This is a genomic window from Vibrio sp. YIC-376, from assembly GCF_052353105.1.
Classification (GTDB): domain Bacteria; phylum Pseudomonadota; class Gammaproteobacteria; order Enterobacterales; family Vibrionaceae; genus Vibrio.
In genome coordinates this window covers 807,402-922,143 of the sequence record NZ_JBBWFK010000001.1, presented here as the reverse complement: position 1 = coordinate 922,143, position 114,742 = coordinate 807,402, and the positions used below count along the sequence as shown (strand labels likewise).

Genomic DNA, 114,742 nt, shown 5'->3' with positions numbered 1-114,742 from the left:
ACAGTTGTTGGAGCAAAAACTCACGATTCCTAAGTACCAACGCCCATACAAATGGCAGCCAAAGCATGTTAATCAACTGATTGATGATATTTTTAACCATCGTACTAAGCTTTGTTATCGGCTTGGTACTGTGGTACTGCATCAAGACAAAGATTCAGAAAGTGGGGGGGAAGGTGGCCTCAACATCGTTGATGGTCAGCAGCGCCTTCTTACCTTAACGCTACTTTGCACTATTCTGGATGGAAAAGAGAAAACCATCTCATCAACTCTGCTTGAGCACCAATTTGAATCCTCAGTCAGTATCGAAAGCCTCAAGAACAATGCGCAAATTATCTCTGAACGGGTAGCGAATCTGCCTGCCACAGAAAAGCAGGAACTACTCAATTTTGTTCTTAATAAGTGTGAGCTTATTCAAGTAACGCTGGATGACCTGAGTGAAGCGTTTCAGTTCTTCGATTCACAAAATGCCCGTGGTAAAGCACTTGCCCCTCACGATCTACTAAAGGCTTACCACCTACGTGAAATGATGGACTCAACAGAGCAAAACGAGCGTCTTCACCACGTAAGCTTGTGGGAGCAGGGCGTCAACCCTGATGATGAGTCGGCGAACTTGCACACCATCATGGGGGAGTTTCTGTTTCGTATGCGCCGCTGGATTGACGGTGACTACGGCATCCAGTTTAGTCGCCATAACATTGATGTATTCAAAGGCATTAACCTAGACAGTACTCAGTACGCCTATGTTGATGCAATGCTTGCGCTTGATTACGCGATTGAAACCTTCAATGCCGATCCTGCGAGAAAATGGGACAAGCAAACTAAGGGTTATCCATTCCGAGTTGACCAAGTGATGATCAACGGAAAACGGTTCTTTGAGTACATTCAGCACTATATGGCGATTCACTCTAAGTTGTTTGTTGGCAAGGATGCAAGGCTAGCTTCATTTGTAAAGGAGCACACAAAATACAGTGGCAGTAATCGCAAAGGGGATAGCTATGTGCGAAACCTGTTCTTGTGTGCGGTGATGTACTACTACGATAAGTTTGGTGATGTGGAATTAGATAAAGCAGCACAGATCTGTTATCGCTGGGCGTATTTCTTACGTCTTGATTTGCAGCGTATTGGTATGGAGTCGGTAGATAATCACGCCAAAGCTCGAAGTGGACTCTTCAGGGCTATTAGCAAAGCCGTTCACCCTCAGCAGGTACTGAACTATCAGCCCCGTTATATCCAAGAACCTAAGTTCAATAACGCTGAGGACGTGCAGGCATCAATTGAAGCAATGAAATCGGGAAGTGTAAATGAGTGATTCGAACCAAGTAGAACAGTTATCAGTTAAAGACCTTTTCGATAGTAAAACTCAATATGTAATTCCTATCTACCAGCGTAACTACGCTTGGGGTGCGACAGAGATTGAGCAGCTAATTCAAGATATCAGTGATGCCGCAGGGCTTATTACTCAATCTGATGAAACAGCTACTGCCAAACAAGCTAAATATTATCTGGGTAGCCTCGTCGTTTATCAGCGTACAAATCACACGCACCAAACTGATGTAGTGTACGAAACTATTGATGGACAGCAAAGACATACCACGCTCTCTATATTATTAGCGTATCTGAAACACCGTAAGGTGCTGGGTGCCGACAAACTCGAAGGGCTAAATATTAATTTAACCTTTGATAGCCGCCCAAAGTCTTCCAGAGCGTTAAATGATATCTATACAGGTAACAATAATGGCGAGTCTGAAGAGCCTAACATCCATGCTGCCTTTAACATTATTCAGCGTTACTTCAAAACCAAAGGGTTAGACGCAGACGATAAAACTAAGCGTTTTTTCGACTACTTGTTAGAAAGCGTCACTATACTAAGAGTTGTTGTTCCACCGCAAACCGATCTCAACCACTACTTTGAGATCATGAATAACCGTGGCGAGCAGTTAGAAAAACATGAAGTATTGAAAGCGAAGTTTATGGCTACGCTCGGTGATGAGGAAAGAAGCTGCTTTTCTACAATTTGGGATGCTTGCTCGAATATGAAGCGCTATACGCAGATGGGCTTTCAATCTGACTTGCGAAAAGAAGTATTCGGTGACGACTGGCAAACCATGCCACATAGCTTTGAAGCTATACAAGATAAGCACACGAGCAAGCTGCAAAAGCAAGATGCAATGACGCTACGAGAAATTATCGCCAACAAGACATCCAGCTCAAACAGTGATGATGAAGATCGAGAGAAAGAAGAGCGTTTTGGCACTGTTATCGACTTCTCAAACTTCTTGCTTCATGTTTTAAAACTTATGAAGACAGAAGAAAACGTTTCGTTAGATGACAAGAAGCTGATCGATTCATTTATTTCTAAAGGCGATGGTTTGAGGGTTGGTGCCAAAGACTTTGTGTATCAACTGCTTAAGTACCGAATTCTATTTGATAGCTACATAATTAAGCCTGATCAACACGATGAAAAACGTAAGTGGAGTTTGTTAAGGCTCAATGCTTATAAAAACGGTAATAGTTTAAGTCCTGAGTATCCAAATGCCTTTAGTGACCATAACGAAAAGATTCGCATGATATTGGCAATGTTCCATGTATCGAATCCAGCATTAGTCTATAAGCGTTGGTTAAATGATGCGTTAAGGATATTAAATATCCTAGCTACTGACAATGAAAGGTTGGAAGTCGATGGTAGTACGTACTTGATAGATCTTGAAGCTCTGAGTGATAGCTACTTTGATGAAATTTGTGGTGGTTCGAAACTTGAGTTTAGGGAGGATAATGTTGGCGTCTTGCATCAAGGGACGGGCGTCCAAAACTTCGTGTTTAATCGACTAGACTACCTATTGTGGAAGCGTCTATCTGACGATGAGTCGTTTGATGGTATAGGTAAAAAAGAACTTGGGAAGCACTTTGATGATTTCCAGTTTTCATTCCGAACCTCTGTTGAACATTACTTCCCGCAAACCGATCCATCTGGCGCACGTAAGATGGACGATGTGGATCGATTTGGCAATCTCTGTCTTATTTCGCCAAGCAGTAACTCAAGACTTAGCAATTACTCTCCTCAAGATAAGAAGAAGTTCTATCAAGAGAACAATCGCGCCGAGAGCTTAAAGCAAGCGATAATGATGAGCTACGATGAGTGGGGGTCAGAAGGGGCAGGGCATGACAATATCCTTAACCATGAAGCTGAAATGATTAAAGTTCTGTGTAATCAGTAGCAATAAGTGAGGCTCTCTGAGCCTCACTTTTCTAACTACCGAATGTCTGTTGAACGATAGGGTTCTTTTCATGCTGAGTTGTTGCCAGTTCATCCAAAGGTGTAATCGAGAGGTTAAACTTATTTTGAAAAGAATACTCGAAGACAGTCAGTATTAGATGATAAAACAAGTTGCTTATCATACTGGATGCAGTGTAAATCCCCCGTTCACACTCATAAATAGCTCTTACAATCGCTTTGTCACGGGTTGAACGTATACGCTTTGCATATTCAAACCAATACTCCATTTGTGATTGCTGAGCAGCTTCATGAGCACGAGAAAACGAGAACAGCAGGTAACGATACTGCTGATGCTCGTATTCCTCTAGTTGTTTCTTGAGTTTATCAGCGTGTTCAATCGCCTGTTTCCGAATCGTCTCAAAATGAATGATGGCTTGATCCACTTCAATTTTGCACTTGTTGTAATTGGTGCTTTCAAGGCATGAAGCGTTCAGTACGCCATTTTGAATCAGTTTACCTAATGTATACTTATTGCCACTTCGTAGCGAGGATGCTGCAAAGCGATATTGATGAAATCGATAAGCAATACCTTTAAATCGAGAGTTTGTTTTGTCTGGTATTAGCTCTATTTCAATTCCTTGTTTGAGCAATGCCGTTTCAAACAGAGTCAACGAGCAAGAGGGCCGCAAAGTACGAATTGCAGTATCAACTTTTCTTCTCATCATACGAATCACCGTTTTCTCTTTTTCGCCTTGTACATCAGTGTCGTAACTTGAGTGGAGTTCCCGTGAGCTTTGTAATGCTTGTAACCCTAGCGTAACTTCTTGCTCCCTCATGATTTCTTGGGCTTTGAGGTGCGATTGCCAGTTAGAAATGATTTTTCCAGTAAGTAAATCAGTTGTAGACGCTACAATATGGACGTGTTCATTGTCGGTATCGGAGTGCTTAAAAACGATATAACGAGCATGCTCATATCCTAAATGGTCCATCAGCTTCTTAATCGTGTTTCGCCATTTGGTTAGGGGTAACTGTTCCCCCTCTGCGAGGGAGACAACAAAATGGCGGAAGGGTTGTTTCGTATTAGGGTTAGCTAGGTGAGCGCTTTGTAGTTCAGCAATCGCACGGCTCCAATCAATGTCTCGGGCATCTTGGTTTCTTGCATTCAGGGGAACCGAAGCGATTTCGTTGGCGCAGATAAACTGCGATGTTCCCCCGAGTTCGTCACCCTTGGAGTGACTTGAAGAATACTCGACCAACAGCGTGACGTCGTCATTTTGCTTGGCGCTATATTGAACTAACTGCGTAGCATCATGCACCGTTTGTTTATCATTCTTACATTTCAATTCCTCAAATATCATCACTGGCGTTCTCTTGTTCAAGTTTGCGACGGTAAAGCTCACGTAAGGCACGGCTATCCAGAAATTGCATTGCTAACAGCTCGGCAGTTTGAGAATTATGTGCATCGATAGCGAGGTTTCGGATGAGTTGTAAATTCTGCTTTAGTTCATATAGAGCATCACCCAGTTGGCGGGCAGTTTCATGGTCGTAAAGGGGGTTATCTTGTTCAATGAGTGATTCCATTACATTCGCGATACATTTAGTTTGCTTGAAGTAATCGGTAATTTCTGAACTTTGTTGAGGTTTGATTGTGAGTTTTTGAGTTATGACATCTCTCAGGAACCGACTAGCGGATTTATAGTTATAGCTATGCATGACTTCAAGAAACTGTTGGTATTCGCTTTCTGTTAGATTGGTTTTTACTGCTCTGCAATACAGCTCTTTGTCAGTTTTTCGTTGTTTCTTGAAATTGGCTTTAACGGTACGAATGAGGGCTTTTACCTGCAAAAGTTCATCTTGATTGGAAGACGTTTGAGGATGTTGGAGGATGAATAGGGTATGAGCAAATGTCGTGATAAATGCTTGCTGCTCCTTGATACTGACACCTGATTCAATTGGGGAAGGTAAAACCCCTGGGAGTAGGGCCGTTAATTCATCAACGGAATAGTCATGATATTCCATCCATGATGTTAGATGTTGCTTTTGTTTTCTGGAGGTGCAGCGAATAATAGCCGCTGCGACTGTATTTATATTAATGTCCATTTTTTAATTCTCTATTTATTATTTTAATTATTTAGAGTGTATTGTTTTTAGCGATAACGCCGAAGGCTGTTATCGCAACCCTACTAAGTAGGGCAAGTTTTCGTGCGTTTATTTGGAACAAATAAGAACGAGCGATATCAGCTTGTTACTATTTTTGTTCTATCTATTTTTATTATAACAATATAATTTATAATATTAAATGTGCTTATTTAAAATAAGTAGAATATATTTTGTGTGATGGCAGGTGTAATATGGAGTGTAACTGGGGAATATGATTGGGAATCTGTCGCATGCGACAGGGAAAGTGCGCGTTACGGCATCGAAAGTGACTTTTGCGACAAGGAATTTGCGCCGCACTCTCACTACGTCTCAGCCGCTTTCATCCGCTTTTACGCCATCTCACTGAAAGTCAGTAGGTAGTTGTCGGGACAGATGTTATATAATTTAAGTTAAGAAGTAATAAAAAAGGAAGTGTATTTTTGATGGTTGAGTTAAATGAAAATAAAGGATGCACTTATCATTTATTTATTTTGATTACTTCGCTTGGTTATATTGTATGATATTAAATATATGGTGTGTGTATATTTTTTGCGTTTTTAAATATATAGGTTTTGTATATTTCACTTTGTGAAATTAATGCGAAAAAGTGATTGCTTTTTACTTCTAAATACGAATATTATATTTGCAACGACTCCTGTAGTCATAAAAAAAGAATAAACGGAGGCGTCCAATGACGCTTATACACCCAATTAACCAATTAAAAATAGAAAAAAAAGTCGATGTTTTAAAACGCGTTGGCTTATCCCAAGCCACGCTTCACAGACGTATAAACGATGGCACATTTCCGCCCGCAGTGCAACTGGGTCCCAAGGCTGTGGGATTCATGTCGCATGAAGTCGATGCGTTTCTTATTGCATGCGCTTTGGGAGAAGATAAAAAGCGAGTTGTATCTGAGCTTCTTGCGCAGCGACAAGCGCTTAAACAAGCGAATCCGTTATTGCAGTACATGAACTTTCAATAATCTATCTTTTAGTTCTGTGCATACGTTGCACAGAGCTTGCTCAACTTCAGTGGTAATTGCAAGATTTTCAACGACTTTTGCGCTCAATCTGAGGAGGACAAAAAACTCTTGACATTAAAGCGCAGGCTAAGTTAGCTTGATAAGGCTTCCAAATCGATCTGCTCTTTGAAAGCTCTGAATAATAATATAACAGCAAAAATAATAACGATAAAAACAAGATAAGTGGCTGAAAGCCATCAATAAAAGTTATTACGTTGTCACTCATTATTACTTCGGAGGAAACATGAAAGAGTTTAACGTCTTAAAGAAAAATCGAAAGTATTTTGCTGCATCGCTTAACGGCTACAAGTGCAGAATCTTAATCGATGAGCTGTCCCAGAATCTCTCAATCGGTACGCAACTGCTGGATGTCGAAGACATCTCTATTCGTTCAAAGTATGGAACCGACCTCATATTCAAACTTAAATCCTCGATTGAGGAGCAAAATGAGTCTGGTTTTATTACTTTAAACAGCACTTACAATACTTATCTCGTTGATAAATGCCGCGCTCTGGGTGGACAATGGGATAAGTCCAGTGAGTGTTGGGTTTTTAGCGGCCTTATCGAAGAAAAGGTTGATGAACTGGCTTATATTTTCAATTCCTCTCTCGTACCCGTCGAAGTGACGATTCATGATGACTATGATGTGTACGAAGAAAAGGGGACACTGTGTTGCCTTGGTTACCCAGTCGCACGCGCATTTGACCGTGATTCAGGAGCAAGAGTTGAAGAAGGGGTGGGTGTCGTAGCGGGCGGCTTCACAAGCGGTGGTAGTAAGAAAAATTGGGTGACTCAAGCCAAATCTGGGACAGTGTTTCGCTTTGAGGTGGCAGAGCAAGTGCTCATCCATTTTTCTGAGAAAGAGCCTCATTACCACTTTAAAGCTATCTGAAAATAAGTGATATAAAGTGGTTGCTACCACGTCTTGATGAAACTGAGGCCGTACTTAACAACGCTATTATTCATAATGGCGTTGTTTTTTTCCAAGTTCTTCATGGGATGCCGCAACTGCGTTTGTCTTGTATGACATATTCATGCCAAGTTATCAGAGTTTCATATGTGAGGTCTGATGGTTTTAAGTTGACCAAATTTTAGTAATGATTCCTTGTGTATATTAGTTCAGTTACGATTTGTCTATCCTTTTTTCTTGTATGTGCAGGTATTCGTAGTCCCTTTTCGGTAAGTAGAACATCCCCAGAAATTGCCATACTTACCTTCCCAAAGCTTCATCTCACCACCGCAGTTTTTACATATTGGACGTTCATCATTACAACTCTTATCTATACAGACTTGGAACCCGCTCTTAATACCTCGGCTCATCGGGCTGCCACATTTGCTGCATGGTGTTTCCTTGTTCTTACAGCGTGGATAGAGAGAACAAGACAGAAATTTACCATACTGACCTGACTTGGGGCGTAAAGTGCCTTCACCGCATTGATGGCAAGAAATTTTATCGGATTCTTTTTGAATAAGAGAAACATCAAATTCGTTGGTTTCTATAGGGTACTTAGCTTTAATCAGCTCGGTAACAAAATCACTAGCATCCATCATATCAACAAGCAAATAAGCTCTGTGTTTTGCACGAGTGAGAGCAACATAGAACAAGCGGCGTTCTTCAGCATGTTCGAATCTATCTCCCTGTGGCAATAATGCATCCACTAACGGTGGAGTTTGTTTCTCTGAGGGAAATCCATGCTTACCAGTGGTAAGCCCCAGTACAATTACATACTCAGCTTCTTTCCCCTTGGAGGCGTGGAAAGATTGATTCTCTATGTTCAAAGTCGGGAACTGATGCTTCAAAGTCCTTAGCTGGTGTAAATCAGGGAGTTGGTGCCAGTAGCGGGCAAGCAAGTATACCTTGTTCTTGCTCGGTTTCTGAGATGCGAGCAATTGATTAGATATCGAAATGAGCGCCTTTTCTAATGCCGAGATTCCTTGTTCATCTTTTCCATGACGAACGATACTCACCGCAGGTTTATCTACTTTAACAAGTGAAACTATGTCTTTCTTTAACTGAACGGGGTTTTGTGTGACAAATCGAGTTGCGACATCACCAATTGAGCTATTGAATCGGAAGGTCATATCTAAGGTGGTTTCAGATGTAGAGCCAAAGTAGTTGGAAAACGCTGTGGTAAGACGCACATCGGCACCGCTAAAGCGATATATCGCTTGCCAGTCATCACCAACGCAAAACAGTGATGAGCGTTGCACACTATCCCTAAGAGCCTTAACAAGCCTGGCTCTCGGTTCTGAAATATCTTGAAATTCATCGACTAACAGATATTTCCAAGGAGACTGGAATTGACCTGTTTGTACATACTTTAACGCTTTTCCAATCATATCGTTAAAGTCGATAACTTGATGGTCTCGCAGGTACTTCTCATAGCTGTGATACAGCGGCATTAATAACTCAAGCGCTTTTGCTGTTTGCTTCGAATCAATCGATTCTTTGATGATTTTGTTTACGCCAGCGTCATCAAGGCATGCTGCTTTATACATATCAACTAGCGCACCGAGTAGCTTAGCTAGCTCAGTTACCCGACCCATCTGCTCCAAGCTGTCTAACAAAGCACTCTCGGAAACTGGTTGAGTTTCCACACCATGCTTATCTAACTCCTTTTCTAGTGCTGTGAGTAGGGTGCCTTTCTTGTGTTGGTGGTAAAAAAACTCGATGTAACCTGTCCCATATTTCTTATGGGTTTCACGCTTCCATTTGATACCTGCATGATAACTCTCTCTGTCTATGTACGGTGCGGTGTTACCGTTTTCATCAATGCCGTAGTATTCGATATAAATATCATAGTCTGGGAGATAGAAATCTGGCTCATACTGGCGATATTCCGCTGTTGCAACGTCGAAGCGATATTTAGCCTCATACTCGTAGTTGATACCTTTACGAAACAACCAGTTGGCAATAACTAGCTCGCCATAGCTTTTAACTTGCTCGCCTCGCATAGAACGAATGTCGTTATCATTGAGATATTTGAGATATGAGCCGCGGGACTCAAAATCCCAAGGGTTTTTATCTACGTAGTAGTAGGAGCTAAAGTAATCGAGTAATGCCTTTTTGTAACTGCTGGCAGACATCAAGGCCTCGACTTCATCGTGCATCCATTTGGCTTTCATCTTGGCGCTGTCTTCGAGCTTAGACAGACTCGGTGCCTTACCTTCAACGGATGAGATAATCCTTACGCCAATACTATGAAAGGTACTAGCTTTCACGTCCTCAAAACCTAACTTGTCTTTGATTCTCTCATCCATCTCTTGGGCTGCGATGCGGCCATAAGCTAATAACAAGATATCGCTAGGATTAGCTTGTCGACTTTTGATGAGGTAACCTGTTCTTCCTACCATGACACTGGTTTTGCCTGTACCTGCACCAGCTAATAGGAGGTTGTTGTCATTATCGGTAACGCAAGCGATTCTCTGTTTATCAGTTAGCGGGTTGGATTCCACACAATCAAAGAACGACTTGTATTGAGCGAGCTGCTTTTGCACATACCGACTTCGTATTTTTTGGACATCCGAAGCGCTCCAACTACTGATATTAGTAAGTTGCGATGCTGTGATTTGAGCTAGTTCTGAGATACCTTGTACTTTGTCCCAACCTTTCCAACGCTTTAATTCATTACTGGCAGTTGTTCTAATTATCTCAACAGAAGAGTCTCTCAGAAATCTTGATGTGCATTGAAGGTATGCATCACTGAGAAAATCTTGCAGGCGCTTCGCACTTTGATTTGCCCAAGATGGGAAAAGTCGTTTTGAATACCTAAACGGTGTAAGATAGCCCAGCATACGATAACGGTAAGTTTGTTCTTGTGAAACTATGACTAAGCACCCGCCATCAATAGCGAGTGACAGGTGTGGTGGATAATCAAGCTCCGCCCAGTTAAAGTGAGCATCTTCTCCTCCTTGAGCAACATGAATCCCATTATCGTCCACTGTTACCTCGATCTCTTTGTTAAAGAGACGGGCAATTGGATTCGTAGTAAGTGTCCATAAAGTCATTGCACGTAAGCCAGTATATTTACTATTTGTCTCGAAAATTTTTTGTAGTTTACCGTAATGCTTGAAGAGTTGTACTTGAGCTTGGTTAAGCTCTGGTCAGACACTCAGTTTATGTACAGAGAATTAGCGGACATCTAACTGATGATATTGCTCTAGGGACGTTTCTCAATTTTAAAAGTGTTATAAATAGCTAGCGCATACGTGTCCCAAAGTGTGTTTGAAAATACTAAATATTTTTGTCTTCCGACATTCACGTCCATCTCTTGAGTCTATTGTGCGTCCTGCCTGAATAGAGACCCAACACATTAGCCTGTCGAGCGTTTTGACTTACTTCATTTTGTTGCTGATGGAAGATATGAACAAGAAACACTACGTGGGTCATATCATCCCCACACCAAGAGATTTTCCAAGCCTAACTGTAACGTAGGGTCGATAGACATGGTTAAGGCTCTTATCAATGCCAGCTTTGAGAATCAAGGTGGCATCGTCACTGATGCCCACAGAGCAAGCTTTGTTTCAAGACTGATCTCAAAGCACTACAAAGCGATTGGTAGCGCAAACACGACCATAGTAGACAGAATGGTGACTTTATATACTGATACATTGCCTCACTCAATTGACTCATTGCGTCATTTAAGTGGGCTGGTTATGAGAAAACTGATTATTTATCAGTATCTTAAGTGTATGGAGTGGTGAGGGTTAAATTCCATCTCTTTGAAAGCCTATATATCAAGCTCTTGTGTTTTCTAATGTTCTTACCTAGTCAACTAAACCTCTTAATCCTAGCTATGACTGATTACCCCTGTACGCGGGTAAAATTAACTTTAACCCCTTGAAGGGTTAAAGTGCTAATATCCTCTGTAGGGGTTAATTTACATTTGAGGCAGATATGCTCATAACAAGTCCGAAGCAACTGGGAATATACTTGCGTGATGTTCGCAGGAATCAAAGGCGCAACCAAACCAAAGTCGGCGATATTGTTGGTCTAAAACAGACCACGGTATCAAAACTTGAACGTGCTCCTGCCTCGTCGAGTATCGAAAGTCTGATGCGTCTGCTGTCATCACTAGATCTTGAGCTACATATTCAAGACAAAGCTGTAAGCCGTGAACAGGCAAAGCTTCTTGACCCTGATGATTGGTAAAATCCTATAAAACAAAGCCAACTGTATAACTAAGTTGTTCTCTCACAATCATCATCGAGTTAGCAAATCGATGGTTACGCGACCAGTTTATTTTTGCCCAAAAATGTGTCGGCATCGCTGGTTACTCAGATTTGAACACGTGATTTCGAAATACTTGAACTAGTGATGGGCAAATGACAAAATCAGCGCCTGAGCGGCGCGTTCTTAGTTCACGCTAATAAGCCAATGAATTTGTTTATAATTCATAAAAGTGTGATATAGTTAACGTAGTCGACTAGAGCATATTGGTCTGAAAGCGCTACCGATGGTCGCATCTGTGCCACTTACGAAATCACTGACTACGTAAAAGCAGAGGCTTGTCTGACAGCAAGCTACCCATTGACTAGCAAGACCCAAAGAGAAGGCACTTCAACATCAACTACAACCAAGAAGGAATCGAGCATGAAGAAATCATCTAAATCTCTGAAAAAACTTGGTGCAGTTGCTGGCTTATCTTCAGCGTTACTAGGGGGTTCTGAACTACAGGTTCAGACCAATGTGTTTTAGTCTTCATCTACCGAGATAAAAATCCTGTCTGCATTCCATAATTCAATGATTTTCTGAGTGTTCCAGAAGTACTTGCCAAATAAGATGAATCTCGCACCTTCTAGATCACGTCTTTCAGTTATCTTAAAAGTGTTTGAAGAGCTTATCTTTATATCTTTTGATCGGAATTCCCACATCATCACAGTCGGTAGGGTTTAATCATTCAAGGTCACTAGCTCATTTCTGTCCATCAGCGTGCTGGCGAGACCTAGTTAACAAAGGCTTGCCCCTTTTCGTGCTGGCAACTAGGAAGGGATCCTTCTCGGTTGCTTTCCAGCTCTAAGAAACACTTAGTCATTGCGTCCTCGGTAGCTGTAACGAGCCTATGCCCCAAAACGTTTCATGATCCATAGTAAAATCCATAGGATTAGTTAATTAGCAACTACTCCTACATGCTTCCAATTGTCCAACAGGCTGTTGGACAAAGCTCTAGTATCCAATTTTGCAAGAGGTTCTTGCACAATTGCGAAACAACCTGTTTCGTGAATTACTTTTGCCCCAAGGTGTGTTAGTACTATTACTCTAAGCATGTTTTAGAGTTTTGTTTTTGCTTAGTTTATCTAACTCAAAACGTCAGTTTAATAAGTAGCGATTCAGCCAAGTATATTATCGTTGTGAGAAACTATGTATTAACTAAAGATTGTAACGTCTTACTTTAGCATCCTAAATATAGTTTTTTCCAAAAGCCAATATTCTGATCTTTAGTAATATCTTTCATGATCCGCATACATTTGAGCTGCTTTAGCTGTATTGGAGTAGGTGTAATGGTTTCTAAAATAACGGACCTACTACCTGTAGGAAATGAGTATAAAACCTTGAAGAGTCCATTTACAGAAAAATAAAAATCACTATTAGTTTCATACTCGTAATGTTGATCATTCAAGTATCTGTACCTAGGTATCGATATAAAGTGTCCAACTGCATAGTCACTGGAGTAAAGGGCTAACACCAGACCATTAATTAACTCTTCCTTGTAATATTGATTTAGGTTATTCTTTCTATGTTCTAAAACATAAATGGGGTCTACTTCGAGAATTGCCCAAAAATTTTTGTTTTCTCGCCAATCTAAATAGTTATCGGGAAGGTTATCTTGATCAGCGCGCATACAACCACAGGCGTTACATTGTTTAGTTAAAGTTAGAGATAAATAAATTACGGCACCACTGTTATACATTGAGAATTCAAAAAATTCATTTATATCATTAAATTCCTTTTCATTAATACTATAAGATTCTTCACCATACCAATAACAAGGAATATTTAAGCTATAGGATTCTATTTTTTCTTTATTACCTAATATATTACTGATGACATTTTTACCTATCTCACTAAAAGACGCAAAAATAACCATACATATAAGAGCAATAATAATTACAACGTATATTCCTTTTAATCCATTATGCTGGTCTCTTCCTATTGCCACACCTTTATTGTCGGCACTAACAATGTGAATACTACCCTTATTAGTTCTTTCGTCATTCGGACTCTTGTCTCGTTTTGTTATAAAAAATTTAAATGCGACCCACAAAGCCGAAATAATAGTGGCGATGCCACCGGCTAGCCAAGTTATTACTTTTCGCACATCTTCAGAACTTAGAAAGTCTAAAGCTTCATTCATATATATTCTTCATGCCTCCTTTCTTGAGTTTAAAGTATAGTCCATTCTCACTTGTCCGGTAATGAGCACCACCGCAAAACAATTTAGAGTGGAATGCCTAAATTGTTTCTGTCCAAAAGAGAGTTAAACAGCTTTCTTGCAAGAAAGCTGTATCTCTAATTTGAATAAGATGTTTGAGGCGTTCAAGGCACCTAAGTTGGTATTATGGTGTTACGTGTATTTCGCTCAATCAGGGTTTTAAAATCAAGAATTTTTCTCTGATTTCTGAGTTTGGTCATTGCTTGTGCATCATCCACCACACAAATCCCAGCGGCGGTGTTCTGGCAAAACTGAGAAGCCAGGCAACGTACCTCGATAACTGCGGCTCTATCGCGGCGATGCGCTCGTAAGGTCAGGAGTGATTTCGGTTCGTCATACTCAATAAACTCGTAGTCTCGAAACAATAAAGCAAAACTCACCGCCGCTGCTTCGGTGTCCGTAGCAGGAACGGTGGCATAATGGCTTCGGGTGATAGGAATAGAGTGAATAGGGTAATCATCATTGAGTAATACCGACAGGTTGGGATGCATGTTAGCAATATGCCCTTGAATGTAATCTCGTCGTATATCTTGATAAAATTTCTGATATTGGAAGTACGAGAGCGTAATGCCGTGGCTAATATCCCATTTGTTATCTCGTAGTAAATCGCTAAAACAATAATCATCAATCTTCAACAGTTGCTTGAAGTTGTCAAAACCACCCAACGTCCGTTGGATTTGTTTTTGGCTCACACCACGCTCGAGCAGGTCGGTTTCATTGAGATAAGGTTCACTGCGCAAAATCGTGGTGACCAGTTCAATTAGACCGATGTCCACAGCGCTGATACCTTGCATCAGAAGTGGAGCAAAGTAATCGGAGCTGGAGTAAGCCAAGCCTTCATCGAGTGCAGAGATTACGCTGAGGCGTATAGGGTTAGTCATCATCATGGTTAAGCTCCTAATTAAGAGAAAAGAGGACGTGTCAGTCTTGGGGTAGCGTAATAGCCTCGATAGGTCAGCCAGCGGAAGTAAAAACGAATGGCGTCAATACGCTGTTTTTGCTCTTTGTGGCATACGTTAGATTGGCGGAGTGACTCGCGATATTGACGAATGTCTCGCGTCTGTATGTATAACGTTTCTTTGCTGCTGGAGTGCTTGTCGTCAACGAAGCGTAAAAACTGATGAAGGTAATCTGCAATCTGATTGAGTTTGAATCGAGACATCCCTGAATGAGCACGCTCTTCCATCAATTCACTTAACAAGTTGAAGTATGGAAGACGGAGTTCCTCTTCTGCATTGCTCAAGTCTAGAGGGGGCAAGGTTGGGAAATCGTCTTTTGTCGGTTTGTGTTTGTAAACACGAACCACAGGAAAATGTTTAGCCACTAAGTGGATTTGCACTAATAATTGCTGACTCAATGACAGAGAGTCGGGAAGGGCATGGGGGTTGTTTTGGAAAAAGCACTTAGCTTGTAAGCGCACTGCTTTCGCTCTGCTTATGGCATGTTGCGGTTCATCTGTTTTCAGTGCCACAAAATAATGAGACCTAGTGTGGCCTGAGATTCTTAAGGATAATGGCGGTGTGATTTTGACTTGATAAATGCCATGCTGATTGGTGGAGATATGATGGGCGCTAAGCTGACGGTGTTGCTTTATTCCGATGTTTTCAGTTTGATGAGTGACGGTTGGGCGGCCTTTTCGACGTAGACGGCGCAGTGCTTGCATTTCACCAAAGCGAGGATGTTCGCTGATGGGTTTTACCTTAAATGGGCTTAAGTGAGCTTGATGTAAGTTCGAATTTGGCATAGGCGTGATTCCTTCTTGGCTGAATTTAGGATGCAGAAAGCTGCACCCTAAACTGGTTGAGGGTGTCATAATTGACGGTGAGTTAAGTGGTGTTAAGCCATTCAGGCTCAGTGGTAATGCATACTGAAGCGCTGGTTATGCGCTCTGTTTATTCTCCGCTTGATATTGTCCTGCAATCGAATAGTAGTTGCCTGTCGATTTCACAATATAATCACTCCAGAATTGAAGAATTTCGTATCGTTCATCGAGATACAACGCACTGTTGTATGAAGCTCGAGTGGTGTTCTTATCTAAATGAGCAAGACACATTTCAATGGCATCTTCACGGAATTGTTTGTGTTCATTGAGATACGTGCTAGCAATGCCCCTAAACCCATGACTGACGAGCCTGCCTTTCAAACTAGTGAGGTTGAGTGATGAATTCACGGCGTAAGGACTTATGTGCGGGAATTTGGTATTAGGCTTGTCAGATGGAAATACGTGGACGTGCTCTCCTGATATTGGTCGAATGAACTCTAATATCCCTAACGTGTAGTCATTCAGCGGCACTAAATGCTCACGTTTGCTTTTAGTGTAGAAAGCTGGGATTGTCCAAAGTTTATTCTTAACGTTGATATCACACCAGCGCATGGCAGCGAGTTCATCTGCGCGAGCCATCGTGTGCATTTGCATTTCGAACGCGCAACGGGTGACGGGTTTCATTTGGTTGTTTGACATGATAGCCATCACTTCACCAAGTTCGTTTGGCGGTACTTTGAGCATGTGAGTGACTTTTGATTTGGCAAAGTTGTCTTTAATGTCGGCTAAGCAATTAAATTTAATGATGTTTGAGTTTACCGCGAATTTCATCACTTGATTGGCAATACAGCATGCACGTTTTACATTTTCTAATTGTCCTTTAGTCTGCATAGGTTCGATGACCGAAATGACTCCAGCGGCAGTGATATAGGTTAGGGGGAGGTTGCCTAGTTTAGGATATAGGTTACGTTTTAAGAAAAGACGCTTGCGATGTGATGAGCGTACTTTGTTGGTGATGCGGTCGATTTCATCTTGCCCGAATGCCGTGCCATAAATTCTAGCTCTCTCACGTTCTTCGACAATCAGCTTTTCTCGGTTAGTGGTCTCTTGAATTTCTTCTTTCAGAAGCATCTTTTCTGCGACCGCTTTAAAGGTCAATTGGCTTTCAACCACACGGTCTAACTTTTGCTTTTCACGAAACAGTTTTGGGTCAATACCTTTTGCCATTTGTTTACGAAGCTCTTTCGCGACCTTGCGTACTTCGTCCAGCGTCATATTAGGGAATGAGCCAAGCCCCATTTTTTTACGCTTTTTAGTGCTAAAGTCTGTGTAGATAAATAACCAGTTTTTAGAGCCGTTTTTACGTATTCTTAGGTAGAGATTTCCACCATCTGATAGTGAATATTCCTTGTCACTTTTCGCTGCATTCTTGATTTGTGTATTTGTTAATTTATTGATAGCCATGCTGCTATCCTCCTGTTTATTTGTTTGTTCCCCTTCAACTTATCAATCGATTTTGGGGTACGCAAGGGGGTGCTAGAGCTGTGAGATGTAGTGAGAGAATGTGACCATGAAAGAGTGTTATGTTATTTTAAATCAAGTGGTTAGGTGGTTTTGTGAGAGTTGGTGAGACCTAATGAGTCGTGTCTGGTAATTCTTAAGAGTGATTCGCAACGCTTGGCGCTTTCGCTTCACTCAAGTATAGCCAAGTGCTGCTGACACCTTAATGCGGCGTTATGCTCTAGGAGGAAGTTTTGTATCTCAGGGAAAAAGAGAAAGCTTTAAATAAAGGTGCATTTTTAATCGGCACTATAGGTATTATCGGTATTTCTATTGCATCAGGAAGCTTATTTGTTGCGCTAGGTTTGAGCGCGATAGCCGTAATTAGCTTATTATTGCAGCAAAAATTTCCAGATAAAAATAGCCTTTATAGCATCGAGGTTCTAGATGGGCGTATTACTCTTAGACTGGGAAGCAGTGCACTTTGGCACTTGAGTGTATGTGATGTTGAATCGTTTGATGCAACTTACTTAAAGGACGGCGCAGTTATCAAAGAGATCACTTTAAAAACGGTGAATGATAGTTATGTATTACCAAAACTTGACCGTTTTAAAACCCCCGAAGTTTTAGCTCTTGTAAGTCTTGTGAAATCCCTAAAAGAACGAGCATAACAAATTGTTCAAGAGGGATTCGCAACGCGTGGCATTTTCGGCATGCGTTAGTGTAAGTGATTTAGGTGGTAATGTTAGCATCGGTGTAGCGTTGCTCACCCCTTAACAAGGCGTTAGCCCACTATCGCAAACTTTGGAGTAAGTTCACAAACTAGAATAGTGGATTGTTATTCATGGTGGTGCATATTGATATAATCTTCGGACAAAATAAAGATAGGACGAACGTTATGTCTAAAAGCGTTAAAGTTGGCGATATAGGTACTGACCATGATGGTTTTCCACCTACTCCTGTTACGGCAGGCTCTCCTGATGTGAAATTTGATGGTCAACCCGCTGCAAGGGTTGGAGACCCGTTAGCTCCACACGATAAACCCAAGCATCCCCCTCATGGACGTACGATATCGTCCGGTTCATCAACCGTCAAAATAAATGGTAAACCAGCAGCCATTACTGGTGGCGCAATTAGTTGCGGAGGGGTAACGATTGGTAGTGGTACAGTGAACATCGGTGATGTATATCAGCCTGCGGAAATGTCTGCGTTATCAGCTTCATCATCCTCAACAGAATCTCAAGCTGCTATTCAAACTAAAGCTCAAAAAGCGCATTCTTCAGCGAGTGTAACCGAAGCTGTTGCTTCGAAAACCGCTCAAATTCCACAAGGTTCAGGTTATTGGCCCCCGTATGATTTTACTAAAAGTGAACAACTTGATGTTGAGTATACCCAAAAGGTTGTTGACCTAGCGGTTATGTCGCTAGAGGAAGCTGAAGAGTTTGCCAATAACTTATGGTTGGAATACAACGGCAAAGATACGTTAGATAACTCCAAAAAAATCTGGGATGGTGCAGCAAATGCTAAGGATGCCTATCAACTCGCTAAAGGGTTAGGTGGTATGGGTGTAGTGGCTTATGTAAAACCTGCCAATGGTCAAGACTACGTAATAATCAAAGGTTACAAAAAACACCTAAAAACTCTCGTTAAAGGTAACCATTGGCGTGCAAACAATCCTCAGGTTGTTCAGCTTGGTTTGGGCACAAAAAATATGGCACGCAACATGTTGAAAGTAGGGTTGGTTGTCGACATCACCTTCGCTATTGCAATAAATGCCGTTGATGTTTATGTGCACGATGAAAAAACAATGGAGGATTTTGTTGGTCGTTCAGGCGTTGATATTACAAAAGGTCTAGTAGCTACTGGTGTTGGTACGGTCGCTGCTATCGCCGCCAGTACTGTTGGCGCGCCAATTCTAGGCGTAGGACTAGCGTTTGCAGCTGTTAATTTTGTTGTGAGTATGCTTCTGGACGAAGCTGATAATAACTATGGAGTTTCTGATACCTTAGTTGAAAAGCTCAAGGAGGTAGCTGAGTGAAAATGTCGGTAATTCGAGTTTCAGGTGTTATCGGTGGATTGTTGTTCGCGGCTCTTTGCGTATGGTTGGGATTGTTTCGAGAAATAATACAACCTTATGTGACATTGCCTGATCGTATAAGGCTAATTTCATACTTAAACTATATGGCTTTGATTGCGGGACCAGTAATTATGTTGGGTTTAGCTTTTGTGTGTTGTCATCAGTTGTTCTATCCAACTAGAGATCGTTTTTCTTACGGAGGATGGTGGAAAATTATTATAGTTGTCACTGTTATTGTAGCAGCGTTAGCATTTTTCAACCGTTTGTACTTAGGGTATAAGATCGACCAAGCTAATTATATTCAATGCACAAATGAATCTCGTACGTCTGCTAAAAGCAGCTGGCATGTTTATGCTAAAAATGAAAATCTATGTAAGTCGTAATTCAGTATAGCGAGTAGTTGAGTCATTGGGCTAACAAAGCGTTTAAGACGGATTCACAACGCGTGGCGATTTCAGTTCAAGTTGAGTTTAGTGTTTAAGGTACAATAGTTTAGGCTTGGTGGTTTGCGTTGTTCACCACTTAACGCGGCGTTAGGCTTCAAGGAGGAAGTTGTTAGTGTTAATACCACAATGGGAATCCAAAAATTTGGTTTTCACTGAGTTTTCAAGTGATGAGGCGGAGCTAGCCAAGTCAATTTTTGACAGTAACTTAAATGTAAAAGCAATGGACCCAACGTTCAGGGAATGGTCTATCACCGAGTATGAAAAATTAATAGCTGAAAGCAACAAGTCAAAATTATCTGACGAGCAAGGTGCATTTTACCTAAGAAAAATTAGCACAAAGAAAGGTCAAGTGGTTGGTTACATACAGATGGAGTTTCATGCTCCGTCAACTGGCACACTTTGGCTTCCTATGTTAACAATTCTACCGAGTTTTAAAGGTAAAGGCTTGGGTTCAGAAATAGTTAGTAGTGTTATCGCCGTAGCCTGTGAGTACGCAAATCTACAAAACGTAGGTTTAAATGTTTATGCAGAAAACATTTCTGCTTTTAGGTTCTGGTACAGACAAGGTTTTACGCAAATTCGAGCTTTCGATCAAGAAATAGAATTCGACAAAGAATACAATTGCTTAGTGCTATATCGTGAGCTAGAAGCCTAACAAACGCTTTAAGACGGATTCGCAACGCGTGGCATTTGTGGTTTGCGGCAAATATAGTGATTTAGGTGGTATGCCGAAACATCGGTATTGCGTTGCTCACCACTTAAGCGGGCGTTAGTACTGGATGGGCATCAAAGGTTAAAAATTCGGTGTTTATTGGTTTCTTTTCCCAGCTTTACACCTGAATAATGGTGCCTTTCACGTTCTTTCCGGTGGCACTATATGAGTTGTGTTCGCGTTGATTTCACCGTTTACGGTTTCTAACTTTTGGGCTATTTCTCTGGTGTGGCTTCTTTGGTGCTGGGAAATTCTCGTCAAACACTGAGTTTCTTTGGCGCTGCCGTTTAGTTCTGCAGCCTGTATCCTTTGCAAATTTGAAAACGGCGACAATAGGGCAGTTAAGCATATTTTTCTTCTCCCCAACTTGCGTTTTGAGAGTGAGTTCTAGTTTGGCAGTTGTCCCTTTAGCTTCAGCATTTTAAGCCATTAGTTTCGTGCTATATTTCAATATCTTGGCATGTGCCAAATGTTCACGGGCAGCGTACTAACAAGTTGCTTAAGAGTGATTCGTAACGCGTGGCATTTTTGGTATGCGGTGTCTTCAGTGATTAAGGCGTCGTGCGGTAGCTTTTGTATTGCGTTACTCACACCTTAGCAAAGCGTTATGTTTCTAGAAGGTTCAAATGAAAGCTCACAATGATAAAGCTCTGAGACAGAGATACTCAGTGCGTTTAATGTCCAACCATAAATGGAAGAAGTTCTTTCTTACAATGGCAGAGCATGGAGCAGATTTTTCTGGTATTGAGTATCATTTTACGGATACTGAAAAAGTTTTCTTTGGTCATGCTCCTAGTAACCAACAGGTGTGGGATTCGGCAATTGATGATCCCGTTAAAGGCTGTGGTGGACCTGTCGAGTACAAGCACATTGAACGTATATTTATCCCAAGAACTTATTCATATCAGCCTTATGAAAATGCTCCTACTACATACCGTGACCTGAATTTAGAGAGGTTTCTGATGGAACTCTGTAAGGTTGGTGTATTTCCGATAGTGAGGACTGAGAAGGGTATCGAAATCTTGGGCTACGAAACATAACAAAGCGTTCAAGACGGATTCACAACGCTTGGCGAATTCAGTTCTAGTCAAATTAAGTGTTTAAGGCACAATGGTTTAAGTAGGGTGTTTAGCGTTGTTCACCACTTAACGCGGCGTTATGCCTTAATGTGAAAACGGGAGAATATATGAAAGGGAAGATTCTTCGCTGGGTTGATGAACGCGGATTTGGGTTCATTAAATCTGACGAACTTGATGGCGACGTTTTTGTTCATATATCCAAGTTTCCAAAAGGCTACCGCCGCCCACAAGTAGGTGATCATGTAGAGTTTCACCTGGCAAATAATCGGCCTAAATTAAGTGCGGCAAGTGCTCGTTTAATCGGAGTGGAACCACAAAAAACAAACCCTCTTTCAGTTGTAATATCAGCAGTTATCTTAGGTTTATTAGGTGCTGGATTATACGTATTTCTTATCGAACCTAAGCTGAACCCAGCGTATGAGAATATGGGTTTTAGTTGTCAAGGTAAAACGTACTGTAGCGAAATGGTGTCTTGTGACGAAGCTAAGTTTTATTTGTCAAATTGCCCGAACGTTAAAATAGACGGCGACCGTGATGGCACCCCTTGTGAGAGCCAGTTATGTGGCAGCTGGTAGTATCGGCATAACAAACAATTTAAGAGTGATTCGGCACGCGTGGCATTTTTACCATGCGTTGATTTTAGCGATTAAGGCGGTATGCGGCGGCATTGTTATTGCGTGCCTCACACCTTAATTGGGCGTTAGCCGTCAGACAGTGAAACAAGGAAAGGAGTCTAAATTGAAAGTAGCATTGGTCACCGGAGGCTCTAAAGGAATAGGGCTGGAAACTGTTCTTCGATTCGTGGACTTGGGCTATCAGGTGATAACCTGCTCTCGTTCTAAACAGTCATGGTTGGAGGCGCTGAATGAATTTCCACAATTAAGCGTTGTGGACTATCAAATTGTAGATATTTCCTCAGAGTCTGAGCTTGAAAAGCTATTCGACTATATCAAGAATCAATACGGTTTCTTGGATATCGCAGTGAATAATGCATCACCGGCTTTGGTATCCGGTGGTCAATTTAAAGAAGTCGACGTCTTATGCTTACAGGAAACATTAAATGTCGATTTTTGGTCTCAAGCCTTGTGCTTAAGGCATGAGTTAAAGCTGATGAATGCGGGGGCCTCCATTGTTAACGTCAGCTCTGTGAATGGTTTAAGACCGACACCTAATGCCTCAATGTACAGCGCGTCCAAGCACGCGCTTGAAGGGTTAACCCGTTCTGTTGCTTTAGAGTGTATTGGCTCTGGAGTTCGTATTAATGCGGTAGCCCCAGGTGTGACATGGACACCAAGGTGGGAAAGCAAGCAATTGGACTCACCAAACATTCGGAGTGAAGTTTCTGAAGTTGTGCCTATCAAACGCTTTGGTCATGCGGGCGAAATAGTTAATGCTATTGAGTTTCTGGTCTCAGACAAGGCTAGCTACATCGTTGGTCACACGCTTGTAGTTGATGGCGGGCTATCCTTGGCATAAAACGGCTAACAAAGCGTTTAAGAGGGATTCTCAACGCTTGGCAGTTTTGGTTCAAAGGTTAGCTTTTGTGTTTATGGCGCAATGGTTTAAGTTGGGTGGTGTCGCGTTGTTCACCCCTTAACGCGGCGTTATGTGAATAGGGAAATTATGCAGCAAGCAATTGAAAGTGAAAGACTAATATTACGACCGTTTTCTATGTCTGACGCTGAGCGAGTTTCAGAGTTGGCTGGCGACAAGCAGATATCAGAAATGACGGCAAATATTCCTTATCCGTATAGCGTCTGTGATGCTGAAAATTGGATTCGTACCCATGCTGAGTTGTTTGTAAGTGGTAAAGGTATTGTCTATGCCATTGTCCTAAAAGATAGTTCTGAGCTTATTGGTGCTATTAGTTTTCCAAAACTGGAAAATGGTTTGGGTATTCTGGGCTATTGGTTGGGCGTTCCTTACTGGGGCTGTGGTTATGCAACAGAAGCATCTAAGGCTCTGATTTCATTTTCAAAGAATCATTATGGATTAACAAGGTTAAAAGTAATGCATTTAGTTGGAAATGATCGTTCAAAATCAGTCATTGAAAAGCTCGGTGTAAAATACGTGGGCGATCAGACAAACCGCATGCAAGGTAAAGATCGTGAAGTAAGTGTTTATATATCAGACGCATAAATTCACATAACAAAATGTTCAAGAGGGATTCGCAACGAGTGGCATTTTCACTATGCGTTGATTTTTGTGATTAAGGTGGTTTGCTGCAACCCCGGTATTGCGTTGCTCACCCCTTAACATGGCGTTATGTTTATCGAGGAAAATATGGAATTAAACATGGATATCAAAGATTGGATTACAGTCGGGGCGGTTATTGTCGGTCCAATATTGGCAGTCCAAGCTCAGAAAGTAATTGAAAATATAACCGAACGAAAAAGAAGAAAACTTCAATTGTTTCACACTCTAATGGAAACGCGTGCAACGAGATTATCTGGAGCTCATGTTTCTGCACTAAATATGATAGATCTTGAATTCTACGGGAAATCTGTGTTTGGGAAACGTTGGCAGTCCGAAGCTGATAAAAAAGTTACGAATGCTTGGAAAATATATAACGATCATTTAAATAATAGCGTTCCTGATGAAAGGCTCGATGCGTGGGGTGAGCGGAGCAATGATTTATTTACAAGCCTTCTTTACGCTATGGCTCAGTCATTAGGTTATGACTTCGATGAAGTCCAGCTTAAAAGAGATTGTTACAGCCCTATAGCGCATGGGCGTGTCGAAAATGAACAGAACAAAGTCCGTGAAGGCGTGTTAGCTGTTTTAGAAGGCAAGCGTTCGTTACCAATGCACATAACCTATTTGCCTCCATATCATCCAATAGACCCCGTCGTTCAACCTGAAGTAACAGGTAACGAAAAGGTAGAATCGGTGGAAAAATAAACATACAAACTGTTTAAGAGTGATTCGCAACGCGTGGCATTTTCACTATGCGTTGGTTTTAGTGGTTAAGGTGGTATGCGGAAGCTTAGGTATTCCGTTGCTCACCACTTAAGCGGGCGTTATACGCAAGGAGAGATATGTGATAAAAATTCGTGAAATGGACATTGCGGACTATGATGACGTGATCAGGCTTTGGGGACAAACTGAGGGTATGAGCCTTCGAGATGCAGACTCTAAAGAAAGCATCAATAACTACCTAATTCGCAATCCAAATTTAAGTTTCGTCGCAGTGTCAGCCAACGAAATTGTCGGCGCGGTACTAGTCGGTACTGACGGTCGTCGAGGTTATCTGCAACACCTAGCTGTATCTACGAACTTTCGTGGTAAGAACTTAGGTCGTAAACTGGTCAGCCAGGCTATCAGTGCGTTAGCTAATGTTGGGGTTCCAAAAACTCATTTGTTTGTGTACAACGAAAACGTAAACGCCCAGCAGTTTTACGAAAAGCTTGGTTGGTTCCCGAGGGACGAAGTTCGAATGTACTCATATAATAGTTCTAGTAACAATAACGTTTAGCGCACGGCGTATAACAAACTGTTTAAGAGGGATTCGCAACGCGTGGCATTTTCACTATGCGTTGATTTTAGTGTTTAAGGTGGTCTGCGGCGACTTCTATATTGCGTTACTCACCCCTTAATTGGGCGTTATATGCCAGTGATCAGAAAGTCGATAGCAGAGATGATCTCGTCTCGAAAAGTGCTTAGATCGTTTACAGGTTCTTGTAGAATTTTTATTGGTACACTTGCCATTTGATGAGTCAGAATTACGAAGTCACCTCCATCAATATGGATTATTGGGCATAGGTGACTTGGCGCTTTTTTCTCTAATAACTCTATAGGTGTCAACGGAATCACTAATCGAGTGTTCAATGTGTCTAGCAATTCACTTTGAACGTCGACAAAGTATGGGTACGCAGTTGCAGTGCTCTTATCGTTGTTTTTGTATAGTGAAAATTGTGACATTAGAATACTCGGTAAGAATCGGAAAATAGCCCGTGGTTTTCAGTTAGCTCGTTACAGGCGTTAATGGCATCAGCATTTTGCTCCAACCATTCAGCTTTAAGGCGTTGGCTTACTTCTTTTTCAAGTGCCTTTTCCATTGTTGCTGAAAGGTTTATATTTAGGCGTTTAGCCTCAGCGAGTAACTCACTGTTTAAACTTAAGTTCGTGGCTTTTTTGGGTGCTTGCGTACTATATGCGTTTCTCATGATGGCAACCTATGCGTATTGTATGTGCGCATAAATTATAGGTGCAAGATAAGCATATAACAAGTTGTTCAAGAGGGATTCGCAACGCGTGGCATTTTTACTATGCGTTGGTTTTAGTGATTAAGGTGGTATGCGGAGACATCGGTATTGCGTTGGCTCACCCCTTAACAAAGCGTTAGGTTTTTGGAGGAAATTTGGACATTTCATTGTGGGTCAAGATCCCTGCGTTAGTTTCAGCATTCATTCTATTGAGCAAATTCTTACTTGAATTGGCTAGTGGTAAGCACGCTAGATTGAAAGACGATTACCGTTTTTCTAAAGAGTTACTGTCCGATATAGCGGAAGGTAAACTACATCCTTATGCTGTGGAAAAAGGCTACCAAGCTATTGCTGGCACAGAGAATATATCAGTAAAAGAAGTCGAGTATATTTTGACGTTGGAAAACTCAACGAAGTGTTTAAGGGACTATGTACTGTCAAAGCAATACTTAAAAAAGCTTGAGTTGCATGGGGCGCTGACTCTTGAGTTTAAAGAAAAATATTCTTCGAGTTTTTCGCGGAATTGGCGGAAGTCTTTGTATGCTTCTTTATACTTTTTGCTCGCTTTTATCTCTTGCTCCCCTCTATTCATTGACGGGATTTTAGGGATTAGCAAAGTTCAATCTTTTCTTTTATTTGGCACTACATTGGCAATGTTTGGCTTTCCTGCGTGGTTGAGTTTGAAAGCTTTTGCTCGTATAAAGCGTGGAGAAGAGCTAGTTAAAGGTCAATCAAAGTACACACCCAGCATCATACTACAAACCTAACAAGCGTTTAAGACGGATTCCCAACGCTTGGCATTTTCGGTTTTCTTTGAATTTAGTGTCTACGGCACAATGGTTTAGGTTTGGTGGTCTGCGTTGCTCACCACTTAACGCGGCGTTATGGCGCAGGGCAAAAATGGACAAAATCGTAGAATTAATAAAACAAGATCCAATCAGAGTTGAGGCACTTTATCATGTGTCCCAATTGGGTTTGCCTCAATGCTATATTGCAGCAGGTTTCGTTCGAAATTTAGTTTGGGATTCACTACATGATTTCAACGAACCGACTCCTTTAAATGATGTCGATGTAATCTACTTTGATCCGATGGAATCTAACTCCAATGCCCACTTGGATTACGAAGTGCTTCTTAAAGCTCGCATGCCCAAGCTTAACTGGCAAGTGCGTAATCAAGCGACAATGCATGAGCGTAACGGTGATAAACCTTATCAAAGTTCGTTGGATGCAATGAGTTACTGGCCAGAAAAAGAAACAGCGGTTGCTGTTCGTCAGATAGGGTCGAGTCAGTATGAGTGTATTGCTGCGTTTGGCTTTGAATCGTTATTTAGTTACTGCGTCACATATAATCCTAAAAGGTTACGAGAATCCTTTGAAAATCGTGTAAATTCAAAAGGGTGGTTAGCAAGGTGGTCTTCTTTGAGAATTGCGCCATAACAAACAATTTAAGAGTGATTCGGCACGCATGGCATTTTTACTATGCGTCAGTTTTAGTGGTTAAGGTGGCATGCGGAAACATCGGTATTGCATGCCTCACACCTTAATTGGGCGTTATGGCGCAGGGCAGAATTCAGCTAAGGGAACTAGATGAGTGATAAAGTTAAAGTAGCCTTGCAGTGGATCAAAGAGATCTTGGATGCAGAGGTTGTGGAGTATCAAATAGTAGGTGGATTAGCGGCAACTATTCATGGTGGAAGTCGGGAAATCGCAGATATAGATCTTTATATTCGAAACTCAGACGCAGACAAAGTGCTATCGCATGTAGCAAAATACATATCCAAACCGTTAACTCATTATGCCGAATATGGTTGGGATCTAGAGTATTTCCAATTGGTTTACCAAAATCAAAAAATTGAAATCGGTTTGTCTGAACATACGAAGATACAATCACATCATGATGGCTCTTGGCACCAGCTTGAAATTTACTTTTCAGAATCAGTTATTAAAGATTATCAAGGTATCGAGTTGCCAGTTATCCCAGTTCACCGTTTAGTCGAGTACAAGCGGATATTGGGTAGGGAAGTAGACCAAATTGACATACAAGAGCTAACGTTGAGTGGAGCGCCATAACAAATCAAGAGTGATTCAGCACGCGTGGCATTTTTGGTATGCGGTGGTTTTGGTGTTGAAGTGCCATGCGGCAGCTTGGTCATTGCGTGCATCATCCCTTAACTGGGCGTTAGCTTAAATCATTAACAAGGATGTGTAATGAGAATCAAAAAATGGGTATTTGTGGCGATTTTACTCATTGGTGGACCTTCACTATTGCCATTTAGCTTGGAAGTGATCTCCCTAATTGAGTTATTTGGCTTTTTGGGCTTATGGACAATTTATTCATCCTACGCAGAATATTTGGTTAATCATCCTCGATTCAAACGTGGTTGTCGTTTAGCTACTAGTTGGGATTTTCAACCTCAAATGCTGTTTTCTCCAAGTGAGCTAAAAGCATGTCCCCTGTTAGTTTTTCATATGCTCCCTGTTCAAAGCATAATGGTTTGGACACTAAATATTCTGTTTTGGGGTGGTGTGGTTTGGTGCTACATAATTTAAGCTAACAAACTGCTCAAGAGGGATTCGCAACGCGTGGCATTTTTACTATGCGTTGATTTTAGTGATTAAAGTGGTGTACGGAAGCATCGGTATTGCGTTGATCACCCCTTAGCAGGGCGTTAGGCTAATTCAGGGAGAGAATGATGTCACTTTGGGTTTTGGTTCCGCTTTCATTTTTCCAACTGGGAGTGGGTAGCATTATTGGTTTTGGACTTATATTTCTCTCATGTATAGATCGGGGAGAGAAGATTTCTGAGTTCAACAATAATGTTTGTGTCGCACTATGGTTTCTATATGCCTTTTCGGTATTCGCGAGTTTCGGCCTAGTAATTTATTTTTACTTAATTGATAGCCAAGCATCGTACTATTTATGGTATTTAACTCAATGGGTTGTATTAGCTATTCTTGTCAGCTACTGGCGAACAGCGAGCGTAAAATTAGCCTACAAACAGTTCAAGAGGGATTTAGCACGCGTGGCATTTATGGTATGCGTTGGTTTTTGTGTTGCAGTGCCATGCGGAAACTTGGTTATTGCATGCTTCACCCCTTAACTGGGCGTTATATGCATGGAGGCAGACGGTGATCAAAACAGAACATTTGGAGTTGAGACAATTTACTCAGCGAGATCGCGATGAAGTAGTCGTGCTCCTACAAGATGCTGACTTTATGGCATTTTCTCCTACTGGAGGTATGAGCAGTGAACAAGCTGAAACTCGTTTTGACGCGCTAGTTAATGCATTTCACAATAAAGGCATCGGAAAGTTTTGTGTTATAGAACGTTCAACTGGTGAGCTAATTGGTTACTGTGGTCTAGAGTCATATGACTATAACGGCGAAACTGTAGTGGAACTCGGGTACAGGCTCAAGGTTTCAGCCAGAGGTAAAGGGTACGCGTTTGAAGCTAGTTCCGCAGTTTTATCTTTTGCTCGTGAAGTTGGTTATTCGAAAGTTCTCGCTTTAACTGAACCTGAAAATGTGCTGTCTCAGCACATACTATTAAAGCTCGGGTTCGAAGCATGTGGTGAAGGTTTCTATCAAAATATGCCAGTAAATTACTTTGAAAAATGCATATAACAAACGCTTTAAGACGGATTCGCAACGCTCGGCGGTTTTAGTTTGATTTGGTCTTTGTGTTTACGGTGTAATAATTGAGTATAGTGGTAGCGTTGCTCACACCTTAATGCGGCGTTATATGCACGGGAAAGTTCAGTGAAAGAAAGGATTCAAAATAGAGAAGTCAAAGTGTGTCCTATAGTAGTTCGAAAAACAGGTACTACTCTTGAATTGTTGCTATTTGAGCATCCTCTCGCTGATGTTCAGTTGGTAAAAGGGACATTAGAATTAACAGATTGCTCTGTTGAAAGTGCCGCACTTAGGGAACTGAAAGAGGAATCTGGTATATCCAAAGTTTCCAGTACCAAGTATTTAGGTAGTTGGGAAAGCGGCTTTCAAAATCAACAATGGCATTTTGTCCTTTGTGAAATTGAGCAAAGCTTACCGAATCACTGGAGTTTCTATACGCAAGATGACGGTGGGCATGAATTCAATTTTTTCTGGCATAAGGTAGGTGATGAATCGACATTTAAGTGTCATAAATTGTTCTCTGACGCCATTAAGCAAGTCGAAATTCTGTGCATATAACAAATTGTTCAAGAGTGATTCAGCACGCGCGGCATTTTGGGTATGCGGCTGATTTCGGTGTTGAAGTGCTATGCGGCGGCTTGGTCATTGCGTGCTTCACCCCTTAACTGGGCGTTAGGCTACTCTCTTGATATCGTGCAAATTGATGTAATTTACAAATAGCTTATGGTGAACTTGTTCGAGCGAATGTGATCCTGTTATATTTTTATATACAAACGTTTTTATACTTCTCTCATATGTTCTAATTGTATGGGAGATAATATATGACAACGTGCAATATTAGCACTGCTGAGTTTTCAAAACATTTTAATGCCAATATGAAAGCACTGGGTTTACCAGTTCCAACAACATTATTTGATTCGGCAGCTGCGGCAATAAGTAATGCTGGTGTAATGATTGAGGCTCTGAAGACTCTAGGTCGGGGGGTACGGTTGCCGAATTGATAAAGGCAACAACTGGTTTAGAAAAACTAAAAGTTGCAGGGGCTTTACTTGCGTCTTTTTATGTCGGGGCTGTTGTAGGCAGTATAGCAGTAGCAAGTACAAAAACTTTGTCCTGCGGGCTAAGCCTAAGTGATTTTTTCACATTTCAAAACAAGCATGGGTTGAAGTATCCTAATAGTCATCAATTTTATGCGACAAACCGAGAAATTCTAGCGCTAAAGGTCGAAAAGAAAACCAGTTATTTGGGTAAAGCTATTGTGAGCGAAGGTTTATGATATTAAGAAGCAAAATTATGCTGATAGTTTCAGGATTGTCAATTGCGTTTGTCGCCTGGTTGTTTTTTAACTCATTTCAGAGTTACAGTTTTTACATTTTGTTTTTGATTTTGGTTATAGCTATTTTAGGTCGAAAGTTCTCAAAAAAAGATTAGCCCAACAAACAGTTCAAGAGGGATTCAGCACGCGTGGCATTTTAGGCATGCGTTGGTTTTTGTGTTGAAGTGCTATGCGGCGGCTTGGTCATTGCGTGCTTCACCCCTTAACTGGGTGTTAGTTCCCCAGAGGAAGCAATCAATCCACAGGGAACTTTTGTTTCTGGTGGAGTACACGCATAATTCGAATGATATCGCCTTCAACCCAATATGAAACGATCATCGAAATCTCGGGAATAATGAGCAATCGTCCACGAATACCGTCTCGTTGTACACCCATGAGAGGCTGCTCTAGCAAGTTTTCTACTTTTGCTTCAATGAGGTTGTCAGCTTTCTCTGCTGCATCTGGGTTGAAGTCATAGAGAAACTCAAAGATCTTTTCGCGATCATTAAGTGATTCTTCTTCCCATAAAATCATTGCTTACCTCGATTTCGGATTCTTGCTTTTCGTTCTTCCATTCGAGATTTAGCAGTTTGGTGTTCAACGAACACCGCTTTTCCTGAGTCGAACTTCTCAAATGCTAGGTTTACTTTTTCAGTTAGCCAGGCATCGTGAGATAATGTTTTTCGTTGTTGTTCAGCGAGTTGCTCAGTAAGTTCACGGCAAGCATCACTCAATGTGCGACCTTGGCTTTCAGCCATTTGTTGAGCTAGGCGTTTTGTTTCCTCATCAACACGAAATTGAATTCTAGTGTCCATGACGTATCCTTTTGTTGGTGTGTGTACAAATGTTAGCACTACCCTTGGAGATGGGCAACTAACAAACAATTTAAGAGTGATTCAGCACGCGTGGCATTTTTACTATGCGTTGGTTTTAGTGTTTAAGGTGTTATGAAGCGGTCTAGGTATTGCGTTGTTCACCCCTTCGCAGGGCGTTATGTGAATAGGGAAATTATGCAGCAAGCAATTGAAAGTGAACGACTAATATTACGACAATTTTCTCTGTCTGACGCTAAGCGTGTTTCAGAGTTGGCTGGCGACAAGCAAATTTCAGAAATGACGGCAAATATTCCTTATCCATATAGCGTCAGTGATGCTGAAAGTTGGATTCGTACTCATGCAGCTTTATTTTTGAGTGGTAAAGGTGTTGTCTATGCCATTGTTCTAAAAGATAGTTCTGAGCTTATTGGTGCTATTAGTTTTCCAAAACTGGAAAATGGTTTGGGTGTTCTTGGCTATTGGTTAGGCGTCCCCTACTGGGGTTGTGGTTATGCCACAGAAGCATCTAAGAGTTTGATTTCATTTTCAAAAAAGCATTATGGATTAACAAGGTTAAAAGTAATGCATTTAGTTGGAAATGAGCGTTCAAAGTCAGTCATTGAAAAGCTTGGTATAAAATACGTGGGCGATCAGATAAACCGCATGCAAGGGAAAGATCGTGAAGTAAGTGTTTATATATCAGAGGTATAAATTCACATAACAAACAGTTCAAGAGGGATTCGCAACGCGTGGCATTTTTGCTATGCGTTGGTTTAAGTGTTTAGGGTGGTCTGCGTTGGCTTCGGATTTGCGTTGCTCACATCTTAACAAAGCGTAATATTTTACAAGGAGTGCATATGAAAAAATTGAGTGTATTATCGCTAAGCCTATTAGTTTTAGGTGGTTGTGCATCAAAACAGGAAGTGTATCTGACACAATCTCCAATAAAAGTTGAGCAACATGACTTAGATGATTATTGGGTTCAGTCGTCTGAAAGTCTTAGGTTTAGTTTAAAGCCTAATATTAGGCTACCAAAAACAGATGGTTATGTGTTAATTAACTATTTAATAGATTCGAATGGAGAGATATTTAATCCTACAATCGTAGAGTCGTCTCCTAAGGGTGAGTGGGATCTAATCGCGCTAAAAGCTCTAAGCAAAGTTGAATATGTACCATCTGAGTCTAACTCATTGAATATACCGGTGTATGTGACGGGCGAATTTAAATTTGCAGAGCAGTAAAATATAACAAGCTGCCCAAGTGGGATTCGCAACGCGTGGTATTTTCACTATGCGTTGAGTTTAGTTATTAAGGTGGTTTACAGCGGCATCGGTATTGCGTTGTTCACCCCTTAGCGGGGCGTTAGCTTTATAAAAAATTCGACATTGAAGTACGATGATAGGAAGAACTTAGAGGAGTCATCATGATCAAGGAAATCGTGCATATGAGAGGGCTAAAGAAAAATCCATTGATCTGGAATACTCACATAAGAGTAAGCTTTGGATAGAGGAGCTTGCCAATGAATTTAGATCGATGTTTGATCGCCCCAATTACAGAGTTTTTTCTTCAGGTTACGATAAAAATAGAAAAACTTTTAAGATAAATGAGCTTCTATACGATGTATCAGTTGTGAAAGTTGGGCAAGTAAATTCGGTTTCGGAAAAGTCAGAGCTAGAATTTATCAGCTCTTGTGAGTGGCTTGTTGAAAGTGAATTTCATCGTACTAATAGTAGAGAGTCGATCATTGATCTGAGTAAATTATTTATGGGACGCTCTAAGAAGAAGTTGTTTGTAGTTCCTAAGTCAACGACAATTGCAAGTTGGGTGCTTAACGATCTAAAAAATATCTTTCCTCAAGATGAAAGTGAGTACAATGTAGCCTTAGTACCTCATCCAAATGATTGGTTTAAAACAAAAGAAGTTCCGAGTGTGTATGCCCTGAAGGCCGGTAGTTGGACTGAGCTATAAAGCAAACAAATTGTTCAAGAGTGCTTCGGCACGCGTGGTATTTTTACTATGCGTTGGTATTAGTGGTTAAGGTGTAATGCAGAAGCTTTGGTATTGTGATCCTCACACCTTAACTAGTCTAGGTTTATTCAGCCAAAGTTAATTTGCTGTAGGCACTAATGATATGTTGGACATCATTTTTTTGCCCTTGCTGTATTCGTTGATAGTGATTTAAAGTTTGGTTTAAGTACTCTTTAGCCGATTCAGAATGCCAAATTTTGTTTCCGACCGCGGTGATACTTTTATTATTTTGGGCATTAGATGAAACTAAAACAACCTCATAGAAACGCTGGTTGTCTTTTATTAATGCTTCATCTTTTAAGCCCAAATTAAGCTCTATTAGTTTTTGTCGCAAAGAAAAGTGGTGATGAACCGGACATAGTAAAAAATCGATGTTTAATGTTGGATTTCTTGTGCGAATTGACTCAACAAATTTAGCGGTTAAATCTCCACCAACTCCTGCAATTATAACTAAATGATTGTCATCATAACGTTGCAACGGGAGCTGGGATACATCTAAGCAGTGAGTTTCCCATGCGGAATCAGAAAAGAATCGTTTCAATTTAGTTTCTAATTCATCGATTAGATCCGGCACTATATCAACAAAATGAACGGTAGCTTTGGTTTTTTTGGATAACAAGGAAGCCCCTAGAAAACCATGATCGCAGCAACAGTCCCAAATGTGTGCATAGTGGGATTCGACCATTTTTTCGATGAGTTTTAAACGGTTGCTAAGTTTCAAGCGTTACCTACTTGGTTTTTGAAAAAACGTATTGTAAGTGTTTTTTTTCGTTTAGCTAGGTAGAAGAACCTAACAAGTTGTTCAAGAAGGATTCACAACGCGTGGTATTCTTACTAGGCGTTGGTTTAAGTGATTAAGGTAGGTTTGCAGAGGCTTCGGTATTGCGTTACTCACACCTTAACGCAGCTATGTATCAATGATTGCTCGCTGGTATTTTGAAGAATGGGCTTCCAGAGTACCAAACGTCACAGAGGAAATGGTGGAGAAGACATTGCACTCAAAGCTTCAAATACGGGCATTCCGTTAAGTATTGTCGCGCATAAAAACGGAAATCTTATTGGTACTTTGGAACTCAAATTTCGAGAAAATAAAAACTACCCAGAGTATGAACATTGGTTAGTGGAGTCTATGTTCCTGTTGAAAGTCGGGGAAATGGTATTGCCAAAGCGCTGTTGAATGAAGTAAAGGAAATTGCGGTCAATCATGGGGTAAAGAAGCTTTACTTACAATGTGAAAGTCGTAATGTGGGTTTGTATCGTGGGCAAGGATTTATATCTCTGCATCAATCAACCAGTAATCACCTTGAAACGACCATAATGGTGTGGCGCGCCGCCACATAACAAACAACTTAAAAGCACAAAACATATGGCATTTCGATTCGGTTTGGTTTTGGGTTCGGGTTGGTTAATGGGTTTTGAGGTTTTGGTTTTTGCCCATTAGTTGAGCCTTATTTACTAGGAGTAAAATGGAAATTACGAAGGCTAATATCAGCCATCAAGAGTGGTTTAAAGACTATGCAAAAAGCTGTGTCCAGGATGGCCTAGAGCTTTATGATGAAGCCAAAAATGACAGTAACGCCTATTTGAAAAAGAGGATTGCCTATTCTGAGGGAAAACAATTACCGGTTGGTTGGGCTCCCATATCGACGTATTTCTGTATTGAGTCTGGGTTAATACTTGGTTCAATCAGAGTTCGTCATGGTACAAACGAATATATTGAAAACGTAATTGGTCATATCGGTTATGAAACTCTAGTACACGCTCGCGGCAAAGGTATTGCCACTAAGATGCTTAACTGGGTACTCAATAACGTAATTGAGCACAACGTGATTATCACTTGTGATGAGAACAATATCGCATCAAGAAAAGTAATCGAAAAGTGCGGAGGTAACTATTTAAGCACTTTCTATTCTGAAAAAGAGTCACGTCATGTTTTACGCTATCAGTTAGAACGTAAATAACAAGTGTTCAGTATGATTCTCTACGTGTGGCATTTTTACTCTGTCTTATTTGTATCAACCCAATAGGCAATCAGGATGAAGAGAATAAACGTAGTTGGTACAAGTGGAAGTGGTAAAAGTACGTTTAGCCAGATGCTCGCAGAAACGATCGAAACATTCAGCAAATCGTTTTTAAGCAAGGATTCAGTGATTCTTTGAACGCTAAAAACATACAAACGTAATCGTCAACGTTACGAGGATATGATTGCTGATCCTAACTATAAACATATCAATTTTGTCCGCGTAACAAACCCGAAAATGGCAAAGAGGTACATTAATCAACTACGTAAGTAACAAGGTTTTATGTCTGACCTCATAAAGTGCTGTATAAAACCCCAGTTTTTCTTGTGCGCGTATATGCCGCTGTGTAAGGTATTTGCTCACTTTAATCTAGTTGGTCAGAGATAAATGCGTGACTCGTTAAGAAGTAAAGTTATCGCGGTTTGCGAAAAGAAAATCGAGCGAAAAGGGGTGAACGTTGGCGTTTCCTTTTATGCTTTCTTTGCAAACAAAAATGATGATTCAGAGTTGTTGATGGAAGCGGCAACGTGGTGGATTCAAACGCACAAATTAGATCACTTCGAAAAAGCACATAAAATCATAGAAATGGTAAGGGCAGGGAAGTAACCGTTCACAGTGTAATGAATATCCCTTAAATCAAAGACAAGGAGTCAATGTTGTTCAAGCTTTACTATTACCCTAATAACGCGAGTCTTGCGCCTCACTTCTTACTGCATCATGTGAATGCAGACTACGAACTGTTGTTGGTTGACAAAAAGTCGAACTCTCAAAAATCAGCGGACTACCTGAGACTAAACCCAGCAGGTCGCATTCCGACGCTGGTGGTCAACGAGCAACCCATCTTTGAGAGTCCCGCTATATGTATGCATATTTGCGAGCTGCACCCTGAAGCGGAATTGATGCCAGCAGTAGGCGATCCAAAGCGACCGCTGTTTTATCAGTGGCTAGCGTTTCTTAATAACACACTTCAAGCGGAACTCATGGTTCGTTACTATCCGCATCGCCACACTAATGACGAAGCCACTATCCCCAATGTTGTCGCCGCTCAAGACGACCGAATCGCGGATGCATTGGCGATTATCAATGCTCAATTAAAGCAGAATGAGTTTTTGCTTGGCGATAAGCTAACTGCGTGTGATTACTTCTTGTTTATGCTTGCCGAATGGTCGTTGCCAATAAAACAATCTCCGCTGCAATTTGAACATTTAGCCGCGTACTTAAAACGTCTTTGTCAAAATACAACCATAAAAGCGGTTTGTAAGATTGAAGGAATTGAGCTCACTCCCTTTGAATCATATTCACCAAAAAGCAGTTAAGAGCGATTAACAACGCTTGGCATTTTATTCTGCACCAATTGATGTAATTCACTTGGTATGAGGCGTTAGATACTCGCAGTGACTCTTCGATAAGTCGCTGCACGTAATCAGGAGTATACGTGGAAATAGTAGAAGCAAAATTATCAGACTTAGAGCTCTTTTTTGAGTATTTGGGTACGCAGTTATTGGATAATGCGGCCGATGACTCTCCACTCTTTCAACCGATTGCTAAGGCACATTGCCAGATATCGGAACCGCTTCAAGCTAAGTTTCGAGACGGCTTTAAATTCAGTCTGGGTGAATTGGGTTGGAGAAAGCTTTGGCTGGTTAAAGGTTTTGGCGGACAAATACTTGGCCATATAGACCTGCGCCATTGCGGCGATGAATATAGGTTTCATCGAGTATTGTTGGGTATGGGAGTGGACCGGAACGTCAGAAAGCAGGGGCTAGGGATAAAATTAGTAGAGACTGTTATCCAATTCTGCCGCGAGACTAACGGTGTCGATTGGCTGGATTTGAACGTACTCTCCGAAAACCTTCCCGCGAAGAACTTATATATGAAATGCGGTTTTCGAGTGATTGGTGAAATGTCAGATTGCTATCGCATTGATGGAGAGTCTGTGTCAGAACTGACGATGACAGTCAGCACTCAATAGAAAAGGATCGATTGGCTTTTTTGAGTCCAAGAGTGGGTTTTTTACTTATGGCGCAAAGAAATAAGATGTGAGGCGACTTTATTTGCTCTTTATGCGCTATTACTTTTTCTAACCTGATCGAATCTTTGAAAAATTAGGGTAGTGAATTCCTAATAAATAATTAGCATGTCTTTGGTTATATAGCTAAAGATGGTTGGAAATGAATAACGCACAATTTGAAAGATGGTCAAAAACTAGGGCCAACGGCTTTTTCCAATATGTAGTACTTAATAGCATTTCTATTTTACTGGTAATCATTTCTGTACGGTTTATGGTGTATTTTATAAGCAATGAACAAGCTTCAATCCAGCACTTTGCTTCTACTCAATCTTTTGTGATGGGCTTTACTTTGCTCGTGTTACCTTTTCTATTTTGGGGTGCATGGCTAATTCAAGAATCACAATATAAAAAATCAGTTGATAAAAGAGAGCTTTCGGAAGAGGAAGACCGTGTTTGAGTGTGCTACTGCAAACTTCGCGTTTTATCCATAAATGATTTTAGTGTTTTAACAACAAGGTGTTAAGTCGCCTGATTGTCCTCAGTTCTTCTAGCATGGCGTGCATTCTCCAGGAGAGTTATGAAGTACTTTCAACGTTATGATGAGAAGTTTATGAAAATACATGACTTCTCTAGTGGTATGTTTCTTTTCATTATTTATGCACTGATGTGCACTTGGTCAAGTTTGACACATGATACGCTTCTGTCTATTTCTACCGCAATCGATCATTATTTTAATCTAGATTTAAGCTATATTTATTCATACGGTGAAATGTGGGATGAAGTTGACTATTTAGCATTAGTCGTAATTGCACCTGTTTTAGAGACAATTATTTTTCAAGTTATTATTCAAAATGTTGCAAGAAAAATTACAAGCAGCCTCTGTGTATCAGTGTTGATTGCCAGTTTTTTATTTGCCTTGACGCATCTGACTAATAATATTGCAAATGCAGTTAATGCCTTAGGGTTGGGTATTGCATTTGCTACGACTTACGAGTATTTCAGAATAAGGCAAGGACATTGGTGTGCTGTATCCCTCACGGTTGTACTTCATGCTTTTTGGAATGCTTCGTTATCTTACGCCTTGTATCCTGAAAAACTGATGAGCTAAGCTGCGGAAGAAGATTTTGTGATGCCTGACTATTTTGAATAGAAGCTTGAGTTTTGTATTTATGGTGCAATGGGTTAGGCTTGGTGTTTAAAAATGTTCATGCTCTCGCGTCAGGGCACGGCAATAGGTCTGTTTTGGTATTGGGGGAATCAGGTGTTTCTAGAAAGCTTTCATCATGTAGCGATCATTTGTTCGGATTACCAAAGATCTAAGGAGTTTTATACTGAAGTTCTTGGTTTAACCATCATTGCTGAAAATTATCGGGAAGAAAGGCAATCTTATAAGCTTGATCTCGCTTTGCCTAATGGGAATCAGATTGAGTTGTTCTCGTTTCCAGAACCGCCAGTACGACCAAGTCAGCCAGAGGCAAGAGGGCTAAGACATTTGGCTTTTGTTGTTGCTTCCGTCGAAGAGATGTCAAAGTACTTGGTCTCGAAAGGGGTTGATGTCGAGGCGATTCGTATTGACGAGTACACCGGTAAGAAATTCACCTTTTTTAAGGACCCGGATGGTCTTCCATTAGAGCTTTACGAAAAGTAATAACGACCCGCTAGAATGGACTAGCATGCGTACATGTTGTGAGCTTCTACCGTATGGTACTATCGTTATTTTCAAGCAGAAATAGCAGATGAGTAACGACCATTTTCAAGGCAAATTCGAAGTAGAACTAAAATTTCGTCTTCGCTCAAAATCAGAGTTCCTGAAAACTTTGAACCAAATTCATCATGAAGTCATGCTTCAAGACAACATTGAGCATGACTGGTATTTTGATGCTCCTGATAAAGCACTAAAAGCCCATAATAAGAGCCTTTGTATTCGTACGATGGAACCCTCAGGTATCAATTTGTGGATTGTGAAAGGGCCTGAGCCAGATCGATGTGAGGCTACAAATATCACCAATGCTGCGAATGCCATTAGTATGCTGAAAAACATGGGCTACGAGGTTGTTTTACAAGCCAAGAAAGTTCGCAGTATTTACTTCGTTGGGGAGTACCATATCACGGTCGACTCTTTGGCTGGAATTGGTGATTTTGCTGAGTTCGCCATCATGACAGATGATGAGTCTCAGCTAGTAAGGTACAAATCTGAACTACAAACGAAGTCGTACAAACAAATGTTCGAGGAAAGCGCATAGACCATGAGTGCGAGAGATTCGCAGCAATGGAGTGTTTAAGTTTGCTATTAGATTAGTGACTAGGGTTGCGCATACACTTGGCGACGGTGTGTTTCGTCAGTTAGATAAGTTGTATCTTCTAAGGAAAGAATTTGAAATCAGATATTACTATCAGTTTGGCTCAGGTTCCTGTTTCTAAGGGTGATTTAGGGGCAAACCTTTCTCATCATCTCGCGATGATCGAAAAATCGTCATCATACAACGCGGATGTGGTTGTATTTCCGGAACTGTCTTTGACCGGTTATGAACTTGAATGGGCTCAAGAGTTGGCGATGAATCACGAATCGTCTGTTTTTAAAGAACTCTCTCAAGCCGCCGTTGCAAATAAGATCATCGTTATAGCAGGGTGCCCTCTAAATTCTAATCACTCCGATAAACCGACAATTGGTGCTGCAATTTGCTTTCCGAATGGTTCAGTCGAGTTTTATTCCAAACAGTACTTACATGAGGGTGAAGAGAAATATTGCTCCCAAGGATCGGTTGACTACTCGATAAATATAAAGGGGCGTCGAATCGCCTTGGCTATTTGTGCAGACTTTTGCTCACCTGAGCACTCAAACAAAGCTCGCGAATCCGGTGCTGACCTGTACATTGCAAGTGCTCTCATCTCAGATAGCGGTTTTGAGACTGACGCGAAAATTTTATCTGGCATTGCAGAAAAACATAACTTGCCGGTTCTTTTAAGTAATCACATATCTGTAACGGGTGGGTGGTCAACTTGTGGTAACAACTCCATTTGGAACTCAAGCGGAGAGCTGGTTTTTAGCTCTGAGTCGAAAGAGATCTGTTTAGTGTTATGCACAATTTCAGGTCATCATATACAAGCAACCAAAAGGTGTTAAGCGTGTTCTAGAGGCTTGGAATAGGTGCTTTTGGGGCTGACATTAACGCTAAATATGATGCGATATGAGAAAGCACCCTATTACGTGCTTCACACCTTAACAACGCATTGATAGACATAAGAATGTGGATATAGCAGAGTAAGTCAGTTCAATAACAATGCATAAGGACGCATACATGTTTAGTCACGTTATGGTTGGCTCAAATGATATCGATAAATCCAAACAATTTTATGATGCAATCCTGTCAGTTCTTGGCTACAAGGAAGGTGTCTTAGACCCGCACGGGCGCTGTTTCTATTTTCATCCCGAGGGGACTTTTGCTATTACCGCACCTATCAACGGTGAAGAAGCAACTTCAGGTAATGGTATGACTATCGGCTTCAAAGTGGAAAGTCCTGAATTGGTCGAGTTATGGCATAAAGCCGGTCTGGAAAGTGGTGGAGTAGAGTGTGAAGATCCTCCAGGTGTGAGAGCGGTCGGCCCACGCGAAATGTACCTCGCTTATTTACGAGACCCAGCAGGCAATAAGCTTTGCGCGACTCATATTATGGCTTAGGCAATATCGCTAAAACATAATTGAATAGAACTGATTCCCAACGCTTGGCATATCGTCTGCGTTGGGTTTCTTGTTTTAAGCGCCAGAGGCAGCTCAGCAGGTCGCTCTTTTCATTTCAAGCGCATTATTAATCCATCAATCTATCCAGAATAGTAATACATTTAGTTGCGACTTCTTGCCCATTTCCGCTTACATGCGCAGTAACAATCGCGCCTTCTTTCATGATGCAAATGGCATCAATCAATGAGCTATCATTGCTTGTGAGATGACTGGCGATGATTTGCCGCACTTCTTCCTTGTGGTACCCACAGAAACGCGCGACTTCACTGTTTAAATCACTAAACTCAGCAGAAGTGTTGATAAAAAAGCAGCCTCTGAAGTTACCTAGTTGAGGCTCTTGACTACTGAACCAACTCGCTAGTGCCGAAAACAACCTGTGTATCAACTCTTTGTCAGATGTTGCACCTGCCAACTTTTGCTCCAGCCAGGAAGCAAATGTGTCGTGTCTTTGCTGTAAAGCGGCCAGAACTAACGCTTCTTTACTTGCAAAGTGGGTGTAAAGCGTGCGCTTCGCGACACCGGAGACGCTAAGTATTTCATTAATTCCAATCGAGTTTATCCCATGGGTATAAAAAAGGGATAACGCGGTATCCACCAGTAACTGACGTTTTTTGCTCATAAGGCACCTCCTGAAAAAGTAGTTTGACAAAAGTAGACCAATTTGTCTATTTTAGTTTGGTAGACAGGTTGGTCTACTTTTGTTTGGAGGTAAATATGAAAAATATTGGATTATCGGTTGTCGCAGGAATTGGCGCATTTCTAGCGATAGGGTTGCTTTCTTTTTTTGATTCGACAATGAGCAATGTTGCATTACTTATGGCACCTTTTGGAGCCACGACTGTATTGGTTTTTGGTGTACCGGATAGCCCTTTGGCTCAGCCCAAAAACGTCATCTTCGGTCATCTAATCACAGCGTTGGTTGGTGTCATCTTTACTCAGTATGTTGGTGTCTCACCACTGACACTAGCGTTAGCAACTGGGATTGCAGTGAGTCTTATGTTGGCGACGAAAACCACGCATCCACCCGCTGGCGCAAACCCTTTATTAATCATGTTGTCAGGGCAGGGGTGGGCTTTCCTCATTACCCCAGTTTTAGTGGGGGCCGTTCTCATTGTTTTAGTGGGGAAAAGTATGCAAGGGTTGCTCAAACAGTGGGTAAAAAGTTAAAGTGTTAACGGAATGTTATGTGCATGGAGGCGCAATGAATATTGGCATCTATATCTATGATGGGGCGGAGGTCCTGGATTTCTCCGGACCCTTCGAAGTCTTTAGTACAGCAAAGCGATTAGAAACAAACGACTGGAATGTGTTTTTAGTGGCAGAAGATTTGGAGACTGTTTCTGCAAGAGGTGGTTTCAACGTCTTGCCTCACCATTCCATTCATGACCACCCCGATATTGATTTATTGGTTGTTGTGGGTGGTGTGCACACTGAGGAAATGACGAAGTTAACTGTACTGAACTGGATAAAATCGGTCGATCAACGTGCCAGTCGGGTTGTATCGGTTTGTACCGGTGCATTCATATTAGCCAGTGCCGGGTTACTCAGCGGCTTAACGGTCACAACGCACTGGGAGGACATTCCCGATTTGAATCGTTGCTTTCCAGATTTGGTGGTAGTCGATAATCAGCGCTGGGTTACTTCAGGGAAATACACAACTTCTGGAGGCATCTCTGCAGGCATCGACATGAGTTTATATCTTGTTTCACAGTTACATAGTCGTAACCTCGCTAAAATGGTCGCGCGTCAAATGGAGTACAACTGGCAGGAATGATCATAATTGAGCGCTCTGTGGCTTAAGTAAGGGAAGGTAAATGAAGACGATAGGATTGTTAGGCGGGATGAGTTGGGAATCAACCGCCAGCTATTATAAAGCGCTCAATGAAGGGGTAAAGGATCGGCTGGGTGGCTTACATTCAGCGAAGATCTGTTTATACAGCGTCGACTTTGATGAAATTGAAAAGCTCCAGCATCAGGGCAAGTGGTCTGAAACAGCTTCGATTCTTTCTGAAGCTGCAAAGTCAGTAGAGCGCGGTGGTGCGGACTTTTTGATGATTTGCACGAACACGATGCATAAAGTTGTGCCAGAGATTGAGTCACAAATATCGATTCCAATTTTACATATTGCAGATGCGACAGCAGAAAGCCTGATTCGAGACGGCATTAAGAAAGTTGGCCTATTGGGAACGCGTTTTACAATGGAGCAAGACTTTTACAAGGGAAGGATCACAGAGAAATTTGGAATAGAAGTTGTTGTTCCAAGTACGGATGAGCAAACTGTCGTTCACGACATTATTTATCAAGAGCTCTGCCTGGGGCAGATAAAGGCTAATTCCCGCGACATTTATTTAAAGATAATCGCCAATTTGTATGCTCAAGGCGCACAGGCGGTGATTCTGGGATGTACTGAAATTGCATTATTAGTTAAGCAAAGTGACACGACTGTTCCTTTGTATGACACCACGGAAATTCATGCAGCGCATGGCGTTGAATGGGCATTAGGTAATTAAAAAAGGACAAATTATGGCTATACCAAGTAATGAAGATATCTCGCGGTTACACCGATATTTTGCCATTGAGAGTAACAATGAATTTTGGTCCCTGTCTGAGAGTTCGGCAAATGCTGCAGAGAAACAGAGATTATTAACCGTTGCGTTTTCTTCACTCTATCATTGGTCAGAAGTAGGAACCGATGAGAATAAACAACTTGCTCATTTAGCCGTTGCGCGAGCGCTGTGCGTGAATGAATCGAAGTTAAGCCTTCAGTATGCAAAAATAGCTTTCGACTATTTTGATGGAACAGGTGCCGATTGGATTCAGGCGTTTACGAATGCCATTTTAAGCCATGCATTTCAGATCTCGGGTGAACAATCTAGTGCGTTGGAATGTTATGAACGAGCGCTAGCTTTTCAAGGGTTGTTACCTGAAGAGGATAAAGCTATCTTTGATGCTACATTCAATTTGATACCTGTCCCTGCGGCATAAACAGTAAACATCTAAAAACGGGCTAAGTCTCAGTCAGCGTGTTAGCCTGTTTCTCTAGATACCTCGTTAAATGCTTAAAGGAAGTTGGCATGGAAATTATCACTGGGAACAGTCCTGAGATCATACAAAAGGTTCAAGCTATTCGCTATCAGGTGTTCACCATTGAGCAGCAAATACCCAGAGAATTAGATCTGGATGGATTAGATGAATGTTCCGTTCATGCGTTAGTAACGGAAAATGATGCTTCAGTCGCGACAGCTCGATTAACGATAAAGGAGGACGGATCTTCCGTTATGGCCAGAGTTGCTGTTACAGAGCCTTATCGAGGTTTGGGCATCGCTTCTAAAGTTGTGCAGTCATTAATGGAATACGCTCGAAACGATGGGGTAAGCTTTATAGAAATTCATGCCCATGGGTATCTCCGAAGTTACTATGAGAAGTTTGGCTTTGAGTTTATTCGAGAAGTTGAAATTGTCGGAGAGCATCAGCTAATCGAAATGCATTACAACATAGTTAACATATAACGCGCTGAAACTTAGAAATTTCGTCGCTCCCTTTTAGGGGGGCAGATATTAAAACCGCCTCATTATTAGGAGGCGGTTTTTACTAGGACAAGTTATGCAACTTCTTCTTTGGTCACTGGTGCTTCTGCGTTGTAGATTGATTCGTCCAATTCTCCTTCGCTTTTAGCGATAAGAACAGACACCATTATATCTCCACATACGTTTACTGTGGTGCGAGCCATATCCAGGACACGGTCAATACCAGCAACGATAGCCAGACCTTCAATAGGCAGGCCGACGGTAGTCAGTACCAGAGACAGCATAATCAGACCTGCACCAGGTACACCAGCTGTACCAATAGAGGCTAATGTGGAAGTCATAATAATTAAGATATAGTCGGAAGTTTCAAGGTCAATACCAAATGCCTGAGCAATAAATAGAGCACAGACACCTTGGTATAGAGCAGTACCGTCCATATTGATGGTTGCGCCTAGTGGTAGAACAAAGCTTGCGACCCCTTTAGATACCCCAAGTTCTTCTCTGGCAGCTTTAATACTCGCTGGCAGGGTACCCGAGCTGCTGGTTGTGGTGAAGGCCACAGCCGCGGGATTGCTAAGTCCTTCCAGGTATCGAATCGGATTCAGCTTGCCAAAAACTTTAACTAAGCCCGAGTAGAAAACAACCACGTGAAGCAGGCAGCCCATAAAAGTAACCGCAATTACCTTGAACAGAGGTAGCAGGATATCTATACCAAATTTGCCAGCTACCCAAGACATCAGGCCAAATACACCATACGGTGCCAGCTTCATCACCAGTTCCGTCAGTTTGTACATAGCTTCCGCTAAACTCTCAAAAACAGCGATAGCAGGCTTTGCTTTCTCTCCAATCAGGGTCAGTGAGATACCAAGACCGATAGCAAATACAATGATCTGAAGGATATTACCTGCAGCTAACGCACCAACTGGGTTTTGGGGAATAATGTTCAGTAAAGTTTGAACCAGTGATGGAGCATCATTACTGGCGGTACCAGCGTCTTTTGCAATCATGTTCAGGCCTTCACCCGGACCAAAGGCTGCAGCAAGACCCAAACCAATCGTTATAGCAACTGCTGTGGTCCCCAGATAGAGAGCGATGGCTTTCACACCAATGCGGCCCATCTTACGAGAGTCCTGCATTGAGGTTACACCCACTACCAGTGAGCAGAATACTAGGGGAACAATCAGCATCTTTATCGCGTTGATAAACAGTGTACCAATAGGCTTAAAGATCTCTGCTTCCGGCCCCATAACTGTACCAACAATAACCCCTAATACCATACCGATTACGATTTTCTTCCACAGCTCCAAGCTACTCCAAAAACCTCCACTCGCTGCCTTATCCTTTACAGTCATGTGTACTTTCCTTTTATTACTGTCAATATTAATCACGACATCCCGTCTGGGAAGCGACTTGTTAACAATAATAAATGCAATGGGCGTGCCAGCATTTGTTGTGCTTTTAATTGATTGATTTATAAATACAAATTTTTAATTAAGCTGAAGGGAAGGGGTATAACCTAAGTTATAGCTTGTCAGTTTTTCGTGTAAATATTTATATAAAACAATGCGTTATATTGGTTATAACTTTAGTAATATTATAACCAAAGTTATAGGGGTTAATCTCGACTGCTTTTGCTGTTTTTGAGGCGTTTACTTAACGCTGGTTGCGAGATCCCTAGCATACGCGAAGCAAGGGATTGGTTACCTTGTGATCGTGTCATTGCCTCAGTTATTAAAAGCTCGCTGATTTCCTGCAGTGTCGGTAATGGCCTGTTCGGGTCAAATAATGTGCTGTTTTCTTCAACATCAGATGTTTCTAAATTGCAGTTGTCTATCACCCTTCGGAACACTTCCATCGAAAGGGTATGGCTTTTATGCTGGCTTACTGCATCGTAGACCAGTGCCTGTAGCTCACGGATATTCCCAGGAAAGTGATAGGTTGAGAGTAGTATCGGCAACTCTTTTGGGAAAGCAGGAACCGTTTTGTCCATGTCTGCTGCCGCTTGCGCAAGAAAATGTTCAAACAACGGCGGGATATCCCCTTTTCTTTCTCTAAGAGGGGGGACCTCTATTTGGTGGATACAGAGTCGGAAGTAGAGGTCCTTGCGAAAGCTTCCCTCTTCCACCAATTTTCTAACATCGTGGTGAGTAGCAACCACTACTCTGGCACGACTGCGTTTCGGTTTATCACTGCCTAGAGGGTAGTAGTCACCCTCCTGTAGCAGTCGCAACAGTTTGGTCTGAGACGTGTGGCTAAGATCTCCTATCTCATCTAGAAATAGGGTGCCATCAGCTGCCGCTTCCACCATACCAGCACGTTTACGATCAGCACCAGTAAATGCGCCTTTGCTGTGCCCGAAAAGGGTATCGGCAAATACTTCGTCATCTATTCCTGCAACGTTGACACTTACGAGATCCCCTTTACGCCCACTTAGCTTATGCACTGCTTCAGCGATATGCTCTTTACCCACGCCACTTTCTCCGGAAATCATTACGGGCTGGCGGCTTCCTGCGACAGATTCCAAGTACTGGAATATTGATCGCAGCTTTTTATCTTGGGTTATGATCGATTTGAATACCTCAGGGCGTTCTATGGTATCGGAAAGAAAATGCCGTCGCATAGCTTCGTTTTCTCGACGCATCTCCTGCATAGTGATCGCACGTTTGATCCCTTCCAACAACCGGCTTTCTTCTGTAGTTTTGACAAAATAGTCGTAAGCACCGAGCCGGATACAGTCTACCGCTGATTCTATCTGGTTCATGCCACTAACAATGATCACACCCACATTTGGGTGCCTCTCTACTATCTGCTTCAGAAGCATATCTCCGGAGATATGAGGCATATTAAGATCAAGCAATACTAGCTCAATATCCGGATTCTTCTCGATCAGCGTCATAACTTCACGGCTGTCGCTGGTCTGATAAAGATGAGTGATGCCCCCGCGTCTCTCCAGAGCCAGTGACAGACTACGGATAAATGCAGGCTCATCGTCCACAAGCAGGATGCCGAATTCGGGATAAAGGGAGTCTATCATTTCCTTATTTTTTTCCTTACTTTTATGCCATATCCAATGGGAGATACAGAATAACCTCAGTGCCTTCTGAAGGTTTAGATTTAAACAATAATTGACCACCGTGCTCTTCCACAATGGTCGAAGAAATAGAGAGACCTAATCCGGTACCGCCTTGCTCTCTTTTGGTGGTAAAGAAAGGATCGGATAGTCGCTTCATATACTTTGGTTCAATACCGACGCCCGTATCTTTTACCGACATTCTTATCCTGTTTTTTTTAGTCTCGTAGTGGGTGCTAATCGTGATGCTCTGTGAATGGTTATCAAGCGCCTGGCAAGCGTTGACGATCAGATTAATCACCACTTGCTGAAGACGCTGTGCACTTCCCTTGATCGGTGGGAGGCTGTCGTCATAGTAGACAGAAAAGTGATCCGTTGATGATCGGATTGTTCTGTCGGTCAGACGAATTGCAGCCGCGATCACTTGATTGAGATCGACCAACTCCGTCAGTTCCAACGGCTCCTTGCGTGCAAAATCTTTCAGGTCATCAACTATACGGCGTATATGTTGAGTGCCTTCAAGCATGTCGCCGAGCATTACCGGAAGCTCATTTCTCATCCGGCTATACCTGAGTCCCGCGAGTTCGAAATCACCATGCGTCTGATAGTGTTCTTCCAGGATATCCTCGATATCGTTGAAAGACTCTTTTAAAACCGGCAAATTCAGAAGGAGAAGGCTGGTCGGGTTATTGATTTCGTGAGCAACACCGGATACTAAGATACCAAGAGAGGCCATCTTATCGGCCTGGATAAGCTGTTGCTGTTGCCTTTCCAGTGCTTTTGTTCTGCGTGATACCTGCTCTGCAAGACTCCGGTTCCAGACCATCACTGCGCCGAATATTGCCGAGAGGATTATGGTGGCGCTGACCAAATAAATGGTAATTTTTTCCCAGTTAACTCCCAACGAAGTGTCTGTACCGAACCACTTGTTGTAGATCTCCTGCTGCTTGCCGGTGTTTTTTAATATCGCAAGTCCTTCGTTAAATTGCGCCAGAAGTGCTTCATTACCTTTTAGAACGCCGTACCCATAACGCTGAGAATCGAATAGCTGCCCTACGGGCTCGATATTGGAAAGTGCCAGTTCTTTACCAAGATATAGACCGGGTAGGTTGGCCACAACAGCGTAATCATGTTTTCCGGATGCCAGAAGTCTAAGTGCAGCGACATGTGTATCTACATAGATAAATTGTGCTTCCAGTCCAGAGTTTGCCAACTGTTCAGCCATGATCCCACCACGTTGTAGGATTATGCTTTTTCCAGATAAATCTGAGGCATTTCTTCTATGAGCACTTCCTTTACGGGCAAACAGTGAATGATGTATTAGTGAATGAGGTGGAGAAAAGTCAATGAGTTCGGCTCGTGCTTCTGAATACGTTATCCCCTGCAAGATATCAATGCGTCCCTCATCAAAGCTGCGTTTCATTTCATCCCAGCGGCCTAACACTATCTTGATATCCAATCCCATCACATCAGCAATAGCTTTGGTGAGTTCCGTATTGTAGCCATCAGGCTCGCCGTTAGTGTTAAGAAACTCGTAAGGAGGATAGTTATGATCACCACCTACTAGTATGGTCTCAGCTTCCGCTCGAACTACGTTGGCGAACGATACAATACACAGACAACATATGCACTTTATAAGATATTTCATGCTTGTGGTTTCTTTCTTTTTTGCCACTAATGTGCGATTTGTAGAAGGTGGGCGCGCCAAAGAGTATATTCTTATATGGCAATATTATGCAAAAACTAAGAAATCAAAAAACACTATATAGCGAAATCTTATGTCTAGAAGCCATCAAAAATATAAGTTAATTGAAATCGTTGCTGAGCATCAGTTCATCGAAATTCACTATCACATTGAAGGTGAAGAGTAGCGGTTCAAAAATGAAGCGCTACGTACGGCATTTTTGGGCCTTTGTGCTCCTACCGATTTCAAGGTAATGGTAAGCTCATGTTCAGGCTGACTTTGCGTAAAGCCAGAGGCCTATTATTGGCCTAGTGTTAATAACCGAAGATGAAGACAATATCGCATCGCGAAAAGCCATCGAAGCCAACGGTGGTCAACTCGAGAATGTTGTAATAGGTAAGGTGTTTACCAATCTTTTGGTCAGACGAAATGACAGCACCAGAGTGGCGTGCAAAGTGGGTGGAAATGGTGACTGTCGAGCAACGAACCTAGCTGAGTGCTGAGAAGTTTTAAAGTTCATTGAGAGAAAGACTAATGAAGATGGAAACAAGCAGATTGATTCTGCGGCAGTGGAAAAATGAAGATTTCCAGCCTTATGCTGAGTTATGCTCAGATCCTCATGTGATGAGATATTTTCTCTCAACACTTTCCCATCAGGAGAGTGATGAGCAAGCAAATAAAATTCAAAATCTTATTGCTGAAAACGGCTGGGGATTTTGGGCGGTTGAACTGAAATCAACGGGTCAATTTATAGGCTTTGTCGGGCTGCATCATCAGGATGAAAACAGCGGTTTCCCAAACGCGCCGTTTATTGAGATTGGCTGGCGGTTGTTGTCCGAATTTTGGGGCCAGGGCTATGCACCAGAAGCCGCGCAAAAAGCATTAGAGTTTGCTTTTGAAGTACTTGATGCTCCATCTGTCTATGCGTTTACGACATTACAAAATGAGCCCTCTCAACGTGTCATGAGGAAAATAGGCATGATTGATACAAAGCAAAACTTCAACCATCCTAAGGTCGCAAAAGGGCATCCATTAGAAAGACATTGCTTGTACAAAATATCTAAAGAAAGCTGGCGTGGATTTTACGGTTAAGTCATACAAATCGTTATTTATAAATATCTTACTGGGCTGTTTAGTAAGGTGTTAAATCTCTCAAGGGGGAAAGCATGTTTACACTGGACGTAGAAAAAGGACTGAAGCTTGCCTTGATCGAGCCGACTTTTGCTCCATTATATCTCGAAATCGTCACTCGAGAGCGAGAATATTTAAGTCAATGGCTGGCTTGGCCACCGCACGCAGACGGTAAGGATTTCTTTTTGAGTTTCATTAAGCGTTCATTGCAAGATTACGCGGAAGGGAAGTCATTGGTTTGCGCGATGTTCTATGATGAAAAGCTGGTTGGAAACATCAGCTTTAATAGTATTAATCACGAACTCAACAAGGCTGAGATTGGTTATTGGCTCAGTGAGGCTTATCAAGGTAAGGGGATTGTGAGCAAGTCAGTTTCTAAACTGGTTGAAATGGCGTTTACTGAGTTGCAAATGGAAAAGGTTCAAATATCGGCCGCTGTTGACAACGCACCCCGTAGACGTGTCTGTGAACGCTTAGGTTTTAGTCTCGAAGGTATCATCACTCGCTGTGAAAACTTAAATGGTCGTGTTGTTGACCATGCGGTGTATGGGCTTAGTAAAAACACTTGGTCTAAATAAAGTCTGGAAAGGCTGACCTCCGCTCGCGGCGGTTTTCCATGCGTGGGTTCGAGATATTAGATGGTATGCTGGCACATGGGTATTAAAGTCTCATCACGTTGTGGTGTTCCTGTCAGATAATAAGGAAACGAAATGAAGCAGAACATTGTCCATATCGCGTTGGTAGTTAAAGAATACGATGAAGCAATCGATTTTTACGTAAACAAGCTTCAGTTTGAGCTTATCGAAGATACATACCAGCCGGAGGAGGATAAACGCTGGGTTGTGGTTGCTCCGCCTAATTCGCATGGTGTGACGTTGTTACTGGCGAGAGCATCAAAACCAGAACAACTTGATTTTATCGGTAATCAAGCTGGTGGACGTGTATTTCTTTTCTTAAATACTGATGATTTTTGGCGTGATTATGAACGTATGAAATCCATAGGAATCAAGTTTGTACGTGAGCCTAAAGAACAGGATTACGGTACAGTCGCAGTCTTTGAAGACTTGTATGGCAACCTCTGGGATCTTCTTCAGTTGAATCCTGACCATCCAATGGCCAAAAGGTAAGCTCGGTCAGTCGATTAAGAAGAATTTGTTACTCATGGCACCTCTTTTATCGGGGAGGTGTGTATCTTGTTCTGAGGGGGGATATTGAGCAATCACTCCCGGACAAAGAGCTATAAGAGAGAAATACAAATGGAATCGAAGAACATCAAGAATGTAGTGTTTGACATTGGAAATGTGGTCGTTCGCTGGGCTCCACTGGAGATCGTAAGACTAACGTTTGGAAATATTGAGTCCGCAGAAGAGAAAGTGAAAAGTATCTTTCAATCAGATACTTGGTTAGAGCTAAACAAAGGTATCATTTCTGAAAGTGAAGCCAAACTTCAGTACCAACGACTTCATGGTTTGTCTGAACTAGATTGCGAGCGTCTGTTTTACTATGTGAAACAAACTCAGATATTAATTTATGGATCTGTCGATTTAATCAAGCGAGTAAAAGCGGCAGGTTATCGCGTATTTGCGCTTACTGATAACGTGCATGAAATTGTTTCGTATTTGAAAGAGACCTATACGTTTTGGCACCTTTTTGAAGGCGCTACGGTATCGGCCGAAGTTGGACTGTTAAAGCCGCAACCCGAGATTTATCAATCATTGTTAACTCAGCACGCATTGGAATCGTCACAAACCGTGTTTATTGATGACATGCCATACAATGTAAAAGGTGCTGAAACAGTTGGCATCTCGGCGATTCAGTTTGAAAACCCAGTGCAGTGTGAAGCGGATTTGAAGTCACTTGGATTAGAGTTTTAAATGCTAGAGAGTTAGGTAGCGATCGTTAATAAGCGAAAAAAGTACTCGCCTCATTATTATGCCGCCTTTTTGTTGGATCCGGATGGCAATAATGTTGAAGCGTTAGTGTACCTTTAGTCATTAATACGCTAAGCGACTATGCTTTTTATGTCTGAGTCTTTTACCGTTTATGTAGAAAGTATGCGAATTACGTCCGTAGACAGCGGTGTTTAACATGGCGCTATTTAAATGTCGGTTATTGTGGATAAGGAGATTGTATGTCCGGAGAAATTATCAAATCGTCTGTTGCTACAATACAGGTTGGTGTTGCAAGAGCAGATGGGAAGCTGTCTCTAACAGATTCAGAGGTCATTTTTGAGCCTTATAATCAGAAGCTTGCACTTGGTCCATACATATTGAAACGTGATGAAATCGTTTCGGTAGAAAAGTGCATAGGAAAAGGCGCTGGAATCATGCCCATTACAAGTGATGCAATTCGCATTACGTTATCTGATGAACGAGCCTTCGAGTTTATCATCGCAGAACCAAATCAATGGATAGAAGTATTCGGCGAACTAAGCGTTGATAATTAGATGCAGAGGGGCATTCCATGGCAAATGTGTATAAAGGATCGTGCCTTTGCGGCAGTGTGAAGTACAAGCTTACGGGAGCATTTCAGCAATTCTTTTTATGTCACTGTACTCGCTGCCAGAAGGATACAGGTTCAGTGCATGCAGCTAACCTCTTTGCTCAAGAGTCAACGTTAGTTTGGACTCAGGGTGATAGTGACGTTAAGACTTATCAACATCCGCATACATTACATAGCAAGAGCTTTTGTCAAAACTGTGGTTCAGCATTACCAACGGTAGCGGAAAGTGTTCAATGTATTGTCGTCCCCGCAGGGAGTCTTGATAGTCCGGCTCCAATTTCACCTACGGCAAAAATATTTACAGGGAACTGTGCCAGTTGGGCAAAAGATTTGTCTCAAGTACCAAGTTTTGAACAATTGCCTGAGCAAAATAAAAATTAAATATTAGAGCGTTAGTGCTAGGGGAAAGTGGTGCCAGTAGAGTTTATTTTAGGGTTCATTTCGATGATAACCTCGGCCATTGCGGGTTTTATTGGATTTGGTGGGGGGATGTTACTTATCGCTATTCTGCCCAGTTTTCTCAGCCCTAGCTTAATTATTCCGATACATGGTGTCACACAGTTAGCTAGTAACTCATCACGAATGTTTTTCTCACTAGTACATGTGCAATGGTCGTTACTTCCCAAGTTTTTAGTTGGCTCTCTGGTTGGTATGCTGGCATTTGGTCTATTTCTATCGAATATCTCCTTTGAATATGTCCCTGCCGCAATTGGTACGTATATCTTGTTGAATCTTTGGAGTAAGCGATTTGCTCACTTTATACGTCGCTACGAAAGCTTCTACCTTATTGGCTTTTTACAAACTGGCTTGGGGCTTATCGTCGGTGCGGTGGGGCCTTTGTCACTCGCAGTACTTACCAAACAGTTGAAATCGAATGATGCTGTTATCGCCACAAGCTCAATGTTTTTGACCATCAGTCATTTGGCAAAGATCCCTGTTTACGTAGCGGTTACGAGTGATTTAGCTTCAAACTTGAGTGTTATTGTTTATATGGTACTGGGATCGATTCTAGGATCGTTTATTGGTACCAAGGCTAGATTTAATGCGGGAAATAAAAAAGTAATTCTGATAATCAAAACGCTACTCACCTTATTAGCGATTAGGATGCTCGTAGCTGTTTTCATTTAAGTACTCCTAAGCTGCGTGACATTAACTGTGATGTAGCGTAGCTATCGAGTAAATCTATTTAATGCACAAGGAAGGCATATGACAGAAAAAGTGTTTTGGAGCAATCCATATCAAGCGGAGATTAGCTCTGTCGTTACTCAAATTACGGGTAATGACGTGGAACTGTCTCATACCATTTTTTACGCCGAATCGGGTGGACAGGAAAGCGATAGAGGAACCATCGCTGGCATTCGTGTGGTTAACGCCGAAAAGGCAGGTTCGCGGATTATTTATACTCTCGAAACCACACCGACTTTTGCCGTTGGAGATGAGGTTGTGACCGAGATTGACTGGTCTCGACGGTATGCGCTTATGAAGTTGCATTTTGCGGCTGAGGTGGTGCTTGAGCTTTTTACGCAAAACTTTGACTCGATAACTAAAATTGGCGCGCATATTTCAGAAGACAAAAGCCGAATCGACTTTGAATGGCCGGAAAACATCACGTCGTTGTTACCAGAACTTCAGCTCAAAGCCCAGGCTTTAATTGATTCTGACTCGATCATTACCAGTGAATTTTCCAATAGCACCACGGAGAGACGCTATTGGGAGGTAGAAGGCTTCGCTCAAGTTCCATGCGGAGGCACGCATCTAAAACGTACGTCCGAAGTCGGAAAAATCGCCCTAAAACGTAAAAATGTTGGTAAAGGTAAAGAGCGGGTGGAGATAACTTTAGTAAAGTAGATAATTATTTTTACTCAGGCGATTAACTGTTATTGATCTATTTTAGATTTATTCTAATTAGAGGCTTAAACACGTATAAGCATGTAAACATTAATATAATCACTTTCATAAAATTTAGTTCTTCTTCTATAGCTTAAAAATAATGAATATAAACATTAAATATATTTGCTAACTTTTGACTTCTCAAGTTAGGAGCAAGTGACTATGGCTATAGAAAAACACGTTAGACTAAACCTGAAAAGAATAAAGCAAAAGGGAGAAACCACTCTGGGGAAACTTACGATTGAGGGGGTGAGTAACAGCTGGTTTGTCTTAGAGCCTGCCGGACCAGACTCAATAGTAGAAGGTTCAGACAAAAGAATTAAATCAGGCACTTACAAGTTGGCTCCTTATAGTTCAGGAAAATATCCCAATGTATATGAGTTGCAAAATGTTCCAGGACGGACATTCATTTTGATTCATGCCGGAAATTATCATAAAGATACGTTGGGTTGTTTGTTGCCTGGAAAAGCATGGGGTAGTGTATCTGACACTCATTATTATGTAAGTAATAGTAAGGCTGCATTAAAAGAAATTTTTTCTGAAATTTTAACTTATGATAGCGCAAGCATTAATATATCTAATCAATTAGAACTATGACTATGAAAAAAATAATAACTCTACTAATAATATCTTTAGGTATCTCTGGATTAATTAATGCGAAAGAACTAGATGTTGGTCTAATTCATACTTGGATGAACGACAATTATAAAGTGATAGAAACAAACCTATATGAGAGCGATGCCTCGGTCGTTGTTCCTACACTTAACACGCTTATTGACCTTTGGCTAACTCGGGATGGCTCAATATCAGGTGAAGTGTCCCCTTTAATAGCTGTAGGGCTTAAAGTTCATCCAGAGTTAACGTTACAAATGCTGTCAGTAAACAAGCCTTCTTTTGAAAGGTGGTTAGATGAATTAGACGGTATGGTTTTTACTGACCATTCTGGACATCAAATCGAACAACTAGAAAAGCTAAGGATAGATCTTATCCACTCATTACAAGAATATTCGTTGGAAGGGAGTACGAGCCTAACACCAATGTCTCAAAGGTTAATCGAAAAGTTGAATTCGATCGAAATCAGGGTAATTGAATAATGCTCATTTTTTCTAAGAGCATTTTTATAAGTTAGTATTCCTTTGTGAGTTTTTATTAGTCTTACAAGGTACAATTACATGTTGCTTAGGTTTTTAGCCGCCTTTTCCATTCTATTGGTATTCAGTAATGTTGCTTATACTTCAACAATATATACGTGCAAATCTGGTGACAGTACCGTTTTTCAAGATACGCCATGCGCTGAAGATTATGACTATGGGATAAAGGAAATTGACACTTTTGATGGGTGGAAATATGGCATGAATATTTTGGCTGTTAAAAAGCAGTCTAAGCTTAGGAAGTTACCAATTAATCCCGGTCAAACCATACTAACTAGTCAATTCAACGCTAGGCTTTTAGATAGTAATTCTACGGCAAGAATTTATACCTACAGTTCAGTAATTGCAGGGAATAGGGCTAAAGTCATGCTGTTTTTCACCCAACGGACACAGAAATTATACAAAATTAAAGCCAGCTTCATAGTTGCTCAGCTACCTATTGAAGAAAAACAGTATTTCTACTCTAGCTTGGTTAATCAGCTTACCTTGAAATATGGCTCTTACTTGGAAGCAAAGAATTATCCGAAGTCGAGCAATGTGCTTACAAAGATAGTTCTCAAAGATCTGGTTGGAACAGAAAAAGTATGGGGAGCAAACTCCGATAACGTCGTTTCATTAACGGGAAATAGGCCTTTCAATCAACTCTATGAATTGAGTTATAAATATCTACCTCTACTCAAGCAAAGCCTTTCTGAAACGACTCAGGAGATTCAAGAGAGTACCGAGAAAGCGATGATTCGGGATGCTGATAAGCTACAAATAAAAAGCGTGTCCAGTCGTTAGTAACGTTTGCTGTTTCAAATTTAAATTAACTAGTAGTCACAAGCACATGCCATAGTTGAAATTTGTGCAGAGAGTTTAAAGTTGATTGGTAGCACGTGCATTTTCTGAGATTAGCATTAACATAAGACGCAGATTTCAATTAACAAGAGGTAGCTATGTCTTTCCATCCTTGCCCAAACTGTCAATCGAAATACGTTTACCAAGACCAGAGCCATCTCATTTGCCCGGAGTGTGGTCACGAATGGAACCCTTCAGAAGTTGAAGAAGCTTTCAGCGTCAATGACGCAAATGGCACGTTGCTGGCTGAAGGGGACAAAGTGACTCTTGCCAAAGATCTCAAGGTGAAAGGTAGTTCCCTTATATTAAAAATCGGCACTAAAGCCATGATTAGACGCATCGTTGAAGGTAAAGATCATCAACTCGATTGTAAGGTTGATGGTGCTGGAGAAATGATGGTAACCGCCAAATTCGTCAAGAAAGCCTGAGCCTTATAACCATTAACTTCTCTATATGGAGATAGCCTTAAATGACAGGAATCACCCAGTTAGATCTACTGCTGAAATCATTGAGCCCTCGGTTATTGGCGCCAGAATTTGTATTTTGTACTGTGTCTGGTGAACTTAAGGATTATCTTGCACTTAATCCTGTCTGCACATTTATGGAGGCAGAAGGGTTAACGCTAGTGCTCGAAAAATCGAATGCTCTGGAGGCAGGGTTATCGTTTGAAGGATCATTTAAGCAAATTACACTCACGGTTCATTCGAGCCTCGAAGCCGTTGGGCTAACAGCTGCGGTAGCCTCTAAACTCGCGTCAAAAGGCATCAGTGCGAATGTCATTGCTGCCTTTTATCACGATCATATCTTTGTCCAATCGTCTAAAGCAGCTGTCGCACTTGAAGCGTTACGTGAGTTGTCCGCGTAAGTCTCATTGTGCAAAACAGAAATCTCAGATACTAAGAATGTGCCCTACAACCGAAGTACACCGTAGGGCACATGTTGTGGAGTCGGCGGGAGAACTAGCAGACGTATCTGCGGAGTTCGTGGGGGTAAATTCTCATTCCGTTTAAGGTGTTTTCATAAACGGATTGCTCTTGGATATAAGACCAGATGTAGGCCTCTGTTCCTGTTTGTGCAGCGAGTTGGGAGATCACCGTATCGACATCGTGACCGACATAATCTTTGGGATGAATCAACATTTCCTTGATAGCTGATAACATAGTAACTTCCTCCATGTAACTAAGTTACAAAATTGTATATTTAAAACGTAGTATTTGTTTTTAATGTGATCAAGTTTAGATTTAAATTTAATTTAAAATTCACATATGTAATTTATTGACGTAAATGGGGTGGGTACTTACCTTACGGTGTGTCAATGAAGGTTGCTTGGTACCGATTCGGGAATGAGCTCGTTGAGCCTTTTGGTCTAATCAATTGTTGAGTGTAGACGCGTAGACGTTCTTTGTTGGTTATTAGCAATTTCAGTGTGTCTGTCAGGCTCAATGGTCAGAGGATTGGAAGATAGAATCACAAGATCCTCTAGATTGGCGACTTCAATCGTGCCTTTCGGATCTTCTTAGAAATATTGTTACGCTGTTGATTCTGATCTTACCTAGTGTAACTTTCGCGATCACATCGACGATAAGCTGAGAGCGAGAATCCATGATGATGATCCTTGATAATCCCGGAATTGTGGTTTCAACTATTCAAAGGGTTATGTATAGAAATGGAACCGGTTTTCCCTTACTTGAGGTAACGGGGTTTTGGACGCCCATCTTCTCAGATAGGTTGACAACTCTCACACAACATATTAAATACGGCTTTAATTCACACAATCTCCTGAAATATACAAAACCACATTTGTTTTAAGGAAGCATTTTGTCAGAAAGACCTTAGGCGCTCAATTAACCATCTTCCTGCTGGCCCTGGTGCACCGTCGGCACGATAAACTGCCGACATAGGGATGTTCAATTCGCGATTCATCCCTTCAATCTCGATTTCAACGAGCTTTCCTTTATCAATATCCTCTGTAACCGTGTGCTTTGGCATTCCTCCCCATCCAATACCGTTAATTAGAAAGGCGCGTTTAGCGAACACGTCTGCAAGGCGCCAGGTAGAGGTCGACATCACGCCGAAATCGGCTTTATCGGATAGATCGGAACGGTCGGTAAGTACCAGCTGGATATGTTCCGAAAGAACACTTTTCGGAATAGGGGATTGATATGAGGCGAGTGGATGGTTAGCTGCTACCACATACGTATAGTCGATGTTACACAGGCCTTCGCTTATTAGCTGTATCGTAGTTGTAGGCAAATAACCAACGATGCCAATACTGGCTTTTTTGTTGAGAACAGGGAGGATTGCGCCACCCAGCGAATCCATGTAGATGCGTAATGGAATATCCGGGAACTCTGCGTGAAACTCTTTTGCCGCCTGAGTAATGGTATCGATAGGAAAGAACACATCAATTGCTACTGATAATTCCGGTTCCAGACCTTCTGACATACCTTTTGCACGAGACTTCATCGCATCGACTTTGGCAATGATGGCTCGTGCATCGGCAATAAGCGCATGACCTTGTGGAGTAAGCGTAGGATATCGCCCGCTACGATCAAAGAGTGCAACACCAACTTGTAGTTCTAAGCTGCGTATCATGTCGCTTACCGCTGATTGAGCACGTCTGAATTTTCGTGCTGCTGCAGAAAAACTGCCTTCGTCGACTGCGGCTACGAAAGTTCTTAGTTGGTCCAGGGTTACGCCATCAAGCATTGAAAGTTCTCCTTATCCATCTCTAATGCAGATGGATAGTATCATAAAACAACGTCTATTCAGATATACAGAGCCAAGCTAGCATTTGTGGACCGATGCTCTTGTGAGTATCAGGAATATAATTAAGAGGTTTTTTGTATTTATGAATATTCTACATATCGATTCCAGCATTCTTGGAGGCTATTCGGTTAGTCGTACCCTTTCGGCAGACATCGTTGAAAGGCAACAAACACTTAATCCGGGCTCGGAAGTCACTTATCGGGATCTTGTTGAAGATGCTGCGTTACACCTTTCTGATTCACATCTGGCAGTGTTTCAGGGTAGTGAGCCTGAGTCACCATCACTTGGTCAGGATATTGCGCTGGGTAGCACGTACATCAATGAAGTGTTTGCTGCGGATATCATTGTTATCGGAGCACCAATGTACAACCTATCGATTCCGTCTCAGTTAAAGGGATGGATCGATCGTGTTCTTGTTGCCGGTCAGACATTCCGATATGGAGAGAATGGACCAGAAGGGCTTTTGCCAAAGGAAAAGAAGGTGTTCATTGCATCGACCCGTGGTGGCATTTACTCCGAGGGGAGTACCGGAACTGCGCTTGAGCATCAGGAAAGTTACCTCAAGTCAGCCCTTGCATTTATTGGTCTTACAGATGTATCCATTATTCGTGCTGAAGGCTTGGCTATGGGGGAAGACATTAAAGCGAATGCTATCTCTATAGCCAAAGATCAAATCAGCGCGATTTCGGCATAACATGTCTGAATCAGGAGACATTATGAAAAGCAATATTCTAATAGCTCGAAAATACGGTCCATCCAGTGTTTTGGAGTTTGTGGAGAGCGAATTGCCTGACTTGCCCGCAGGCATGGCCCGCATAGAAGTACGTGCGGCCGGTATCAACCCTATAGATGCTCGTCGTATGACAGGGGAGTTTCGCCATGGCCAGCTACCACAGACATTCGGTACCGAGTTTGCAGGTGTGATTGTTGAGTTGCCTCTCGGTACTGAAGGCTGGTCTGTCGGTGACGAAGTGCTTGGCTCCGGTGCCAGCTTTACACATGCAACGGTTATTGATGTACCTTTGAGCAATCTAATTGCTCGTCCTACTAATGTTGACTGGGTGATAACTGGTTCATTAGCAGGAGCGGCACAGACGGCGATGACGATTCTTCAGGAGGTTGGCCCCGTATCGACTCTACTGATTCATGGAGCTTCCGGCGGCGTCGGCTCTATTACTGTTCAGATAGCCAAAGAGCTTGGAATTCATGTGGTTGCGACTGCATCTGAGGCAAATCAGGACTATCTGAAATCGCTCGGTGCTGAGCCGGTAGTATATGGCCCTGGCCTGATTGGTCGGCTGAAAGATATTCATCCTGACTTATTCGATGCATCTATTGATATGGTAGGCAATGAAGAGGCCACACAAGCCTCATTGGCACGGGTAAAACCCAATGGCTTTATTGGTACCATTGCTGGTCGTCCGGTTTCTTCAACCCGTGTCCAGAACATATGGGTAAAACGGAATCCAGCCAACTTAGCTAAGGTAGTACAGGGCGTCGCAGAAGGCCGATATCAGTGGAAGGTTAGTGAGCAATTCCTGTTTTCTGATGCGCAACAGGCTTTCGAATCGATTCTTAAGGGGCATACCCGAGGTAAAAGTACGTTTATTTTCTCATTGAGCCCACAAACGTACCTTAAATAGACTACGCAGCTATTGCTGACGGGGCTTTGTCGTGCAAAGCAAGTGGAACAAGTGAGGTAGGCTTAGGAGGAGCACCAACTTAGCTATGATTACAGCTCTGATTGTGAAACGAGTATTCTCTAGCTACTTAGATTGAATGGCTCTTTCTAACTACCTCGATTTAGATTGGATTACACAAATTTAAGAACGTCGGTAAGATGATGTATCTTGTGTAACAAATGGCTTCGTTCAGCCGGTTCACTATCTGGATCGGCATGTGCAAAATACAGGGTTGTCACCCCAGCTTCCACACCCGCTGCCACTCCTACAAGTGAATCGTCGACAAATAGACATTCATCCGCAGTGGCTTGCATTTTATCCATAACATATTGAATAAAAAGAGGATCAGGTTTCCATTTGTTGGCATCAAACGCGCTGAAGATCCTTTCCTCAAAATAGTGCTGCAACCCGGTTAGCTGTAACGTCGTGTCCATTTTTTCATGAGGGCCATTCGACGCGATACAGACTTCAATTTGATTACTGATCAGTGTATCCAACACCTTATTAACGCCATCTATCGGAGTTAAATGATCAACGAAGAGTTGGTTGCATCTCACCCTGTATCTAGCAATTAACTGCTCTAAACCGCCGTCAGAAAGCAGCGACTTATTCGATACCAAACTGTCAAAAATGTGATGGATTTTAATTCCTTGATAATGATTTTTGAGCCACTCGTACTCCACTTGAACTCCCACAGAGTTAAGGGTATCGACCTGAGCCTGAATACACCATCGCTCACTATCAATCAGAGTCCCGTCACAATCAAAAATAACATATTTGACCGTCTTTTTTTTATTCATCTTGTTTTGTCTACGCTTTGGGCTGTCACAGTAAATGCTAAACCTCATCCAATCTTAACGGATTCAGAGTGCCACTAATTTTCCAGATCTTACTACCAATCCTGGTAAATAGGCCAACTTATCAGCAGACATTTTCGCACCATTTGGAAGTGTTATGTGGTTTACCATCCAAACGACACAACCCTGTTCTAAATTAAATAAGCAGCGTACTTGCGAGTACAGAGTGCCATCATCGAATGCATCCGACACTGGGGAAGCAACCCCGCTCCATGTTTGTTGCAGTTCTTTCAGTGCGACATCGAGGGTTAAAGTTAATACTTCAGGTTCAACATCCTTGATAATCGTCATGGTTATATGCGATTGCTGACCAGTTGCCTCGAGATAAATTTGATGCTGAATTTGTTCGTCGTTCCATTGAAGTCTTTTCATTATTGGGCCTCCAACCATGTTCTAGAAATCTTGATTACCGCTTTGCGCACTGACATTGGTCGGTTGACTGAAATAAGCGGTCGGTGAGGTTGCTCTGTATTAAAAATTACATAATCATCTTTCTTCAAATCTATATATTGTTCGTTGATAATTTCTTCACCGAATGCAATGTCGCGCTCTTCTAGAAAATTTTCATTAATACTGAGAAATGGGTGTACGCTGAAGCCAAAGCGTTCTTCACCTTCTAACAAAATTTGTACATCAATATATTTTTTGTGAATTTCTGCTTTTCGGGCTTCCAGAACTTCAGTGTTGTCATCAACAACAAAGAAAAATACATCATCGCCTTTTATCGAATATCGCCTGTTATCAATAGATTGATCTAGTTGGTGTTTTACATGTTTTATTATGTTGAGTAGAGCAGAGCAGGGGAGAGTATCTGCTCCCCGTCTAGGTTTGATAAGTTCCCCTTGAACATATATTCCTCGTTAAAGTTGCGCTTAATGAAAAAATAGTTGAGCTTCGAACTAATAGATTGATTTGACGTTTTTACTTTATCTCTCGACTTGTTGATAAACATAATGAAAGTCGAAAGGCATCAGGAGATAGAGTCCAGCGCCTTTCGGTTCTTAAGTTCTAGTTAACACTACTTTTATTTGGTCTATCAGTATCCGTCTTTTCCGTATCCAAACTCATATAGCGTATCTGCTTCCGAGTAACCAGGAGCATCGGATGCCTGATCAACGATCGCTTGAGCTTTGTTTGCTAGAGCAAACGGCAGTTTACCTTTCGGTGAGAATTGGCCTGTAAGAACGTCGAATAGAGCTTCATCGTTAGATCCAAAGGTCGCGAGAATTGCGCCCGCATTCTTAAGACCACTTTCATCATCCATGACGAACGGTTGTCGGAAGTAAACTGAAAGTACGGTATTTTCCGCTCCAACCGCGCTCATAACTTGCTGGATTTCCGCGAGGGAAGGACTGATATCCCATGTTTCAGCTGTTGCCATATTGGTGAAGTCAAGTACGTCAACTTCATCAAATTTGGCTCCACCAAAGACTAGTAAGCCAGTGTTTTTGTTTGTAACACGAACACGTATTACGGCTTTATCAGCTGTATTCATGTCTGTCACTTCCGTAAATCCGTAATCTTCAGCAACGCCTTCGTTGACACCCAGGGTGTACAGCTTCACGCTAGATGCATCTGCACCAGATGGTAGTGGAAGAAGTGAATTTTGGTTTTCTAGCAGTACGATTGACTTACGTTGCGCAAGATCGGCTTTGGCCTGATGTTCTGCACTGCCGACAATGCGGTTTGCCAGACTAGCGTCGACGTATGGATTTTCAAATAACCCTAGTTCGAATTGTACTGTCAACAGGCGCGTTACAGATTCATCAATGCGGGATTCCGGAATTTCTCCCTCTTGCACTGCACTCAGGATGTCAGCATTCAGGTGGAAACCAGAGAACACATCGGTTCCAGCATCAATTGCGATTTTAAACAGTTCGTTTTTGGACTTATCTTGAAGTCCCCAGGCACGGTTATTTTGCACAGTTTCGTCGTCTGGTAGACCAATGTTAGGCTCATTAATGATACCGGTATCCGAGTTTATTACCCCAGTGAAGCCCAATTGTTGACGTAATAGACCATCAAGAATACCAGCCGAAAATGCAACACCAACGTTACCTGTCGGTGTACCGGCAGTAGCTTCTGTGTTGTAATCGTTACTAGGAACCCTAATAGTATATTGTACGCGGCTTGAAACTACGTCAGCTAATGAGAGATCTTCCCCATCAGACGTGCTAGTTCCAACATAGAGATTAGTACCATCATCAGCGACTGTCTGACCTGCTGCTAGATCACTTAATTTCCATTCACCACCACCAACGACACCGTAGTAAGGCATGATTGATGCCACACCTGCCTTAATAGCTGCGCTAAACGGTTTTACATGATAGTCGAAATTATTGGTTGGGTAGCTTTGATGTTGACCGGCTAAATAATGTGGATCTAAACCTAGAAATTGTGGGCCGCCTCCTGGGAAGTGTTTCATAGTCAAAACAATACTTTCATTACTGACTTCTTTACCTTGTAGCTTGGTAACTAGAGCTGTCATGATATCTGCGGTTAGATCTGAATCCTCAGAGAAAGTTTCATGTACACGATACCAACGAGGCTCTGTAGACAGATCGGCCATATAACCGTACATACCGCGTAGACCAATGGCATGCCATTCTTTTCTCATGATTTCCGCAAACTCTTCGATTCCCTGCATGTTACCATCACTTAAAGCCATGGAAGCCAAACCTGCTTCTTTAGGCCATTCCGAGAATGCGCCAGCTGATACGTTAATTCCTGGTTTGGCATTTGGGTCTAAGTGATTACGCGCGTTAGACTTGAACAGAGAAGGGATACCTAAACGTGTTTTTTCACTAAGCTCTTGTACAGAGTTCATGTACTGAGCCGCTTCTTTTGGTGAAATCGGAGCACTGCTGCGGCCTGTAATTACATCACCACTTGGATTACGTTCAGAGACTTCCAACGCGTCTACCTCATCCTGAGTTAAGATAGAGTTTCGGAATATAAAGCGATTCATCTTCTGCTGCTCGATGTAATCGACATGGGTTTCGTTGGTCTGACCGTATGGTGCTGCATTCATAGTATCAATAAGCATCATGCCGACTTTCTCTTCGAGAGTCATGCGACTTACGAGATCAGAAATTCTCTCGGAAGTTGATTTACGCCAATCCTCATACGGATCAAGTTCGCCATTTTTGTTTAGGTCTTTGAACTGATAGCCGTCTTTCTCGAGAACTGTCGCTACTCGTGTCCCCAATACTGGTTGATCGTATTTGTCATTGGAGTTGCAGCCACTCAATAAAATGGCTAGCGCCAGAGGAGTAAGGCAGAAGTAAGATTTTTTCATTTGTTGTTTTCCTGTTGTAGGGTTCAGTTAAAAGTTAACAGGGATTAAATATTGATCAACCAAATAGTTTTAATATTGAGATATTGATCTACCAATTAACCAAATTGGTTGACCTAAGTGCTTTTAGGATAGGGAAATGAAACTTTGAAGCGGTGAGAAAAAAATAGATAATTTAACTTAGCTTAACTGGACTTAAATTAAACCAGCATTTTTCAATGGATTTAGTACGATGAAATATATTCAGAATATGACACCGTAATGAGTTATGTAATAAGGTATCAATCTGTAGTAACGACTTGAGTTATAGGTTGTTTTTTACTTAAATTGTATAGCCTGTATATAGTGATTAAATTCGTAAAAATAAAACATCCTTCAACCATCGAACCTCCGATTGAGCCTAACCAAATATTATGTGTTATCCAACAGAAGGAATTGAATAAAATAAATAGCCTGAGCTTAATACCTTGTTTTGTAAATAGTGCCCAAGTCGCGATAGAGGATCCGAATACTGTAATAATTTCAAAAATACTATCGACATTAGGCAATGTCATCGCCCACATCGATAGAATGAAAAACCACATGACCTTTTTAGATTGAGTTTTAATAGAGGCTAAACTTCTCAAGCCATTAAATATCACTCCAATGGTAGCAACTAATGCACCCATGAGGAAAAAATGAATGGCCATAAAAAAGCAAAATATAACCATTTGAATTCGAAAGCGACGGTCATTTTTCTGCAAAAATGCGGCTAAGCCTATGATAAAAGCTATGCCGCCAACACTTTGTGCTAACCACGTTTCCATGTGACATCTCCACATTACGAACGACTTATCGCCTCACTGACAATAAGTCGTAATAGTCAATACCGCGTAATCATCCTGATTAAGGGCTAATCAAGAGATTTTGCTAAGACTTAACGCATGCATAAACACTCTTTGTGTGTCTTATTAAAAACACTCTGTTTCACGTTTTAGGATTGAATCAACGCAACTGCTTCGCGGGTGAGCCGAGCTAATTCGTCCCAGTCTCCTTTTTCAATTAAGGATTTTTCAACCATCCAGGTACCGCCACAAGCGATTACTCGTGGGATAGCGAGATAATCGTTGATATTAGAAGGTTTAATACCACCAGTCGGCATCAGATCCAGATTGGTATAAGGCGCTAGCAAAGATTTGACCATGTTAATTCCGCCAGATGGTTCTGCTGGGAAGAACTTCATCGTGGTAAGACCCATCTCAAGAGCTGCTTCAACAGCGCTTGGGTTATTCACCCCAGGAATGATTTCGATATTGAGTTCTTGACAGGCGCGCACGGTGTTTGGATTAAAACCCGGAGAAACAATGAAGGTTGCTCCTGCTTCTTTTGCTGCAATAACCTGCTCACGGTTAAGTACGGTACCAGCGCCGATTAACATCTCTGGTTGCGACTCGCGTAGTAGGCGAATAGCTTTTTCTGCCGCTTCTGAGCGAAAAGTAATTTCGGCTACTGGCAGCCCGTTTTCAACCAACACTTTACCTAAAGGAATGATGTCCTCAGCATTGTCGATGGCAATAACAGGAATAATTTTTAGATCTTTGATTTGTTGAATAATGTCAGACATTTTTCTTCCTTATTGAGCTTTTAAAGCTGATTGAGTATAAATTTTATCGATGATCGCACCGCGATGCTGAATTACGGTTCCGGCAAGTTGGTTACCTCTATGACATGACTCGACCAATCCGTTTCCGTCTAGGTATGCCGATAGAAAGCCTCCGTTGAATGAATCACCGGCAGACGTTGTGTCGACCACCTGCTCAACAGGGGTAGTGGTGACGATGCGGGCTTCCTTTCCTGTCTCCTGAACTAAGCATCCATCCGGTCCTGTTTTGACTACACAACGGCGTACGCCGAGGCTTATCAATCGGTCAAGTGTGCGTGATGGTGTTGCATCACCCCACAATTGTTGCTCGTCATCAAACGTTACTAGTGCTAAGTCGGTCAACTGGTACATAGCTTCGTAGATGAACTTGACGGTAGCGTTATTGTCGTTTGGCCAGAGTGCTTGGCGGAAATTGCTGTCAAAGGCTATTTCCACTCCATTCTGACGTAGCTCGGATAATAAGCTCAGAAGCTCAACCCGATCCTCTTCAGGTAGAATGGCAAGGCTAATACCACTTAAGAAAACCATGTCGACGTTTGCTAATGCGGACTCGATATCGGCAATTTGGGGATGCTGCATGATATAGCGCGCCGCAGATTGATTACGCCAGTATAAAAATGTTCGTTCGCCCTGATCGTCGAGTTGAATAAGATACAGTCCTGGAGATCTATGGTGATCGCGTAGTGTAAACGACGTATCTATTCCTTCTTGCTCCCAGCGGTTAAGCATACCTTCGCTAAGAGGGTCGGTACCCAGTGCGGTAACATAAGACACTTTAATTTTTTCAGGGTGTAAATTGGCTTCACGCCCTCTACAAAGATACACGGCAGCATTAAGAGTGTCTCCGCCGTAAGTCTGTTGCATAGGGCCGAACGGCTTGCCGTTCAGCTCAATCATACACTCGCCGATAATGGCGATGTGTTTCATTGCTTAAGCCCTCTCTTCAAAATAACGTTTGGCATTACCAAAGCAAATATTCTCAACCATTGGGCCAAGCAGTGATAAGTCGTTCGGGACTTCGCCATTTTCAGCCCAGCGACCAATCATGTCACATAGAATACGGCGGAAATATTCGTGGCGGGTGTAGGATAAGAAGCTGCGAGAGTCAGTTAGCATACCGACAAACTGGCTTAGCAGGCCAAGTTGTGAGAGCTGTTCCATCTGACGCTGCATGCCGTCTTTCTGATCGTTAAACCACCAACCGGAACCAAACTGCACTTTGCCCGGAATGCCACCGCTCTGGAAGTTACCAATCATCGTTGCCATCATTTCGTTGTCTCTAGGGTTGAGGCAGTACAAAATAGTTCTAGGCAGCTCATTAGATTTATCCATCTCATCCAGCAGGTGGGCGAGTTCAAAAGCAAACGGACGATCTCCAATTGAATCGAAACCAGAATCTGCACCCAATAGTTTGAACATGCGGCTGTTGTTATTACGTTGTGCACCAATATGGAGTTGCATCACCCAACCCAATTTGGCATAGCGCTGGCCCAGCCAGACTTGAAGTGCCGTACTAAATTGAGCAACTTCTCTTTCGTTTAAAACATGACCATTAAGACGACGAGCGAGAATATCGTCTAGGACACTTTTTTCAGGGATATTAGCGAAACGAACAACTTCAATACCATGATCTGCGGCTTTGCAGCCGTGCTCGTTGAAATACTGTAAACGTATTTCTAATGCATCGCACAGTTCGTCAAAAGTGGCGATCTCTATGTCCGTAACCTCAGACAATTGAAGGATATAACCCGCGAAACTTTCTAATTCGATTTTAAATGCTTTGTCAGGACGCCAGCTCGGTAATACTGCAATATCAAAACTACTGTCTTGCGCGATAGTGCGGTGGTGTTCAAGCGAATCAATTGGGTCATCCGTAGTCCCGGCCATAACAACATTCATCTGCTGCATAATGCCACGTGCGGAGAACTCAGGTGACGCGAGCATCTCATTGCATTGGTGCCATATAGTGTCGGCATTTTCTGATCCAAATAGCGTATTATTGATGCCAAATGGGCGACGTAGTTCTAGATGAGTCCAGTGATACAAAGGATTCCCGAGTGTTTGAGGTACTGTATTGGCCCAGGCGAGGTACTTGTCGTAGTCACTTGCATCACCAGTAATCAGTTGCTCGCTAACTCCCGCGGAGCGCATGCCGCGCCATTTGTAATGATCACCGGCCAACCAAATTTGAGTCAGGTTTTCGAAGTTACGATCGTTTGCTACCTCTGCAGGATTAAGGTGGCAATGGTAATCGTAAATAGGTTGTTTACTGGCATGCTCATGGTATAGACGACGGGCGGTTTCAGTCGACAGTAAAAAATCTTCGCACATAAAAGCTTTCATCGTTAGGATCCCTATAGTGCTGCAACAGTGGCTCGTGCACCGTTATCCAGTAAGGATTGGTAAGCGCGGCTTACCGCTTCAATCACTAAAGTGTTCTGCCCAAGTTCAGGTGGGAAAATCGCCTCCACACTAAGCAAAGCTTGAACGACTGAAACATTGAGTCCATGGTAGTCACAAATAGTACGAAGTTGCTCAACCATAGGGTCTCGCACATCAATCGGGTTCTGAGCTTCATCAATACCAGAAACGTAACGCATCCATCCGGCAATGGCAGTGGCGATCAATGAAAAATCAGTGCCATTTGCAAGGTGGTATTTTAAGCTCCCCCCCATTCGTTGAGGGATTTTTTGGCTACCATCCATAGCAATTTGCCATGTACGGTGCTTAAGACTTGGGTTGGTGAAACGATCAATTAGAAGCGTCGCGTATGAATGTAAATCCGTTCCTTCCGGCATGTTGAGAGACGGAGCCTGAGCTTTCATCATCATATTGAATGCAGCTCTGCGGTAGCCCTCATCAGTCATAGTATCTGAGATGTGATCATAGCCACCAAGATAGCCAAGGTACGCAAGGAATGAGTGACTGCCGTTTAGCATTCTTAGTTTCATCTCTTCATATGGCACAACATTTTCGACAAACTCTGCTCCTGCAATATCCCAATCAGGTCTTCCCGCGACGAAATTGTCTTCGATGACCCATTGACGGAATGGCTCACAGGCAATACCACAAGGATCATCACTGCCAAGGAGAGCTGAAATTTCGGAGAGTGTTTCTTCCGTTGCGGCTGGCACAATGCGGTCAACCATAGTGCAAGGAAAAGTCACGTTGGTTTCAATCCAATCGCGGAATTCAGGATCAAGTAATTGTGCGAATTCGAGAATCGCTGCTTTTGCAACGTGTCCGTTTTCCTGAACATTGTCACAAGACATCACGGTAAACGGAGTCAAACCACGATCACGACGAAGTTTAAGTGCTTGAACGATATAGCCCAGAGCAGACTTTGGCGTTTGAGGTGTTTTTAGGTCGGCTAGAACGAGTGGGTTATTCTTATCCAGTTTGCCGGTTGCTGGATCAGCGCAGTAGCCTTTTTCTGTGATGGTCATAGAGACAATCGCCACTTGCGGTTCGGCCATTTTCTCCAGCACAGTTTGAATACCATCCAGTTCTGGGTGAAGTGACTCAGTCACAGAACCGATGACTTTAACGTCGGTTCTGTCTGCGCCTTTTTCGGCTACAGTGTAAAGATGATTTTGTGAGCGCAATGATTTGATCAAATCTTCGCCCCCAAATAGATTCACTTCGCAGATCCCCCAATCGCTGCCCGTTTTTTCCAGCATTTCATTGGTGAATAATGCTTGGTGAGCGCGATGAAATGCTCCGAAACCTAGGTGGACTATACGACTTTTTAATTTGTTGCGGTCGTACTTAGGCAGAGAAACATCGGAGTTAAGTGTGGTATTAGCAATATTTTTCATTTTTCGTCCTTAAAACTTCGCCGGGTAGAATTCGACGAAGTGGTGTTTAATCAATGAGGGGGATTAGTAGCCTAAAATTAAATTAGGTAAGAATAAGCTCAGTTCAGGAATAAAGGTCACGGCAAGCAATGCCGCAATCAGTGCGCCATAGAAAGGGAGCAGCGGCTTAATGACTTTATCGATTGAAACGTCAGCAACCGAGCAACCAATAAATAGAGCGCTACCTACGGGCGGCGTACAGATACCGATGGCGAGGTTGAACGTCATCATGATCCCGAAGTGCACGGGGTCGATACCCATATCCAACGCAATTGGAAGGAAAATTGGAGTAAAGATAAGTACGGCAGGTGTCATATCCATAAAGATACCGACGATAAGAAGAATGACGTTGATGATGAGAAGGATCATCATTGGATCTTCAGAGATCGAAAGCAGGGCATCTGCGATCATATATGGGATATCGGCATTTGCCATCGCCCAAGACATGCCCATCGAAGCGCCAACGAGCAATAAAACAATAGAGGTTGTGACCGCTGACTCAAGAACAATTTTAGGAAGCTGAGTCCACTTCACTTCACGGTAAACCAAAACAGCCAGCACAAATGTATAGACAACGGCTATGGCTGAGGCCTCTGTCGCTGTAAAAATGCCACCTATGATGCCACCCATAATAACGATGATTAGCATTAGTGATGGTGCGGCTTTCAAGAATGTATTCCATACCATTGCGAGTGTTGGTCTCTCAGCAACAGGATATCCTCTACGTTTTGCAATGAAGCCGGCAATAAGCATGATGCTTAAGCCCATCAGAATGCCAGGAATATATCCGGCTAGAAACAATGCCGCTATTGATGTGCCGCCCGAAACCAGCGAGAAAACAATTAAGGTATTACTTGGCGGGATCAAAAGGCCAGAAGGGCAGGAGGTGATGTTAACCGCCGCTGAAAAGTGCTCATCGTATCCGTCTTTTTTTTGCAGGGGTGACATTGTGCCACCTACGGCTGCGGCAGAAGCTACAGCTGACCCGGATATAGACCCGAACATCATATTAGCCATGACATTAACGTGAGCCAGTGAGCCAGGTAAGCGCCCTCCAAGTACTTTAGCGAAGTTGATTAAGCGCAGCGCGATACCGCCCTGATTCATAATATTACCCGCCAGGATAAAAAATGGGATTGCCAGCAAAGCGAAATTATCCAGGCCTGCCGCCATGCGTTGCGCTACAACTGCAATAGCTGGTTCTAAAGGTAGCCCCATTAAAATTGTTGCTAAAGATGAAAGTCCTATTGCAAAAGACACGGGTATACCAAGTGTCAGCAGCACTGCAAATGTTCCAAACAGAGTGAGTATGACTTGCCAATCCATCGTAGGGTCCTCGTATTAGTCAAATTTTGATTCGGTAGCTAAGGTGCGGCCACAAATAAGTTGTTTCACGTGCTCGTAAGAGAAAGCAGCAGAATAAAAAATCATCAGAGCGCCGCTGATGGGTAGGCAGAAATAGATATAGCCCATTTGTAAGTTCAATGCCGGAGTTACTTGACCAGTTGCTAATGTTTTCGCTGCTAGTTGTATTCCGCCATGGACAAGGACTATGTATGCAAACGCTGCAATCGCTATTTGGATAAAGAGTTCATTAATCAGTTTACGCTTGCCACTTAGTTTCATCGTCAGCAAGTCGATAGCTAAATGACGTTTCAGACCAGTGGTGTATGCAGCGCCAACTAAGGCTACCCACATAAATAGGTAACGTGCTAATTCATCTGTAATCGTACTCGGTTTACCGACGACGTAACGTGATATTACTTGCCACACTACGCAGAAAACCAGGAAGGTGGATAGAGATATAGTAAAGGCAGCTAGACCTCTGTTAATAAAACCGACCAGTCTTTTCATGTTCATTCCCTTAAATATAATGCCCACGTTTTAATAATTGGTATACCAAAGTGGGTTCATAGTCTCGTGTGTTGAATGTCAAAACACGCTGTAATCGAGAAGATTATAAAATTGTCGATAATTTTTTCACGTGAGCCGCTTCACATTTGAATTGGTTGACCAATTTGAGTGGTGTTTATGTGATATTGGTCATTTACTTGGATGTTTTGGTTGACAACTAGGGTTCTTAGTCTGATTATTGATTGCGAAACGAACATGCCCTACAAAATGGTAAACCAATAATAAAACGGAGAATTCAATGAACATGCGTAAAACTCTAGTCTTCAGCCTAGTTGGAGCAGCACTGAGTATTGGTACTATCTCTTCTGCTTATGCTTCGACGACTCTAAAGTTAAGTCACAACCATCCCCGCGATCACGCGGTACACAAAGCGATGAGTCAGTTTGCTAAAGAAGTTAAAGACTTGACTGATGGCGAGGTGAACATCCGCATCTATCCAGATGCACAACTGGGAACGCAACGCGAATCGATGGAATTGATGCAAAACGGTGCGTTGGACATGGTTAAAAGTAATGCTGCAGAACTAGAAGCTTTTTCTCCTGCCTATTCCGCTTTCAACTTACCTTATTTGTTCCGAGATAAAGAGCATTATTACAATGTAACTGGTGGTGATCTAGGGCGAGAAATTCTTGATTCTTCGCAAGAAAGTGGCTTTATCGGCGTGACGTACTACGACGCAGGTGCGCGTAGTTTTTACACGTCAAAACCTATTAACACACCCGAGGATTTGAAGGGGTTAAAAGTTCGTGTTCAGCCAAGTCCAACAGCAATCGCTATGGTTAAGTCTCTTGGTGGTAGCCCAACGCCGCTCGCTTATGGTGAGCTTTATACCGCATTGCAACAAGGCGTGGTGGATGCGGCGGAAAACAACATTCCATCGTTTAGCCTAAGTCGTCATAGTGAAGTATCAAAATACTTCAGCTTAGATGAACACACAATGGTTCCTGATGTTCTTGTTATTTCAACGAAAACCTATGACAAGCTAACAGCAGAACAGCAGGAAGCATTAATGAAAGCTGCTAAAGATTCGTCTGAATACATGAAAGAGCTTTGGGCTGAATCAGAAGCAAGTGAGCGTACAAAAGCAGAAGGTATGGGTGTGACCTTTGTTCAACCTAATAAGGCTGCTTTTGTCGCTGCCGTTCAACCAATGTACACAGAGTTAGAGAGCAGCAATCCAGAACTCAGTCAGTTGGTTAAACGTATCAAAGATGTGAAGTAGATTACTGCATATCTTTACTATCAAAAGTGTTGTACACACTTTGCATTTAAGTAGGTTGACCAATTTTATTTGGTCGCTATTATGGTGAAAATAGTTATGGACGTATTGAAAAAGATCATCATGATGCCTTTTGAGCCCAAACGACCTTACCAAGAAATAGGGTTAGTACTAAGAAAACAGCTTATTGATGGCCAATATAAGGTCGGAGACAGGCTTCCTCCTGAACGAGATATTGCTGAGCAGCTAGATGTCAGTCGAACTGTGGTTCGTGAAGCAATCATCATGTTGGAATTGGAGAACTTAGTAGAGGTTAAGAAAGGTTCTGGTGTATACGTCCTTAACGTTCCAACCCATTCTGGTTCCCGTGAAAATATCATTACTGATGATGCAGGCCCATTTGAGATGTTGCAAGCTAGGCAGTTGCTGGAAAGTAATATTGCTGAGTTTGCTGCCACTCAGGTCACTCCAGGAGACATCCTAAGAATGCGCACGGCGCTCGATCTTGAACGCCAGGAATTCGATAGTGGTGCCACTGTGAGTGAAGGGGATGCTGAGTTTCATATGTGTATTGCCCAAGCTACACAGAATTCTGTACTGGTCGACATGTTGAAACATTCGTGGGAGCGTCGCGAAAACAGTCCGATGTGGAATAAGCTCCATACTCGAATTAAAGGCATAGACTATCGTGCAGAATGGATGGAAGATCACGCCAAAATACTTTCTGCTCTTCAAAGGAAAGACCCAATAGCTGCCAAAAATGCAATGTGGCAACACCTAGAAAATGTTAAGCAGCGTTTATTAGAGCTGTCTGACGTTGATGACCCGAATTTCGACGGCTACTTATTTAGCTCAAACCCAGTTGTATCTTTGGGTAACACAAAACGATAAATAATTACCATCGGAACGTGGTTCTTCGGTCTGGACAACATTAATAGTTGTCTTTAATAAGTCGTTATAACACTTAACTTGAAGCTTGAGAGTTTTGAGCGGGTTAAGTGTGTCTTAAAAAGGTGAGTGTCATGGAACAAACTTGGCGTTGGTATGGCCCAAGCGATCCTGTTTCTTTGGATGATATTAAACAAGCAGGCGCAACGGGAATTGTAACCGCTTTGCATCATATACCAAATGGAGAAGTGTGGAGCAAAGAGGAAATCTTAAAGCGTAAAGCTATTTTGGACGAAAAAGGTTTCAACTGGTCAGTGGTAGAAAGTGTGCCAGTCCACGAAGAAATTAAAACCCGCACAGGTAAATATGCCCAATGGATTGAGAATTACAAACAGTCGCTTACCAATCTGGCTGAATGTGGGATTGATACAGTGTGTTATAATTTTATGCCTGTACTGGATTGGACTCGTACCGATCTAGAATATCAATTGCCGGACGGCTCCAAAGCATTACGTTTTGATCAAATAGAATTTGCAGCGTTTGAACTCTTTATACTAAAGCGTCCGGGAGCTGAGTCTGAATATACTGAACAAGAGCAAGCTCAAGCTAAGACATGTTTTGAAAACATGACTCAGGCTCAAATTGATAAGTTAACATCAAATATCATTGCTGGTTTGCCTGGTGCTGAAGAAGGCTACACGCTGGACGAATTTCAAGCTCGTCTTGACACTTATCAAGGTATTGATAAAGAAAAACTCCGTGAGCATATGGTGTTGTTTCTACAAGAATTGATGCCAACTTGTGAACAGTACGGGTTGAAATTAGCTGTGCATCCTGACGATCCACCTCGACCTATTCTCGGTTTGCCACGTATCGTTTCGACCATTGAAGATATTAAAGCGTTAACCAACGCGGTACCAAGTATGATGAATGGTATCACAATGTGCACTGGATCTTATGGTGTGCGTGGAGATAACGATTTAGTTCATATGATTGAAACATATGGCGATCGTATTTACTTTACTCATCTTCGCTCAACGCTTAGAGAACAAAGTAATCCAATGAGTTTTCATGAAGCGGCACATTTGGATGGAGATGTTGACATGTATAATGTCATCAACGCGCTGCTCAAAGAGGAATATCGTCGAGAACAAGCGGGAAATATTCGCTTGATTCCAATGCGTCCCGACCATGGCCATCAAATGATCGATGACTTGAAAAAGAAAACTAACCCAGGGTATTCCTGTATTGGCCGTCTGAAAGGCTTAGCAGAAATTCGTGGCGTTGAATTAGCATTGAAACGAGCTTTTTACACGAACAAATAAGCTCCTCCCAGCACTTGCATTACTTTTTGATTTTTATTTTTCTGCCGCCATACGGCGGCTCTTTTTTTTCTCTCGTTATTAATAAATTAATATTATCAGTTTTAATATGAATTTTATTAAAGTATTAATTTAATACTTTAAAGTTCGTATAGATAATAATTAAAGTAAAATTAAATAATTGAATACCTACATTTTAGTTTATCAATAACAAGGAAGTAAAAATGAAAAAAAACTATATTATTTGCCGCTATAACTACAGTTTTGATATCAGGTTCTGCAATATCCGAAACGGTCTATAAAAGTGAAGGTACGGAGTTGAATATAGGCGGTCGACTGGAATTTCGTGGTGACTTTAACGAAGCAGAAAGCGGAGAAGAGATTGACGGGACGATGAAAAACAAAAGTCGTGCACGATTGAATATCAAAGGTGAAACTGAATTATCTAGTGAGTTGAAGGGCTTCGGATTCTGGGAGTCAGAGCAGACGGTTATGGTGCATCTGCTATTTATATGACACCGTTTGGTCTGAATATTGAGTTAGGATACTCAGCAAATGACAACGGTGTAGGTTTGGGGTCAGCAGATCAGATTATTGCAGGTTTAGCTTTGTGTACGTAGATCTTTAGCATCAATCTTTTGAGCAGGTTGTAAAATTTGAGGTGTCGGTGCAGATTGTGGTGGCAGCCATTGACTAATGGTATGTCAGTTCTAGGCTACATAATTACCCCGCCTGGAAATTGATATTGAACTGAGCATCATTACTCAGCTCAACAATATGCTAATAATGTGGTGTGCTGGTAGTAACGTATACCACCGGAATAACGTTCGTAACTTCTGACGCAGTTATGTGTTTACCAGCAAACCTGTATTTGTTTTTAGTTGTCATTTATGCGTATCTGGTTTGCACCTCTCTTAACAGTGGAAATGCCTGATTAACATTGTCCTTAGTAACGACAAAACCAGTCATACGTTGCTCCTGATCATAAGCCTTAGCGATCACGCCCTGTTCAGATAAACTTACCTGCCAACTGGAGTCAGAGTTATGGTGTCCGCCCAGCTGGATAGGATAGTTTGGTGTTTTCACTTTCACCATCATGGCAGGTATATTCAATGAGGTACTGTCAGATAGCAGTGTACTCGCCAACGTATTTGCACTAAGGATAATTGGCTGAAGAAATGACATCACCTTCCCATCTATTTCGGCACAGTCGCCCAGAGCATAGACATCTTCTATTGAGGTTCTTAATTGCTTGTTAACCACTATGCCTCGATTCACTTCTGCTCCGGTTTCCTGGGCTAGTTTGATGTTGGGTGCTAATCCGGCGGCAGAGACGATGCAGTCTGTCTGGTATCGTGAACCTTTACTCGTTGTGGCAATCAGACCGCTATCGCTACGCTCAATAGAGGTGACATAGTCCAGACACTCAATCTGAACGCCGTCGCTGCGTAATTGCTTTTCAAGAGCTGTGGCGACAAAGTCAGGGAGCAGGTTTGTCATCAGGTGAGCACCAGGCTCCAGAATTTTGACTTGTTTACCACTGGCAGCAAGATCCATTGCCAGCTCTGTACCGATAAGACCTCCGCCCATGATCAGAATGTGTTTTGCATCGGCAATACGCTGTTCAGAAGTACGGTATTCCTCCAGACTATTTAGCGTAATAATCTCTCCGGCAGCGTCACCATTTAATGCAGGAACAAATGTTTTTGCACCCGTTGCCAGAACAAGTTTGGAATAACGATAATAAGTACCATTGGCTGTTATCGTGTGAGTTTTCGTGTCTATCTTATCTACTCTGGTATTGGCGAAAAGCTCAATTTGATGCTGTGCAGCAAACTCTTTTCCCTTCATAGATATAAGATCGTCAGCACTGTTCTGGCGAGTAAATACATGGCTCAGATCTGGTTTGTTGTACTCGTCTCCGTTATCAGAAGTAAATAACTGGATAGACATATCGCTATTTTTACGGCGTAGTGTTTTTACCAGTTGGTAAGCGGCAAAGCCGCTACCAATTATAATCAAAGGAGCATTCATTAAGCTGCCTCCTTGTTCTCTTTTGAGTATTCAACGAAAACCTCTTTGCCCAGATTACATTCAGGGCACAGGAAGTAATCTGGTACGTCCTCCCATCTTGTGCCTGGCTCTACGCCCTGCTTGATTTCACCGATAGTAGGATCGTAAACCCAGTTACAAACCGTGCAGATCATGCACTGGCAATCTGTTGGATGTGTACTGGTGTCAGAAGACTCTGTAATTTCAGTTGGTGTCGGTTCTGGTTTTACCTGAGTTTCGCTGTTTATTGCCCACAGCTTAGCAATCTGGCGGCCATGTTCACGACATTCACGCATTGCATTACCATCGGGACGCCACTTTGTTTTCAGGCTTAACGCTGTTTCAAATCCGGCGTCTGTTAAACGGGCGTGAATGCGGTCAACGGCTCCACCATTCCAGCCATAACTGCCAAATGCTGCGGCTTTTTTGTTTTTGAATCTCAGCCCTGTGATCTCTTCAAGCATGCCTGCAATCTTTGGCATCATCACATTGTTCATTGTGGATGAGCCAACGAATATACCTTTAGAACGGAATACGTTAGCCAGGATTTCATTTTTATCGTGTTTAGACACGTTAAATACTTTAACTGCTACTTTCGGGTCAACATCATAAAACCCCTGAGCAATGGCGTCGGCCATCATGCGGGTATTGTTAGACATAGAATCGTACAGAATGGTGATTCGGTCTTCCTGATAATTATCTGCCCACTCAAGGTATTGGTGCACAATCTGAGTTGGATTGTCGCGCCACACGATACCGTGAGAGGTTGCGATCATATCTACCGGAAGATTAAAACTGAGAACTTCTTTAATCTTTGCGGTGACCAGGCTGCTAAATGGAGTCAGGATATTGGAGTAGTAACGAAGACACTGCTCCATCAACTCGCTCTGATCTACCTCGTCGTTAAACAGATGTTCGTCGCAGTAATGTTGACCAAAAGCATCGTTACTGAACAGAACGGCATCATCCGTTAAATAGGTCATCATACTGTCCGGCCAATGTAGCATCGGGGCTTCAATAAAAATGAGTTGCTTACCGTTACCGATATCAATGGAATCGCCGGTTTTAACCGTTCTGAAATTCCACTCAGGATGGTGATGGTGACCAACAATAGAGTCGATCGCCGCTTCTGTACAATAGATTGGCGTACCGGGTATTTTATCCATTAGGGCAGACAGAGCACCTGAGTGATCTTCTTCAGCATGGTTTACAACGATAAAGTCGATGTCGTTCAAATCTATTTCCATCTCCAGATTCTGAAGGAATTGGTAACTGAAACGGTGATCAACGGTATCGATTAGTACGGTTTTTTCCTCACGAATAAGGTAACTGTTGTAGCTGGTTCCTTTCGTTATTTTATATTCTGTACCATGAAAGTCCTGAACCTCCCAGTCACGTTGGCCAACCCAGTGAATATTGTTTTTTACATGAATCGTCATTTTTTCTCTTACCTTAAAACAGTTATAACACTTGTCTTTATAAGAGCATGTTGTGTGCCATAAAATTTATTTATTAAATATCAATTACTTATGTTGTTTTATTTTGTTTCTTTGTCTTTTTAACAAAGAAAATGGATTGTCTTTATGATAAGGTCATTGTCAATTAGATAAATTTCAGGGTTAAAGCCATGGTTATGGATCAGGTTGGTAAAGAGTGGATACAGGTAGCGTTGGATATTACCTCTGGTATTTCCGATCAGGACAGATTCGACAGATTACTGTCGACTATCAGGCAAACACTAAGATGCGATGCATCCGCTTTACTGCTTTTTCGCAATCAGCAGTTTGTTCCTTTGGCGATTAATGGGCTAAGTGAAGATGTGCTTGGCCGCAGGTTTGATGTTCAACAGCATCCTCGTCTTGAGGCTATCGCAAGAGCAGGAGATATCGTTCGCTTTCCTTCGAACAGTGATCTTCCCGATCCTTATGACGGCCTTATCCCAAACCATGAAGAAGATCTCAAGGTTCATTCCTGTATAGGGTTGCCACTTATGCTGGATGATCGCCTGATAGGAGCGGTCACTATAGATGCGTTTGATCCGACTCAGTTTGAGAGTTTCAAAAACGATGATCTACGAATTATCAGTGCATTGGCTGCCAGCAGTCTGAATACAGCCTTATTAATGGAGCAATTAGAAAGAACGGCTGGTGTCGAAGCCAACTCTCCAAGACGTACCCGTAAATTGAGGCAACTGGGAGAAATTATTGGACAATCTCCGTCAATGCTGGAGCTTAAATCTCAGATTGATGCTGTTGCTGATACCGATCTTTCCGTGCTTGTTATGGGTGAAACTGGTGTTGGTAAAGAGTTGGTAGCAAATGCGCTTCATAGCCAATCTAGTCGCTCTGAAAATTCTCTGGTTTACTTGAATTGTGCCGCGCTTCCGGAATCTGTCGCTGAGAGTGAGTTGTTTGGGCATGTAAAGGGGGCTTTTACCGGTGCAATCAGTAACCGAAAAGGTAAGTTTGAGCTTGCGGATAACGGCACACTATTTTTGGATGAAATTGGTGAGCTGTCACTTCCTCTTCAGGCAAAACTACTGCGTGCTCTTCAATATGGGGATATACAACGGGTAGGTGATGATAGAAACATTAAAGTAAATGTACGTATTATTGCTGCTACTAACCGAGTAATGCATGACGAAGTGAAGGAAGGTAATTTCAGGGCAGATTTGTATCATAGATTGAGCGTTTTCCCGGTATTTGTTCCTCCATTGCGTGAGCGTGATAAAGATATTGTATTGCTTGCCGGTTTTTTTGCTGAGCGATGTGCTCATAAGTTAGGTGTTGCGAATATCAGCTTGGATGCTGCAACCCTTAGCGTTATCCAAAGCTACACTTGGCCCGGTAATGTCCGCGAACTTGAGCATGCAATAAACAGAGCGTCAGTGATTGCAAAGTCGGATTCTCCATCTGAACAGATAACTTTGCTACCGCACCATTTTAACTTTTCCATAGAGAAGGCTGGCTTACAAGCCGCTGAATATAAGCCAAATGAAGGTATGTCTGAATACAAGCATCAGGGTTTAAAAGAGGCTATTGATCTATTTCAGGCTCAGTTTGTACAGAGTACCTATCTGGAAAATGATAAGAACCTAAGTTCTACCGCAAAGCAGTTGAAAGTTAATCCGGGTAATCTACACCGACTAATGAAACGTCTCGGTTTAAAATAATTGTTTGAGTGTAAACCTAGCCAAAAACTGGTCGCAGGAAAGAGGAGTTTTCCTTACCAATTTTAATCCGTTAAATGCTAATTTAGTAAAGCTTGTAACTCACAAATATCCATCAACCATTCAATCAGTTCTGAGCTGACTTTGTTCTGATCTAACTTCAAGGAAGCTACGCATCGGAACAATAGGTAGATACCGCAAACACTATAAAGGCGGAGACCTTCCGCCTTTATCATGGAGTAATTGAGAGTCTACCTAGGATTCAGAGCAAATTTTAGGCTTGCGTTTAAACAGTGAAATACGTGGCAGAAGCAAGCCTGTAATAACAACTGCAATACCAAGTAGTTGCAACCCAGTAACTGCTTGGCCGAGCATAAACGAAGTTAACACAGAGAAGATTGGTACAAAGTTGGTACACAAAGAGAGCGGTGAAGAGTTTGATTATCACCCGAGTAAGGGGGTAAGACTGGAAGTTGATGAGATTATGATGCTGACTCACGGTATCAAACCAGGGTTAGGTATCGGATACGTGCCGGATTACTTTGCGCTACCAATGATAGCTCAGGGTGAAATGAATCATGTCCTACCTGACTGGAGCAGCAAAGTCCGCACGTTGTATATGCTATATCGTGATCGCGACCACCTGCCGATGCGGGTACGTCTGTTCATCGAGTTTGTCATAATGCGCTTTAAGTAGAGCTAACCTCATCAAGCCACTTTGAACTGATTTAATTTATCTAATACCTCTAGCATGAAATTGAGTATCTATTGAATCGATGGCTATTCATCCTAATTATTTTAAAGCAGCTTGTTGAGCTTACGCTCCAGCCGTTCTATCTCATCAAGTAAATCAAGGGCAACTGCTATACCGGGAATATTCAATCCTAAGTCTTGTTGCATTCGTTGAGCCCGAAGGGCGCGGCGTAAGTTGGATGTTGAAAATAACCAATGTATTGGCTTGTCACCTTGCGGATCTAGTACTCCTTCTTCAACCAGAGCGATTACCCATTCAACTGGCACATCACAAGCGCGACAGAACTCTGCTAGTGTCAGAGTCGGCTCGTATTCACCAACAACAGAAATAACGAGCTGATTGGGAGTAATTTTCTTCGTCATAGTTAGACACCTAACTGGCCGCGGGGGTTAAAGGGCATTAAATCTTGCATCTGGCGTAGCAGCGCTTTTTCTTCTTCAGTTTTCACTTTGGGTAATACTATGTTGAGTTTGACCAGCATATCACCAGGATTCTTTCCAGGCAGTCCACGTTCACGTAGGCGCAGAGTTTGTCCGGAAGCTGAATTGGCAGGTATAGTGACTTCGATTGGCCCCATAGGCGTGGGTAGTTTTATTTTCGCTCCCAATCCAGCTTCCCACGGTGTAATGGGAAGTGTCAGACACAGATTTTTTTGTTCTATGCGATAGAAAGGATGTTGGTGAAAGCTGATCTCAAGATACAAATCCCCCGGAGCGCCACCTGAATATCCCGGTAGCCCTTTACCCCCGATACGGATTTGTTGTCCTTCCCTTATTCCCTTCGGAATACGTAAGTTAATTGTTTGAGCATGTTCTTTGTTGGGCGAAGAGTTGGGTAACGTTAGGGTCTTTACTGCGCCATGAAAACTATCTTCAATATCTATCTGTATTTTGGCATGTAAATCTTCTCCCTTCGCTGTGAAGGAGTGATCTCCCGACGTATAACGAGAGTGAAAAGGGTCACTTCTAAAAGAACCACCAAACAGTGACTCGAAAAAATCAGAAAATGCGCTGGGATCGCCTTGGCTGGAACCATTGCTGTAAAACTGAAAATTACGTTTCCAGTTAGGTGGTGCTGTAAACTCCTCTCCAGATGTCCAATTCTCACCAAGCTCATCATAAGCAGCGCGTTTTTTAGGATCTTTCAGGACTTCGTATGCTTCTTTCGCCTGAATAAATTGCTGCTTTGCATTGGCTTCTTTTGATACGTCCGGGTGGTATTTGCGCGCACACTTTTTATAGGCGCGTTTAATGTCCGCAAGCGTTGCATCACGGGGAACACCAAGAATTGCATAGTAATCACGATATTCCATAACATTCACTAATAGGCAGAGTTAACAGTAATTTATTCCCGCTTTACTCTTAGTATATGGATGGTCTAAATGAATGCGAAAATAATATCGTTTTATTGAATTCTATTAGCCACGCAACAGGTATTTCCCACCAAAGAGAGCTCTGGTTTAACTCTGTCTTTCCAAAAGAATGCTGCTTCCGGTGTCGGTGATGCTGTGCATATGTATTGCGCGTCTGTACTACACTGGAATATAAATTCCCGAATTAGTTCAAGGCTTCGGAGCGTCCTATGCAAAAGAAACGTCTATCCCTGACGGAGGAGCAGCTTTACCATGTCTGCGATCTCAATCTGCTGAATTTTGAGACTACCGATGAACTGGCCCCGCTGGCCGAACATCTGGGACAGGATCGGGCGATGGAAGCCCTGAATTTTGGGCTCGACATGCCTCATGCCGGATACAATATTTTTGTCACCGGTTCAACTGGCTTAGGCAAACATACTCTTATCGACCGGCTGCTGCAGAACCGCTCCCGTAATTACCCATCGGCTGATGACTGGTGTTATGTCAATAACTTCGATAATCCACAGCAACCATTGGCATTAAAGCTCCGGGCTGGGGATGGACGACGGCTGCGACAGAATGTGCAACAGTTGGTGGAATATCTGGTTCAGGCGATACCGGAAACACTGCAGAGTGATGAACTTCAGGCACGAACACAAGCACTTCAAGCGGATTACACAGAACGTTGTCACCAAGCCTTTGCAACAGCAGAATCCCATGCGGATGAGTATCATATTATTTTGAAGAAAACCCCGACCGGTTACACTTTTATGCCCGAACTTGATGGGGAAATCTTGAGTCAGGAGGCGTTCCGTAAACTGCCGGAGGCACAGCAGGATCAGATAGAGGCGAATCTCAAAGCATTGCGTCAGGAACTGAATCAGATATCCCGGGATATGCCAGTCTGGCGACGTCAAAGTCTCCAGGCCATCAAAGAGTTACAGCGAGCTACCGTCGCCATCACCATCAGTCAGTTGTTTCTTGAGTTGGAGCAAAAGTTCGGTGCGTACCAGACGGTGATTGACTATCTACAGAGCTTCAAACGAGACCTCATCGATAATATTGATCGTTTTCAACAAGTCCTGAGCAGTCTGGCAGAAGAGCAGAAAAGTGAGAAAGTGGCGGAGTATTTCACAGAATATCAGGTGAATTTGCTGGTGGATAACAGTGGTGTCGACGGGCTGCCCGTGATTTACGAGGATAACCCGACTGTATCGAATCTGGTGGGGCGGGTGGAGCACCTCAGCCATGCAGGTACTTTGTATACCAGTTTTATGTTGATTAAACCCGGTGCGCTGCATCGTGCTAATGGTGGCTATTTGGTGTTGGATGCAGCCCGATTGGTTGACCGTCCCTTGTTGTGGGATTCGCTCAAGCGCGCATTGCGCTCCAGTCAAATCCGGATCCAGTCTCTGGAACAAATGTTGAGCGTGGCAACGACCACTACAATTGAGCCGCAGGTGATACCGCTTGACTTGAAAGTGGTGCTTTGCGGCAATCGGATGCTCTACTATTTGCTCAAATATTATGACCCGGAATTTAGTTTATTATTTAAGGTTCAGGCCGACTTTTCAGAGGAACTGACTTGGGATGAAGCTTCGATAACGCTCTATGCCCAGCTGATTAAGACGGTGCAGAGCCGGGAAAGGTTGCTCCCTTTGGCGCGGGAAGCTGTGGCCCGGGTGATCGAATACAGCAGCCGGATGATGGCCGATCAGGAAAAGCTGTCCTTGCATATGAATTCACTTATGGATTTATTGCGTGATTCGGATTACTGGTCGAGACAGCGTGAAGAGAAAGTGATCACCGCAGAGGCTGTCGAAGCTGCGGTGGAAGCCCAGCGCCGTCGAGTAAGCTATCTCAAGGAGCGTAATCAGGAAAGTGTGTTGCGGGGGATAAGAACGATTGATACCGAGGGCTTCGCGGTAGGCCAGATCAACGCACTCTCGGTTGTGGCGGTTGGTGACCATCCCTTTGGGATGCCCTCACGGATCACCGCGACCATTCGTCTGGGCGATGGACAGATACTCGACATTGAGAGGGAAGTGGATCTGGGTGGCTCGATTCACTCTAAAGGCGTGATGATTCTGAGTGGGTTTCTTGGGGAGCGCTATGGCCAGAGCCAGCCATTGTCACTGAGTGCCTCGCTGGCCTTTGAGCAATCCTACAGTGGTGTGGAAGGAGATAGTGCTTCCGCTGCGGAATTGTGCACTTTATTATCGGCGATCGGGCAGATCCCGCTTAAACAATCGGTAGCCATCACTGGGGCGGTCAATCAGCATGGCCTGATTGAAGCGATCGGCGGCGTCAACGAGAAAATTGAAGGATTTTTCGATATTTGTCTGGCGCGTAAGCTCAAGGGAGAGCATGGGGTGATCATTCCTGCGGCGAATATTCCCCATCTGATGTTGCGGGAAGATGTCCGTGCAGCTGTCCGGGAGCACCTGTTCCATATTTGGGCGATTGAGCATGTCGATCAGGCCATGACGCTGCTTACTAATTTACCTATCGGGGAACTGGTCAACGGTAAGTATCCGGCGACGAGCGTCAATGGCAAAGTGAGTGAACGTTTGTGCGAATTGAATCGGCTGCGCCAACAGTTTGGAGGAAAAGTAATGAATCATCATGCCGGAAATTCTTCCGACGATCGCAAACCGTGAGTGGAGCTTCGCCTATCACAAACGTTAACGTGATCTTAAACATTATTTTTTCCAATTTGCAGTACTTTCGTTTATCTGCTGTCTGTCATTTATCTTCAACCAGCTCTTCCACAGTACTATCAACGATAGCTGAGAAAAGCAGCTGACATCCTTCTATTAAGCTGGGCTATCCGGTGTAAGTAAACCGACCATCAGTTAGCTGTAATTCTTTACTGAACTGGCTAAAGGGATATTCATTACTGCAACTATATGTTGAAACTTTTGGCAGATAACAAGACTTCAAGTTAAACAGGTATACCCTATACTAAAAACTGAAGACGTAAATTATCCGTTAATAGAATTGCTTAAAGCAACTATGCCTAGGGTCAACAGTCCCTAATCAGAGGTATAAGATGGAGTCAGGAAGGAAACATACCCCCATTGGTGTCATTACTGAGATCCACGGTCCAGTAACAGTGATTGCTTGTGACGTGTTGCCTCCCTTACATCAGGCTTTATGTGCGAATGTCGATAATGAAACCTATTTGTTTGAGGTTCACCAACATCTTGATAAGCGGCACATCCGCGCCATTATTCTACATAAAAATTCCTCCTTGCATCGTGGGGTCACCGTTTATGATACCGGTGCTTCTCTTCATGTCCCGGTAACGCCGGATTGCCTTGGTCGTCTGCTCAATATTTTTGGTGAGCCGCTGGATGGCGGTAGTGAACTCAAGGCGTCAATGTATCGCAATGTCCACAGTGCCCCAGTACCGATCCATGAATCTGTCGGTGCCGGAAAAGTGTTAGAAACCGGAATCAAAGTTATCGATCTTCTCTGTCCTTTCATTGAGGGCGCGAAAACAGGATTACTCGGTGGGGCGGGTGTTGGAAAAACGGTGCTAATTATGGAGTTCATGCACGCGATGGCTTCATTACACCAGGGTGTGTCGGTTTTTTCCGGGATTGGTGAGCGTATACGTGAGGGTCATGAACTTTGGCACGCTATCCGTGATGCAGGAGTACTGCCACAGACATTGATGGTGTTCGGACAAATGGACGAGTCTCCGGGTGTCCGTTTTCGGATCGGACTGTCGGCCCTGACTTATGCGGAATACCTGCGCGATACCCTGAAAAAAGATGTTCTGTTTGTCATGGATAATATTTTCCGCTTTGTGCAGGCTGGCAGTGAAGTATCCAGTTTACTCGGTAGGATGCCTGCTACCGTAGGTTACCAACCTACATTGTCGACAGATATTGCAGAGATTCAGGACCGTATCCTTTCAACGAAAAATGGAACCATCACTTCGGTGCAGGCTGTTTATGTCCCTGCTGATGACATGACCGATCCAGCTGTCAGTACCATCCTTAGTCACCTTGATAGCACGGTAATGTTATCCCGGGCACAAGCGGGTAAAGGTATTTATCCTGCGGTCGATGTTTTGCAGTCAAGCAATAAGCTCATGGATCGTCATACATTAGGTGAACGTCACTACAGTATTGCTGAAGGCGTCCGGGAACATTTGGCTCGTTACCATGAGCTGGAGGATATTATAACCATGTTAGGTGTGGGGGAGCTGTCTCAGGCTGATCGTACAATCATCATGCGAGCCCGCAAACTTCAGCGTTATCTGACCCAGCCATTTTGTACAACTGCAGCACATACAGGTATGTCGGGTGTGTCAGTGCCGCTGGAAAGTACGCTAATAGATTGTGAACATTTTCTCCTTGGTCACTACGATGAAATACCGGAAGAGCGCTGTTATATGCGGGGGAGTATGGAGAGCCAGCCACGATGAAAAGTTTCATGCTCTGCCTGCTGGATGCAACGCATGCAGAAGAAATCAAGGATGTCACATCTTTTGTGGGTGAAGACCAAACGGGTAGCTTCGGGTTGCTGGCGAATCACAGTCGTTTTATGACGGTTCTTTCTACGGGAATAGCAAAGTACCGCACGGGTGATAGTGACTGGAAATATCTGGCAGCGGCAGGTGGGGTGCTCTATTTTAAAGATAACATCCTAACATTATGTACCTACCGCTTTTTGCTGGACGATGACTATAGCCGTATTAGCCTGGCACTGGAGCAACAATTGCTCGCAGAAGAAGAAAAGTCACAGACGTTTAAAGACAGCCTACATCGTATGGAAGAAGAAGTATTTATGCGACTGTGGAAAATAGGTAAGAGAGAGACAATTTAGTGTCATGCCTAAACTGGATGATTTGAAAAAGAAAACTGAGTGTCAGGTTGACCGTATGAAGAAGGCTGAGCGTGATCGGCGTACCCTTATCGGCCAAACTATTTATCTTGGAACGCTGGGGTTAGTGCTTGCTTTACCCATTGTGGGCGGTGCTTACCTCGGTCATTGGATAGACAGCATGATAGAGGGATACTCGGTTCGCTGGACAATCAGTTTTATCTTGCTCGGCGTGATGGTAGGGATGATTAATGTCTATCTTCTGATTCGGCAATAATGCCATGGATTTTAACTGAGATGGGGTAAATCCAACTCAGTGAGACTGTAATTATGATAGATAACACTATAGTCACAACATGGGGAATCATTGGCGTAATCGGGCTGCTTGCCTGGCTTTTGTCACAGAAGTTATCGATAAAACCCGGGCTGGTGCAGACTGCTATTGAAGGTATGATTGCCAGTATTGAAAATGTGATTAGAGAAGTTGCTCCTCAGCATGTGAAAAGCCTGATGCCATTTATTGGCAGCCTATGGATATTTCTTGTTATTGCCAATCTGAGTGGGCTTATTCCGGGCGTTCATTCCCCAACACGTGATTTATCTGCTACATCTGCTCTGGCAATCATCGTTTTTCTTTCGACACACTGGTATGGCATTCGTCTGCAAGGGATAAGGCAATACTTAAGCCATTATTTAAAACCCAGTCCGATTCTATTGCCGTTTCACCTTATCGGCGAAGTAACCCGTACGGTTGCTTTAGCTGTGAGGTTATTTGGCAACATGATGAGCCTAGAAATGGCGGCCTTGCTATTTCTGATGGTGGCGGGATTTCTGGCGCCAGTTCCAATTTTGATGCTCCATGTCATTGAAGCATTAGTTCAGGCTTATATCTTCGGCATGCTAGCACTCATCTATATAGCGGGCAGCCTACAATATCAACAACAGCAACAAGAAGGAGCCACTAATGAATGAATTATCTACTTTTGTTCTGACTTCCACCGCTGTTGCCATTATCGGTATTTCTATTGGGGTCTTGGCACCAGCGATAGCCATGGGGTGGGCTGTGAGTCGGGCGATGGATGCTCTGGCACGTCAGCCTGAGGCTGAAAAGTCAATTATGCGGACGCTTTTTATCGGGTTGGCGATGATAGAGTCATTGGCCATTTATGTGCTCGTTATTGTGTTGATTGTGCTGTTCCGTAATCCATTGCTTGAATACCTTATAAAATAAGGGCTGTTAGTTTACCGGACGGCAATCACTCTATGATGGTTTATCACCAATATTGAGGAGCAATTACTTTGGAGTTTAGCTGGACTACTTTTGTGCTGGAAATCATCAATTTTTTGGTGTTGATCTGGATTCTCAAACGCTTTCTGTTTAAGCCGGTGATGGCTGTTATTAGTCAGCGCCAGGCCGGTATTGATAAGCAGTTTAGTGAATCCCAACGCCTCAATGATGAATCGGCAGCACTGAAAGATGAGTACGAAAATCGTCTGTCTAATTGGGAGCGTCAGTGCCAGTTGGCAAAAGAGGAATTGGCGAGGGAAATTGATGCAGAACGAGCATCTCGGTTAGAGCTGTTGAAGCAGTCAATTGAACAGGAAAAGAAAAAAGCTGAGGTTGCTGAATCCCGCCAGCGTATGGAAGCTATTCGTGATAGTGAACAACAGGCATTACAACAGAGCGCTCAATTTGCGACTTCCTTGCTTAGCAGGGCTTCTGGACCGGAGCTGGAGGCTCGGTTGCTGGAAACCCTGTTGGATGATTTATCGTCTCTTTCCCATGAGAGCGCTGCCAAATTGTTACTTCAGTGGGGAGTATCGCCTGAAGTTATTGAGGTAAGCAGTGCATATCCAATCCCTGAAGAAAAGCGGCAAGATCTGGAAAAGGCGCTGATGACAGTCAGCCAATTATCCATTCCTGTTCAATATGTTCAGAACCCTGAGTTGATCGCTGGATTGTTTATCACAATAGGTGCGTGGTGTCTGCGTGCCAATATAAGAGATGATTTAAAGGGGTTTATGGAGTTTGCCTATGTTACCCGATGAAGACGAACTCAATAGCCCGTTGGCACAGCAGGCGATGTGGCTCAAGGATTATAAACCGGGATTACGTCTTGAAGAGCGGGGAGCGGTGCGATCCATCGGAGATGGTATTGCCAGAATATCCGGGCTTCCTTCGGCTGCGGTGAATGATATTTTAACGATGGAGGATGGCAGTCGGGCAATGGTTTTTGACCTGACGGAAGAGTTGGTCAGTGCGGTTCTTCTGCATGAAACCAGCCAGTTGACCGCCGGAACCTCCGTTCATCTCTCCAGGCATTCCTTAAGTGTACCTGTGGGTGACAGATTGCTTGGCCGGGTGATTGATCCCTTAGGCAGTCCACATGATGGGGAAGCACCTCCTATCCCTTCAGCATGGATGCGTCTGGATACGTTGTCTCCCCCGATTATCAGCCGTGATTTCGTCAATGCGCCTTTATATACGGGTATAAAGATCATTGATACGTTAATCCCGATAGGTAAAGGGCAGAGGCAGTTACTTATTGGTGATGAGGGCCTTGGGCGAAGTGCCCTTGCTCTTGATACCGTGATTAATCAACGAGACAGAAATGTTCGCTGTGTTTATGTGCTCATTGGGCAAAGGCGTTCTACCGTCATTAAAACTATTGAGATATTACGAGAGTTTGGTGCTCTTGAGTACACAACTGTCGTCGTCGCTGAAGCGAGTAGCCTTCCGGGATTACAGCATATAGCGCCTTTTGCCGGTTGTGCTATTGCTGAGTATTGGATGCAGCAAGGGCATGATGTCCTTGTCGTATACGATGATCTCAGCACTCATGCCAAGATTTACCGGGAATTATCATTGCTTCTGCGCCGTCCTCCCGGGCGAGAAGCCTATCCCGGTGACATTTTTTCAGTACACGCGGGATTGTTAGAACGTACGACCTGCCTGAGTCCGTCTCATGGCGGTGGTAGTATGACTGCGTTGCCAATCGTAGAGACTAAACAGGGAGAAATCGCAGATTATATCCCGACTAATTTAATATCAATAACTGACGGGCAAATCTATTTGGAACGAGGGCTGTTTTCAGCAGGCTTCCGTCCGGCCATTGATATTGCCCGTTCGGTTTCTCGTATTGGGGGACAAGCGCAACATCCCAGAATCAAGGAAGAAGCCGGAAGTATGAAGTTACACTACCTGCAGTTTCTGGAACTTGAGAGTTTCACCCGCTTTGGTGCCCGGCTTGAAGCTTCGATGGAGGAAGCGATTCAACGTGGTCTGATATTGAGGGAGATCCTCAAGCAGGAGCAATTTTCCCCTCTCCACGAGACTTTTCAGCTGACATGGCTTGTGGCTTTTAATGATGGACATTTCAAGGATTGCGGACGACAACAAGTTGCGTCGCTTCTTAATATTCTTCAACAGGAAGTGAAGTCTTCCAGCCTTATCCTTGATAGCCCCAGAGAGGAGTGGAGTTCAGCTGTGGCTAAATGGTTATCTTCTACCAAAATACAGGACAGTACGTTATGAGCCGACGCCTGGATCTGGACAATCACCATCATAGTCTGAACGAAATTATAAAAATCTTAGATGCTATGAAAATGTTAGCTTATATGGAAACTCATAAGTTGGGGACATTTCTTGATACTCAACATCGTGCGATCGATGTCATCAGTTCAGCGGCTTCCGACTTTCTGAGTTTTTATCCGGGAACACTGTTAAAAAAATCTGAAGAGCTTCCTGTTTATCTTTTAATTGGATCCGAGCGGGGATTTTGTGGTGATTTCAATCAGGAGTTGGTGGATTATATTGAGCAGTTTTTAAATATTCCATCCAATGTAAAGCCAACTTTAATTATTGTTGGCCGTAAGCTCTGTAACTTAATGCAAGATGATGTACACGTATATGCGCAAATAGATGGCCCTAATGTTGTCGAAGAGGTGTCCACTGCTCTCGAACAAACTGTTCAGATACTTACCCAGTTGCAGCAGCAACAGCCGTTGATGAGCTTATATAGTATTTACCATAGCGGTGAGCAGGAGATTAGCACAAAAAAATTATTGCCACCGTTTCAGCACAAACACCCGCAGTCAGCGAGTTTTCCGTATCCTCCGGAACTCAACTTATCTCCGGCAGACTTTTTGATCAATGTTGCCGAACAGTTTCTTTTTACTGCTCTACATGAAATATTTTATACCTCTTTATTAGAGGAAAATTACAATCGAATCATGCATCTTGAAGGTGCAGTTAAACATCTTGAAAGCAAAGCGGATGAATTGACCCAGCAATGTAATATTTTACGCAGGGAAGAGATTACCGAAGAAATTGAAGTAATTTTACTTAATGCGAGTAGTTTTGATGATTAACCAATTGGTTAAGTGCTCATGTGGCATCAATGCTAGGGCGAGAACAGTAAGTGGTGAGATACAATTCTTTTGCTGATTTCGCAAAGATGATGAAGAAGAGATTCTATAGTACTCAAGCGATTTGAGGTTTGTGCTCTAAAGCATTTATTTCTCTTTTCAATTCAATATTGCGATTTTTACTCACTAACATCAGTCGATGTAACCACTACCAATGGCTCTGAACGGCATATCTAAGTTTAGCTCTGGTATTTGCTGGCCAACCCAGGCTGGGAAGGTGTTGCTGTTTGGCCCAGGAAATAGTTTGTATTCATTTGCCCAAGGGTAGTTCTCGACAATACTCTGAATTTTGGGGATGAGCTGCTGTGCTTGTGCCCCTTGAATCGATAGAACTTTTTCAGGTCGAGCTCCATACCAATAGCGATCGGGAGTAGCAGTCTGATAGTTATGTAGCGCCGGTTGACCACGACTTATTCGCCAGCCAACCACTTCATAGACGGTGTATTCATCCGCATTCTCTGGCTTGATGGCAAGCCAAGTGTGTACTGCAAACCAGCCACGCCAACCAAATGCATCTGCTGCATAAAACTCAATCACTGCCTGTTTAACATCCGATGGGTTTGGAGCAATGCCTGCAGGTTCACGGCTGGCAGTCCGCCAGTCCCGCTGAGTACAGCCACTAATTATTGCACAGGCAGCCAACAGTAGCACAGGCGTGATCAGACGTTTTAATTTAAAGCTATTTGTCATCGTTAAACTCCTAACGTTTTTCTTATGGCAACGGCAGAAGGGGACCCAATGAAAACTGTATTCGCAGCAACAACCGACGGCGTTAATGGCACCGGGGCCACGAGACACTATTAATATTAAATAGTAAGACAGCCTGGACTGCCTTACTAAATGTTGTGAGGAAATTTCTAAATTAGTCGAAGGATTTCATTTTCAATTTCAGTACCCAATTCCTGAGTCGAGGCTTTGCCACCCATATCTGGCGTGAGGCTGTTTCCTTCACGAATAACGTTTTCCATCGCCTTTAAGATAATGTCGTGCTCTTTAGATAATCCAAGATGATCTAGCATCATCGCACCAGCCCAAATAGTACCGATCGGGTTCGCAATATTTTTACCGTAAATATCTGGTGCTGAGCCATGAACAGGTTCAAACATGGATGGGAAGTCCCGCTCTGGGTTGATATTTGCTGAAGGAGCAATCGCAATTGTACCAGTACATGCAGGGCCTAAATCAGACAAGATATCGCCAAACAGGTTAGAACCGACAACAACGTCAAAGTGTTCCGGCATTCGAACAAAATTCGCGGTCAAAATATCGATATGAAATTGTTCCGTTTGAATGTCCGGGTAATTTTTGCTCATAGCTGCGAAACGACTGTCCCAGTATGGCATTGAATGATACAACCCATTCGATTTAGTGGCGGACGTGACACGTTTTGCATCGCGTTTGGAAGCGAACTCAAAGGCGTACTTTAAGATGCGATCCGTCCCTTTGCGGGTAAAAATGCTCTGCTGAGAAACTATCTCGTCGGCCGAACCTTCATACTGGATACCACCAACAGACGAATATTCACCTTCGACGTTTTCTCTGACCACATAGAAATCGATGTCTCCAGGCTTTTTGTTGGCTAACGGGCAAGGAATACCCTCGAACAGACGGATGGGTCTAAGGTTTACATATTGCTCAAACGAGCGGCGAATAGGGAGCAGCAGTCCCCATAAAGAAATGTGGTCAGGTACATTAGGGAAGCCCACCGCACCGAGATAAATCGAATCGTATTTAGAAAGGATTTCGATACCGTTTTCAGGCATCATTCGGCCAGTTTCTAAGTATGTTTCACATGACCAATCTAAATAATCAAATTCAAATTCCACATCCATTCTGGAATCTGTAAGTGCTTTGATTACCTTTATCCCTTCGGGGATGACTTCTTTACCAATGCCATCGCCAGGTATTACCGCAATTTTAAATTTTTTCATTTCCATACTCATTTAAAGAACAAGAAATAACGTTTTACTGAGCACTGCGTTCCAATAACTTATTTATGGGGATGTCTTCTTTTATCACTGGTGACTTAATAACGATGTAACTGAAATACTTTGAAATTCCCACATTATTGTCGACAAGTTTCTCAATGATCTCCTGATAGTGAGCAACGTTTCTTGTGACGAATCGTACGAGGTAATCGTAACCACCGCTGATCAGGTGGCACTCCATTACTTCATCAACTTTCTTCATGTAATTTTCAAACTTTACAAAATCTTCCCGCTTGTGACTATTGATATAGACTTCAGTGTACACCGTGACATATTCCGTTATTTTTGTCAGGTTTAGGAAGGCCTTATAGTTTTTTATATAACCACATTGCTCAAGCCTTTTCACTCTCTGAAGGCATGGACTGGCTGAAAGACCAACGGCATCAGCTAACTTCACGTTGGTCATTCGTCCGTTTTTCTGCAATTGAGTCAATATATTGATATCAATGCGATCGAGTCTCATACTTGAATCCATAGCGCTATCCTTAACATATATGGGTTTACTGGACGATGTATGAATTCAAAGCAATTCTAATGCCATGAACTGCGTATAGTGTTCTGATGCTCGATAACCAAGCTTGCAAGAGATTCCGTCTTAGTTGTGTCTGGAGCATACAGCGGGCTCCTGTGTAAGATACGAACATTCGGAAACTGAGTCACTTCTGCAAGGCTGGTGGTTGTTAGTAACAAACAGTCATCAATGGATTCTCCTTTTTCCTCTAAGATTTTTGATAACGCACTGGTTTCTTGCCCGCGAATGATCAACTCCTCTTTATTCAGTTCCAGGCTTTTTAGTATGTGTGGAAGGTCTTCCGGTTCTATATCTAATCTTATGAAAACCTTAAAAAATTTCTTTAAATAATGAAGAGCTCCATAAGCATCTTCATATAACGGCCAACGGGTCATTGCACGGCCAAACTGAAAGGTTTTCCGCCAGTTATACTGGCGGTTAAGTTCTTTCATGATGAACTGATACGCAAACCCATGTGATGCAAGGAAACCATTAGAAACCAGTGATTCTGACAAGCCGTAGTAATAATCCAGATACTGCTTAATGATGGTTTTTTGAGACGGAATATCCTGCGGTAAATCCTGATCAAGATCGTAAATTTTTCTCAAAATACCCTTGTAGTGGTTAACTAGAATTCCATCACAATCGATGATAATAGTTGTGAATTTGGTTATGTCCACGCAGGCTCCTTTTTCAATTTTGTGCAATATAACGCACAAATTGCACTACTGTAGGTCAGGGTAATGGAAAGCTATCCAAGTACGTTTGTGCAAGCCTGGTTTAGCATTTCCAAAGCTTCACTTAGTATGGATTCTGACGTGTTTATTGGAGGCAGAAATCGGATGACATTCCTTTGTGTACCGCACTTTATAACCAATAAGCCCTGTTCACGGCATTCGTCAATCAATGTCTGTGTAAGTTGAGCATTATCATCTGGAGTGTCGGTTTCTGTAACCAGTTCCATCGCGAGCATAAAACCAAGTCCACGAACATCCGCAATTGCCGGGAAATCACGTTTGAGAGACAAGAGACCCTCTTCGAAAAAATGCCCGCGCTGACTTGCTAGCGATAGCAGAGAATTGTCTTTCATAAAGAGATCCAATACAGCATTTGCTGCTGCACATGCAACTGCATTACCACCATAAGTACCTCCCAGACCACCTGGCAATGGACCATCCATAATTTCTGCTTTACCAACAACTGCCGAGAGTGGGAATCCGCCGGCGAGGCTTTTCGCTGTTGTGATTAGGTCTGGCTGAATTTCGGCGTGTTCATAGCCGAACATTTTGCCTGTACGGCCAAATCCTGCCTGAATTTCGTCCATGATCAGAACGATACCATAACGTGTTGTGATTTCTCTAAGTTGTTGCAGGAACTCTTTAGGGGCAGCAAGGAAGCCACCATCACCTTGCACAGACTCAATAATAATGGCGGCTACACGGTCTGGTGTGACTTCGGTGGTAAAGATATCGTCCAGAGATTTAAGAGCCTCTTCACTGCTCACTCCACGAAACTCGTTCGGGTAAGTTGCGTGGTATATTTCACCAGCCATCGGTCCGAAGTTTTGTTTGTAGGGGGCACTCATTCCCGTTAAGGTACTACCAAGAAGTGTTCGTCCATGGAAGCCACCTTTAAAAGCGATCACAGCCGGTCGGTTGGTATAGCCACGAGAAATTTTTACTGCGTTTTCTACCGCTTCAGCGCCGGAAGAGAGAAGAACCGTTTTGTATTCTTCGCCTTTACCTACAAGTTGATTGAGTTTCTTTGCAACATCAATATAGGGTTCGTATACCGATACCTGAGCACAAGGGTGTGTCACTTTAGAGAGTTGTTCGATAACGGCATTTGTCACGTTCGGGTGATTATGTCCGATATTGAGCACACCGATGCCTCCGACAAAGTCCAGGTAGCGTTGACCGTCGACATCCCACATTTCCGCACCGGAGGCTTTTTCCAGAGCAATGGGATGTGCGTTAACCAGCCCTCGAGGAACATGGCGAAGCTTGTCTTCAAGTAGAGCTTTAGAGCGAGATTTATCTGTATTCATAATGTTACCTTTCCATAGCAAACTAGATTCCTTATGAAAAAAGTAACATTTTTGGCCGGAGCACAACGCTTAATTGGCCATCTATATATACACATTTGACTGTATTTAGGGGTCAAAACAGCATCATTTTTCGTTGCGTTTAACTTTGCTGTCAGACGCAGTGGATACGTTATTATCTGCTGTTTACCACTCGTCTTTTATCGTCATCTGCGGCGGCGATTTATCACAATGTTTTCTGGTTAATTATCAACGAGCTGATCGACTATGATTTGCTCGAAAAGGAAGTGACATGGGAAAAAAGCTTAATATTCTATATTGTTCGACAGAAGAGCGTGGTCGTGTTTGGAAACAAAGAATAGAAGAACGTCATCCAAATATACACTTCTCAATCTGGCCGGATGTGGGCGATCTTACTGACATCGATATTCTTATCGTATGGAAAGTACCTAAGGGCTTGTTAAATGAAATGGTTAATTTGAAAGCCATATTTACCGTATCTGCTGGTGTTGATCAGATTGATTTTTCCGATATTCCTGACCATGTATCCGTTGTGCGTATGATTGATAATGATTTATCCGATCAACTGGCGGAATACGCTTTAATGTCTGTATTGATGTTATACCGACGAGCGTTTGATTATCTTGAAAATCAAAAACAGCAACGCTGGCAAGAATTTTCAGTGCCTTCTGCCAGTCAAATAAGGGTTGGTATTATGGGGCTCGGTCAGCAGGGAAGAAAGATTCTCAACAGGCTGAAACCATTCAATTTCCAGTTGAGCGGATGGTCTAAATCCGGCAATGAAATAAGTGGTGTCACCTGCTTCGCAGAGCACGAATTGGGAGAGTTTCTATCTTCGCTTGATATACTTATCTGTGTCTTACCGTTAACCAGTGAAACGCAGGGCATTTTAAATTCAGAGTTGTTCAGATTGTTACCCCAAGGCTGTTCGATCATTAACATGGGTAGAGGGGAGCATCTTGTTAGTAGTGACTTACTTGCTGCGTTAGATTCTGGACAAATCGGCCGCGCCATTTTAGATGTTACAGAACAAGAGCCATTGGATACTGAAAGCCCGCTTTGGCTTCATCCTAAGATTATGATCACGCCTCATATCGCGGGCTCAACTCGTGCGGATTCTGCATTTAATACATTTGAAACTAATGTGCTGAAGTGGATGGCGGGAGAGGATCTGGAGGGGTTAGTGTCGCGAATTCGGGGTTACTGATTTCGCGACAAGAGGTGATATCAAGGGGGAGGGCTTAGAGCCCTCCAACGTGCCAGGCTTTCACTTCGAGGTATTCATCGATCCCCATGTTAGAGCCTTCACGGCCTAAGCCAGACAATTTGATTCCGCCAAATGGTGCAGAATCCATGGAAATGACGCCTGAGTTTAATCCGACCATACCGAACTCTAAAGCCTCGCCAATTTTCCACGCTCGTTTCAGGTTCTGAGTATAGTAGTAAGCACCTAACCCATAAGGTGTACCGTTCGCTATCGCGAGTGCCTCTTCATCAGTCTGGAAGCGGAACAGCGGAGCGAGAGGACCGAACGTTTCTTCCTGTGCTACCAGCATGTCCGTCGTAACGTTCGTCATCACCGTTGGGGTCACAAACTGGCTGCTTGGATCCGGAATTTCACCATATACAATTTCAGCGCCTTTGCTTAGCGCATCTTCGATATGGCATTTCACTTTATTCACAGCCGCTGTGTTGATAAGGGGACCGATAGTTACGCCTTCTTCCAATCCATCCCCGACCTTGAGTTTCTCTACCGCGTCGATAAGTGCGGTAGTGAATTGATCGTAGATAGAGTCATGAACCAGTACCCGGTTGGCGCACACACAAGTTTGTCCCGCATTTCGGAATTTACTTGCCATCAGACCTTCGATAGCCTGAGGAATATCCGCATCACCAAATACGATAAATGGTGCGTTTCCGCCAAGCTCGAGGCTAAGGCGTTTAATCGTTGGGGCACTTTGTGCCATTAACAGGCTGCCAACTCTCGTTGAACCGGTAAAGGTAATTTTACGTACAGTTTCGCTTGCCGTGAGTTGTTCACCGATGCGAGCAGCATCACCTGTTACTACGTTAAAAATACCGGCCGGGATGCCCGCCTTTTCAGCCAGTACACCCAGTGCGAGTGCGGTAAGTGGTGTAAGATCCGCTGGTTTGACGATGATTGGACAACCCGCTGCAATTGCTGGAGCACATTTACGGGTTATCATTGCCGCCGGGAAGTTCCATGGTGTGATAGCAGCGCACACGCCAACAGGCTGTTTGATGGTCATTACTCGACGATCGAGAGATGGGTTACTCAGTGTATCACCGTGGACACGGCGAGCCTCTTCAGCAAACCACTTTATAAAGCTTGATGCGTAAACAATTTCGCCTTTGGCTTCTGGCAGAGGCTTACCCTGTTCCAGCGTCATGATAAGCCCCAAATCATCTTTGTTATCGAGCATCAGTTGGTACCAGGTCATCAACATTTCTGAACGTTCTAACGCCGTAGTTTGCTTGAATTTTTTAAATGCAATGTCAGCCATCTCAATTGACGAAAGCAATTGCTGGTCTGATAAATCTGGCACACTTGCAATCACTTCTTGGTTAGAAGGGTTGACTACATTGATGGTTTTCCCATCGTCTGAGTAACACCAGTCACCATTGATGTACACTTTGTCAGTTAAGAGTTCTGGGTTTTTGAGCTGTTTTAAAATCGTTTCGTTAATCATGTTCACTCCGTTGAAACTATGTATGTTCATTGTGCAAAGGGGTCTCTGCACTGAAAGCTGGGTCAGTTATTCGTCATAATCACAGGTCAGGCGTATCTGTTGTTATATCGCTGCTTTGTCACAAAGCGAAGATCAGCTTCATTGTTCTCTGCAGATACGCTCTTTAGCCTTGGAAGCGTATCATCTTTTAAGTGGCAGAGAATATGACTCTGTTTATTAACGCTTTTACGAGGTGGTGCTGCCTGAGCACACTGATTGGCTATCCGTTTGGGGCATCTATCGATAAAGACACACGCTTCGGTATGTTCTCGTTTGACGTTTGTATGATTGCTCGCAGTCGCTAGTCTTGGCTGGTGTATCCAGTCTGTGCGGATCTGCGGAATCGAATCCATCAACAGTGCGGTATATGGGTGTAACGGCCCTGAATAGATCTCGTTTGTTGGAGATGTCTGAACCTGATTGCCTTTGTAAAGCACAATGACATCATCACATAGTGATTTAACACTGTTCATATCATGGCTGATAAATAGATAAGCAAATCCTAATCGGTCTTTCAAATCGTTGAGCAATTCCAGTATTGCTGCTGCCACGACGGTATCCAATGCAGAGGTCACTTCATCACAAATAATGATATCTGGTTCTGCGGCTAATGCTCTTGCTAAGTTAATGCGCTGCTTCTGTCCGCCTGATAGAGCAGAAGGTTTCCGATCGATAACACTGCTCGGGAGCTGCACTAACTCAATCAGCTCTTCAATACGCTTGTTTTGCTCTGCTTTCGATAATTTGAAATAGGTTTTAAGAGGGCGGCCTAGTATCTGTCTTATCGTCTGCTTAGGGTTTAGCGAAGTCTCGGCACTCTGAAATACCATTTGGATTTTCTGGCACTGGCTTTTCGTTCGCTGGCTGAGTTTTGTTGGCAGATCGCTTCCGTTGTATTTTGCGCTGCCTAATGCCGCAGGTAGCATACCCACCAGGGTTTTCGCTAGCGTCGATTTGCCTGAACCGGATTCACCGATAATGCCAATAGCTTGCCCCGGATAGAGGTTGAAATTGATATTGTCTAATACCGGGAATTCAGGCATGCCTCTGGAATCGCGTTTACCGTAACCCGCAACTAACCGTCTGACTGACAATATCGGTGTTTTCTTCGGCTGTTCAGGCTCTACGGTGTTTGATACCGGGTGGACCGAACTTCTCACCACTTTTGGAACGGCCGCATTCATGAGTTCTCGTGTATAAGGGTGGGATGGAGCCGTAATCAGAGTATCAATGTGACTGGTTTCTTTTACTTCGCCATGATTGAGTACTACTACTTTGTCCGCTACCTGAGCAACAACGGCCAGATCGTGTGACACATAAACAGCGGTTACATTTCGTTGCTGAACAACTTTTCGAAACACTTGCAGTACTTCAACCTGTGTTGTCACGTCTAACGCCGTCGTAGGCTCATCAAGGATGACTAATTCAGGATCGACAATCAGTGCCATCGCCGCCATGATACGCTGCAATTGCCCTCCGGAAACTTCGTGGGGGTAGCGTTGGCCGATCTCGTCAGGGTTTGGTAGTGCCAGTTCTTTAAATAGCTTAATTGCTTTATGTATCAATTCATTGCGTGTTCCCAGACCGTGGATTAAAGCAGATTCGATGACCTGATCAATCAAACGCTGGCTTGGGTTAAATGCAGCAGCAGCACTTTGTGCAATGTACGTCATTCGTCGACCACGCCAGTTTCTAAGCTGAACTGGTGTCGCCTCCAGTAAATTATCTTCACCCAGCTGCACTTCGCCACCGGAGAAAAAACAGCCTGGTTTAGTAAAGCCCATTAGTGACAGTGCAATCGTTGTTTTCCCTGAGCCTGATTCACCAATGAGTGCCAGTACTTGTCCTTTATCGAGAGAAAAACTGACATTTTTCACAATTTGTACCGGACCGCTTTCCTGTTTTGCGCTAATACAAAGGTTTCTTACGTCGATAAACTCTTTCATTGTGCACCCCTTAACGCTGTTTGTTTCGTTGATCGGAAATTCGGTCGATAACCAGATTGACCGCAATAGTCATAATGCCAATGGCCACAGCTGGAGCGATGAGTGCCGCCGCACCTTGGCTTAAGCCTCCAATGTTTTCTCGTACAAGAGAACCAAGATCCGCATTAGGTGGTTGCACACCTAACCCGAGGAAACTCAGACCGCTCAGTAGAAGGACGATGAATACAAATCGCAGGCCAAAATCAGCCATCACAGGGTTGAGGATGTTTGGCAGGATTTCTTTGGTCGCAATGTAGAACGAGTTCTCACCTCGGATTTTGGCGACCTGAACGTATTCAAGTTGGCTTTGACTACGGGCCATACTGTAAGCAATACGGAATGCACCTGGCGCGTAACCCACAACGGCGGTAATGATCAGCATTTCAACAGAAGAACTAAATCCAGCTACGATAACCAGTGCCAGCATTTTACTTGGAATTGAGATAAGCGCATCCACGACACGAATGGAAACCTCTTCAAACCAACGTGGTGACATCACCACGAGCAGGGCAGCCAGAGTACCTATACATGATGCCAGCAAAGCCGAAACCAGAGAGAGTCCCACGGTATAACGAATAGCATTTAAGATTCGGCTAAGGTTATCTCGGCCCAGATAATCGGTCCCTAGAGGGAACTGTGAGCTCATTGGTGCAAAAATGCTTTTAGAAACCACATCGCCAATATCATGAGGTGGAACCCAAGGTCCAATGATTGCCAGAACAAAGAAAAGCAGGCAGATAACCGAGCTTGGTTTTGTCATTTCTTGCCATATGTTGGAAATCGGTGATGAATAGATCATGCTTGACTCCTTAGTCTCGGGTTGAAGGCAATTGATACAAGGTCAGAGATAAGGATTAGAACCAGATATCCAGAGCAGAAAATCATGGTACATGCCTGAATAAGCGCGATATCTCGGTTAGTTACGGCGTCAACCATCAGGCTGGCAACGCCTGGAAAATTGAAAATCGCTTCTACGATAACCACACCACCAAACAGGTATGAGAGACTCAAGGCAACGGCATTCGCAATCGGGCCCACAGCATTCGGAAGGGCGTGAAAAATTGCAATTCTGACCGTAGACAAGCCCTTTAGTGTTGCCATTTCTGCATAGCTACTCTTGAGTTCGTCGTCCATTGCCGCGCGGGTCATTCGAGCCATTTGTGCGGTAATCACAAAACATAATGTCATCACTGGCAGCGTGTATGAGCGCAGAAAGTCCATCATGCCTTCACCGCCGCCGCCATAGGATATGGCTGAGAACCAACGAAGTTCCACGGCAAAGATCAAGACTGCAACGGTAGCAACCAAAAACTCAGGGACAGCCACAAGCGTTAATGTCATCGTGTTTAGAAATTTATCAAGCTTACCGTTACGGTAAATTGCTGCACATACACCCAGCACGAGTGCGATAGGCACAGACACCACAGATGTAGCGGCTGCCAGCATTAAGGTATTTTGTAATCTCCCGTCGAGCAGTTGGCTGACAGGCATGCTGTTAGTAAATGATTGGCCTAAGTCGCCACTTAATAGGCTAAAAAGCCAGTTGAAATAACGTGTAACTGGTGGTTGATCTAAGCCGAGTTGAGAACGTAGTGCTGCCACTTGCTCTGGCATCGCGAACTGGCCCAGTATTTGTTGTGCTGCATCGCCAGGAAGAATATTGGTGATGGAGAAAACGACGATCGAAACTAAAAATAAAGTGAGTAGGGCACTCAGTAGTCGTCGCGCAATCAGCAAAATAATAGCGTTATTCATAAAGCATCCCTCTGTGTTGAAAGAGCGGCAGTTGCTACTGCCGCTATGGTTATAGCGTCGCTTTGCTTTAATGAGGTAAAGTCGAATTGACCCAATCAGGCATCAAGCCAGACTGTCTCGGCGAACATATAGCCCATGAAGTTACCGAGAGGGTTAGCACCGTAGCCTTTCAGGCGAGAGTCAATCGCATCAATTTTACTGACGAATATAGGGACACCGATACCGCCTTTATCGTGAACGACGGACTGCATTTCGCCATACATTTGCGCGCGTTTGCTTTCGTCGGTTTCTTTACGAGCGTCGAGCAATAGTTGGTCGAATCGGTCATTTCTCCACTGAGATTCGTTCCATGCGGCGCTGGAGAGGAAGAATTGAGAGAAAACGATGTCTGCGCTTGGGCGTGCGTTTACATGACCGAGACTCAGAGGGTGCTTGGCCCAGTGATTTGACCAGTAGCCATCAATGGACTTGGTCTGAACATCGATTTTGATCCCCACTTTGGCGGCAGATTGCTGCATTAAGACGGCAATATCTACTGCGCCAGTTGCTGCGCCAGACGTAACCATTGGGATAGTGGCATCAGCAAAGCCAGCTTTTTTGATTAAGTACTTGGCTTTTTCTGGATCGAAGGTGCGCTGTGGTAAGTCACTATTGAAGTACCTTGAACCAGGTGCGATTGGTGTGTCATTACCAACGGTTGCGAAGTCCTGGAAAATGGCAGACTTGATTTGATCGCGATCCATGAGAAGCTTCATGGCTTCAGTGAATTCTGCGCTGCTTCCCGGTAGCATATCCTGACGGACGATCAAATCTGTATAGCTACCCGATGGCGCGTTAATGTACTCATATCCGGCACTCTGCTTAATTCGTTCGGTTGATCGTGGGTTTACTTCACTGATAACGTGAACTTCACCAGATAGGAGCGCATTAACACGCGATGGTTCATCTGCAATAGCGAAGAGTTCTACCTGATCCAGGTAAGGTAAACCTGGTTTCCAGTAGTTCTTATTTTTCGTTACGACAGTGCGAATGCCTGGTTTGAAGTCCGCAACTTTAAATGGGCCTGTACCAATGCCTTTGCTGATATCTGCGACATGAGCAGGAATAATCATCATCTGTGATACAGCGAGAACAGAAGGGAAGCCTGAGTTTGGACTTTCCAGCTCAACCTTCACTTCATACTTGCCCGTTTTTGTGATGGTTTTCATCTGGGTTGCCAGCCCCATCACTTTTGATTGAGTAATTGGGTCTTTGTGACGTTGCAATGAATACACAACGTCATCAGCAGTCAGCTCTTTTCCATCATGAAATAGAACGCCTTGACGTAGTTTGATGTGCCAGATCGTCGCATTTTCATTATCGATGCTCTCAGCAAGTTCCAGATGAGGAACCAGTTTTTCATCGAACTTAGTCAGGCCGTTATACACCATGTAGTGGCGAGTGTAGTCAGTTGAAAAAGCACCTTTTGCCGGGTCGAGTGTGTCAGCAGTAGACATAGAAAGGCTGGCTACTTTTATGCTACCGCCGGGCTTGCCTTTCGCCAGCGTGGTTTTGTCATCTGCAAATACGTTAAAAGGAGCAAGAGATGTACCAGAGGCTGCAAACAGAATACCAGCAGCACCCAATGATTTAAGGATCCGTCTTCTTGAACGACCATCTTCTGTGAGGCGTTCGTAATCATTAATACACTCTTGTCCCGTTATAATATGCTTATTTTTCATAATATTGCTTCCTTTCTATATTACGATTTAGCGGTTAGTTATGAACTACATTAAGTGAGTATGCTTTAGTGCAAATAGTCCTGTAATTTGTAATAAGCACCGACCATAGGTAAGAACCAAGGTTTGCCGTTATAGGCAGGAATAGGGAACCAGCGTTCGTCTCGCCAAGGGTTCGCTTCTTTATTACCAGCAACCATTTCTGCAAGCTGTTGACCCATATACGTCGACATTTGCACGCCATGCCCGCTATAACCCATCGCATAAAACATCCCTTTATGCATACCAGCTTTAGGTAAACGGTTCGGCGTCATGTCAATGAGTCCACCCCAACAGTGAGAGGCTTTCACCCCTTTTAATTCAGGGAAGAGATCTTCCATGGTTTGGGTCAACATTTTTCCGCTGATAGCATCCGACTCCGGGTTTGAGGCTGCAAATCGAACTCGTCCCCCAAACAATAAGCGGTCATCCCCCATTACTCGGAAATAGTTACCGATGTTTTTGCTGGTGACATACGAGCGCTTGTTAGGCATTAACTGATTGATCAGTTCAGGATCGATTTGCTCGGTCATGATGATGAAGCTGCCGACTGGGACGATACGTCTTCTGAACCAGCCCAGAGGGCCATGCTGGCTGATACCACTTGCAATGATGACGTCTTTGGCCGTGACTTTGCCTTTTGGTGTATCTAGAACGAATTGGTTGCCGGTATTTTTGATGTTCAAAACCGGGCTGTGTTCGTAGATATTTGCGCCATATTTAACCGCACTGTTTGCCAGACCAATGCCTAGCTTGCCAACATGAAGCTGAAATCCGTTACGCTGAATCATGCCGCCATAAAACAGATCTGAGGCAATTTCGCTTTTGATTTGATTCCCATCGAGAAACTCAACGTTATGGTCGACTTCTTTGCGAATCAATTCGCAGGTATTAAATATCTTATCTGCATGTTTAGGTTTTGATGCGAGCTTCAATTTGCCGCTTTCACGAACCTCACACTCGATTTGCTCTTCTTTGATTACCTGGCGTAGAGAATCTACCGCGCTACCGTAAGCATTGTAGTAACGCTTCGCTTTATCCATGCCGATCGAATTGGCCAAAGAGCCAAAATCCTGGACTACACCGCTACTGCATTGGCCGCCATTCTGGCCAGATGCGTTCTCCATGATATTTTCGGCTTCAAACAGGGCGATAGACGCCCCTTTTTTAGCCAGTGAAAGAGCAGCAGACAATCCAGTTAACCCACCGCCAACAACCACAACGTCGTAGTGCGTTTTCACTAGTTCGCTTGAGCCGTTAGTGAATTCGGGTTTGGTATCAATCCAATATGATTTATTAATCATAAAAACTCCTCACCTTTTCGAGTTAGTCCAGCCCAAGTAGGTCTGCAAGTCCGTTAATGTCTTTTACTTCATGGTATGAATAGCTGCTGTCAGCAGGACGGTCGTGACCACGGTTAACAAAGGCTTTGTTCTTAATACCCATATCATCTGCAGAGAAAAGGTCATAACGGAAGCTCGATGAAACGTGGAGGATCTCTTCAGGTTTACAACCAAGGTTATCAATCATGTATTCAAATGCGGCTAAGCGAGGTTTGTAAACTTTAGCCTCTTCAGCGGTAAATACACGGTGGAAGGGGACGCCTAATTTTTCTACGTTTTGCATGATTTGTTCATCAGCAGCATTAGAATAGATAACCAGCGGGTAAGCTTTCGCTAAACGCTTTAGACCTGAAACTGTATCTGGGTGTGGGCCCCAAGTTGGTACGGCTTCGTAAAATGCTTGACCTTCTTCCTCTTTAAATTCCAAATCCCAACGTTTACAAGTTCTTTCTAGAGCCGCTTTTAGAACTACATCATATGGACGCCATGCTGATGACGCTTCATCTAGGCGGTATTTGTAGAAGTCGATAACAAATGCATCCATTTTGTCCGCAGGAACACGATCAGCAAACATCTTGCGAGTCATAATCGCAAATTCCATTTTGATTAGCGTGCCGTAACAATCGAAAGAGATGTATTTAGGTTTTAGTGCACTCATCGTATTCATCCTTAAATTTAAAAGTAACAACCTGAATTTAAAAGTAACAATCCGAAGCTTTTTGCCTCCATTTTTGCCACAACTTCATTACATCACACCCCTACAGCAGATGACGTTTAATACGAGGTCACAAAAACAGAAATCTACTTTTTTATGATTTCTTACAGCAGTAAATGTGGCGTGTATGAGAGTGGGATTGGGAAGAAGTGTTTTAAGTGCTATTATTGATAAAAATTTTATATGTCATTGAAATTAAATGGTTTATTATTCATCTTCATATCGTACTAGTGCGTAATTACGAAGTTGATTGAGGTGTTCAGAGCTTCCCAGGCAACTTATTTGGTGCGTGTTAACCGGTTAAAACGAAATAATCTGCCGCTCAAGATAATGTCGCTAATAACACGAGAATTTAACATTCTGGTCTAAAGCAGGCCGCTTGTATAAAGAGGAAAGAACAGAGGTTGTTGTGCTTAGTATAGAGTGAGGGTTATGGGAGTGGTGGTTTGGGAAGGGTATAAATAAAGCCCTGCTTTGTGAATAAGCAGGGCTTTGATTTTCACTGTTAACGTTTAACCGATAACAAGGAAGAATATTGCAGTCGCGATGATACCAATCAGAGCGTAAGGGAACTGGGTAGTCGCATGTTGCATTGACGTACAACCTGAACCTTGTGCAGAAAGTACGGTTGAGTCACTAAAGAAACATGAGTGGCTACCAGCAGCTGATGCAGAAAGTAGAGCTGCAACCGTTAGATGTAGAGGCACGCCAAGCTGTTCACCCAATGGCAGAACAATTGGCATCGCTACCGCAAATGTACCCCAAGAAGAGGCAGTCGCGAATACCAGACCACCAGTAATCAAGAAGATGATTGCAGGGAAGTATGAGGCGTTTAGGTATGGGCTAACGGTTTCGATTACGTATTGTGTCACACCTAATGAGTCATTCACCGACTTCAGCATAAAGCCGCCAATAACGGTTGCAAGAGGCAATAGCATGACTTTAATGCCATCATAAACAGCCTCAAACATATCGTTCATCGAAATAAGTCTTTGAGCACCATAGAAGCAGATCGTGAAAATAAGAGCAACGAATACACCCGCCAGCAGGTCAATGCCGAAGTACCAGCTCGCTGCAACCAGAACAATCATAGGTAGCAGGAAGTTAATCAGGCCCACTGTTGGATTCGTGTGTGGAACAATGTCATTACCAAAGTCTACATCCGTTGCGCCGTCAGGACGAACTTGGCCATTCTTTGCACGTTGCTCTGCTTTTTTCATTGCACCTAGATCTGGGATCTTTTCTAATGCAACGAGAAGAACGATTACTAGTGTTACCCAACCATATGCCATGTAAGGAATCGCTTCGATATAGGTTTGGATACCTTTCCCTGTTTCCGCTACGCCATTCGACTCTAGCAAAGAGCTAAAGAAGATTGCCCAAGTTGAAATTGGCACAAGGATACAGATTGGCGCCGCTGTTGAGTCAACTAGATATGACAATTTTTCGCGAGAGATATTATAGCCGTCAGTGACTTTCTTCATCGATGAAGAGATTGCAATTGCGTTTAAGTAGTCATCGATAAAGATCAAGATACCTAAAGCAAATGTCATCAGCATGGACTGTTTACGGCTTTTAACCTTAGTCACCAACATATCTGAGAAGCTTAAAATACTGCCGCCTTTTTCAAGTACCGCAATCAAGCCGCCCATCAAACCACACACCAGGATGATCCAAGCGATGGTTTCATCCATCATTACGCTCATCGAAATATCAACGATTTGCTCTACCGCTTCTGTGGGGTTGAGTAGTAGTACCCCGGCAATCGCGCCACTAAAGAGCGCTTCTACAGTACGGTGAGTCGTCAAAGCGAAGACTAAAACCAACGCTGTAGGCAAAAGGCTCATCCATCCGTAGACTTGCCCCTCTTCGTGATTCAATCCGATCGTTGTAAAAAGTACGAAGGTCGAAACACAAATTAACGAGATAATCATATGTTGCATGTTGAATTTTAGCGGCGCATCCATCGCCTTTGTTTGCGTAGTCATAAATTACATTTCCTTTGTTTATGCCAATCACAGTAAATAACAAGCTAGAATGCCCCGTTATTTACTACGATTAATGGTATTATGCCGAGTGCAACATCCAGTCGATTTCCAGTGGTGTGATCGTGCGCTCAAATTCAGCGAGTTCACTTCGTTTGCAAGCAAGATACAAGTCGATAAAGTCCCTTGAAATGTATTGTGCCAGCTCACTGTGTTCCAACTGATCAAGAGCTTCTGACATACGCACTGGCAAGTCAATTGCATCTTCACTCAGGGTCGGTGGGCATTGATCTTTGGTATAGTTTTCACTCGCTAATACTGCGGAAAGTACTACTGCAGCGAGAATATAAGGGTTAACGTCAGCTCCAGCGATACGATGTTCTATACGGCGATTTTTGCTATCACTGATAGGCACACGCAACGCAACACCACGATGGTTTTCACCCCAGTCGGCTTTCGTCGGAACGTAAGCGCCGGGTACAAAACGGCGGAAAGAGTTAACATTAGGACAAATTAATCCCATGGCATCCGATGTTTGCTCAAGCATCGCTGCCATCGTTTGATAGAAGAGGGAGCTGGCATGACCATCTTGTTGGCTAAAGTGGTTGTTGCCATCTTTATCCATCAAGCTCAAGTGAATGTGCATGCCGTTACCAGCTTGTTCACCAAAAGGTTTGGCCATGAAAGTTGCATCAAATCCGTGTTGATGGGCAACCTGACGAATCAGGCGTTTAGCAATGACGATTTCATCACATGCTCTAAGTACATCCTGCGAGTGATTGAAGTTGATCTCGAATTGGCCTGGTGCGGATTCCGAAAGGGCACCTGAAGTATTTAAGCCTTGTTCCAATGCGAATTTGTTTAGATCTGATAAGAAGTCTGCGTAGTCATCTAATCCATCTAAATCATACACTTCAGTGTCTTTTTCACGAGTTTTCTTCGTTGGGTTAATTGCCGTTAAAGGTGATCCATTTTCTCCACGTTGCTTATCGACCAGGTAAAATTCTAGCTCTAAAGCAACACAAGGGTACTGATCTTTAGCCTGTAGCTTCTGCAACATAGAAGCGAGAATGTTACGAATAAACAACGCATTTGGTTGTTTGCCAGATTCATCCACCATGCTCAGTAGTAACTGACCAACTTGTTTTTTTGCTGTAGGCATCAATGTACCGCTGATAGGGAAACAAAGATTGTCTGGTTCGCCTAAATCTTCTCCTAGTCCTGCTGATTCAACGACGTTGCCTTTTAGATCGAGAGTAATAGTAGAAAGAGGCAGTGCAACGCCTTTATGTAACTTCTCCAAAGCGTCGATTGGGACGCGCTTTCCTCGTGGGGATGCGTTGATATCGGTAAAAATCAGATCGATAAACTCGATATCAGGCCACTTGTGTTTAAAATTTTGAACTTCCTGTAGATACGATTCCATTTTCTTCTCCAAATAACCAGACGAGTCGAAATTAGAGATAGCTGATTTAACAAATAAGTTACAATGCGATAATTAACGTGTGTGTTAATTCAGGTATATTTAATTTAAACAAGCACTTACATTGCGTCTTGGCTTTTTAATGGTTTGTTCTTGTGCTTTCTTGTTAACTATTTTGTAACAGTCGTTTTTGATTTGTTCAATATAATGAGCATAAATATTCGATTTATTGGCTTAAAAAGTGAGTTTGATCACGTTGTGGCGATAATATCGAACATCGGTGTTGATAATTTTGTACACGGTTTGTAGTGTAGTTGTTAAATAAATTGAACACGGAAATGTCATGTCAAATAAACGCAAACCCATCATTGGCGTTGTTAGCTGCACAAAGGAGTTAGGTGGCTATCAGATTCAGGCGGTCAATGACTTTTATCTACGCGCAGTCAAAGACTTTGGCGGATTACCAGTGATATTAGCGCCTGATATGTCGAGCGACGAAATCGCATCAATTCTGGAACTATGTGATGGCTTCTTGTTCCCTGGTAGTCACTCAAATGTTGCTCCGCATCGTTACAATGCGAGTCACACCGAGAATAAAAAAGACGAAGCGCGCGATGAGTTGTCGTTGAGTCTGATTCGACACGCTGTTGATAAAAATATTCCTTGTCTGGGTATTTGTCGTGGCTTTCAGGAAATGAACGTTGCGTTAGGTGGGACACTTAATCCTGCGGTTCATGATTCTGGCTTTAATGACCATCGCGAAGCGCCTGTTGAAGATTTTGAACAGAAATACTCGCCTGCACATGCCGTTCTGGTTCAAAAAGAGAGCTTGTTTGAAAAGTGGTTAGTAGAAAACCATTGGGAAAATACGACCTTCTTTGAAGTGAATACACTTCACAATCAAGGTGTCGATCAGTTGGCTCCCCAACTACAAGTCGAAGCGAAAGCCCCGGATGGCCTAATAGAAGCTTTTAGTCTTTCGCAACAAAAATTTTTCGTAGGCGTGCAGTGGCACCCAGAATGGAAAGCAAAAACCAATCATTTCTCACAAATTTTGTTTAAAGAATTTATTATGGCGGCTTCTCTTTAATTTTTGGAGCCGCATGAATGGACAATCAAGAGATTGGTAAAAATATTGTTCAGTTAAGAAAGAAACATGGATTGTCACAACGAGAACTGGCCGAGCGAGCTGGGATTACTCACAGTGCCATCTCATCTATTGAAAACGGCAAAGTGAGCCCGTCGGTTAGCTCGTTGCAAAAAATAGTGAACGTATTTTCTTTATCTCTGTCGGAGTTTTTCATTTTTGAACAAACTCAGAATGATGATGTGAAAGTTGTCGTTACTCCAGAAGAACTTGTCGAAATGGGCAGTGAGACAGTTTCGATGAAGCTGGTGACTAACGGCAATAAAGATCAGGTTATCGGATTCTTGATCGAAGAGTATGCACCACATGGAACAACGGGTGCTGCTGAAATTAAACACGAAGGCGAAGAAATTGGCACTGTGTTGGAGGGTGAAATCACTCTGGAATACAAAGGCCGATCATTCGTTATCAAAGAGGGTGAGTCGTACGTGATTGATACGACGCAGCCACACAGATTTACGAATCACACAGACAAGGCTTGTCGAATGATAAGTGCGCATACGCCAACCACATTCTAAGTGGTGCTTGCCTTGTGTGATAACAAGGAGAGCGTATGAAAACTCAAGAACAATGGATTGAACTTAAAGACAATCTAAACATCGAAAACAGGGCGTTTATCAACGGTGAATATAGCGCAGCACTAAGTGGACAGACGATCCCTGTCGTTAACCCAGCGACGGATGAGATCTTTACCGAAATCGCCCGTTGCCAAAGTGAAGATGTCGATCTTGCGGTATCATACGCTCGTAAAGTATTCCAATCAGGCCAGTGGAGCGAAAGCAGCCCGGCACACCGCAAAGCCGTGTTAAAACAATTTGCAGACCTGATTGAGCAAAACCGTGAAGAGTTGGCACTACTTGAAACTCTTGATACCGGTAAACCTATTTCTCATAGCTTTTCTACTGATATTCCTGGCGCAGCAAACTCTTTACGCTGGTACGCAGAAGCGATCGATAAAGTGTACGGAGAAGTTGCTCCAACCGAAAAAGATGTACACGCTTTTATTTCTCACCAAGCGATTGGCGTTGTTGCGGCAGTCGTTCCTTGGAACTTCCCTCTATGGCTAGCTTGCTGGAAGCTAGGTCCGGCGCTTGCTGCGGGCAACAGTGTCATTCTAAAACCGTCAGAGAAGTCTTCTCTCACTGCGATTTTCTTAGGCAAACTAGCTTCACAAGCTGGCCTACCAAACGGTGTTTTCCAAGTAATTACAGGTTTTGGCCATGAGGCGGGCGATGCGCTTGCCACTCATGATGACGTTGATTGTATCGCTTTCACTGGTTCTACGCGCATTGCTGGCCAACTAATGATTCGCTCTGGCGAAAGCAACCTAAAACGCGTTTTTGCAGAAGCTGGTGGTAAGAACGCAAACATCGTATTTGAAGACTGCGAAGATCTAGACCGTGCTGCGGCTGAAACGGCGGCAGGTTGTTTCTACAACCAGGGCGAAGTGTGTGTTGCTGCGACTCGATTACTCGTTCATGAAAGCATTAAAGATCAGTTTATTGAAAAAGTCATCGAAGCCGCCAAAGCTTTTGCACCAAAAGATCCAATGGACCCAAGCTCTTCTATGGGAGCGCTTATTGACCAAGACCATAAATCTAAAGTGTTGGAATACATCACACTAGGTCTGTCTGAGGGCGCGGTATTACGCTGCGGTGGCAATGTTGAAGGGCAAGGTGCTTTCGTTGAGCCAACCATACTGGACAACGTGGACAACCACTTCCGCGTTGCTCAAGAAGAAATCTTTGGCCCGGTATTGTGCGTGATTCCATTTAAGGATGAAGCGCAAGCCATCGAAATTGCTAACGACTCGAAGTACGGCTTAGGTGCGGCACTTTGGAGTAGCAACATCAACCGCGTTCATCGCGTAGCTAAACGTCTGCAAGCCGGTTCGGTTTGGGTGAACAACTATAACGAAGGTGACATGACGGTCCCATTTGGTGGATTCAAAATGAGCGGCAATGGTCGCGATAAATCTCTTCATGCCATTGAAAAATTCACTGAAACCAAAACCACTTGGATTCGCATACAGCCTTAAGCCTGCTGACGATTACGATTAATAAAGGAATATCACTATGAACAAGCATACGGATTCGTTCTACGCTCACTCTGTGCCAAATATGCCGGACTACCCACAACTTCAAGACAACATTGAATGTGATGTATGTGTCGTTGGCGCAGGCTTCTCTGGTCTTTCTTCTGCTCTACATTTGGCAGAGAAAGGTTTTAAAGTCGTCGTGCTGGAAAGCGCAAAAGTAGGTTTTGGAGCAACTGGTCGTAACGGCGGCCAGATCGTTAACAGTTACAGCCGAGATGTTGACGTTATTGAAAGCC

The 114,742-nt window shown here is 43.0% G+C and carries 123 protein-coding genes and 2 pseudogenes (2 of these 125 only partly in view); 78 read left to right on the top strand and 47 right to left on the bottom strand.

Annotation, left to right across the window (positions count from 1 at the left end):
• Both WJM94_RS04225 and WJM94_RS04220 read left to right on the top strand, forming a co-directional pair.
• On the top strand, positions 1–1,309 hold the 3' portion of the coding sequence (locus WJM94_RS04225; protein WP_444492968.1) for a DUF262 domain-containing protein. Its footprint begins 35 nt before the window's first position; 1,309 of the gene's 1,344 nt are visible here — the last part of the coding sequence; its start codon lies off the left edge, out of view; the stop codon is at positions 1,307–1,309.
• Positions 1,302–3,215, top strand: coding sequence for a DUF262 domain-containing protein (locus WJM94_RS04220; RefSeq protein ID WP_444492967.1), 1,914 nt, complete (start codon positions 1,302–1,304; stop codon positions 3,213–3,215). The genes WJM94_RS04225 and WJM94_RS04220 overlap by 8 nt, the downstream gene beginning before the upstream one ends.
• 31 nt (positions 3,216–3,246) lie before the next feature.
• On the opposite strand, the gene WJM94_RS04215 is transcribed toward WJM94_RS04220, so the two are convergent.
• A complete protein-coding gene (locus WJM94_RS04215; RefSeq protein WP_444493008.1) occupies positions 3,247–4,572 on the bottom strand; it encodes a relaxase/mobilization nuclease domain-containing protein in 1,326 nt (441 codons plus the stop codon).
• Positions 4,562–5,314: a chromosome segregation ATPase gene (locus WJM94_RS04210; protein ID WP_444492966.1), complete on the bottom strand. Its 753-nt coding sequence runs from the start codon at positions 5,312–5,314 to the stop codon at positions 4,562–4,564. The genes WJM94_RS04215 and WJM94_RS04210 overlap by 11 nt, the downstream gene beginning before the upstream one ends.
• Positions 5,315–6,044: 730 nt before the next feature.
• Between WJM94_RS04210 and WJM94_RS04205 the strand changes: the two genes are divergently transcribed.
• On the top strand, positions 6,045–6,335 hold the full coding sequence (locus WJM94_RS04205; RefSeq protein WP_065871663.1) for a helix-turn-helix transcriptional regulator: 291 nt from the start codon (positions 6,045–6,047) through the stop codon (positions 6,333–6,335).
• A 283-nt stretch (positions 6,336–6,618) separates the two neighbouring features.
• On the top strand, positions 6,619–7,266 hold the full coding sequence (locus WJM94_RS04200; protein WP_025574277.1) for a hypothetical protein: 648 nt from the start codon (positions 6,619–6,621) through the stop codon (positions 7,264–7,266).
• Between the two features lie 242 nt (positions 7,267–7,508).
• Here WJM94_RS04200 and WJM94_RS04195 read toward each other — a convergent pair whose 3' ends face one another.
• Positions 7,509–10,382, bottom strand: a complete 2,874-nt coding sequence (locus WJM94_RS04195; RefSeq protein ID WP_444492965.1) for a UvrD-helicase domain-containing protein — start codon at positions 10,380–10,382, stop codon at positions 7,509–7,511.
• 438 nt (positions 10,383–10,820) lie between these two features.
• On the opposite strand from WJM94_RS04195, the gene WJM94_RS04190 reads away from it, so the two are divergent.
• The gene (locus WJM94_RS04190) at positions 10,821–11,078 is read left to right on the top strand and encodes a hypothetical protein (protein ID WP_444492964.1); all 258 of its coding nucleotides are present in this window, start codon (positions 10,821–10,823) and stop codon (positions 11,076–11,078) included.
• Between the two features lie 193 nt (positions 11,079–11,271).
• A complete protein-coding gene (locus WJM94_RS04185) occupies positions 11,272–11,526 on the top strand; it encodes a helix-turn-helix domain-containing protein (protein ID WP_444492963.1) in 255 nt (84 codons plus the stop codon).
• A 1,240-nt stretch (positions 11,527–12,766) separates the two neighbouring features.
• Here the strand turns inward: WJM94_RS04185 and WJM94_RS04180 are convergent.
• The 4 genes from WJM94_RS04180 to WJM94_RS04165 form a co-directional block, all read right to left on the bottom strand.
• The gene (locus WJM94_RS04180) at positions 12,767–13,729 is read right to left on the bottom strand and encodes a hypothetical protein (protein ID WP_444492962.1); all 963 of its coding nucleotides are present in this window, start codon (positions 13,727–13,729) and stop codon (positions 12,767–12,769) included.
• Between the two features lie 191 nt (positions 13,730–13,920).
• Entirely contained in the window at positions 13,921–14,694 is a 774-nt protein-coding gene (locus WJM94_RS04175) for a hypothetical protein (RefSeq protein WP_444492961.1), read from the bottom strand.
• Positions 14,695–14,708: 14 nt separating this feature from the next.
• A complete protein-coding gene (locus WJM94_RS04170; RefSeq protein ID WP_444492960.1) occupies positions 14,709–15,551 on the bottom strand; it encodes a hypothetical protein in 843 nt (280 codons plus the stop codon).
• 135 nt (positions 15,552–15,686) lie between these two features.
• Positions 15,687–17,033, bottom strand: a complete 1,347-nt coding sequence (locus WJM94_RS04165) for a tyrosine-type recombinase/integrase (protein ID WP_444492959.1) — start codon at positions 17,031–17,033, stop codon at positions 15,687–15,689.
• 290 nt (positions 17,034–17,323) lie between these two features.
• On the opposite strand from WJM94_RS04165, the gene WJM94_RS04160 reads away from it, so the two are divergent.
• From WJM94_RS04160 to WJM94_RS04115, 10 genes and pseudogenes are all read left to right on the top strand, one after another.
• Positions 17,324–17,740 carry a hypothetical protein gene (locus WJM94_RS04160; protein WP_444492958.1) on the top strand — a complete coding sequence of 139 codons (417 nt, stop codon included), beginning with the start codon at positions 17,324–17,326 and terminating at the stop codon, positions 17,738–17,740.
• A 227-nt stretch (positions 17,741–17,967) separates the two neighbouring features.
• A pseudogene (locus tag WJM94_RS04155) lies at positions 17,968–18,249 on the top strand (type VI secretion system PAAR protein); the annotation flags it as partial.
• A gap of 860 nt (positions 18,250–19,109) precedes the next feature.
• Complete coding sequence (locus tag WJM94_RS04150) at positions 19,110–19,529, top strand: DUF1240 domain-containing protein (protein ID WP_444493007.1); 420 nt, start codon at positions 19,110–19,112, stop codon at positions 19,527–19,529.
• A 175-nt stretch (positions 19,530–19,704) separates the two neighbouring features.
• The gene (locus WJM94_RS04145; RefSeq protein ID WP_193268671.1) at positions 19,705–20,247 is read left to right on the top strand and encodes a GNAT family N-acetyltransferase; all 543 of its coding nucleotides are present in this window, start codon (positions 19,705–19,707) and stop codon (positions 20,245–20,247) included.
• A 734-nt stretch (positions 20,248–20,981) separates the two neighbouring features.
• A complete protein-coding gene (locus WJM94_RS04140) occupies positions 20,982–21,344 on the top strand; it encodes a hypothetical protein (RefSeq protein WP_444492957.1) in 363 nt (120 codons plus the stop codon).
• Positions 21,345–21,490: 146 nt separating this feature from the next.
• The gene (locus tag WJM94_RS04135) at positions 21,491–21,958 is read left to right on the top strand and encodes a cold shock domain-containing protein (protein ID WP_140051497.1); all 468 of its coding nucleotides are present in this window, start codon (positions 21,491–21,493) and stop codon (positions 21,956–21,958) included.
• Between the two features lie 163 nt (positions 21,959–22,121).
• Positions 22,122–22,859 (top strand): SDR family NAD(P)-dependent oxidoreductase, encoded by a 738-nt coding sequence (locus WJM94_RS04130; protein WP_444492956.1) that lies wholly within the window; start codon positions 22,122–22,124, stop codon positions 22,857–22,859.
• A gap of 147 nt (positions 22,860–23,006) precedes the next feature.
• The gene (locus WJM94_RS04125; RefSeq protein WP_444492955.1) at positions 23,007–23,522 is read left to right on the top strand and encodes a GNAT family N-acetyltransferase; all 516 of its coding nucleotides are present in this window, start codon (positions 23,007–23,009) and stop codon (positions 23,520–23,522) included.
• 156 nt (positions 23,523–23,678) lie between these two features.
• Positions 23,679–24,284: a DUF6680 family protein gene (locus tag WJM94_RS04120; RefSeq protein WP_444492954.1), complete on the top strand. Its 606-nt coding sequence runs from the start codon at positions 23,679–23,681 to the stop codon at positions 24,282–24,284.
• Positions 24,285–24,423: 139 nt separating this feature from the next.
• The gene (locus tag WJM94_RS04115) at positions 24,424–24,858 is read left to right on the top strand and encodes a GNAT family N-acetyltransferase (protein WP_444492953.1); all 435 of its coding nucleotides are present in this window, start codon (positions 24,424–24,426) and stop codon (positions 24,856–24,858) included.
• Between the two features lie 128 nt (positions 24,859–24,986).
• On the opposite strand, the gene WJM94_RS04110 is transcribed toward WJM94_RS04115, so the two are convergent.
• Positions 24,987–25,304 carry a CcdB family protein gene (locus WJM94_RS04110; protein WP_444492952.1) on the bottom strand — a complete coding sequence of 106 codons (318 nt, stop codon included), beginning with the start codon at positions 25,302–25,304 and terminating at the stop codon, positions 24,987–24,989.
• Positions 25,304–25,549: a type II toxin-antitoxin system CcdA family antitoxin gene (locus WJM94_RS04105; RefSeq protein WP_017420672.1), complete on the bottom strand. Its 246-nt coding sequence runs from the start codon at positions 25,547–25,549 to the stop codon at positions 25,304–25,306. The genes WJM94_RS04110 and WJM94_RS04105 overlap by 1 nt, the downstream gene beginning before the upstream one ends.
• Before the next feature lie 194 nt (positions 25,550–25,743).
• Between WJM94_RS04105 and WJM94_RS04100 the strand changes: the two genes are divergently transcribed.
• From WJM94_RS04100 to WJM94_RS04070, 7 genes are all read left to right on the top strand, one after another.
• Positions 25,744–26,355: a hypothetical protein gene (locus WJM94_RS04100; RefSeq protein WP_062852697.1), complete on the top strand. Its 612-nt coding sequence runs from the start codon at positions 25,744–25,746 to the stop codon at positions 26,353–26,355.
• A gap of 133 nt (positions 26,356–26,488) precedes the next feature.
• On the top strand, positions 26,489–27,025 hold the full coding sequence (locus WJM94_RS04095; RefSeq protein ID WP_273987213.1) for a nucleotidyltransferase family protein: 537 nt from the start codon (positions 26,489–26,491) through the stop codon (positions 27,023–27,025).
• Between the two features lie 150 nt (positions 27,026–27,175).
• Positions 27,176–27,658: a MazG-related protein gene (locus WJM94_RS04090; RefSeq protein WP_444492951.1), complete on the top strand. Its 483-nt coding sequence runs from the start codon at positions 27,176–27,178 to the stop codon at positions 27,656–27,658.
• A 138-nt stretch (positions 27,659–27,796) separates the two neighbouring features.
• A complete protein-coding gene (locus WJM94_RS04085; protein WP_444492950.1) occupies positions 27,797–28,138 on the top strand; it encodes a hypothetical protein in 342 nt (113 codons plus the stop codon).
• A gap of 579 nt (positions 28,139–28,717) precedes the next feature.
• Positions 28,718–29,212, top strand: coding sequence for a GNAT family N-acetyltransferase (locus WJM94_RS04080; protein ID WP_094145505.1), 495 nt, complete (start codon positions 28,718–28,720; stop codon positions 29,210–29,212).
• A 135-nt stretch (positions 29,213–29,347) separates the two neighbouring features.
• Entirely contained in the window at positions 29,348–29,779 is a 432-nt protein-coding gene (locus tag WJM94_RS04075; RefSeq protein ID WP_444492949.1) for an NUDIX hydrolase, read from the top strand.
• Between the two features lie 439 nt (positions 29,780–30,218).
• The gene (locus tag WJM94_RS04070) at positions 30,219–30,497 is read left to right on the top strand and encodes a hypothetical protein (RefSeq protein WP_444492948.1); all 279 of its coding nucleotides are present in this window, start codon (positions 30,219–30,221) and stop codon (positions 30,495–30,497) included.
• 294 nt (positions 30,498–30,791) lie between these two features.
• Here the strand turns inward: WJM94_RS04070 and WJM94_RS04065 are convergent, their stop codons facing one another.
• Positions 30,792–31,070, bottom strand: coding sequence for a type II toxin-antitoxin system RelE/ParE family toxin (locus WJM94_RS04065; RefSeq protein WP_444492947.1), 279 nt, complete (start codon positions 31,068–31,070; stop codon positions 30,792–30,794).
• Entirely contained in the window at positions 31,067–31,351 is a 285-nt protein-coding gene (locus tag WJM94_RS04060; RefSeq protein ID WP_444492946.1) for a damage-inducible protein J, read from the bottom strand. Before WJM94_RS04060 ends, WJM94_RS04065 begins: the two co-directional genes overlap by 4 nt.
• A gap of 195 nt (positions 31,352–31,546) precedes the next feature.
• Here WJM94_RS04060 and WJM94_RS04055 point away from each other — a divergent pair, with 195 nt between their 5' ends.
• The 3 genes from WJM94_RS04055 (at position 31,547) to WJM94_RS04045 (ending at position 33,319) form a co-directional block, all read left to right on the top strand.
• Positions 31,547–32,062, top strand: a complete 516-nt coding sequence (locus tag WJM94_RS04055; protein WP_444492945.1) for a GNAT family N-acetyltransferase — start codon at positions 31,547–31,549, stop codon at positions 32,060–32,062.
• A gap of 146 nt (positions 32,063–32,208) precedes the next feature.
• On the top strand, positions 32,209–32,592 hold the full coding sequence (locus WJM94_RS04050) for an energy transducer TonB (RefSeq protein WP_444492944.1): 384 nt from the start codon (positions 32,209–32,211) through the stop codon (positions 32,590–32,592).
• Between the two features lie 292 nt (positions 32,593–32,884).
• Positions 32,885–33,319: a hypothetical protein gene (locus WJM94_RS04045; protein ID WP_444492943.1), complete on the top strand. Its 435-nt coding sequence runs from the start codon at positions 32,885–32,887 to the stop codon at positions 33,317–33,319.
• A 124-nt stretch (positions 33,320–33,443) separates the two neighbouring features.
• Here the strand turns inward: WJM94_RS04045 and WJM94_RS04040 are convergent, their stop codons facing one another.
• Positions 33,444–34,100, bottom strand: coding sequence for a tRNA (adenine(22)-N(1))-methyltransferase (locus tag WJM94_RS04040; protein ID WP_444492942.1), 657 nt, complete (start codon positions 34,098–34,100; stop codon positions 33,444–33,446).
• 222 nt (positions 34,101–34,322) lie between these two features.
• Here WJM94_RS04040 and WJM94_RS04035 point away from each other — a divergent pair, with 222 nt between their 5' ends.
• The 12 genes from WJM94_RS04035 (at position 34,323) to WJM94_RS03980 (ending at position 41,091) form a co-directional block, all read left to right on the top strand.
• Entirely contained in the window at positions 34,323–34,556 is a 234-nt protein-coding gene (locus WJM94_RS04035) for a hypothetical protein (protein ID WP_444493009.1), read from the top strand.
• Positions 34,493–34,720, top strand: a complete 228-nt coding sequence (locus WJM94_RS04030) for a GNAT family N-acetyltransferase (protein ID WP_444492941.1) — start codon at positions 34,493–34,495, stop codon at positions 34,718–34,720. The genes WJM94_RS04035 and WJM94_RS04030 overlap by 64 nt, the downstream gene beginning before the upstream one ends.
• Before the next feature lie 125 nt (positions 34,721–34,845).
• Entirely contained in the window at positions 34,846–35,340 is a 495-nt protein-coding gene (locus tag WJM94_RS04025) for a GNAT family N-acetyltransferase (RefSeq protein ID WP_444492940.1), read from the top strand.
• A gap of 447 nt (positions 35,341–35,787) precedes the next feature.
• The gene (locus tag WJM94_RS04020; protein WP_444492939.1) at positions 35,788–36,006 is read left to right on the top strand and encodes a DUF6500 family protein; all 219 of its coding nucleotides are present in this window, start codon (positions 35,788–35,790) and stop codon (positions 36,004–36,006) included.
• Between the two features lie 50 nt (positions 36,007–36,056).
• Entirely contained in the window at positions 36,057–36,716 is a 660-nt protein-coding gene (locus WJM94_RS04015; RefSeq protein WP_444493006.1) for a glutathione S-transferase family protein, read from the top strand.
• Positions 36,717–36,835: 119 nt separating this feature from the next.
• Complete coding sequence (locus WJM94_RS04010) at positions 36,836–37,372, top strand: GNAT family N-acetyltransferase (RefSeq protein WP_444492938.1); 537 nt, start codon at positions 36,836–36,838, stop codon at positions 37,370–37,372.
• 199 nt (positions 37,373–37,571) lie between these two features.
• On the top strand, positions 37,572–37,868 hold the full coding sequence (locus WJM94_RS04005) for a hypothetical protein (RefSeq protein WP_444492937.1): 297 nt from the start codon (positions 37,572–37,574) through the stop codon (positions 37,866–37,868).
• A 120-nt stretch (positions 37,869–37,988) separates the two neighbouring features.
• Positions 37,989–38,519: a CPBP family intramembrane glutamic endopeptidase gene (locus tag WJM94_RS04000; RefSeq protein WP_444492936.1), complete on the top strand. Its 531-nt coding sequence runs from the start codon at positions 37,989–37,991 to the stop codon at positions 38,517–38,519.
• A gap of 99 nt (positions 38,520–38,618) precedes the next feature.
• Positions 38,619–39,059 (top strand): SMU1112c/YaeR family gloxylase I-like metalloprotein, encoded by a 441-nt coding sequence (gene gloA2, locus WJM94_RS03995; RefSeq protein WP_444493005.1) that lies wholly within the window; start codon positions 38,619–38,621, stop codon positions 39,057–39,059.
• A gap of 88 nt (positions 39,060–39,147) precedes the next feature.
• Complete coding sequence (locus tag WJM94_RS03990) at positions 39,148–39,654, top strand: class IV adenylate cyclase (protein WP_444492935.1); 507 nt, start codon at positions 39,148–39,150, stop codon at positions 39,652–39,654.
• Between the two features lie 131 nt (positions 39,655–39,785).
• A complete protein-coding gene (locus WJM94_RS03985; RefSeq protein WP_444492934.1) occupies positions 39,786–40,535 on the top strand; it encodes a carbon-nitrogen hydrolase family protein in 750 nt (249 codons plus the stop codon).
• Between the two features lie 175 nt (positions 40,536–40,710).
• Positions 40,711–41,091: a VOC family protein gene (locus WJM94_RS03980; RefSeq protein ID WP_444492933.1), complete on the top strand. Its 381-nt coding sequence runs from the start codon at positions 40,711–40,713 to the stop codon at positions 41,089–41,091.
• A gap of 127 nt (positions 41,092–41,218) precedes the next feature.
• Here WJM94_RS03980 and WJM94_RS03975 read toward each other — a convergent pair whose 3' ends face one another.
• Positions 41,219–41,770 carry a TetR/AcrR family transcriptional regulator gene (locus tag WJM94_RS03975; protein WP_444492932.1) on the bottom strand — a complete coding sequence of 184 codons (552 nt, stop codon included), beginning with the start codon at positions 41,768–41,770 and terminating at the stop codon, positions 41,219–41,221.
• A gap of 95 nt (positions 41,771–41,865) precedes the next feature.
• Here WJM94_RS03975 and WJM94_RS03970 point away from each other — a divergent pair, with 95 nt between their 5' ends.
• The 5 genes from WJM94_RS03970 (at position 41,866) to WJM94_RS03950 (ending at position 44,660) form a co-directional block, all read left to right on the top strand.
• Positions 41,866–42,318 carry an HPP family protein gene (locus tag WJM94_RS03970; protein ID WP_444492931.1) on the top strand — a complete coding sequence of 151 codons (453 nt, stop codon included), beginning with the start codon at positions 41,866–41,868 and terminating at the stop codon, positions 42,316–42,318.
• A gap of 34 nt (positions 42,319–42,352) precedes the next feature.
• Positions 42,353–42,925, top strand: a complete 573-nt coding sequence (locus WJM94_RS03965; protein ID WP_444493004.1) for a DJ-1/PfpI family protein — start codon at positions 42,353–42,355, stop codon at positions 42,923–42,925.
• A gap of 40 nt (positions 42,926–42,965) precedes the next feature.
• Positions 42,966–43,661, top strand: a complete 696-nt coding sequence (locus tag WJM94_RS03960; RefSeq protein ID WP_444492930.1) for an aspartate/glutamate racemase family protein — start codon at positions 42,966–42,968, stop codon at positions 43,659–43,661.
• Between the two features lie 13 nt (positions 43,662–43,674).
• Entirely contained in the window at positions 43,675–44,136 is a 462-nt protein-coding gene (locus WJM94_RS03955) for a hypothetical protein (protein WP_444492929.1), read from the top strand.
• Between the two features lie 89 nt (positions 44,137–44,225).
• A complete protein-coding gene (locus WJM94_RS03950; RefSeq protein ID WP_444492928.1) occupies positions 44,226–44,660 on the top strand; it encodes a GNAT family N-acetyltransferase in 435 nt (144 codons plus the stop codon).
• A gap of 92 nt (positions 44,661–44,752) precedes the next feature.
• Here the strand turns inward: WJM94_RS03950 and WJM94_RS03945 are convergent, their stop codons facing one another.
• From WJM94_RS03945 to WJM94_RS03935, 3 genes are all read right to left on the bottom strand, one after another.
• The gene (locus WJM94_RS03945) at positions 44,753–46,030 is read right to left on the bottom strand and encodes a dicarboxylate/amino acid:cation symporter (RefSeq protein WP_444492927.1); all 1,278 of its coding nucleotides are present in this window, start codon (positions 46,028–46,030) and stop codon (positions 44,753–44,755) included.
• Positions 46,031–46,293: 263 nt separating this feature from the next.
• Positions 46,294–47,712, bottom strand: coding sequence for a sigma-54-dependent transcriptional regulator (locus WJM94_RS03940; RefSeq protein ID WP_444492926.1), 1,419 nt, complete (start codon positions 47,710–47,712; stop codon positions 46,294–46,296).
• A 22-nt stretch (positions 47,713–47,734) separates the two neighbouring features.
• Entirely contained in the window at positions 47,735–49,396 is a 1,662-nt protein-coding gene (locus tag WJM94_RS03935) for a transporter substrate-binding domain-containing protein (RefSeq protein WP_444492925.1), read from the bottom strand.
• Positions 49,397–49,966: 570 nt separating this feature from the next.
• On the opposite strand from WJM94_RS03935, the gene WJM94_RS03930 reads away from it, so the two are divergent.
• The 13 genes from WJM94_RS03930 to WJM94_RS03870 all read left to right on the top strand — a co-directional run bounded on the left by WJM94_RS03930 (position 49,967) and on the right by WJM94_RS03870 (position 57,811).
• On the top strand, positions 49,967–50,524 hold the full coding sequence (locus WJM94_RS03930; RefSeq protein ID WP_444492924.1) for a GNAT family N-acetyltransferase: 558 nt from the start codon (positions 49,967–49,969) through the stop codon (positions 50,522–50,524).
• A 74-nt stretch (positions 50,525–50,598) separates the two neighbouring features.
• Positions 50,599–51,141, top strand: coding sequence for a GNAT family N-acetyltransferase (locus tag WJM94_RS03925; RefSeq protein ID WP_444492923.1), 543 nt, complete (start codon positions 50,599–50,601; stop codon positions 51,139–51,141).
• Between the two features lie 132 nt (positions 51,142–51,273).
• Positions 51,274–51,690, top strand: a complete 417-nt coding sequence (locus tag WJM94_RS03920) for a VOC family protein (protein WP_444492922.1) — start codon at positions 51,274–51,276, stop codon at positions 51,688–51,690.
• Between the two features lie 129 nt (positions 51,691–51,819).
• Positions 51,820–52,437 carry an HAD family hydrolase gene (locus WJM94_RS03915; protein ID WP_444492921.1) on the top strand — a complete coding sequence of 206 codons (618 nt, stop codon included), beginning with the start codon at positions 51,820–51,822 and terminating at the stop codon, positions 52,435–52,437.
• A 257-nt stretch (positions 52,438–52,694) separates the two neighbouring features.
• Entirely contained in the window at positions 52,695–53,009 is a 315-nt protein-coding gene (locus WJM94_RS03910) for a hypothetical protein (RefSeq protein WP_444492920.1), read from the top strand.
• A gap of 17 nt (positions 53,010–53,026) precedes the next feature.
• Positions 53,027–53,446, top strand: a complete 420-nt coding sequence (locus tag WJM94_RS03905; protein WP_444492919.1) for a GFA family protein — start codon at positions 53,027–53,029, stop codon at positions 53,444–53,446.
• Positions 53,447–53,476: 30 nt separating this feature from the next.
• Positions 53,477–54,193 (top strand): TSUP family transporter, encoded by a 717-nt coding sequence (locus WJM94_RS03900; RefSeq protein ID WP_444492918.1) that lies wholly within the window; start codon positions 53,477–53,479, stop codon positions 54,191–54,193.
• Between the two features lie 78 nt (positions 54,194–54,271).
• Positions 54,272–54,913 carry an alanine--tRNA ligase-related protein gene (locus WJM94_RS03895; RefSeq protein ID WP_444492917.1) on the top strand — a complete coding sequence of 214 codons (642 nt, stop codon included), beginning with the start codon at positions 54,272–54,274 and terminating at the stop codon, positions 54,911–54,913.
• Positions 54,914–55,117: 204 nt separating this feature from the next.
• A complete protein-coding gene (locus tag WJM94_RS03890) occupies positions 55,118–55,552 on the top strand; it encodes a DUF5675 family protein (RefSeq protein ID WP_444492916.1) in 435 nt (144 codons plus the stop codon).
• 2 nt (positions 55,553–55,554) lie between these two features.
• Entirely contained in the window at positions 55,555–56,049 is a 495-nt protein-coding gene (locus WJM94_RS03885) for a hypothetical protein (RefSeq protein WP_444492915.1), read from the top strand.
• Positions 56,050–56,127: 78 nt separating this feature from the next.
• Entirely contained in the window at positions 56,128–56,889 is a 762-nt protein-coding gene (locus tag WJM94_RS03880) for a hypothetical protein (protein WP_444492914.1), read from the top strand.
• A gap of 155 nt (positions 56,890–57,044) precedes the next feature.
• Positions 57,045–57,374, top strand: coding sequence for a zinc ribbon domain-containing protein YjdM (locus tag WJM94_RS03875; RefSeq protein WP_444492913.1), 330 nt, complete (start codon positions 57,045–57,047; stop codon positions 57,372–57,374).
• A 41-nt stretch (positions 57,375–57,415) separates the two neighbouring features.
• Positions 57,416–57,811 (top strand): ACT domain-containing protein, encoded by a 396-nt coding sequence (locus WJM94_RS03870; RefSeq protein WP_444492912.1) that lies wholly within the window; start codon positions 57,416–57,418, stop codon positions 57,809–57,811.
• A 94-nt stretch (positions 57,812–57,905) separates the two neighbouring features.
• Here the strand turns inward: WJM94_RS03870 and WJM94_RS03865 are convergent, their stop codons facing one another.
• Positions 57,906–58,106, bottom strand: a complete 201-nt coding sequence (locus WJM94_RS03865; protein ID WP_444492911.1) for a hypothetical protein — start codon at positions 58,104–58,106, stop codon at positions 57,906–57,908.
• A gap of 661 nt (positions 58,107–58,767) precedes the next feature.
• Positions 58,768–59,655 (bottom strand): LysR family transcriptional regulator, encoded by an 888-nt coding sequence (locus WJM94_RS03860; protein ID WP_444492910.1) that lies wholly within the window; start codon positions 59,653–59,655, stop codon positions 58,768–58,770.
• A gap of 142 nt (positions 59,656–59,797) precedes the next feature.
• On the opposite strand from WJM94_RS03860, the gene WJM94_RS03855 reads away from it, so the two are divergent.
• On the top strand, positions 59,798–60,409 hold the full coding sequence (locus WJM94_RS03855; RefSeq protein ID WP_444492909.1) for an FMN-dependent NADH-azoreductase: 612 nt from the start codon (positions 59,798–59,800) through the stop codon (positions 60,407–60,409).
• 22 nt (positions 60,410–60,431) lie between these two features.
• Positions 60,432–61,358, top strand: a complete 927-nt coding sequence (locus tag WJM94_RS03850; RefSeq protein WP_444492908.1) for an NADP-dependent oxidoreductase — start codon at positions 60,432–60,434, stop codon at positions 61,356–61,358.
• A gap of 170 nt (positions 61,359–61,528) precedes the next feature.
• Here the strand turns inward: WJM94_RS03850 and WJM94_RS03845 are convergent, their stop codons facing one another.
• The 11 genes from WJM94_RS03845 to WJM94_RS03795 all read right to left on the bottom strand — a co-directional run bounded on the left by WJM94_RS03845 (position 61,529) and on the right by WJM94_RS03795 (position 72,902).
• A complete protein-coding gene (locus tag WJM94_RS03845) occupies positions 61,529–62,197 on the bottom strand; it encodes an HAD-IA family hydrolase (protein WP_444492907.1) in 669 nt (222 codons plus the stop codon).
• Positions 62,198–62,260: 63 nt separating this feature from the next.
• Positions 62,261–62,626 carry a hypothetical protein gene (locus WJM94_RS03840; RefSeq protein WP_444492906.1) on the bottom strand — a complete coding sequence of 122 codons (366 nt, stop codon included), beginning with the start codon at positions 62,624–62,626 and terminating at the stop codon, positions 62,261–62,263.
• Positions 62,626–63,000 (bottom strand): YhcH/YjgK/YiaL family protein, encoded by a 375-nt coding sequence (locus WJM94_RS03835; protein ID WP_444493003.1) that lies wholly within the window; start codon positions 62,998–63,000, stop codon positions 62,626–62,628. The genes WJM94_RS03840 and WJM94_RS03835 overlap by 1 nt, the downstream gene beginning before the upstream one ends.
• A 290-nt stretch (positions 63,001–63,290) precedes the next feature.
• Positions 63,291–65,552 (bottom strand): glycoside hydrolase family 3 N-terminal domain-containing protein, encoded by a 2,262-nt coding sequence (locus WJM94_RS03830; protein WP_444492905.1) that lies wholly within the window; start codon positions 65,550–65,552, stop codon positions 63,291–63,293.
• Between the two features lie 278 nt (positions 65,553–65,830).
• Positions 65,831–66,355, bottom strand: a complete 525-nt coding sequence (locus tag WJM94_RS03825) for a YgjV family protein (protein WP_444492904.1) — start codon at positions 66,353–66,355, stop codon at positions 65,831–65,833.
• Between the two features lie 167 nt (positions 66,356–66,522).
• Positions 66,523–67,152 (bottom strand): bifunctional 4-hydroxy-2-oxoglutarate aldolase/2-dehydro-3-deoxy-phosphogluconate aldolase, encoded by a 630-nt coding sequence (locus tag WJM94_RS03820; protein WP_444492903.1) that lies wholly within the window; start codon positions 67,150–67,152, stop codon positions 66,523–66,525.
• Positions 67,153–67,161: 9 nt separating this feature from the next.
• Positions 67,162–68,118, bottom strand: a complete 957-nt coding sequence (locus WJM94_RS03815) for a sugar kinase (protein WP_444492902.1) — start codon at positions 68,116–68,118, stop codon at positions 67,162–67,164.
• Positions 68,119–68,121: 3 nt separating this feature from the next.
• Positions 68,122–69,534 (bottom strand): glucuronate isomerase, encoded by a 1,413-nt coding sequence (gene uxaC, locus WJM94_RS03810; protein WP_444492901.1) that lies wholly within the window; start codon positions 69,532–69,534, stop codon positions 68,122–68,124.
• An 11-nt stretch (positions 69,535–69,545) separates the two neighbouring features.
• A complete protein-coding gene (locus WJM94_RS03805) occupies positions 69,546–71,009 on the bottom strand; it encodes a mannitol dehydrogenase family protein (RefSeq protein ID WP_444492900.1) in 1,464 nt (487 codons plus the stop codon).
• 63 nt (positions 71,010–71,072) lie between these two features.
• On the bottom strand, positions 71,073–72,374 hold the full coding sequence (locus WJM94_RS03800) for a TRAP transporter large permease (RefSeq protein ID WP_444492899.1): 1,302 nt from the start codon (positions 72,372–72,374) through the stop codon (positions 71,073–71,075).
• 15 nt (positions 72,375–72,389) lie between these two features.
• Entirely contained in the window at positions 72,390–72,902 is a 513-nt protein-coding gene (locus WJM94_RS03795; RefSeq protein ID WP_444492898.1) for a TRAP transporter small permease, read from the bottom strand.
• A gap of 298 nt (positions 72,903–73,200) precedes the next feature.
• Between WJM94_RS03795 and WJM94_RS03790 the strand changes: the two genes are divergently transcribed.
• The 4 genes and pseudogenes from WJM94_RS03790 to WJM94_RS03775 all read left to right on the top strand — a co-directional run.
• Positions 73,201–74,184 carry a TRAP transporter substrate-binding protein gene (locus WJM94_RS03790; protein ID WP_444492897.1) on the top strand — a complete coding sequence of 328 codons (984 nt, stop codon included), beginning with the start codon at positions 73,201–73,203 and terminating at the stop codon, positions 74,182–74,184.
• A gap of 96 nt (positions 74,185–74,280) precedes the next feature.
• Entirely contained in the window at positions 74,281–75,072 is a 792-nt protein-coding gene (locus tag WJM94_RS03785) for an FCD domain-containing protein (protein WP_444492896.1), read from the top strand.
• Positions 75,073–75,203: 131 nt separating this feature from the next.
• The gene (gene uxuA, locus WJM94_RS03780; RefSeq protein WP_444492895.1) at positions 75,204–76,394 is read left to right on the top strand and encodes a mannonate dehydratase; all 1,191 of its coding nucleotides are present in this window, start codon (positions 75,204–75,206) and stop codon (positions 76,392–76,394) included.
• A gap of 234 nt (positions 76,395–76,628) precedes the next feature.
• Positions 76,629–76,996, top strand: a pseudogene (locus tag WJM94_RS03775) (porin); the annotation flags it as partial.
• A 283-nt stretch (positions 76,997–77,279) separates the two neighbouring features.
• On the opposite strand, the gene norW reads toward WJM94_RS03775, so the two are convergent.
• Entirely contained in the window at positions 77,280–78,425 is a 1,146-nt protein-coding gene (norW, locus tag WJM94_RS03770; RefSeq protein WP_444492894.1) for an NADH:flavorubredoxin reductase NorW, read from the bottom strand.
• On the bottom strand, positions 78,425–79,882 hold the full coding sequence (norV, locus tag WJM94_RS03765) for an anaerobic nitric oxide reductase flavorubredoxin (protein WP_444492893.1): 1,458 nt from the start codon (positions 79,880–79,882) through the stop codon (positions 78,425–78,427). The genes norW and norV overlap by 1 nt, the downstream gene beginning before the upstream one ends.
• Before the next feature lie 194 nt (positions 79,883–80,076).
• Between norV and norR the strand changes: the two genes are divergently transcribed.
• Positions 80,077–81,615 carry a nitric oxide reductase transcriptional regulator NorR gene (gene norR / locus WJM94_RS03760; RefSeq protein WP_444493002.1) on the top strand — a complete coding sequence of 513 codons (1,539 nt, stop codon included), beginning with the start codon at positions 80,077–80,079 and terminating at the stop codon, positions 81,613–81,615.
• Positions 81,616–81,892: 277 nt separating this feature from the next.
• Positions 81,893–82,309, top strand: coding sequence for a LysR substrate-binding domain-containing protein (locus WJM94_RS03755; RefSeq protein ID WP_444492892.1), 417 nt, complete (start codon positions 81,893–81,895; stop codon positions 82,307–82,309).
• Between the two features lie 101 nt (positions 82,310–82,410).
• On the opposite strand, the gene WJM94_RS03750 is transcribed toward WJM94_RS03755, so the two are convergent.
• Positions 82,411–82,728, bottom strand: coding sequence for a chaperone modulator CbpM (locus WJM94_RS03750; RefSeq protein ID WP_444492891.1), 318 nt, complete (start codon positions 82,726–82,728; stop codon positions 82,411–82,413).
• A gap of 2 nt (positions 82,729–82,730) precedes the next feature.
• Positions 82,731–83,678 (bottom strand): DnaJ C-terminal domain-containing protein, encoded by a 948-nt coding sequence (locus WJM94_RS03745; protein ID WP_444492890.1) that lies wholly within the window; start codon positions 83,676–83,678, stop codon positions 82,731–82,733.
• Between the two features lie 269 nt (positions 83,679–83,947).
• Between WJM94_RS03745 and WJM94_RS03740 the strand changes: the two genes are divergently transcribed.
• From WJM94_RS03740 to WJM94_RS03700, 9 genes are all read left to right on the top strand, one after another.
• A complete protein-coding gene (locus tag WJM94_RS03740; protein WP_444492889.1) occupies positions 83,948–86,380 on the top strand; it encodes a Lon protease family protein in 2,433 nt (810 codons plus the stop codon).
• A 392-nt stretch (positions 86,381–86,772) separates the two neighbouring features.
• Positions 86,773–88,158, top strand: coding sequence for a F0F1 ATP synthase subunit beta (atpD, locus tag WJM94_RS03735; protein WP_444492888.1), 1,386 nt, complete (start codon positions 86,773–86,775; stop codon positions 88,156–88,158).
• Between the two features lie 8 nt (positions 88,159–88,166).
• Positions 88,167–88,559: a F0F1 ATP synthase subunit epsilon gene (locus WJM94_RS03730; protein WP_444492887.1), complete on the top strand. Its 393-nt coding sequence runs from the start codon at positions 88,167–88,169 to the stop codon at positions 88,557–88,559.
• A gap of 4 nt (positions 88,560–88,563) precedes the next feature.
• Positions 88,564–88,833, top strand: a complete 270-nt coding sequence (locus tag WJM94_RS03725; RefSeq protein WP_444492886.1) for an AtpZ/AtpI family protein — start codon at positions 88,564–88,566, stop codon at positions 88,831–88,833.
• A gap of 53 nt (positions 88,834–88,886) precedes the next feature.
• Positions 88,887–89,528 carry a F0F1 ATP synthase subunit A gene (locus tag WJM94_RS03720; RefSeq protein ID WP_444492885.1) on the top strand — a complete coding sequence of 214 codons (642 nt, stop codon included), beginning with the start codon at positions 88,887–88,889 and terminating at the stop codon, positions 89,526–89,528.
• Positions 89,521–89,787, top strand: a complete 267-nt coding sequence (gene atpE, locus WJM94_RS03715; protein ID WP_014234581.1) for an ATP synthase F0 subunit C — start codon at positions 89,521–89,523, stop codon at positions 89,785–89,787. The genes WJM94_RS03720 and atpE overlap by 8 nt, the downstream gene beginning before the upstream one ends.
• 68 nt (positions 89,788–89,855) lie before the next feature.
• A complete protein-coding gene (locus WJM94_RS03710; RefSeq protein ID WP_444492884.1) occupies positions 89,856–90,605 on the top strand; it encodes a F0F1 ATP synthase subunit delta in 750 nt (249 codons plus the stop codon).
• A complete protein-coding gene (locus tag WJM94_RS03705) occupies positions 90,592–92,091 on the top strand; it encodes a F0F1 ATP synthase subunit alpha (protein ID WP_444492883.1) in 1,500 nt (499 codons plus the stop codon). The genes WJM94_RS03710 and WJM94_RS03705 overlap by 14 nt, the downstream gene beginning before the upstream one ends.
• Positions 92,088–92,927, top strand: a complete 840-nt coding sequence (locus WJM94_RS03700; RefSeq protein ID WP_444492882.1) for a F0F1 ATP synthase subunit gamma — start codon at positions 92,088–92,090, stop codon at positions 92,925–92,927. The genes WJM94_RS03705 and WJM94_RS03700 overlap by 4 nt, the downstream gene beginning before the upstream one ends.
• A 189-nt stretch (positions 92,928–93,116) precedes the next feature.
• On the opposite strand, the gene WJM94_RS03695 is transcribed toward WJM94_RS03700, so the two are convergent.
• The 5 genes from WJM94_RS03695 to WJM94_RS03675 all read right to left on the bottom strand — a co-directional run bounded on the left by WJM94_RS03695 (position 93,117) and on the right by WJM94_RS03675 (position 97,530).
• Positions 93,117–93,674, bottom strand: coding sequence for a DUF3750 domain-containing protein (locus WJM94_RS03695; protein ID WP_444492881.1), 558 nt, complete (start codon positions 93,672–93,674; stop codon positions 93,117–93,119).
• Positions 93,675–93,841: 167 nt separating this feature from the next.
• Positions 93,842–94,915 carry a tartrate dehydrogenase gene (locus WJM94_RS03690; RefSeq protein WP_444492880.1) on the bottom strand — a complete coding sequence of 358 codons (1,074 nt, stop codon included), beginning with the start codon at positions 94,913–94,915 and terminating at the stop codon, positions 93,842–93,844.
• Positions 94,916–94,949: 34 nt separating this feature from the next.
• The gene (locus tag WJM94_RS03685; protein WP_444492879.1) at positions 94,950–95,447 is read right to left on the bottom strand and encodes an Lrp/AsnC family transcriptional regulator; all 498 of its coding nucleotides are present in this window, start codon (positions 95,445–95,447) and stop codon (positions 94,950–94,952) included.
• A 56-nt stretch (positions 95,448–95,503) separates the two neighbouring features.
• The gene (locus tag WJM94_RS03680) at positions 95,504–96,163 is read right to left on the bottom strand and encodes a hypothetical protein (protein ID WP_444492878.1); all 660 of its coding nucleotides are present in this window, start codon (positions 96,161–96,163) and stop codon (positions 95,504–95,506) included.
• 71 nt (positions 96,164–96,234) lie between these two features.
• Positions 96,235–97,530 carry an aspartate aminotransferase family protein gene (locus WJM94_RS03675; RefSeq protein ID WP_444492877.1) on the bottom strand — a complete coding sequence of 432 codons (1,296 nt, stop codon included), beginning with the start codon at positions 97,528–97,530 and terminating at the stop codon, positions 96,235–96,237.
• A 289-nt stretch (positions 97,531–97,819) separates the two neighbouring features.
• On the opposite strand from WJM94_RS03675, the gene WJM94_RS03670 reads away from it, so the two are divergent.
• Positions 97,820–98,755 carry a 2-hydroxyacid dehydrogenase gene (locus WJM94_RS03670; protein WP_444492876.1) on the top strand — a complete coding sequence of 312 codons (936 nt, stop codon included), beginning with the start codon at positions 97,820–97,822 and terminating at the stop codon, positions 98,753–98,755.
• 34 nt (positions 98,756–98,789) lie between these two features.
• Here WJM94_RS03670 and WJM94_RS03665 read toward each other — a convergent pair whose 3' ends face one another.
• From WJM94_RS03665 to WJM94_RS03625, 9 genes are all read right to left on the bottom strand, one after another.
• Entirely contained in the window at positions 98,790–100,259 is a 1,470-nt protein-coding gene (locus tag WJM94_RS03665; RefSeq protein ID WP_444492875.1) for an NAD-dependent succinate-semialdehyde dehydrogenase, read from the bottom strand.
• A gap of 86 nt (positions 100,260–100,345) precedes the next feature.
• Entirely contained in the window at positions 100,346–102,244 is a 1,899-nt protein-coding gene (locus WJM94_RS03660; protein WP_444492874.1) for an ABC transporter ATP-binding protein, read from the bottom strand.
• A gap of 10 nt (positions 102,245–102,254) precedes the next feature.
• Entirely contained in the window at positions 102,255–103,082 is an 828-nt protein-coding gene (locus WJM94_RS03655; RefSeq protein ID WP_444492873.1) for an ABC transporter permease, read from the bottom strand.
• Positions 103,079–104,038: an ABC transporter permease gene (locus tag WJM94_RS03650; protein WP_444492872.1), complete on the bottom strand. Its 960-nt coding sequence runs from the start codon at positions 104,036–104,038 to the stop codon at positions 103,079–103,081. The genes WJM94_RS03655 and WJM94_RS03650 overlap by 4 nt, the downstream gene beginning before the upstream one ends.
• A gap of 95 nt (positions 104,039–104,133) precedes the next feature.
• A complete protein-coding gene (locus WJM94_RS03645; RefSeq protein WP_444492871.1) occupies positions 104,134–105,759 on the bottom strand; it encodes an ABC transporter substrate-binding protein in 1,626 nt (541 codons plus the stop codon).
• A 65-nt stretch (positions 105,760–105,824) separates the two neighbouring features.
• On the bottom strand, positions 105,825–107,099 hold the full coding sequence (locus WJM94_RS03640; RefSeq protein ID WP_444492870.1) for an NAD(P)/FAD-dependent oxidoreductase: 1,275 nt from the start codon (positions 107,097–107,099) through the stop codon (positions 105,825–105,827).
• Positions 107,100–107,121: 22 nt separating this feature from the next.
• Positions 107,122–107,796: a haloacid dehalogenase type II gene (locus WJM94_RS03635; protein WP_444492869.1), complete on the bottom strand. Its 675-nt coding sequence runs from the start codon at positions 107,794–107,796 to the stop codon at positions 107,122–107,124.
• Positions 107,797–108,365: 569 nt separating this feature from the next.
• Positions 108,366–109,841 (bottom strand): Na+/H+ antiporter NhaC family protein, encoded by a 1,476-nt coding sequence (locus WJM94_RS03630; RefSeq protein ID WP_444492868.1) that lies wholly within the window; start codon positions 109,839–109,841, stop codon positions 108,366–108,368.
• Between the two features lie 79 nt (positions 109,842–109,920).
• Complete coding sequence (locus WJM94_RS03625; RefSeq protein WP_444492867.1) at positions 109,921–111,264, bottom strand: glutamine synthetase family protein; 1,344 nt, start codon at positions 111,262–111,264, stop codon at positions 109,921–109,923.
• A gap of 340 nt (positions 111,265–111,604) precedes the next feature.
• On the opposite strand from WJM94_RS03625, the gene WJM94_RS03620 reads away from it, so the two are divergent.
• The 4 genes in view from WJM94_RS03620 to WJM94_RS03605 are tightly spaced (at most 37 nt apart) and all read left to right on the top strand, a layout consistent with a single transcriptional unit that may run on beyond the window.
• Positions 111,605–112,351, top strand: a complete 747-nt coding sequence (locus WJM94_RS03620; RefSeq protein WP_444492866.1) for a gamma-glutamyl-gamma-aminobutyrate hydrolase family protein — start codon at positions 111,605–111,607, stop codon at positions 112,349–112,351.
• A gap of 17 nt (positions 112,352–112,368) precedes the next feature.
• Positions 112,369–112,926, top strand: a complete 558-nt coding sequence (gene puuR, locus WJM94_RS03615) for an HTH-type transcriptional regulator PuuR (RefSeq protein WP_444492865.1) — start codon at positions 112,369–112,371, stop codon at positions 112,924–112,926.
• A gap of 35 nt (positions 112,927–112,961) precedes the next feature.
• Positions 112,962–114,446: an aldehyde dehydrogenase gene (locus WJM94_RS03610; RefSeq protein ID WP_444492864.1), complete on the top strand. Its 1,485-nt coding sequence runs from the start codon at positions 112,962–112,964 to the stop codon at positions 114,444–114,446.
• Between the two features lie 37 nt (positions 114,447–114,483).
• On the top strand, positions 114,484–114,742 hold the 5' end (the start) of the coding sequence (locus WJM94_RS03605) for an NAD(P)/FAD-dependent oxidoreductase (protein WP_444492863.1). 1,019 nt of this gene lie beyond the right edge of the window; 259 of the gene's 1,278 nt are visible here — the first part of the coding sequence; it begins with the start codon at positions 114,484–114,486; its stop codon lies off the right edge, out of view.

Excerpts from the sequence above, each read along its gene's own strand:
- WJM94_RS04220 (WP_444492967.1), top strand. The coding sequence starts at position 1,302 with ATGAGTGATTCGAACCAAGTAGAACAGTTATCAGTTAAAGACCTTTTC.
- WJM94_RS04215 (WP_444493008.1), bottom strand. The coding sequence starts at position 4,572 with ATGATATTTGAGGAATTGAAATGTAAGAATGATAAACAAACGGTGCAT.
- WJM94_RS04210 (WP_444492966.1), bottom strand. The coding sequence starts at position 5,314 with ATGGACATTAATATAAATACAGTCGCAGCGGCTATTATTCGCTGCACC.
- WJM94_RS04205 (WP_065871663.1), top strand. The coding sequence starts at position 6,045 with ATGACGCTTATACACCCAATTAACCAATTAAAAATAGAAAAAAAAGTC.
- WJM94_RS04200 (WP_025574277.1), top strand. The coding sequence starts at position 6,619 with ATGAAAGAGTTTAACGTCTTAAAGAAAAATCGAAAGTATTTTGCTGCA.
- WJM94_RS04195 (WP_444492965.1), bottom strand. The coding sequence starts at position 10,382 with ATGACTTTATGGACACTTACTACGAATCCAATTGCCCGTCTCTTTAAC.
- WJM94_RS04190 (WP_444492964.1), top strand. The coding sequence starts at position 10,821 with ATGGTTAAGGCTCTTATCAATGCCAGCTTTGAGAATCAAGGTGGCATC.
- WJM94_RS04185 (WP_444492963.1), top strand. The coding sequence starts at position 11,272 with ATGCTCATAACAAGTCCGAAGCAACTGGGAATATACTTGCGTGATGTT.
- WJM94_RS04180 (WP_444492962.1), bottom strand. The coding sequence starts at position 13,729 with ATGAATGAAGCTTTAGACTTTCTAAGTTCTGAAGATGTGCGAAAAGTA.
- WJM94_RS04175 (WP_444492961.1), bottom strand. The coding sequence starts at position 14,694 with ATGATGATGACTAACCCTATACGCCTCAGCGTAATCTCTGCACTCGAT.
- WJM94_RS04170 (WP_444492960.1), bottom strand. The coding sequence starts at position 15,551 with ATGCCAAATTCGAACTTACATCAAGCTCACTTAAGCCCATTTAAGGTA.
- WJM94_RS04165 (WP_444492959.1), bottom strand. The coding sequence starts at position 17,033 with ATGGCTATCAATAAATTAACAAATACACAAATCAAGAATGCAGCGAAA.
- WJM94_RS04150 (WP_444493007.1), top strand. The coding sequence starts at position 19,110 with ATGTCGGTAATTCGAGTTTCAGGTGTTATCGGTGGATTGTTGTTCGCG.
- WJM94_RS04140 (WP_444492957.1), top strand. The coding sequence starts at position 20,982 with ATGTCCAACCATAAATGGAAGAAGTTCTTTCTTACAATGGCAGAGCAT.
- WJM94_RS04135 (WP_140051497.1), top strand. The coding sequence starts at position 21,491 with ATGAAAGGGAAGATTCTTCGCTGGGTTGATGAACGCGGATTTGGGTTC.
- WJM94_RS04125 (WP_444492955.1), top strand. The coding sequence starts at position 23,007 with ATGCAGCAAGCAATTGAAAGTGAAAGACTAATATTACGACCGTTTTCT.
- WJM94_RS04120 (WP_444492954.1), top strand. The coding sequence starts at position 23,679 with ATGGATATCAAAGATTGGATTACAGTCGGGGCGGTTATTGTCGGTCCA.
- WJM94_RS04110 (WP_444492952.1), bottom strand. The coding sequence starts at position 25,304 with ATGTCACAATTTTCACTATACAAAAACAACGATAAGAGCACTGCAACT.
- WJM94_RS04105 (WP_017420672.1), bottom strand. The coding sequence starts at position 25,549 with ATGAGAAACGCATATAGTACGCAAGCACCCAAAAAAGCCACGAACTTA.
- WJM94_RS04095 (WP_273987213.1), top strand. The coding sequence starts at position 26,489 with ATGGACAAAATCGTAGAATTAATAAAACAAGATCCAATCAGAGTTGAG.
- WJM94_RS04090 (WP_444492951.1), top strand. The coding sequence starts at position 27,176 with ATGAGTGATAAAGTTAAAGTAGCCTTGCAGTGGATCAAAGAGATCTTG.
- WJM94_RS04085 (WP_444492950.1), top strand. The coding sequence starts at position 27,797 with ATGAGAATCAAAAAATGGGTATTTGTGGCGATTTTACTCATTGGTGGA.
- WJM94_RS04065 (WP_444492947.1), bottom strand. The coding sequence starts at position 31,070 with ATGATTTTATGGGAAGAAGAATCACTTAATGATCGCGAAAAGATCTTT.
- WJM94_RS04060 (WP_444492946.1), bottom strand. The coding sequence starts at position 31,351 with ATGGACACTAGAATTCAATTTCGTGTTGATGAGGAAACAAAACGCCTA.
- WJM94_RS04055 (WP_444492945.1), top strand. The coding sequence starts at position 31,547 with ATGCAGCAAGCAATTGAAAGTGAACGACTAATATTACGACAATTTTCT.
- WJM94_RS04050 (WP_444492944.1), top strand. The coding sequence starts at position 32,209 with ATGAAAAAATTGAGTGTATTATCGCTAAGCCTATTAGTTTTAGGTGGT.
- WJM94_RS04045 (WP_444492943.1), top strand. The coding sequence starts at position 32,885 with ATGTTTGATCGCCCCAATTACAGAGTTTTTTCTTCAGGTTACGATAAA.
- WJM94_RS04035 (WP_444493009.1), top strand. The coding sequence starts at position 34,323 with ATGGGCTTCCAGAGTACCAAACGTCACAGAGGAAATGGTGGAGAAGAC.
- WJM94_RS04025 (WP_444492940.1), top strand. The coding sequence starts at position 34,846 with ATGGAAATTACGAAGGCTAATATCAGCCATCAAGAGTGGTTTAAAGAC.
- WJM94_RS04020 (WP_444492939.1), top strand. The coding sequence starts at position 35,788 with ATGCGTGACTCGTTAAGAAGTAAAGTTATCGCGGTTTGCGAAAAGAAA.
- WJM94_RS04005 (WP_444492937.1), top strand. The coding sequence starts at position 37,572 with ATGAATAACGCACAATTTGAAAGATGGTCAAAAACTAGGGCCAACGGC.
- WJM94_RS04000 (WP_444492936.1), top strand. The coding sequence starts at position 37,989 with ATGAAGTACTTTCAACGTTATGATGAGAAGTTTATGAAAATACATGAC.
- gloA2 (WP_444493005.1), top strand. The coding sequence starts at position 38,619 with ATGCTCTCGCGTCAGGGCACGGCAATAGGTCTGTTTTGGTATTGGGGG.
- WJM94_RS03990 (WP_444492935.1), top strand. The coding sequence starts at position 39,148 with ATGAGTAACGACCATTTTCAAGGCAAATTCGAAGTAGAACTAAAATTT.
- WJM94_RS03980 (WP_444492933.1), top strand. The coding sequence starts at position 40,711 with ATGTTTAGTCACGTTATGGTTGGCTCAAATGATATCGATAAATCCAAA.
- WJM94_RS03975 (WP_444492932.1), bottom strand. The coding sequence starts at position 41,770 with ATGAGCAAAAAACGTCAGTTACTGGTGGATACCGCGTTATCCCTTTTT.
- WJM94_RS03970 (WP_444492931.1), top strand. The coding sequence starts at position 41,866 with ATGAAAAATATTGGATTATCGGTTGTCGCAGGAATTGGCGCATTTCTA.
- WJM94_RS03965 (WP_444493004.1), top strand. The coding sequence starts at position 42,353 with ATGAATATTGGCATCTATATCTATGATGGGGCGGAGGTCCTGGATTTC.
- WJM94_RS03960 (WP_444492930.1), top strand. The coding sequence starts at position 42,966 with ATGAAGACGATAGGATTGTTAGGCGGGATGAGTTGGGAATCAACCGCC.
- WJM94_RS03955 (WP_444492929.1), top strand. The coding sequence starts at position 43,675 with ATGGCTATACCAAGTAATGAAGATATCTCGCGGTTACACCGATATTTT.
- WJM94_RS03950 (WP_444492928.1), top strand. The coding sequence starts at position 44,226 with ATGGAAATTATCACTGGGAACAGTCCTGAGATCATACAAAAGGTTCAA.
- WJM94_RS03945 (WP_444492927.1), bottom strand. The coding sequence starts at position 46,030 with ATGACTGTAAAGGATAAGGCAGCGAGTGGAGGTTTTTGGAGTAGCTTG.
- WJM94_RS03940 (WP_444492926.1), bottom strand. The coding sequence starts at position 47,712 with ATGATAGACTCCCTTTATCCCGAATTCGGCATCCTGCTTGTGGACGAT.
- WJM94_RS03935 (WP_444492925.1), bottom strand. The coding sequence starts at position 49,396 with ATGAAATATCTTATAAAGTGCATATGTTGTCTGTGTATTGTATCGTTC.
- WJM94_RS03930 (WP_444492924.1), top strand. The coding sequence starts at position 49,967 with ATGAAGATGGAAACAAGCAGATTGATTCTGCGGCAGTGGAAAAATGAA.
- WJM94_RS03925 (WP_444492923.1), top strand. The coding sequence starts at position 50,599 with ATGTTTACACTGGACGTAGAAAAAGGACTGAAGCTTGCCTTGATCGAG.
- WJM94_RS03920 (WP_444492922.1), top strand. The coding sequence starts at position 51,274 with ATGAAGCAGAACATTGTCCATATCGCGTTGGTAGTTAAAGAATACGAT.
- WJM94_RS03915 (WP_444492921.1), top strand. The coding sequence starts at position 51,820 with ATGGAATCGAAGAACATCAAGAATGTAGTGTTTGACATTGGAAATGTG.
- WJM94_RS03910 (WP_444492920.1), top strand. The coding sequence starts at position 52,695 with ATGTCCGGAGAAATTATCAAATCGTCTGTTGCTACAATACAGGTTGGT.
- WJM94_RS03905 (WP_444492919.1), top strand. The coding sequence starts at position 53,027 with ATGGCAAATGTGTATAAAGGATCGTGCCTTTGCGGCAGTGTGAAGTAC.
- WJM94_RS03895 (WP_444492917.1), top strand. The coding sequence starts at position 54,272 with ATGACAGAAAAAGTGTTTTGGAGCAATCCATATCAAGCGGAGATTAGC.
- WJM94_RS03890 (WP_444492916.1), top strand. The coding sequence starts at position 55,118 with ATGGCTATAGAAAAACACGTTAGACTAAACCTGAAAAGAATAAAGCAA.
- WJM94_RS03885 (WP_444492915.1), top strand. The coding sequence starts at position 55,555 with ATGAAAAAAATAATAACTCTACTAATAATATCTTTAGGTATCTCTGGA.
- WJM94_RS03880 (WP_444492914.1), top strand. The coding sequence starts at position 56,128 with ATGTTGCTTAGGTTTTTAGCCGCCTTTTCCATTCTATTGGTATTCAGT.
- WJM94_RS03875 (WP_444492913.1), top strand. The coding sequence starts at position 57,045 with ATGTCTTTCCATCCTTGCCCAAACTGTCAATCGAAATACGTTTACCAA.
- WJM94_RS03870 (WP_444492912.1), top strand. The coding sequence starts at position 57,416 with ATGACAGGAATCACCCAGTTAGATCTACTGCTGAAATCATTGAGCCCT.
- WJM94_RS03865 (WP_444492911.1), bottom strand. The coding sequence starts at position 58,106 with ATGTTATCAGCTATCAAGGAAATGTTGATTCATCCCAAAGATTATGTC.
- WJM94_RS03860 (WP_444492910.1), bottom strand. The coding sequence starts at position 59,655 with ATGCTTGATGGCGTAACCCTGGACCAACTAAGAACTTTCGTAGCCGCA.
- WJM94_RS03855 (WP_444492909.1), top strand. The coding sequence starts at position 59,798 with ATGAATATTCTACATATCGATTCCAGCATTCTTGGAGGCTATTCGGTT.
- WJM94_RS03850 (WP_444492908.1), top strand. The coding sequence starts at position 60,432 with ATGAAAAGCAATATTCTAATAGCTCGAAAATACGGTCCATCCAGTGTT.
- WJM94_RS03845 (WP_444492907.1), bottom strand. The coding sequence starts at position 62,197 with ATGAATAAAAAAAAGACGGTCAAATATGTTATTTTTGATTGTGACGGG.
- WJM94_RS03840 (WP_444492906.1), bottom strand. The coding sequence starts at position 62,626 with ATGAAAAGACTTCAATGGAACGACGAACAAATTCAGCATCAAATTTAT.
- WJM94_RS03830 (WP_444492905.1), bottom strand. The coding sequence starts at position 65,552 with ATGAAAAAATCTTACTTCTGCCTTACTCCTCTGGCGCTAGCCATTTTA.
- WJM94_RS03825 (WP_444492904.1), bottom strand. The coding sequence starts at position 66,355 with ATGGAAACGTGGTTAGCACAAAGTGTTGGCGGCATAGCTTTTATCATA.
- WJM94_RS03820 (WP_444492903.1), bottom strand. The coding sequence starts at position 67,152 with ATGTCTGACATTATTCAACAAATCAAAGATCTAAAAATTATTCCTGTT.
- WJM94_RS03815 (WP_444492902.1), bottom strand. The coding sequence starts at position 68,118 with ATGAAACACATCGCCATTATCGGCGAGTGTATGATTGAGCTGAACGGC.
- uxaC (WP_444492901.1), bottom strand. The coding sequence starts at position 69,534 with ATGAAAGCTTTTATGTGCGAAGATTTTTTACTGTCGACTGAAACCGCC.
- WJM94_RS03805 (WP_444492900.1), bottom strand. The coding sequence starts at position 71,009 with ATGAAAAATATTGCTAATACCACACTTAACTCCGATGTTTCTCTGCCT.
- WJM94_RS03800 (WP_444492899.1), bottom strand. The coding sequence starts at position 72,374 with ATGGATTGGCAAGTCATACTCACTCTGTTTGGAACATTTGCAGTGCTG.
- WJM94_RS03795 (WP_444492898.1), bottom strand. The coding sequence starts at position 72,902 with ATGAAAAGACTGGTCGGTTTTATTAACAGAGGTCTAGCTGCCTTTACT.
- WJM94_RS03790 (WP_444492897.1), top strand. The coding sequence starts at position 73,201 with ATGAACATGCGTAAAACTCTAGTCTTCAGCCTAGTTGGAGCAGCACTG.
- WJM94_RS03785 (WP_444492896.1), top strand. The coding sequence starts at position 74,281 with ATGGACGTATTGAAAAAGATCATCATGATGCCTTTTGAGCCCAAACGA.
- uxuA (WP_444492895.1), top strand. The coding sequence starts at position 75,204 with ATGGAACAAACTTGGCGTTGGTATGGCCCAAGCGATCCTGTTTCTTTG.
- norW (WP_444492894.1), bottom strand. The coding sequence starts at position 78,425 with ATGAATGCTCCTTTGATTATAATTGGTAGCGGCTTTGCCGCTTACCAA.
- norV (WP_444492893.1), bottom strand. The coding sequence starts at position 79,882 with ATGACGATTCATGTAAAAAACAATATTCACTGGGTTGGCCAACGTGAC.
- norR (WP_444493002.1), top strand. The coding sequence starts at position 80,077 with ATGGATCAGGTTGGTAAAGAGTGGATACAGGTAGCGTTGGATATTACC.
- WJM94_RS03750 (WP_444492891.1), bottom strand. The coding sequence starts at position 82,728 with ATGACGAAGAAAATTACTCCCAATCAGCTCGTTATTTCTGTTGTTGGT.
- WJM94_RS03745 (WP_444492890.1), bottom strand. The coding sequence starts at position 83,678 with ATGGAATATCGTGATTACTATGCAATTCTTGGTGTTCCCCGTGATGCA.
- WJM94_RS03740 (WP_444492889.1), top strand. The coding sequence starts at position 83,948 with ATGCAAAAGAAACGTCTATCCCTGACGGAGGAGCAGCTTTACCATGTC.
- atpD (WP_444492888.1), top strand. The coding sequence starts at position 86,773 with ATGGAGTCAGGAAGGAAACATACCCCCATTGGTGTCATTACTGAGATC.
- WJM94_RS03730 (WP_444492887.1), top strand. The coding sequence starts at position 88,167 with ATGCTCTGCCTGCTGGATGCAACGCATGCAGAAGAAATCAAGGATGTC.
- WJM94_RS03725 (WP_444492886.1), top strand. The coding sequence starts at position 88,564 with ATGCCTAAACTGGATGATTTGAAAAAGAAAACTGAGTGTCAGGTTGAC.
- WJM94_RS03720 (WP_444492885.1), top strand. The coding sequence starts at position 88,887 with ATGATAGATAACACTATAGTCACAACATGGGGAATCATTGGCGTAATC.
- atpE (WP_014234581.1), top strand. The coding sequence starts at position 89,521 with ATGAATGAATTATCTACTTTTGTTCTGACTTCCACCGCTGTTGCCATT.
- WJM94_RS03705 (WP_444492883.1), top strand. The coding sequence starts at position 90,592 with ATGTTACCCGATGAAGACGAACTCAATAGCCCGTTGGCACAGCAGGCG.
- WJM94_RS03700 (WP_444492882.1), top strand. The coding sequence starts at position 92,088 with ATGAGCCGACGCCTGGATCTGGACAATCACCATCATAGTCTGAACGAA.
- WJM94_RS03695 (WP_444492881.1), bottom strand. The coding sequence starts at position 93,674 with ATGACAAATAGCTTTAAATTAAAACGTCTGATCACGCCTGTGCTACTG.
- WJM94_RS03690 (WP_444492880.1), bottom strand. The coding sequence starts at position 94,915 with ATGAAAAAATTTAAAATTGCGGTAATACCTGGCGATGGCATTGGTAAA.
- WJM94_RS03685 (WP_444492879.1), bottom strand. The coding sequence starts at position 95,447 with ATGGATTCAAGTATGAGACTCGATCGCATTGATATCAATATATTGACT.
- WJM94_RS03675 (WP_444492877.1), bottom strand. The coding sequence starts at position 97,530 with ATGAATACAGATAAATCTCGCTCTAAAGCTCTACTTGAAGACAAGCTT.
- WJM94_RS03670 (WP_444492876.1), top strand. The coding sequence starts at position 97,820 with ATGGGAAAAAAGCTTAATATTCTATATTGTTCGACAGAAGAGCGTGGT.
- WJM94_RS03665 (WP_444492875.1), bottom strand. The coding sequence starts at position 100,259 with ATGATTAACGAAACGATTTTAAAACAGCTCAAAAACCCAGAACTCTTA.
- WJM94_RS03660 (WP_444492874.1), bottom strand. The coding sequence starts at position 102,244 with ATGAAAGAGTTTATCGACGTAAGAAACCTTTGTATTAGCGCAAAACAG.
- WJM94_RS03655 (WP_444492873.1), bottom strand. The coding sequence starts at position 103,082 with ATGATCTATTCATCACCGATTTCCAACATATGGCAAGAAATGACAAAA.
- WJM94_RS03650 (WP_444492872.1), bottom strand. The coding sequence starts at position 104,038 with ATGAATAACGCTATTATTTTGCTGATTGCGCGACGACTACTGAGTGCC.
- WJM94_RS03645 (WP_444492871.1), bottom strand. The coding sequence starts at position 105,759 with ATGAAAAATAAGCATATTATAACGGGACAAGAGTGTATTAATGATTAC.
- WJM94_RS03640 (WP_444492870.1), bottom strand. The coding sequence starts at position 107,099 with ATGATTAATAAATCATATTGGATTGATACCAAACCCGAATTCACTAAC.
- WJM94_RS03635 (WP_444492869.1), bottom strand. The coding sequence starts at position 107,796 with ATGAGTGCACTAAAACCTAAATACATCTCTTTCGATTGTTACGGCACG.
- WJM94_RS03630 (WP_444492868.1), bottom strand. The coding sequence starts at position 109,841 with ATGACTACGCAAACAAAGGCGATGGATGCGCCGCTAAAATTCAACATG.
- WJM94_RS03625 (WP_444492867.1), bottom strand. The coding sequence starts at position 111,264 with ATGGAATCGTATCTACAGGAAGTTCAAAATTTTAAACACAAGTGGCCT.
- WJM94_RS03620 (WP_444492866.1), top strand. The coding sequence starts at position 111,605 with ATGTCAAATAAACGCAAACCCATCATTGGCGTTGTTAGCTGCACAAAG.
- puuR (WP_444492865.1), top strand. The coding sequence starts at position 112,369 with ATGGACAATCAAGAGATTGGTAAAAATATTGTTCAGTTAAGAAAGAAA.
- WJM94_RS03610 (WP_444492864.1), top strand. The coding sequence starts at position 112,962 with ATGAAAACTCAAGAACAATGGATTGAACTTAAAGACAATCTAAACATC.